This is a genomic window from Bacillus sp. J14TS2 (assembly GCF_018333015.1).
Lineage (GTDB): Bacteria > Bacillota > Bacilli > Bacillales > Bacillaceae_C > Lederbergia.
In genome coordinates this window covers 57672-173014 of record NZ_BORE01000008.1, presented here as the reverse complement: position 1 = coordinate 173014, position 115343 = coordinate 57672, and the positions used below count along the sequence as shown (strand labels likewise).

Annotated in this window: 93 protein-coding genes (2 of these 93 cut by a window edge); 56 read left to right on the top strand and 37 right to left on the bottom strand. The window is 39.0% G+C overall.

Annotation, left to right across the window (positions count from 1 at the left end):
* Window positions 1-938: the 3' portion of an LPS-assembly lipoprotein LptE gene (locus KI375_RS14005; RefSeq protein ID WP_212974096.1), read on the top strand. The gene continues 223 nt to the left of window position 1, outside the view; only the last 938 of its 1161 coding nucleotides appear in the window; the start codon falls outside the window, past its left edge; the stop codon is at window positions 936-938.
* A gap of 145 nt (window positions 939-1083) precedes the next feature.
* Here KI375_RS14005 and KI375_RS14000 read toward each other — a convergent pair whose 3' ends face one another.
* Window positions 1084-1983, bottom strand: coding sequence for a LysR family transcriptional regulator (locus tag KI375_RS14000; protein WP_212974095.1), 900 nt, complete (start codon window positions 1981-1983; stop codon window positions 1084-1086).
* Between the two features lie 137 nt (window positions 1984-2120).
* Here KI375_RS14000 and KI375_RS13995 point away from each other — a divergent pair, with 137 nt between their 5' ends.
* Window positions 2121-3140: an alpha/beta fold hydrolase gene (locus tag KI375_RS13995; RefSeq protein WP_212974094.1), complete on the top strand. Its 1020-nt coding sequence runs from the start codon at window positions 2121-2123 to the stop codon at window positions 3138-3140.
* A gap of 83 nt (window positions 3141-3223) precedes the next feature.
* Here the strand turns inward: KI375_RS13995 and lexA are convergent, their stop codons facing one another.
* Window positions 3224-5662, bottom strand: coding sequence for a transcriptional repressor LexA (gene lexA / locus KI375_RS13990; protein WP_212974093.1), 2439 nt, complete (start codon window positions 5660-5662; stop codon window positions 3224-3226).
* Between the two features lie 562 nt (window positions 5663-6224).
* On the opposite strand from lexA, the gene KI375_RS13985 reads away from it, so the two are divergent.
* The 4 genes from KI375_RS13985 to KI375_RS13970 all read left to right on the top strand — a co-directional run bounded on the left by KI375_RS13985 (window position 6225) and on the right by KI375_RS13970 (window position 10106).
* Window positions 6225-6830, top strand: coding sequence for an NADPH-dependent FMN reductase (locus KI375_RS13985; protein WP_212974092.1), 606 nt, complete (start codon window positions 6225-6227; stop codon window positions 6828-6830).
* Window positions 6831-6849: 19 nt separating this feature from the next.
* On the top strand, window positions 6850-8037 hold the full coding sequence (locus tag KI375_RS13980) for an NAD(P)H-dependent oxidoreductase (protein ID WP_212974091.1): 1188 nt from the start codon (window positions 6850-6852) through the stop codon (window positions 8035-8037).
* A gap of 270 nt (window positions 8038-8307) precedes the next feature.
* On the top strand, window positions 8308-9240 hold the full coding sequence (locus KI375_RS13975) for an FAD:protein FMN transferase (protein WP_244852633.1): 933 nt from the start codon (window positions 8308-8310) through the stop codon (window positions 9238-9240).
* A 104-nt stretch (window positions 9241-9344) separates the two neighbouring features.
* A complete protein-coding gene (locus KI375_RS13970; RefSeq protein WP_212974090.1) occupies window positions 9345-10106 on the top strand; it encodes a SurA N-terminal domain-containing protein in 762 nt (253 codons plus the stop codon).
* A gap of 99 nt (window positions 10107-10205) precedes the next feature.
* Here the strand turns inward: KI375_RS13970 and KI375_RS13965 are convergent, their stop codons facing one another.
* The 3 genes from KI375_RS13965 to KI375_RS13955 form a co-directional block, all read right to left on the bottom strand.
* Window positions 10206-10529 (bottom strand): nucleoside triphosphate pyrophosphohydrolase, encoded by a 324-nt coding sequence (locus tag KI375_RS13965; RefSeq protein ID WP_212974089.1) that lies wholly within the window; start codon window positions 10527-10529, stop codon window positions 10206-10208.
* Window positions 10530-10612: 83 nt separating this feature from the next.
* Window positions 10613-10981, bottom strand: coding sequence for a VOC family protein (locus KI375_RS13960; protein ID WP_212974088.1), 369 nt, complete (start codon window positions 10979-10981; stop codon window positions 10613-10615).
* Window positions 10972-11472, bottom strand: a complete 501-nt coding sequence (locus KI375_RS13955; protein ID WP_212974087.1) for a DinB family protein — start codon at window positions 11470-11472, stop codon at window positions 10972-10974. The genes KI375_RS13960 and KI375_RS13955 overlap by 10 nt, the downstream gene beginning before the upstream one ends.
* 42 nt (window positions 11473-11514) lie before the next feature.
* On the opposite strand from KI375_RS13955, the gene KI375_RS13950 reads away from it, so the two are divergent.
* The 5 genes from KI375_RS13950 to KI375_RS13930 all read left to right on the top strand — a co-directional run bounded on the left by KI375_RS13950 (window position 11515) and on the right by KI375_RS13930 (window position 16391).
* Window positions 11515-11688 (top strand): YbbN family protein, encoded by a 174-nt coding sequence (locus KI375_RS13950; protein ID WP_212974086.1) that lies wholly within the window; start codon window positions 11515-11517, stop codon window positions 11686-11688.
* Window positions 11689-11790: 102 nt separating this feature from the next.
* A complete protein-coding gene (locus KI375_RS13945) occupies window positions 11791-12819 on the top strand; it encodes an aspartate-semialdehyde dehydrogenase (protein ID WP_244852631.1) in 1029 nt (342 codons plus the stop codon).
* 333 nt (window positions 12820-13152) lie between these two features.
* Window positions 13153-14166 carry a LacI family DNA-binding transcriptional regulator gene (locus KI375_RS13940; protein WP_306419824.1) on the top strand — a complete coding sequence of 338 codons (1014 nt, stop codon included), beginning with the start codon at window positions 13153-13155 and terminating at the stop codon, window positions 14164-14166.
* Window positions 14167-14220: 54 nt separating this feature from the next.
* Entirely contained in the window at window positions 14221-15009 is a 789-nt protein-coding gene (locus tag KI375_RS13935) for a glycoside hydrolase family 16 protein (protein ID WP_212974083.1), read from the top strand.
* 44 nt (window positions 15010-15053) lie between these two features.
* Window positions 15054-16391 (top strand): ABC transporter substrate-binding protein, encoded by a 1338-nt coding sequence (locus KI375_RS13930; RefSeq protein ID WP_212974082.1) that lies wholly within the window; start codon window positions 15054-15056, stop codon window positions 16389-16391.
* A 152-nt stretch (window positions 16392-16543) separates the two neighbouring features.
* On the opposite strand, the gene KI375_RS13925 is transcribed toward KI375_RS13930, so the two are convergent.
* Window positions 16544-17452, bottom strand: coding sequence for a LysR family transcriptional regulator (locus tag KI375_RS13925; RefSeq protein WP_212974081.1), 909 nt, complete (start codon window positions 17450-17452; stop codon window positions 16544-16546).
* A 186-nt stretch (window positions 17453-17638) separates the two neighbouring features.
* Here KI375_RS13925 and KI375_RS13920 point away from each other — a divergent pair, with 186 nt between their 5' ends.
* A complete protein-coding gene (locus tag KI375_RS13920; protein WP_212974080.1) occupies window positions 17639-18526 on the top strand; it encodes a DMT family transporter in 888 nt (295 codons plus the stop codon).
* A gap of 428 nt (window positions 18527-18954) precedes the next feature.
* Here the strand turns inward: KI375_RS13920 and KI375_RS13915 are convergent, their stop codons facing one another.
* Both KI375_RS13915 and KI375_RS13910 read right to left on the bottom strand, forming a co-directional pair.
* Complete coding sequence (locus KI375_RS13915; protein WP_212974079.1) at window positions 18955-19419, bottom strand: phage tail protein; 465 nt, start codon at window positions 19417-19419, stop codon at window positions 18955-18957.
* A 14-nt stretch (window positions 19420-19433) separates the two neighbouring features.
* Window positions 19434-19913 (bottom strand): GyrI-like domain-containing protein, encoded by a 480-nt coding sequence (locus KI375_RS13910; RefSeq protein ID WP_212974078.1) that lies wholly within the window; start codon window positions 19911-19913, stop codon window positions 19434-19436.
* 97 nt (window positions 19914-20010) lie between these two features.
* Between KI375_RS13910 and KI375_RS13905 the strand changes: the two genes are divergently transcribed.
* Window positions 20011-20973 (top strand): helix-turn-helix transcriptional regulator, encoded by a 963-nt coding sequence (locus KI375_RS13905; protein ID WP_212974077.1) that lies wholly within the window; start codon window positions 20011-20013, stop codon window positions 20971-20973.
* 426 nt (window positions 20974-21399) lie between these two features.
* On the opposite strand, the gene KI375_RS13900 is transcribed toward KI375_RS13905, so the two are convergent.
* Window positions 21400-22023 (bottom strand): lysozyme inhibitor LprI family protein, encoded by a 624-nt coding sequence (locus KI375_RS13900; RefSeq protein ID WP_306419823.1) that lies wholly within the window; start codon window positions 22021-22023, stop codon window positions 21400-21402.
* A 166-nt stretch (window positions 22024-22189) separates the two neighbouring features.
* On the opposite strand from KI375_RS13900, the gene KI375_RS13895 reads away from it, so the two are divergent.
* The 9 genes from KI375_RS13895 to KI375_RS13855 all read left to right on the top strand — a co-directional run bounded on the left by KI375_RS13895 (window position 22190) and on the right by KI375_RS13855 (window position 31978).
* Window positions 22190-23749, top strand: a complete 1560-nt coding sequence (locus KI375_RS13895) for a helix-turn-helix domain-containing protein (protein ID WP_212974076.1) — start codon at window positions 22190-22192, stop codon at window positions 23747-23749.
* A gap of 165 nt (window positions 23750-23914) precedes the next feature.
* Complete coding sequence (locus KI375_RS13890) at window positions 23915-24964, top strand: FecCD family ABC transporter permease (protein ID WP_212974075.1); 1050 nt, start codon at window positions 23915-23917, stop codon at window positions 24962-24964.
* A complete protein-coding gene (locus KI375_RS13885) occupies window positions 24964-25974 on the top strand; it encodes a FecCD family ABC transporter permease (protein WP_212974074.1) in 1011 nt (336 codons plus the stop codon). The genes KI375_RS13890 and KI375_RS13885 overlap by 1 nt, the downstream gene beginning before the upstream one ends.
* A gap of 13 nt (window positions 25975-25987) precedes the next feature.
* A complete protein-coding gene (locus KI375_RS13880; protein WP_212974073.1) occupies window positions 25988-27703 on the top strand; it encodes an ABC transporter ATP-binding protein in 1716 nt (571 codons plus the stop codon).
* Window positions 27704-27725: 22 nt separating this feature from the next.
* The gene (locus tag KI375_RS13875) at window positions 27726-28505 is read left to right on the top strand and encodes an ABC transporter ATP-binding protein (RefSeq protein ID WP_374706850.1); all 780 of its coding nucleotides are present in this window, start codon (window positions 27726-27728) and stop codon (window positions 28503-28505) included.
* 88 nt (window positions 28506-28593) lie between these two features.
* Complete coding sequence (locus KI375_RS13870; RefSeq protein ID WP_212974071.1) at window positions 28594-28869, top strand: hypothetical protein; 276 nt, start codon at window positions 28594-28596, stop codon at window positions 28867-28869.
* A gap of 60 nt (window positions 28870-28929) precedes the next feature.
* Window positions 28930-29883: an ABC transporter substrate-binding protein gene (locus KI375_RS13865; protein WP_212974070.1), complete on the top strand. Its 954-nt coding sequence runs from the start codon at window positions 28930-28932 to the stop codon at window positions 29881-29883.
* 95 nt (window positions 29884-29978) lie between these two features.
* Window positions 29979-30926 carry an ABC transporter substrate-binding protein gene (locus KI375_RS13860; protein ID WP_212974069.1) on the top strand — a complete coding sequence of 316 codons (948 nt, stop codon included), beginning with the start codon at window positions 29979-29981 and terminating at the stop codon, window positions 30924-30926.
* A complete protein-coding gene (locus KI375_RS13855; protein ID WP_212974195.1) occupies window positions 30923-31978 on the top strand; it encodes an NAD(P)/FAD-dependent oxidoreductase in 1056 nt (351 codons plus the stop codon). The genes KI375_RS13860 and KI375_RS13855 overlap by 4 nt, the downstream gene beginning before the upstream one ends.
* Window positions 31979-32915: 937 nt before the next feature.
* Here the strand turns inward: KI375_RS13855 and KI375_RS13850 are convergent.
* The 10 genes from KI375_RS13850 to KI375_RS13805 all read right to left on the bottom strand — a co-directional run bounded on the left by KI375_RS13850 (window position 32916) and on the right by KI375_RS13805 (window position 46463).
* The gene (locus tag KI375_RS13850) at window positions 32916-35990 is read right to left on the bottom strand and encodes a chitobiase/beta-hexosaminidase C-terminal domain-containing protein (RefSeq protein WP_212974068.1); all 3075 of its coding nucleotides are present in this window, start codon (window positions 35988-35990) and stop codon (window positions 32916-32918) included.
* Between the two features lie 173 nt (window positions 35991-36163).
* The gene (locus KI375_RS13845; RefSeq protein WP_212974067.1) at window positions 36164-38482 is read right to left on the bottom strand and encodes a glycoside hydrolase family 2 TIM barrel-domain containing protein; all 2319 of its coding nucleotides are present in this window, start codon (window positions 38480-38482) and stop codon (window positions 36164-36166) included.
* A 317-nt stretch (window positions 38483-38799) separates the two neighbouring features.
* Window positions 38800-40434, bottom strand: a complete 1635-nt coding sequence (locus KI375_RS13840; protein WP_212974066.1) for a type 2 periplasmic-binding domain-containing protein — start codon at window positions 40432-40434, stop codon at window positions 38800-38802.
* Window positions 40435-40535: 101 nt separating this feature from the next.
* Window positions 40536-41420, bottom strand: a complete 885-nt coding sequence (locus KI375_RS13835) for a carbohydrate ABC transporter permease (protein ID WP_212974065.1) — start codon at window positions 41418-41420, stop codon at window positions 40536-40538.
* Between the two features lie 135 nt (window positions 41421-41555).
* Window positions 41556-42473: an ABC transporter permease gene (locus KI375_RS13830; RefSeq protein ID WP_207447383.1), complete on the bottom strand. Its 918-nt coding sequence runs from the start codon at window positions 42471-42473 to the stop codon at window positions 41556-41558.
* Between the two features lie 93 nt (window positions 42474-42566).
* Window positions 42567-43589 (bottom strand): LacI family DNA-binding transcriptional regulator, encoded by a 1023-nt coding sequence (locus tag KI375_RS13825; RefSeq protein ID WP_306419822.1) that lies wholly within the window; start codon window positions 43587-43589, stop codon window positions 42567-42569.
* An 88-nt stretch (window positions 43590-43677) separates the two neighbouring features.
* Window positions 43678-44364: a YesL family protein gene (locus KI375_RS13820; protein WP_212974064.1), complete on the bottom strand. Its 687-nt coding sequence runs from the start codon at window positions 44362-44364 to the stop codon at window positions 43678-43680.
* A 365-nt stretch (window positions 44365-44729) separates the two neighbouring features.
* On the bottom strand, window positions 44730-45152 hold the full coding sequence (locus tag KI375_RS13815) for an organic hydroperoxide resistance protein (RefSeq protein WP_212974063.1): 423 nt from the start codon (window positions 45150-45152) through the stop codon (window positions 44730-44732).
* A gap of 90 nt (window positions 45153-45242) precedes the next feature.
* Complete coding sequence (locus tag KI375_RS13810; protein ID WP_212974062.1) at window positions 45243-45584, bottom strand: DUF1811 family protein; 342 nt, start codon at window positions 45582-45584, stop codon at window positions 45243-45245.
* 117 nt (window positions 45585-45701) lie between these two features.
* Window positions 45702-46463 (bottom strand): GntR family transcriptional regulator, encoded by a 762-nt coding sequence (locus KI375_RS13805; RefSeq protein ID WP_212974061.1) that lies wholly within the window; start codon window positions 46461-46463, stop codon window positions 45702-45704.
* A 154-nt stretch (window positions 46464-46617) separates the two neighbouring features.
* Between KI375_RS13805 and KI375_RS13800 the strand changes: the two genes are divergently transcribed.
* From KI375_RS13800 to KI375_RS13780, 5 genes are all read left to right on the top strand, one after another.
* A complete protein-coding gene (locus KI375_RS13800) occupies window positions 46618-47601 on the top strand; it encodes an N-acetylglucosamine kinase (RefSeq protein WP_212974060.1) in 984 nt (327 codons plus the stop codon).
* On the top strand, window positions 47598-48911 hold the full coding sequence (locus KI375_RS13795; RefSeq protein WP_212974059.1) for a 6-phospho-beta-glucosidase: 1314 nt from the start codon (window positions 47598-47600) through the stop codon (window positions 48909-48911). The genes KI375_RS13800 and KI375_RS13795 overlap by 4 nt, the downstream gene beginning before the upstream one ends.
* Before the next feature lie 381 nt (window positions 48912-49292).
* Window positions 49293-50249 (top strand): ABC transporter permease, encoded by a 957-nt coding sequence (locus KI375_RS13790; RefSeq protein ID WP_212974058.1) that lies wholly within the window; start codon window positions 49293-49295, stop codon window positions 50247-50249.
* A 25-nt stretch (window positions 50250-50274) separates the two neighbouring features.
* Window positions 50275-51171 (top strand): carbohydrate ABC transporter permease, encoded by an 897-nt coding sequence (locus KI375_RS13785; protein WP_207447374.1) that lies wholly within the window; start codon window positions 50275-50277, stop codon window positions 51169-51171.
* A gap of 55 nt (window positions 51172-51226) precedes the next feature.
* Window positions 51227-52867, top strand: a complete 1641-nt coding sequence (locus KI375_RS13780; protein WP_212974057.1) for an extracellular solute-binding protein — start codon at window positions 51227-51229, stop codon at window positions 52865-52867.
* Between the two features lie 128 nt (window positions 52868-52995).
* Here the strand turns inward: KI375_RS13780 and KI375_RS13775 are convergent, their stop codons facing one another.
* Genes KI375_RS13775 through KI375_RS13765 form a run of 3 tightly spaced genes read right to left on the bottom strand, consistent with a single transcriptional unit; the run spans window position 52996 to window position 56145 of the window.
* The gene (locus tag KI375_RS13775) at window positions 52996-54039 is read right to left on the bottom strand and encodes an ABC transporter permease (protein ID WP_212974056.1); all 1044 of its coding nucleotides are present in this window, start codon (window positions 54037-54039) and stop codon (window positions 52996-52998) included.
* On the bottom strand, window positions 54026-54985 hold the full coding sequence (locus tag KI375_RS13770; RefSeq protein ID WP_212974193.1) for an ABC transporter ATP-binding protein: 960 nt from the start codon (window positions 54983-54985) through the stop codon (window positions 54026-54028). The genes KI375_RS13775 and KI375_RS13770 overlap by 14 nt, the downstream gene beginning before the upstream one ends.
* Window positions 54985-56145 (bottom strand): COG1470 family protein, encoded by a 1161-nt coding sequence (locus tag KI375_RS13765; protein ID WP_212974055.1) that lies wholly within the window; start codon window positions 56143-56145, stop codon window positions 54985-54987. Before KI375_RS13765 ends, KI375_RS13770 begins: the two co-directional genes overlap by 1 nt.
* 303 nt (window positions 56146-56448) lie before the next feature.
* On the opposite strand from KI375_RS13765, the gene KI375_RS13760 reads away from it, so the two are divergent.
* Entirely contained in the window at window positions 56449-57033 is a 585-nt protein-coding gene (locus KI375_RS13760) for an RNA polymerase sigma factor (protein WP_212974054.1), read from the top strand.
* On the top strand, window positions 57023-57745 hold the full coding sequence (locus KI375_RS13755) for a zf-HC2 domain-containing protein (RefSeq protein WP_212974053.1): 723 nt from the start codon (window positions 57023-57025) through the stop codon (window positions 57743-57745). Before KI375_RS13760 ends, KI375_RS13755 begins: the two co-directional genes overlap by 11 nt.
* A gap of 505 nt (window positions 57746-58250) precedes the next feature.
* Here the strand turns inward: KI375_RS13755 and KI375_RS13750 are convergent.
* Complete coding sequence (locus tag KI375_RS13750) at window positions 58251-59843, bottom strand: ABC-F family ATP-binding cassette domain-containing protein (RefSeq protein ID WP_212974052.1); 1593 nt, start codon at window positions 59841-59843, stop codon at window positions 58251-58253.
* Window positions 59844-60452: 609 nt separating this feature from the next.
* On the opposite strand from KI375_RS13750, the gene KI375_RS13745 reads away from it, so the two are divergent.
* Both KI375_RS13745 and KI375_RS13740 read left to right on the top strand, forming a co-directional pair.
* Window positions 60453-61232, top strand: a complete 780-nt coding sequence (locus KI375_RS13745) for a MerR family transcriptional regulator (RefSeq protein ID WP_212974051.1) — start codon at window positions 60453-60455, stop codon at window positions 61230-61232.
* 101 nt (window positions 61233-61333) lie between these two features.
* Window positions 61334-62167: a CPBP family intramembrane glutamic endopeptidase gene (locus tag KI375_RS13740; RefSeq protein ID WP_212974050.1), complete on the top strand. Its 834-nt coding sequence runs from the start codon at window positions 61334-61336 to the stop codon at window positions 62165-62167.
* A 33-nt stretch (window positions 62168-62200) separates the two neighbouring features.
* Here the strand turns inward: KI375_RS13740 and KI375_RS13735 are convergent, their stop codons facing one another.
* A complete protein-coding gene (locus KI375_RS13735; RefSeq protein ID WP_212974049.1) occupies window positions 62201-62950 on the bottom strand; it encodes an SDR family NAD(P)-dependent oxidoreductase in 750 nt (249 codons plus the stop codon).
* A gap of 128 nt (window positions 62951-63078) precedes the next feature.
* Entirely contained in the window at window positions 63079-65352 is a 2274-nt protein-coding gene (locus KI375_RS13730; RefSeq protein WP_212974048.1) for a helix-turn-helix domain-containing protein, read from the bottom strand.
* Window positions 65353-65743: 391 nt separating this feature from the next.
* Here KI375_RS13730 and KI375_RS13725 point away from each other — a divergent pair, with 391 nt between their 5' ends.
* The 6 genes from KI375_RS13725 to KI375_RS13700 all read left to right on the top strand — a co-directional run bounded on the left by KI375_RS13725 (window position 65744) and on the right by KI375_RS13700 (window position 75449).
* Window positions 65744-66679, top strand: a complete 936-nt coding sequence (locus KI375_RS13725; protein ID WP_212974047.1) for an ROK family protein — start codon at window positions 65744-65746, stop codon at window positions 66677-66679.
* 11 nt (window positions 66680-66690) lie between these two features.
* Complete coding sequence (locus KI375_RS13720; RefSeq protein WP_212974046.1) at window positions 66691-67467, top strand: SIS domain-containing protein; 777 nt, start codon at window positions 66691-66693, stop codon at window positions 67465-67467.
* 368 nt (window positions 67468-67835) lie between these two features.
* Window positions 67836-69473, top strand: coding sequence for an extracellular solute-binding protein (locus KI375_RS13715; protein WP_212974045.1), 1638 nt, complete (start codon window positions 67836-67838; stop codon window positions 69471-69473).
* 133 nt (window positions 69474-69606) lie between these two features.
* Window positions 69607-70986 carry a sulfatase family protein gene (locus KI375_RS13710; protein ID WP_212974044.1) on the top strand — a complete coding sequence of 460 codons (1380 nt, stop codon included), beginning with the start codon at window positions 69607-69609 and terminating at the stop codon, window positions 70984-70986.
* Between the two features lie 88 nt (window positions 70987-71074).
* Entirely contained in the window at window positions 71075-73207 is a 2133-nt protein-coding gene (locus KI375_RS13705; protein WP_212974043.1) for an alpha-N-acetylglucosaminidase, read from the top strand.
* Window positions 73208-73241: 34 nt separating this feature from the next.
* Window positions 73242-75449, top strand: coding sequence for an outer membrane protein assembly factor BamB family protein (locus tag KI375_RS13700; RefSeq protein ID WP_212974042.1), 2208 nt, complete (start codon window positions 73242-73244; stop codon window positions 75447-75449).
* A gap of 51 nt (window positions 75450-75500) precedes the next feature.
* Here KI375_RS13700 and KI375_RS13695 read toward each other — a convergent pair whose 3' ends face one another.
* Window positions 75501-76589 (bottom strand): 5-methyltetrahydropteroyltriglutamate--homocysteine S-methyltransferase, encoded by a 1089-nt coding sequence (locus KI375_RS13695; RefSeq protein WP_212974041.1) that lies wholly within the window; start codon window positions 76587-76589, stop codon window positions 75501-75503.
* 199 nt (window positions 76590-76788) lie between these two features.
* Complete coding sequence (gene brnQ, locus KI375_RS13690) at window positions 76789-78153, bottom strand: branched-chain amino acid transport system II carrier protein (protein WP_280528646.1); 1365 nt, start codon at window positions 78151-78153, stop codon at window positions 76789-76791.
* Window positions 78154-78444: 291 nt separating this feature from the next.
* Between brnQ and KI375_RS13685 the strand changes: the two genes are divergently transcribed.
* The 6 genes from KI375_RS13685 to KI375_RS13660 are packed head-to-tail and all read left to right on the top strand — an operon-like array spanning window position 78445 to window position 85269.
* Entirely contained in the window at window positions 78445-78906 is a 462-nt protein-coding gene (locus KI375_RS13685) for a PadR family transcriptional regulator (protein WP_212974040.1), read from the top strand.
* Between the two features lie 11 nt (window positions 78907-78917).
* Window positions 78918-80657, top strand: coding sequence for an ABC transporter ATP-binding protein (locus tag KI375_RS13680; RefSeq protein WP_212974039.1), 1740 nt, complete (start codon window positions 78918-78920; stop codon window positions 80655-80657).
* A complete protein-coding gene (locus KI375_RS13675; protein ID WP_212974038.1) occupies window positions 80654-82498 on the top strand; it encodes an ABC transporter ATP-binding protein in 1845 nt (614 codons plus the stop codon). Before KI375_RS13680 ends, KI375_RS13675 begins: the two co-directional genes overlap by 4 nt.
* Before the next feature lie 40 nt (window positions 82499-82538).
* Complete coding sequence (locus KI375_RS13670) at window positions 82539-83012, top strand: NUDIX hydrolase (RefSeq protein WP_212974037.1); 474 nt, start codon at window positions 82539-82541, stop codon at window positions 83010-83012.
* A gap of 59 nt (window positions 83013-83071) precedes the next feature.
* Window positions 83072-84055: an aminoglycoside phosphotransferase family protein gene (locus KI375_RS13665; RefSeq protein ID WP_212974036.1), complete on the top strand. Its 984-nt coding sequence runs from the start codon at window positions 83072-83074 to the stop codon at window positions 84053-84055.
* Between the two features lie 50 nt (window positions 84056-84105).
* Window positions 84106-85269, top strand: coding sequence for a DUF4317 domain-containing protein (locus KI375_RS13660; RefSeq protein ID WP_212974035.1), 1164 nt, complete (start codon window positions 84106-84108; stop codon window positions 85267-85269).
* A 48-nt stretch (window positions 85270-85317) separates the two neighbouring features.
* Here KI375_RS13660 and KI375_RS13655 read toward each other — a convergent pair whose 3' ends face one another.
* Window positions 85318-86319 carry an LLM class flavin-dependent oxidoreductase gene (locus tag KI375_RS13655; protein WP_212974034.1) on the bottom strand — a complete coding sequence of 334 codons (1002 nt, stop codon included), beginning with the start codon at window positions 86317-86319 and terminating at the stop codon, window positions 85318-85320.
* Between the two features lie 306 nt (window positions 86320-86625).
* Between KI375_RS13655 and KI375_RS13650 the strand changes: the two genes are divergently transcribed.
* Entirely contained in the window at window positions 86626-88230 is a 1605-nt protein-coding gene (locus KI375_RS13650; RefSeq protein WP_212974033.1) for a malate:quinone oxidoreductase, read from the top strand.
* A 40-nt stretch (window positions 88231-88270) separates the two neighbouring features.
* On the opposite strand, the gene KI375_RS13645 is transcribed toward KI375_RS13650, so the two are convergent.
* From KI375_RS13645 to ahpC, 9 genes are all read right to left on the bottom strand, one after another.
* Entirely contained in the window at window positions 88271-88675 is a 405-nt protein-coding gene (locus KI375_RS13645) for an OsmC family protein (RefSeq protein ID WP_212974032.1), read from the bottom strand.
* Between the two features lie 58 nt (window positions 88676-88733).
* Window positions 88734-89726, bottom strand: a complete 993-nt coding sequence (locus tag KI375_RS13640; protein ID WP_212974031.1) for an ABC transporter ATP-binding protein — start codon at window positions 89724-89726, stop codon at window positions 88734-88736.
* Entirely contained in the window at window positions 89707-90726 is a 1020-nt protein-coding gene (locus tag KI375_RS13635; protein WP_212974030.1) for an ABC transporter ATP-binding protein, read from the bottom strand. Before KI375_RS13635 ends, KI375_RS13640 begins: the two co-directional genes overlap by 20 nt.
* Before the next feature lie 102 nt (window positions 90727-90828).
* Window positions 90829-91731, bottom strand: a complete 903-nt coding sequence (locus tag KI375_RS13630; protein ID WP_212974029.1) for an ABC transporter permease — start codon at window positions 91729-91731, stop codon at window positions 90829-90831.
* A gap of 14 nt (window positions 91732-91745) precedes the next feature.
* Window positions 91746-92696 (bottom strand): ABC transporter permease, encoded by a 951-nt coding sequence (locus tag KI375_RS13625; protein WP_212974028.1) that lies wholly within the window; start codon window positions 92694-92696, stop codon window positions 91746-91748.
* Between the two features lie 387 nt (window positions 92697-93083).
* Window positions 93084-94661 carry an ABC transporter substrate-binding protein gene (locus KI375_RS13620; protein WP_212974027.1) on the bottom strand — a complete coding sequence of 526 codons (1578 nt, stop codon included), beginning with the start codon at window positions 94659-94661 and terminating at the stop codon, window positions 93084-93086.
* Between the two features lie 186 nt (window positions 94662-94847).
* Window positions 94848-95732, bottom strand: coding sequence for a fructose bisphosphate aldolase (locus KI375_RS13615; RefSeq protein ID WP_212974026.1), 885 nt, complete (start codon window positions 95730-95732; stop codon window positions 94848-94850).
* Window positions 95733-96087: 355 nt separating this feature from the next.
* Window positions 96088-97617, bottom strand: coding sequence for an alkyl hydroperoxide reductase subunit F (gene ahpF, locus KI375_RS13610; protein WP_212974025.1), 1530 nt, complete (start codon window positions 97615-97617; stop codon window positions 96088-96090).
* A 12-nt stretch (window positions 97618-97629) separates the two neighbouring features.
* Window positions 97630-98199, bottom strand: a complete 570-nt coding sequence (ahpC, locus tag KI375_RS13605) for an alkyl hydroperoxide reductase subunit C (protein ID WP_207447277.1) — start codon at window positions 98197-98199, stop codon at window positions 97630-97632.
* Window positions 98200-98608: 409 nt separating this feature from the next.
* On the opposite strand from ahpC, the gene KI375_RS13600 reads away from it, so the two are divergent.
* The 12 genes from KI375_RS13600 to KI375_RS13545 all read left to right on the top strand — a co-directional run.
* Entirely contained in the window at window positions 98609-99217 is a 609-nt protein-coding gene (locus tag KI375_RS13600) for a peptidylprolyl isomerase (RefSeq protein ID WP_212974191.1), read from the top strand.
* A 213-nt stretch (window positions 99218-99430) separates the two neighbouring features.
* Window positions 99431-100288, top strand: coding sequence for a TolB family protein (locus tag KI375_RS13595; RefSeq protein WP_212974024.1), 858 nt, complete (start codon window positions 99431-99433; stop codon window positions 100286-100288).
* 88 nt (window positions 100289-100376) lie between these two features.
* Window positions 100377-102665: an ABC transporter ATP-binding protein gene (locus KI375_RS13590; protein WP_212974023.1), complete on the top strand. Its 2289-nt coding sequence runs from the start codon at window positions 100377-100379 to the stop codon at window positions 102663-102665.
* On the top strand, window positions 102666-103214 hold the full coding sequence (locus tag KI375_RS13585; protein WP_212974022.1) for a DUF1854 domain-containing protein: 549 nt from the start codon (window positions 102666-102668) through the stop codon (window positions 103212-103214).
* 503 nt (window positions 103215-103717) lie between these two features.
* A complete protein-coding gene (locus KI375_RS13580) occupies window positions 103718-105925 on the top strand; it encodes an ABC transporter ATP-binding protein (RefSeq protein WP_212974021.1) in 2208 nt (735 codons plus the stop codon).
* Window positions 105926-106027: 102 nt separating this feature from the next.
* The gene (locus KI375_RS13575) at window positions 106028-106225 is read left to right on the top strand and encodes a YwbE family protein (RefSeq protein ID WP_212974020.1); all 198 of its coding nucleotides are present in this window, start codon (window positions 106028-106030) and stop codon (window positions 106223-106225) included.
* Between the two features lie 202 nt (window positions 106226-106427).
* Complete coding sequence (locus tag KI375_RS13570; protein ID WP_212974019.1) at window positions 106428-107354, top strand: ArsR/SmtB family transcription factor; 927 nt, start codon at window positions 106428-106430, stop codon at window positions 107352-107354.
* Between the two features lie 225 nt (window positions 107355-107579).
* Window positions 107580-109349 (top strand): glycoside hydrolase family 2 protein, encoded by a 1770-nt coding sequence (locus tag KI375_RS13565; protein WP_374706849.1) that lies wholly within the window; start codon window positions 107580-107582, stop codon window positions 109347-109349.
* 117 nt (window positions 109350-109466) lie between these two features.
* Window positions 109467-110786, top strand: coding sequence for an ABC transporter substrate-binding protein (locus KI375_RS13560; RefSeq protein WP_212974017.1), 1320 nt, complete (start codon window positions 109467-109469; stop codon window positions 110784-110786).
* A 479-nt stretch (window positions 110787-111265) separates the two neighbouring features.
* Window positions 111266-112582, top strand: coding sequence for an ABC transporter substrate-binding protein (locus KI375_RS13555; RefSeq protein ID WP_212974016.1), 1317 nt, complete (start codon window positions 111266-111268; stop codon window positions 112580-112582).
* Between the two features lie 136 nt (window positions 112583-112718).
* Complete coding sequence (locus KI375_RS13550; protein ID WP_212974015.1) at window positions 112719-113996, top strand: ABC transporter substrate-binding protein; 1278 nt, start codon at window positions 112719-112721, stop codon at window positions 113994-113996.
* Between the two features lie 73 nt (window positions 113997-114069).
* Window positions 114070-115343: the 5' portion of an arylsulfatase gene (locus KI375_RS13545; protein ID WP_212974014.1), read on the top strand. 280 nt of this gene lie beyond the right edge of the window; 1274 of the gene's 1554 nt are visible here — the first part of the coding sequence; it begins with the start codon at window positions 114070-114072; its stop codon lies off the right edge, out of view.

Genomic DNA, 115343 nt, shown 5'->3' with positions numbered 1-115343 from the left:
TGCTCTCTGATTTAGATGTGCAGGTTACACCAAATGAAAATGTAAAAAATGGCGATAAAGTTGATCTTGAATTAACCTATGACGAGGATAATTCACTTAAATTAGATTTAAAATTAAAAAATCCAAAAGTAACTGTTGAAGACCTAGAACCAATAAAAGCTTTGTCAAAAGAAGAGATCTTTGCTGGAATCGATATACAATATGAAGGAATTTCTCCGTTTTTAAGCGCAAAAGTGATAGAAAACTCCTCAAGTGAAGTATCAAGCCTATTTAATTATTCCATTCCCGAGCAACGCTTTAAAATTGACGAAGAAATCCAGGTAACAGCTGAGCCAAAATCTGATTTACTAGCGTCAGGGTATAAGGCGGATGAACAGGATTTTACGAATTCAATCAAAGTGTCTAGTAAAGAAAAATACGTTGAGAAATGGGATGAATTAAACGAAGATGATCAAAAATACATATTAGGAGAAATTCAGGACCTTGTAACAGCAAAGATTGATTCCGAAATTCAGAAAGGTATGAATGCAATACTGGACAAGGGGAAAAATGTTGCGACTGGCAGGTCTGTTGAAAAAAATGAGCAATCAAAGATGGACGAACAATATTTCCTATTTGCAAAGGAAAGAGAGTTTGAAAATACAACATTTGATGCTAATAAAGCCCCTAATGAAGTCCGTTTTCTATACAAAAATAAAGTGACTCTTGGAGAAGTTTTGTTTAATCAAGATTATAGCGACAAAACAAAAGATTATTTCTCGCTTGTCGGTGCAAGTAACTTAATCCTTGATGAAAACGATGATCTTGTTCGAAGTGAATTAAACGTTAAAAAATTAGGAAAAACAGACTTGGATAAGGAAACAGTCAAAAATGAAAATCTCTATAATATGAAAGATAAATTTACGATGGATGAGTTCGAAATAGCTAGTGAGGAATAATATGGTTTATACCACAGACAGGAAATGGTTGATCCTGTCTGTTTTTTGATTTTATTCAAACTGAATGAATGTTCTTTTTTTGATTAACTATGCAATGGCTAAGACACAATTCAAAATATCCTCTCGTAGATGGAGGAGTGTAACTTTATTTTCCATCCTCTACATCAATAACCTCTCTTGCAGCTTCTATAAAAGTTTGTATGATCGGGGAAAGCCACTTGTCTTTATGCCATGCCATTTGTGTGTATACATGCAAGTCCGGAATTTGCCAAGGAAGAACCACAAGTTCGCCTCGTTCCACTTCAGTCTTCGCTGTTATTTCTGGAAGAAAGGCAATGCCGATTCCCGTAATTGCACATTGTTTAATGGCTTCAGCATTTTGAAATTCTAAATACGTAATAGTATCAATGCCTTCTTGTTCAAATGATCGGTCAAACATGGTTCGATAGGTACAGCCCTTTTCATTTGTTAGGAATACTTCTCCGTGAAAATCTTCTAGCTTTAGCTTCGTTTGTTTTGCGAGTGGATGGTCTGGAGAAGCGAAAAGGCGAAATGTTTCTTCTACCAATTTTTCTACTGCAAGCCCTGTAGAACGAATCGGTTCATCTAACATAAAAACGACATCTGCAGCTCCCTCAAAAAGTGTTTGTTTGAGTTGCTGATTGGGAACAGAGCGGAAGATGAGACGTACTCCCGGATAGCGCGAACGAAATAGGCGAAAGACAGCTGGAAGCCGATAGGCGCAAAGAACTTCGTTAGCACTTATCGTGATGGTGCCAGTTAGATCATCATTATCAAGAACGGCGCTACGAGCTTCGTCTAATTTGTCGAGAACGTCTTGGATATGTGTTAAAAAGCGTTTACCAGCAGTTGTGAGAACAAGCTGCTTACCTAAGCGATCAAAGAGACGAACGCCAAGTTCCTCCTCCAATGCTTTTATTTGCATTGTGACGTTGGAGGGAACATAGTTTAGAGCTTCCGCCGCTCGAGTAAAATTTAACGTTGTGGCTACTGTGCGGAAAGTGTTCAGTTGGCGTAATTCCACTGTATTCTCTCCCTTTCCTTCAATAATTTTGAATGCTACTTTGATTTTTCTTCACTTTTTCTGAGGGTAGCACAGGTTTATACTAAGTACAAGCAATAGCTTTAATGTGTTTTATTTTGAAGGGAGCGAACAATATAATGGATTATGAGATTTTTAATTTGGGTGACGTAAGTTTGCAATCGGGAGCGACGTTGCCGAATGCATTTCTCGCTTATAAGACCTATGGCAAATTAAATGAAAAGAAAGATAATGTTATTATTTATCCAACTGCTTTTGGTGACCAACATGTTCAGAATGAATGGTTGATTGGAAAGGGCATGGCATTGGACCCGCAGAAGTATTTCATTATCGTTCCAAATTTACTTGGCAACGGGTTATCTTCATCTCCCAGTAACACACCGCCCCCATTCGACCGAGCTAATTTTCCCCAGGTAACCATCTATGATAATGTCCAATTTCAGCAGCGGCTAGTGACCGAAAAATTTAGCATTCGAAAGATTGCACTCGTGGTTGGATGGTCAATGGGCGGCATTCAATCATTCCAATGGGGAGCAAGTTATCCTGATATGGTGGAACGAATTGCCCCTTTCTGTGGAAGCGCAAAGACTTGGCCGCAAACTTATGTTGTTCTGGATGGAATGAAAGCTGCACTTATGGCGACAATTGGCTTCGATACAAATAAACGTAACCAGTTGACTTCTACAGATATGCGTGCTGTAGGCTGCGTGTATGCGGGGTGGGGCGTATCACAGTCATTTTACAGAGAGGAACTTTATCGTGAGCTCGGATTCGACTCATTAGAAGCCTTTGTGGCAGGCGTTTGGGAGAAGAGCTTTATGGAGATGGACCCGCATAATGTCATGGCGATGTTATGGACAGGGCAATTTGCCGATATTAGTGCAAACCCAACCTATAACGGAGATTTCGATAAGGCCCTTAAAGCTATTAAAGCCAGAGCCTGCATCATGCCTGGGAGTACAGATCTCTTCTGTACAGCGGATGAAAACAAATACGAAGCTAAGCATATACCAAATGCTTCCTTTCAGCCTATCGAGTCGATTTGGGGGCATTTTGCTGGTCGGGGGATTAACAGGGCAGATAATAAATTTATTGATGACAACTTAAAACGCTTGTTGGCACTTAGTGCAGAGGAATAGGTTATCGTGAGCTCTAGGCTGCCTCTTCAAGAGCTAATAAAGGTGCCAGGTCAAAAACAATCTCGACCTGGCACTAATAGATCTTAGCCTTTCTGCAAAATCCCAATGACTTTACCATTAATAAACACATCATCAGCATTCATTTGGATCGGCTCATAATTTGTATTTGCAGGCAGTAATAAAATGGTACTACCCATCGGCATATATTTCTTTATGGTTGCTTCTTGATCAATAACGGCAATGACGATATCCCCACTGTTCGCTGTCTGTTGGCGATGAACGATTGCGGAGTCTCCTGGTTGTATTCCTTCATCGATCATACTGTCGCCTGTTACTTGTAACACAAATGTCTCCTCGGGCTGAATTACCCACTCTCTTGGAACATAGAGTGAATCTTGGTAATCCTCCACGGCCTCTATCGGGATACCAGCTGCTACATTCCCTATGATTGGTACTTGAATCGGCTGCTCAAGGTCTTGAATTAGTTCAGTCGCTCGATCTTTAATTTCAATGTCTTCAAGATCTTCTTTATCTTGTAGATAATCGTATTCTTTATTATTTCGCAAGTTTCTATAAATGTTTTTATACTTTGTTTCTGGTAAAAAGCTTGGCTGGCACTTTGGTATATCGTTGACTTCCTCGCCATTGCGATCAATGATCATGATATCGACACCATCCGTCACTACACCGTATTGGACATGATGAGAAGTATTCATATAGCTAATCAGTTGTTCCTTTGCATCAGCAATCCCATCACCAAACTTTTTTGTCTCCACAAAAATATAAGGCAGTTTTTTCCCATTGATATGAATCATCACGGCAATATCTACGTAACCACGCTTGGAAAATTGTTGTACTCCAAATTCTACCTCAAGAAGAGACTCGGGGTACTGGAAGTGAGTGGTTAGTTGTTGAATCATCCACTGTCGGATCAGTTCCTCTTTGCTGTTTACATCCATAACCTTATCTGAAAATTTATACTCAGCTATAGCGACTGGCTGAAAAGGTCTAAAGGCTGTATCTCGATTAAATCGTAATAAGTTTGGATCAATTTCCTTCAGAAACTTGGAAGCTGCTTTCACCGCACTCATATATAGCAATTCATTCGCACGTGTCATCCCTACATATAACAATTTTCTTTCTTCAGTATGAACGGTTTCTTCATCTTCAACCTCGACTTGAGCGGTATTAGGCAAGACACCATCATCTAAATGTGCCAGGAAAATGACCTTGAATTCTAGCCCTTTGATCGAATGCATTGTGACTAAATTCACCGCTTCTTTTGCAAAATCAGGCTTGCGATCATGCAAAATTTCGGTTGGAATTCCTTCCCTCTCAAGACCTATAGCAATATCATCAATTAATCGTTTTTCCTTTGCGACAATACAGATATCCTCTAATCGATACTCTTGCTTTAATTGATTAATTTCTTGCTTGAAAAATTGTAGCTGGTCCTCATTGGATAAAAAGAAACGATAGATTGGTGCATGTCCATGTCGATCGATCAACGCTGGTTTGACGTAATCGACGTTTCCCATGATTTGCTCATCATGTTCGATAAGACCATAAGCAGCTTTCGAGATTTCGGTTGTGGTTCGATAATTTTTAGTTAATACACGTGCCTTTCCACTCATATCATAGCCAATCGTCGTATAGGCTCTTCCTTTTCCTAACCATGAATGGGAATAGATGCTTTGGGTATTATCCGCTACAAATGTAATGGAACCGTATGACTTATCAGCGTAAATGGCTTTTAAAAATTGCAATTGTACTTTCGTTAAATCTTGGCTTTCATCAATAATAATATGTGTGTACTTCTTTTTCCCAACCTCTTGGGCTTGCTGCAACGCTAGTAAATTCATAGTTTTAAAATCTACCAATCCTTTTACTTCGAGTAACTGATCATAACGTTCTTTTAACTGAAAGATGGCCTTTCTCGTCTCGGAATTTTTCGTTAACTTTTGCGGTGTATTTCGACCCCCAGTAGATCTTCCAACTCGATCGATTTGCTGGTATGTGGCTTCATCTAGGATCCCACATGATTTGATCCAAGAAATTTCATCTAGCAAAAAGCGATTATATTTACGAGAAAGTAATTTTATATTCGGAAATGTTTCTTGCAATTGATCTATCGCTTGTTCGATGGTTGCATATATGGTCCGTTGGTCGTTAACAATTTTAAGGTCAAGACTATAGCGCTTTAAATAGCCGATAAAATGACCATACATGATCTGATCGATGGTTTTAATGGTGACATCCCGATTGCCAGTTAACCATGTAGCAATAGCGCCTTTTTCCTCATCCTCAAGTTTCTGGAATTGGTATTGAATATAGTTAAGCAATGTTTTATTGAATGTTACAAGCAAAATATGATCATCATTATCTAAACAATAATGCGTTTGCAGAAACGAAATTCTCCGTATCGCCACGGTTGTCTTGCCTGAACCAGCTACACCTTTAATCAACATATGCCCATTTGGCTCCAGCTCCACAATCTTTCGCTGCTCGACATTTAACTTCATCAGTAAATACCTCCAACAACAGGATCTTTTCTTTTAGATACAGGCAGTAAGCTCACCGACTTACAGGTACGTAGATCCCCGATCTATTCAAACTAACATTCAGTGGGGATAAAAAGAATTCCCCTGAATGAAGTTTCACTTTATCCTTATTTTACCATAAGAGTGCGCAGTATAAAGGGAAGTGCTGATTTGTTTATGTAATTCTCCTGAACCCCTTGTACATATGATTAAAACGTATTATAATAAGTATGTGATAAACATCACAAAGTCTAATTATCGGCCCTATTTCTTCCGCTTGTTATTTTTGATTTTATAAGTTTTTCCTAAGAGGTTGAGGGAATATTGCAAGTAGAGGTATCTCCCGTCATGATTACCAGTAAGTAATTTTAGTTAGGGAGGGTATAATGCTTAGCAACAAGACAGGTGAAAATGAAATATAATAGACTTAAGAGTCGGAATTTTTGCAGTCTTGAGTTATGAAGGCTTGAACGCCAGTAGGGCGGAAGGAAAAATATGTTTTTTGAGTCTTGTTATGCACATATTACTGGAAAGGAGCAATAAAATGATGAATTTACTAGGTATAGTTGGCACAAACTCTGATCATTCTACGAATCGCCTTTTGCTGCAATTTATTGAAAAACATTTTGCTGATCAAGCGAACATTGAGATTTGCGAAATAAAAGATTTGCCAGCTTTTAATAAGCCGAAGGACAGGAAGGCACCTGATGAGGTTCAAAAGCTTGCAGATAAAATTACTGAAGCAGACGGAGTGATTATTAGTACTCCGGAATACAACCATTCCGTGCCAGCGATATTAAAAAGTACGCTAGAATGGTTGTCCTATACGACTCAGCCACTTATTGATAAACCAATTATGATCACTGGAGCTTCATATGGGAAATTAGGTTCTTCCCGTGCCCAAGCCCATTTAAGGCAAATATTGGATGCACCGGAATTAAAGGCACGCATTATGCCGAGTTCTGAGTTTTTAGTAGGGTATTCATTACAAGCCTTTGATGAAGATGGTCATCTTAAGGATGAACATAAAATAGAAGAACTTGAAGGGATCTTTCAAGACTTTATACATTTTGTTGAGATCACAAATCAATTAATTGGAAAGAATCATTCCCAGAAAAAAGTCCAAAAGTTTTCATGGGAGGACAAATAGTTAATTAGGAGGCCTACAGATGAAAATCGTTGGAATCGTTGGTTCAAATGCTGATTTTTCATATAATCATCAATTACTAAATTTCATTGCGAATCATTTTAAAAAATTGGTTGAAGTTGAAGTTTTGGATATTAAAGATGTCCCCATGTTTAACCAATCAAATGATCAAACAGACAGTGCACCGATTCAATATTTAAATGAGAAGATTACTGAAGCGGATGGTGTTATTATTGCCACACCGGAATATAACCACTCTATCCCATCTGCATTGCAAAGTGTTATAGAATGGTTGTCATTTAAAATCCATCCTCTTGATGGAAAACCTGTGATGATTGTTGGGGCGTCTTATGATGTTCAAGGATCTTCACGGTCACAATTGCATTTGCGACAAATACTAGATGCCCCTGGTGTGAACGCTGTCGTGATGCCAGGTAATGAATTTCTGTTAGGAGAAGTGCATAAAGCCTTTGATGAAGATGGACATTTAAAGGATGCGCAAACAACTCAATTTTTGGAAACCAGTATTAAAAAATTTATTCGTTTTATCAATGTTGTAAATGTGCTAGATGCACCTGAAGGGATGAAAGATCTTTCAAGCAGTGAGGATTTATATGCTACTGGATCGATTGATACCACAATTCAGGATATTGACATGATGGCCGATGACTGGGTGGAACAAGCTGCTGAAGCGACTGGGGCAGTGGATGGCAATACGTATGTGAAACTGGATCGTGGTATTTTGACAGTGAATCAATTAAATCACTTTTTAAAATCCATGCCCGCGGAATTAACCTATGCGGATAGCAATAACCAGTTCTTGTACTACAACCATAAGGATGATGCTGAAGACATGTTTGCCTCTCGTCGACCAGAACAAGTCGGTTATCCATTAGCAGAATGTCATCCTAAACAAGCATACAGTGGTGTGGCTTGGGTGATTCAACAATTACGCAAAGGGAAAGAGGATGTAGTCAAAACCCATGTGCCAACACATGGACCAGATAAGTTTGTTGTTCATAACTATCAGGCCATTCGTGATGAAGAAGGCAATTATCTTGGGATTAATGAATATGTACAAGATATTAAGCCGATTATTGACTGGTATTTAGAACAAACAGGACAACAGTTAACAGGCGGGGACGTTGACGCCGTATCGGGAGCAACATCAAAAGTTGATACCGTGTCAGGTGCGACTGCTAAAGAATAACAAGTGGGAACAAAAAAGGGATAGTGAAGACAGCGAGGCGTATGGCCGGCCACTGAAAAAGTCTGTATTTGGAATGCCTGGTCGGTCCCATACCTCGGCTTCTCCGCCCGATTCGGAGGAAGTTTGGCCCGATTAGTTCAGAATACCGCCTGATTTAACGTAGATTTGTCCGATAAATACTTTGCCTTCCGGACGGGAAATGCGTCCACAGTCCCACTTTAATTTATAGATTTGTTTTAAAGCAACCTTCAGTGCGGAAGGGGGATCATCATGCAAAGTCGTGAAATACATATGATGGGGACAATTATCCAATTATCAGTTCAGCATAAGTATGCAGATTTTGTTTTGGATGAACTAATTATTCAATTGAAAGAATATGAGCAACGTTTTAGTGCTCATGATCCTACCTCTGAATTAATGAAAGTGAATAAAAATGCAGGCATTAAGCCGGTGAAAGTACATCCGAATTTGTATGAATTAATTAAGATTGGAAAGAAACATAGCACGGCTGCAGGTAGTTCTTTAAATATCGCCATTGGTCCGCTTGTTCAAGCTTGGCGTATTGGCTTTGCAGATGCTCATGTTCCCTCAGAAGACAATATTCAATCTCTACTTCGTAAAACGAGTGCTAGTGATATTATTCTGGATGACCAGGAGCAAACCGTTTTTCTAAAAAATATAGGAATGTTTATTGATCTAGGCGCTTTAGCAAAGGGGTTTATTGCTGATCTTCTTATCCATGATTTGGAGTCTATGAATGTTCAGGCTGGTTTAATCAATTTAGGTGGCAATGTCATGACCTATGGAAATTCTCCAAAGCATGAGGATGGTTACTGGAGAGTCGGCATTCAACATCCTTCTCTTTCACGTGGACATTACATCGCGATTTTAAAAGCATTTAATCAATCCGTTGTGACCTCTGGAATATATGAAAGGAAATTTACCACTAATGACAAAACATACCACCATATTTTGGACCCCCATACGGGATATCCAATTCAATCAGAAATTGCCGGATTAACGATTGTTTCGAAAAAATCAGTTGATGGAGAAATATGGACAGGTCGATTATTTGGACAGTCGCCTGACCGAATCATTGAGACATTAAATCAAGTAAAAGATGTAGCAGGAATAGTCGTGACGAATAATGGTGAGCTTTATTATTCGGAATCTCTTGGACCATATCTAATGGAATCGAAGTAAACGCTGCTAACACGATTCAGAAATGCGCTGGAAAATCCCAACCCTTGTTATTTCTATTGTGTATATGTTAGACTGACAAAACACGATAAAAAAGGGAGGTTCCTATGAAAAAGACTTGGTTATTAATGCTATCTTTTGTACTCATGGCTGGTATCCTTGCCGCGTGTGGGGATAAAGATAAAGGACAAGAACAAGGACAAAAACAAGAAACTTCCGAAGACAATGGCAACGAACAGGCAGAAATGCCAGAACCTGATTTGGAGGGTATTCCAGATGTCGTAGCTAAAGTGAATGACGAAGAAGTATCGAAAGAAGACTTCGAGGAGATGTATCAAAGTCAATTTCAACAACTAGTCATGCAAGCGCAAATGTCTGGACAAGGCGTAGATGACCTCGATCAAGATCAATTAAAAGAGCAGGTTGCCGAAGGTATGGTTGGACAAACCCTGCTTATTCAAGAAGCAAATAATACAATTAAGAATGTCTCTGATGATGACATCAATAAAACCATAGACGAAGTAATGGCACAATTTGACATGGAGTCTAAAGACGAACTCCTTAAGGCATTTAAAGAACAAGGCATGGATGAAGATGAAGTCATGTCACAGATGGAGACACAAGTGAAGCTTGACCAACTAATCGAGAAAGTGTCTGGAGATACTGAACCATCGGAAGAGGAAATTAAAGAAGCTTATGAAGGTGTGAAAGCACAACAAGAAGAAACAGGCGGCGATCAAGAATTGCCTAGCTTTGAGGAAATAAAATCACAGATAGCAGATCAACTAAAAGAATCGAAGCAACAAGAAGCAACCCAGAAGTATGTGGCTGAACTCCGCGAAGATGCAGACGTCACGATTAACCTATAAGTTATCAAGTGAAAGGCACTTGCTTGCCCCCTTCAGTGGGGGTGAGCAAGTGTTTTTTACTGTTTCAAAAACAAGCAGTCCAATGCAACGGGCCTGTCTCTAGTCTTCCACTTCAAGCAAATAAATTTTCTCTATAAAACTTCCGCGGTTATCTGCTTTTTCCTTCCGTATTTCTTCTACGTCATCTATGGAAGCCCCATGCTGATGGGCAAGAGTATGAAGTAACTCCAATACATCGGCAAGTTCCTCTAGTGCATCTTGGTCTGTAGCAGCCTCTTGATATTCATGTACTTCCTCATTCAATTTCTTTCTTAATTCCTCTATATAGCGCTCATCTGTAAGTATTTCTGTTTTTAGTCTTTTTCCTGAGTTTTGAATTATTTCCGGGATACGGTTACGGACTAATTTATTATATATGGGCATGTTCGGTTCTCCTTAAGATGTAATCATGCATCAAAAAAGTAGTGGCGGAATAGGAGCTCAAAAGGCTTAGACTGCGGTTACCTTTATTGTGAACTCCATACCTCGATAAAATTCCCATCCGGATCGTAGAATGAAAAGGATTTGCCTTGATAGTCAAAAAATTCCCCGACTTTTATGCCTTTATCAATGAAATACTGATACGCAGCTTCTGCATCATCAACCATAAATCCGTAGGATGACTGGAGTGCTCCATTCGGGTAGACAAAATGGGAATGAAGCTTGTCTTCATTTTGCTGAAGTAAGATTCTTACGCCTCCTTCATTTTGCAATTCAACATAAAACGGATCTCTTATCATGACTTTGAAACCTAAATGTTCCCCGTACCATTCTATAGAACACTCGTAATTGCTTACCGGGATGGTCAAATAGGTTGATTTAGGTGTTATTCCCATACCAGATCTCCCCTCCTCATTTTTGCAATATAAATGATTTGCCCTGTGTGACTGGGTAAATGTCTGAATTGGTGAAGAAGCATTTCTAAAATGGTAGCTTGATTATTTAAGGCATCGTTGAACGTTGGAAATTTTAGATATGGTTGCTCCAGTAACCTTTCAGGATTTGCTTTCATGATCTCAAGAACTTGTATGGTGCAGTCGTATGATTTCTTAGAAAGCTCTAATGCTTGCGCTTTTGACATTTGCAGACCACGTTCAAATTCTCGACTCCGATCTTGGATTGATGAAGCACCGAAGTATGCGGTTTCAAACCATTGATGGACAGTCCCCGAAATGTGTGCTACCAAATTAGCAATGCTATTACTCTCGGGTGTAGGAGACCATACAATATCCTCTTCCGACAACTGCTCAATTACCACGCGAGTCCATTTCTGATCTGCCTTGTATTTCCTTAAAAGAAGGTCAATCATCATAGTTGAACTGTCCAACCTCCACTCTCCTCCCATATTTTTCTTTAGGATACCAAATGTATGTTCGTTTGTAAAGACAACGGAGAAAGATTGTTAGTGGAGATGGAAAATTGGGATATAATAAAAAAATCAAAATTATTTATCCCGTTGATTATTGTCTTTAAAGATGGTACTGTGAAGGGCAATCATGCGGGCGTCCTAGATAAAGGGGAGTTGTATCTCTATTACCTTTAGCGACTAGTATTCCCGTAATCTATGATTTAAAAACCGCCCAATGCAAACGGATTAATAATGCCGTTTTGCACCTTGAGCTAAATGAAAGGAATGGCAATAATTATGAAAATTGCAATTGTTGGTGTAACGGGTGTAGTAGGTCGTTCAATGATCAAAGTTTTAGAGGAAGATAACATTACAGCAGATTATTATTTGTTTGCGTCTGCGAGAAGTGCAGGGAAGAAAATGAAGCTGTTAGGAAAAGAATTAACCGTATTGGAGCTTTCAAAGGCCAATGTCGAGAAAGTAATGCCTGATTTTGCGCTGTTTGCAGCTGACGATGGTGCAATAACATTGGAATACGTCCCCTTTTTCGCTGAACTTGGCTGTACGGTAATAGATAACAGTAGCGTGTTTCGTCAAGACCCGAATATACCTTTAGTCGTTCCTGAGTGTAATGAGAGGGACGCATTGAATAATAGAGGGAGAATTATAGCGAACCCCAATTGCTCCACAATTGGCGCCATTGTTGCACTTAAACCACTGGATGATGCCTTCAGTATCAAGCGGGTAATCTATTCAACTTATCAGGCAGTTTCAGGCGCAGGTCAAACGGGCGTAGACGATTATCAAGCCGGCTTCAACGCCTCAAAGATAGTCAACGGTCATGTTTCGGTCGACAAACATGAGTTGCAAGGATCTCCATACCCAATCTTTAATAACCTCATTCCACAAATCGACAGCTTTCTCGATAATGGAAACACGAAAGAAGAGGAAAAGATGATAAATGAAACACGCAAAATTCTTCACAAGCCCAATCTTGCTATCTCCGCAACTACTGTTCGCGTACCAATTGAAAACTGCCACAGTGTCAGCATTAACGTTGAATTCGAAAAGGGATTTGAAATCAATGACGTTAAAGAAATTTTAAAAAAAGCCCCTGGTGTTATCTTCTATGATGATGACAAATATCCCATGCCAATCCTTGCAAACGGACGTAACGAGGTATTGGTCGGTCGTGTCCGCATGGATCACAGCCATCCTCATACAATCAACTTGTTCACTGTTAGTGACAACACTCGTAAAGGAGCTTCAGTGAATGCTGTGCAGATTTTAAAGCTTTTCTTGCGAGGTGATGTAAGAGTCGTATAGAAACCTGGGTATTGCAAGCAGAAATATTTCGGGAAGCAATTAAATTATGATTCAATAGGCTGAGACATAACTAAAATGCTAAACCTCAAAGACGAACAATGTATTGCTTTAGCGAAGTATATCTTCGAAGCGGGTATATGAATCTAGTAATTTGGCTTTGTCTTGTGTGAGAGCACTTTTGTCTCAGCCTCATGTTACATTTTGTCGTTAAAAATAGAAAATTGACATATAATGAAAAAATCAAAATTATTTATTAATTCTGTTGATTATTTTCTTTGAAGATGGTACTGTATATTCAACAACGAAACCCATTTCGTTTTAAAGATGAGGTGTATGGATTTGCCTACAATTTATGATGTTGCCTTAAAATCAGGATTTTCAGCAACGACTGTTTCTAAGGCCTTTAATGATTATCCCGATATTAGTACTAAAACCAAAAACGAAATCTTAAAAGTAGCAAAGGAAATGGGCTATCTCCCCAACTCACATGCGAGGACTATTTTAACAAAGAAATCATGGACAGTTGGCGTTCTCTATTTAGAATCCTCGGGAAGAGGGATCAAACACCCATTTTTTAATGCAGTTATTGAGGGTTTCAAAGAAAGTATGGAATCTAAAGGTTATGACCTAATGTTCGTTTCAAAGGATATTGGAAACGGGAAGTTTAGTTACTTGGAGCATTGCCAGTTTAGGAGTATTGACGGCGTTATCATTGTTCACTCTGATTATCATAATGAAGATGTACAGGAATTACTTAGAAGTGATATCCCGTGTGTTTTAATTGATATGGAATCAGAACACGGTAGCACAGTTTGCTCAGATAATTATCGCGGTGGTATTGAAGCATTAGACTATTTATATTCTTTAGGGCATAGAGATATTGCCCATATTTCAGGCGGAGATGACACTTTTTCCGGACCGAAACGGAGAGAGGGATTTACACAAGCGTTAAAGCAATATCGATTACCGATCAGAGCGGAATGGATCGTTGATGGGGGTTATTTTACTTATGATAGTGGGTATCAAGCGATGCAAGCACTGCTGAATTTAGCAGAGAGTCCAACGGCTGTTTTTGTTGCTGGCGATTATATGGCTCTTGGCGCGATACAAGCTATTAAAGATCGTGGTCTTCGAGTTCCTCAAGACATTTCTGTTATTGGCTTTGATGATATTGAATTAGCTCAATATACTACACCAAAGTTAACGACGATTAGACAGAATACGAAGTGTATAGGGGGGAAGGCAGCTGATATTTTAATGGAGGCTATTGATAGTAAAGAAACGATTTCCATGAATATGATTCCTACTAAATTAATAGTAAGAGAGTCGTGCCAAAGCATCAAATAATATTTTTTGCCCTTTAACGAAATGGGTTTCGGTTTTAAAGGAGGAGGCTTTAAAGTGAAGATAAACTCAGAAAAAATCATAAATACGAGTGTTTCTCAGGATGAATGGAGATTGGTCTGGTCAGACGAATTCGATGGCGATGAGATCGATCAATCGAAGTGGACCCAAATTGAAGGAGGAGGTGGTTTTGGGAATAATGAGTTGCAGTTTTATACGGATCGAAAAGAAAACGCTTACCTAGAAAATGGAAAGCTAGTTATTCGCGCATTGAAAGAAAACTATGAAGATAATGCCTATACCTCAGCAAAATTGATAACAAAGGGAAAGGCCGAATGGACGTATGGCAGATTTGAAGCTAGAGCTAAAACGCCAAAGGGTCAAGGAATTTGGCCAGCTTTTTGGATGATGCCGGTTGATATGGTGAAATATGGGGAATGGCCTAGCAGTGGTGAGATCGACATTATGGAGTTGATCGGCAGCGCTCCTAATACAGTTCATGGAACGTTGCACTATGGTCATCCTCATACGTACACGGGGCAAAGCTATACTCTTAGCAATGGAGATTTCTCCGCAGACTATCATATTTTCGCATTGGAATGGACACCTACTGAGATGCGATGGTTCGTTGATGACAAACTTTATGCGAAACAAAGTACGTGGTTTTCTCATGAAAAAGGAAAAGAGCAAGAACCCTTCCCGGCGCCATTTAACAGAGCATTTTATTTACAATTGAACCTTGCTATTGGCGGGAATTGGCCAGGAAACCCTGATTTAACGACTGTCTTTCCAAAAACGTTTGAAATTGATTATGTCCGAGTGTATGAGCCTGTTTCTGATTTTTAGTCGATCTTATAAAAAAATAAATAAAGATAAGTGAGGAGATGCAAATGAAGGTTTTACAATGGCGGATCATTATTTTACTCGTATTACTGAGTTTTTTCGTAGCGGCCTGCTCTTCAAGTACTAACAGCCCTGAAGAAAGTACAGAGAATGAACAGAATGCGGAACCAGAACCAATTACTTTAAAATTCCTCCATTCTCATGGTCTTGATGAAGAGGGATTTAATAAGGAATATAAAGATCCAATCGAAAAGGAGTTCCCTTATATAACGATTGAACGTATTGACTCTGGTGATCTGTCAGAGGTAATTGCAAAAGGAGAAATTCCTGATATTTATTTTGTTGAAAACCCTATCCACATCATGAACAAATATGTAGAAAATGAATTAGCAATGGATATGTCCGAACTGATAGATAAGCATGATTTTGATTTAAGTCGAATAGAACCAAATATTTTAGCTGAACATCGTGCTTATTCCGATGGAAATTTATATACGATCCCACTATCACGGGGGATGACTGCTTTACATTATAACAAGGATATATTTGATCTATTTGGGGTTGAATATCCAACAGATGATATGACTTGGGAAGAGGTTATTTCATTAGCTGAAAAAGTAACCGGTGAAAGAGATGGCGTACAGTATCACGGGTTACAGCCTGCTTTTCCAAATATGTTATTAGAACAACTTGAGCTTCCTTTTGTTGATCCAGATACGGATGAGTCAACGATTTTGAGTGATGAGTATGGGGATGAATTTGTTAGAGTTTTACAAACGATGGAGCAAATTGCCAGTATTCCTGGGAATATGCCAGAAGAGAGTCCAGTCGACACATTTCTGTTTGACTGGGGAGAAAGATTTATCAGTGACCGTAATGTGGCAATGCTCCCACTTTGGCAATTAATCGAGTGGTTTTCCAGTGATGATACAATGAATTTTGATGTAGTGACTTACCCTGAATGGGAGGGACGCCCAGGGATTAATCGTCCATCTCTCGCCTACAGTTTAGGGGTCACGCAGACGAGTGAATATCCGGATGAAGCATTTAAGGTAATTGCCTATTTACTTTCTGATGAAAAACAGATGGAGTGGGCGAAGATGAGCCAGGCATCTTCACTAACAGATCCTGCGATTAATGAGCATTTATTCGAACAATTAATTAATGAACGTCCTTCTGTTGGCGATCTCAATCTACAAGCATTAACCAAACAAACACCAGCAGCAGGAAATGAACGTTATTCTATATACAATATTTTGGCAGCAGATCAATATCAACCAATGCTCCGAGAGTTAATAGAAGAAGGTAAGGATATTAACACAGTCTTGCGCGAAGCAGATGAAGAGATAACGATTTTACTAGAGGATGAAAAAGCAAAGAAATAGAGGGTGATTACTAGTCTTGCATGACTTAGATAATAATGGACTAGATGAGAAAAACTCCTATTGTAGAGATCTACAAAGGAGTTTTTGCCTTTTGAAAAATTTCCTCTTCAAATGCTTAAGTCACTTGGTAACTTCATGCAAAGGCTCCAAATTCAAGAGTGTTTATCTCGATTTGCTGCTTGTTCCGTGATTTGTGCTGCCGTTTCAATAAATTGTTTTACTAAAATCGATTCATCATCTGTTCGCCAAGCAAGGCTCATCTCGATGCGGGGTGAATCCTTCTGGATGTTTAAGTAGGAAACGTCCCATAGATGAAAGTTTGAAGTTGATTTTGGAACAATACTCACTCCTAGTCCTGAAGCAACTAAGCCTACAACAGTCTGAATTTCCTTTACACTTTGGCGGATAGTCGGACTAAATCCCGCCTGATTACATTTGGACAAAATATCATCATACCAACTTGGCCAAATCTCCCTTTCCACAAGAATAAATTGTTCTTTACTTAATTCGTTCATGGAGATTGCAGTATGTTGCGCAAGAGGGTGAGTTTTTGGCACGACAGCCACACATGTTTCCTGCTGAATCGAAAAAAGCGAGATCGTTGGGTCAAATACTGAAGGTCTGACAAAACCAATATCAATTTCTCTATGGTGAAATGCTTCAATTTGTTTGGGTGTCGGCATTTCGTATAGTACTAGATCGACATTGGGAAATTGTTCTTGAAATCCCCTTATCACAAGAGGAAAAATGTCGAAAGTGGCAGACCCTACAAAACCAATCGCAAGTCGTCCCACCATTCCCTCTGCGGCTCTTAAAGCAAGAGCCTTTGCTTGTTCTAATTGGGTGAAAATCCCCTGTACTTCTTGTAAGAAAATTTTGCCCGCATTGGTTAGTTCTACATGGCGTTTTGTTCTTTTAAACAATGTAACACCAAGCTCTCTTTCTAACTGTAGAATTTGTTGACTCAAAGGAGGCTGTGTTATTTGTAAGCGAATGGCAGCACGTCCAAAATGTAATTCTTCTGCCACAGCAATAAAATATTTAATCTGCCTTAATTCCATTTTTCTCACCTTTTTGAGAAAGTTTGCTAGTCGCTAAACGGACGCTTGCGCTTTTGTTATTAAGTCGTTTTACGAATGAAAACTTCCATAAATATATATTAGACACTTATTCATTCTTATTGTAGAGTTTTTTAAGAAGAAACGAAAGAAGTTAGATCTATTTAAAGTGAGGAGAAAACCGTCTACATGTATATTTATATGGTTATTTTATGTATAATATGGGGTTTTAATTTTGTCATCATGAAGCTAGGAAATGGTTTTTTCCCACCTGGAGAGTTTGCGACACTTAGATTTTTAACGGGGTCAATCGTATTGATTCTTATATGTGTATTGAAAAAAACACCTGTACCCCATAAATCTGATTTAAAGTGGCTTATTTTATGCGGATTGCTCCAAACAGCTTATTTCAATATCGCAATTCAAATCTCACTGAATTATATTAGTGCAGGTCTAACCTCGGTATTGACCTACAGTATGCCGCTTTTCTTATCTCTTATGGCTCATAAATGGATTCCTGGAGAACGCCTGACAACCAAAAAGACAATGGGCATTGTGATCGGGATTATTGGCTTATTTGTAGCGATGGATATTCAATCTGGCGGATCTATCTGGATTATGCTGCTGGGTTTGAGTTCTGCCATTTCCTGGGCTATAGCTAATTTGATTTTTAAAATAAAATTAAAACACAGCGACAGCGTGCAATTTACGACATGGCAAATGACGATCGGGACAATTGGATTATTTCTGTATACTTTATTATTTGAGCATGGAGAATCTCAATGGGGAGTTATGCCTGTCGTTTATATTCTGTATTCTGGTATTGTTGCATCAGCGCTTGCCTTTGTGATGTGGAACTATATTTTACGTCAAACAGAAGCTAGTAAAGCGTCAATTTCTTTATTATTTGTGCCGATCATGGGGGTTATTTGCGGCTATTTATTTTTAAATGAAAATTTAAGTCTCATAACATTAGTGGGAATTTGTCTTGTGCTAGTAGGAATTCGCTATGTTAACAGTCCAAGCCCGCCAAAAAAACCTGCCAAGATATCGGATCAAATGGATCAAGCACTCTAGCTGCTAATTCGATGGCACTGTTTTGATTTTTGTAAGCGAAAAGAGATATAATGGAACGAACGATAAAGTTGCTTATGAAGGTGAATTTATGACCAAGCCTAATAAAAATACCAAAAAAGCAATTGTGCTTGCTACAGTTGCTGCCGTAACTATTGCTGGAATAGTTGACTTAAAGTATAAAGGACTGCTTTACCGACTGTTAACGTACAAAAGTGCCAGACGCTGAAACCTTTATCCAAAGGCTAGGTGAGGTCTCGCAGGAAAGCGAGGAACCTCACCTAGCCTTTATTGATATCGAATACTTAAGAGAAATACTAAAACTAGTAAAGAATTGAACTGCTGGATGAATTGAAATTCCTATTTAAGTGATCTCTAGATAAGGTCATGTTCAGATGTGCTTTCCCCCGGCATATGCACTTTAGCTTACTTCAATATTCTCCTTTAATAACAAAAAATGAGCCACGGATCGTTCCAGCAAGTTTAGACTTTTGCCTAGCAAATTTAAACTTCTCCGCCAATTCCTTTGGGATATCCATTCCCTCTGAAAGCTTAAAACCAACGGCTCGTTTTTTAGGATTGTCGACTGTATACATGACGTTGATCGCAAGACCATCCTCATAAAAGACGTAGGCAAATTTGATATTTTCCACTTGAAAGCGTGATGTTTCTAAAGGTTTGGCCGCAAACTCAATATCTCGTTCTTCCTTTAAAATTTGATTTACATAATCAAGCGTCTCGCTGGACTCGCTAGCGGGTACAACCGTAAATTCATGCTTATATTTGTTCATAAAGTAACGAGCTTCATTTGCTCGTAAACCAGCAAGCGCTTCTGCTACAGGTGAAGATTCCACCCCAACTGTAGACACGTTTTTAAAATCAACGATATAGGACATCTCAATTCCTCCTTTTATTTCCTAACAACTGGAATCCACATTTCACCAAATACCAAGCCATCTCGTTGTTCCATCTCAACTGTTGTATTTGGACCGCCAACATAGGCAAAATCCTTTGCTTCTGGTAAGGCTTGACCAAAGGCAATGCCTGTCAGCCTTTGACTCAGCTCCTCACCGGTTTGTCCTTCGCCTTTCACAACAAGGTATTCTCCTTGTGGAAATTGGATAAGCCTTGTTGCTTCTGGTAGCGATGTCTCTGTCATAACACCAGCATAATGCATCATCTTGTTATTGACCGCTTCGTTCACGGAAAAAATATAATTATTTGTCGCTATCGATTTTAAAGTATCAAGTCTGCCATCTTGTTCGACAGCCTGCCAAAATTCTGCCTTTTCCTTGTTTATGCCAGCAAAGTCTGTGTAGTCGCTTTTTAGCTCTGTTCCAAAACCTAAAACGGTAAAGCTGTCTTTTTCTACTATCGTATAATTTGTCATCTTCAAAACCTTCCTTTTTAAAAAATTTGTTTTTTCACTTGATGAGTTTATAATAAACCTAAATCATGTCAAAAAATGATACTGTTTAGGAGTCGCGATGAAAAAAGTTGAACGAATTAATATTATGATGCGGTATATCAATAACCGCGCCCACTTTACAATTTCTGAAATCATGCGAGAATTTAACATCTCTCGTTCGACAGCTATTAGGGATATCAGAGAAATTGAAGCTATGGGGATGCCGCTTGTCGCTGAAGTTGGCAGGGACGGAGGTTATTCCGTTATGCATAACGCCGTCCTACCTGTAGTGCGCTTTACTGATAACGAAGTCAAGGCTCTTTTTATTGCCTTTATGGCGACAAGAAATCAACAACTTCCTTATCTAAAGAGTCGGCAGTCATTAGCTGAGAAATTACTCGGTCTTATTTCAGAGAACCAGCAAGAGACCCTTGTTCTTTTAAATCAAATTTTCCTTTTTGCTGGGACCAATCCCAATAATCCTGACTTACTTGAGCTCTCAGATCTTCCACATCCCATGTTAGAACAATTGATTCAAAGCCTGCTTGTGGATCGTTATTTATCGGTGACCATCGAAGAAGGGGAAGCCCAAAAGTCTTATTCCATCTATCTCTTGCACCTTTATCAAGAAAAAGGCCTCTGGTTGATTGAGGGCTTTGATTTAAAAGAAGAGAGGAAGGGGATTTTTCCTGTTGATGATCTCACTCATGTCGAACCCTATACGTCAAAAAAAAGATTGAGTAAGAAAAAGATCTTAGAAAAATTAAGTAAACAGGAAGAAGTAACCAACCTTACCCTCGAACTTGGTCCAAAAGCAATTGCCCAGTTCAAAAAGTACCATCCTGTAAAAGTTTCCCTTTCTTATACGAATCCATACCAAACAGCAGCGATTTTAAAGACTTTTATTCATGTAAGCAACCCTGAAGAGGTGACTGAAATGACGAACTGGCTTCTTTTTTTAGGTGGAGATATAAAGGTCAGGAAGGTGCCAGAAGAAGTCTTAGCAGGTTCGCAAGAGCGATTGAGCTTATTCCGTCCATAAGCATATGTTTTGAGCGATTTGGGAAATTGTAGCATTTGAGAGTGATAAGGATAGCAGGAGGAAATTGAAGAGGGGATAATTGTATATAAGGAGCATCTAAGAAGGTCGGGACATAAGTATTTTCACCAAGGAACTACTAGTGTGTTATTATGTCCCAATTCCTTCTAATTCTTTCTTTTTTCTAGATATATCCAACTATAATAAATTAACCAAAAAACAATTGGAACTAAAAATACATAAAACCAATTTCCTGGTGGAAGACAAAATAATAGAAATATGCCTATTATTAATGCAAATGGCAACAAAACAAAATATTTCCTTTTATGCATTTTATGGCACTCCTTTTTTGATAATATACCATGAGAATTTACTACTGGATATCATAAAATGTACCATAGTTTACCCTTAGAAAGTTTTAATGAAAAATTACTTCATATAGTTTTCCACTAATTCAAAGCATCTTTCTTCTGTAAGATCGTTCTCAACTTTTACATATTCTAACTGCTCCGTTGTCCCACCTTCATATTTAAGAGAGGCTTCTTTGGCAGTTTGATCACGGTTATCTATCCATTCACGTTGTTCTTCTCTAAGTTGCTCCATTTTCTCGGCAGGAAGCTGCTTCTCTAGGACTTCATAAATTTCATTTAATAAACCGTCCCAAATATCGAATGCATCTCCTTCTACCTTTTTCATAGCGATGGTAGTGTCGTCTATAGGATTTGCCCGCATCTCATCCACTTCGTTTTTCGCATCATTTACTTTCTGGAGAAATTCTTCCTTCAGACTTGCTGCAGTTTCAGCAGACGAGTCTTCTTCATTGTCTGATGAGGCGACTTCTTCGTTTGCAGTATGATTGTCGTCAGTGTTGGAGGCATCGTCTGTTGAATCTTCATTAGCAGAATCGCCCTCTGTGTTTTGCGATGACTGATTCTCTTCAGACTGATTTTCCGAAGCAGCATTAGAGTCATCAGATGAGCTTCCACAGGCTGCCAATAAAATAACGAATATTAAAGACATCGCCATTAACATTTTTCTATTATTTTTCATCATCTAGCCCCTCTTGTAGTAATATTCCTTATGTTGTTTCCCATAAATTTCCTCACCAAACAATAGTACTTTTAATTACAGTAATTGTAAAACAACCGGATTGTTCTTTACCAAGGGCGTCGTTCGTTGTATCTTTAAGTAACAGATCATAATCAATTAGGTGAGGATAATGAATATACAACAACATACGTATGCTGTAGATGATGTCGAAGTAAGTGGAGAAAATAAAGTAATTGAACATGATACGGCGAGTATCATATATGTCGCAGAGGGTGAAGTCGAGGTAATTGTAGATCGTCGTACATTTTCCTTAGTTAGTGATTCATTACTTGTAATTCAGGCACGTACGCAAACTCATATTAATGTGTTACATGGGGAATACATTATTGTGTGTTTTCAAAATTATCATTTAGTAAAACAAGGATCCCAGTTAGTGTATGAGGTGGATCCCTTACGCTTCATACATGAATTTATTTACTACCAAGGTGTAACTCAATCAGTTGTAGATGCTTTTGCGGTATTGCAGGAGAGCAATACGATATATAACTTTCAAACGCTGTTACTACAAATAAATAAGGTATACGAAGGGTATGAGCGTAATGGAAAGCAACCTGCTTTTGAAGAAGTCCTTCAGTATATTAAAAAGTATGCACATCATCCTTTAACTCGTGAGCTTGTTGCCAAACGATTTGGCTATAATGCTAATTATCTTTCAGATAGCTTTAAAAAAGAAGTTGGCTGGGGATTCAATGAATTATTAACGCATATTCGTTTAGAAAAGGCTAAATTATTATTGCTCGGTTCTACATTAACCATTCAAGAGGTTGCTAAAAAAGTAGGCTACCAAGACAGCTTATATTTAAGCCGCAAATTTAGCCAAAGGATTGGAATGGCTCCGAGTAAATTTCGAGATCATACCCGGCTAAAGAATATTGTCACATTGCAATTTACGGGTTCATTACTTGCGACAGGAATGGAGCCTAATGCTTATTTGTCTGCCTATTACAATGTTCCTGAATTGCTGCAACCCTATGTAGAGAGCGCCATTCCGTTGTCTAATAATTGGGTGAGAGAAGAGATCGAATGGGATGATAAAAAACCTGATTTAATTATTGCTTCTGCCTATGAATATCCGAATAAATCTTACATTCGTCATTTAGAAAAGATTGCACCAGTTGTTGCCTTAGAGTGGAATAAATATGATCGTTTAGAAGAGGTGCGTATGATAGGGGACTTAGTTGGTCGTCGGGAACAGGCAGAACTGTGGATCGATCGCTATACACAAAAGGTAAAGGAAGCGAAATATAGATTAAAGTCCATTATGCAACCAAACACCACTGTAGGTGTATATGAATTACGTAACCATGGTCGTGTTGGAATTTGGCGTCCAAGCTCGAGAGGCGCGTATAACATTTATAAAATGTTAGAGTTAAAAACGAATATATATATTGAAAAAGAAGTGTTAGAGCCTAATCAAGGGATAATGATTGAAGAAAGTGAATTACCATTTTATGCTGCAGATGAGATGTTTGTTATTGTTCATAATAAAGAGCAAGAGCCTCGTCTTTCTAACCAGGTTTGGCAAAGTTTACCTGCGATGAAACGGGAAAAGATCCATATGTTACGACTTGAGGATTTTTGGGCTAGTGAAGGTGTAGCTCTTGAAGAACAGCTGATGATTCAGATGGATTATTTACTCGGAAAGAAAAAATCTGATATTTATCTATAAGGAATGTATGAGAATTGTCTATAGTAATTTAATAATGAACTTGCTATCATTTAATTGATAATGATTATCAATTTCAGTGATAGGAATGAGAAACACCACGCTGAAAAACAAAGCGTGGTGTTTTGTATTGATCTATTGCTTATATAGAAAAGGTGAGTTGGAACAATGGAAGCAGCAAAAGAAACGATAGATTTAGTGACAAAAGAGTCCCATATGCGAGGACGCCCGCTGGCAGCAATCCTTATCTTAAGCGTAGGGACTATTTTTTTGTTATGCAGTGTCGCTATATCTATTTCATACGGTGCGGCAGATATTAAACTCAGTGATGTTTGGCAAGCCGTATTTAGTTTTGATGGAAATTCACACGATCAGGAAGTCATAAACAAATTGCGATTGCCGCGGGTGCTCGGGGCATTATTAGTTGGTGCTAGCTTTGCCGTAGCTGGTGCTATCATGCAAGGAATGACGCGCAATCCGCTCGCTGATTCGGGTTTACTTGGTTTAAATTCGGGTGCTGTGCTGGCAATGGCCATTTGTTTTGCTTTATTTCCAAATACACCCTATGCAATGTTAATTGTATTTTCATTTATAGGAGCAGCAGGTGGTGCGCTGTTAGTGTTTGGCGTGGGCTCAATGGCTAAGGGAGGCCTGACGCCACTGCGTTTAGTGTTGGCAGGTGCGGCGCTTAGTGCCTTATTCGGCGCATTAAGCGAAGGGATTGCTCTCTATTACCGAATCGGGCAAGATTTAGCATTTTGGTATGCAGGTGGAGTTTCGGGAACTCGTTGGTCTCATCTTTTCATTATGGCTCCTATCGTTGTTCTGGCCATTGGTGGTGCCATTTCAATTTCACGTTCTATTACATTACTAAGCCTAGGGGAAGAGATTGCAATTGGGCTTGGACAAAAAATAAAACATATTAAGTTATTTGGTATGGTGGTTGTTTTAATACTTGCAGGTTCGGCTGTTTCAGTGATCGGTCCTGTTGGTTTTGTTGGATTAATCATTCCGCATTTGACCCGTTATATCGTTGGTGTTGATTATCGCTTTATTATTCCCTGCTCAGCTGTACTCGGTGCACTTTTATTAGTATGGGCTGATTTTATCGCACGAACGATAAATCCGCCGTATGAAACGCCAATTGGTGCATTAATAGCTTTAATCGGTGTACCATTCTTTCTTTATCTTGCCCGAAAAGAAAGGAGAACACTATAATGAAAGACCAAAAGATACAACGAAAAATAACGGTAATGGCTGTTTTTGTAATCCTAATTGTGATTGCATTTTTAATTAGTGTAAACACCGGCCATATTCGCTTATCACCTAGTGAAGTAATTTATACACTCTTCGGCAAAGGGACAGACAAGCAGAATTTAATTTTATTCGACTTTCGATTACCGCGGATCGTGCTATCCATATTAGTGGGTGCGGCATTAGCTATTTCTGGAACCGTTCTACAGGGTTTATCACGTAATGCATTAGCAGATCCAGGAATTTTGGGGATTAATGCAGGTGCAGGGTTAATGGTCTTGTTATATGTTGCCTTTTTTCCAAACGCCTCAGGCGGTTCTATTTTATTTTTACCTATATTAGCATGGGTGGGAGCAGCGGCTACAGCAACTGTCATATATGGCCTGTCGTATAAACGTGATGAGGGGATTTCGCCAACACGTTTATTATTAACAGGTATCGCTGTAGCCGCAGGTATTAGTTCCTTTACGATTGTTATTACGCTGATGCTATCCCCAGATGAATATCAATTTGTTGCGACTTGGATGGCAGGTAGTATTTGGGGATCGACCTGGATGTATGTTGTGGCATTCTTACCGTTTCTAATTGTATTAACACCCTTCACTATGTATAAAGCATCTGTACTAAATATTTTAAATATGGGTGATGAACTAGCAAGTGGTTTAGGTGTTGCGGTGGAACGTGAGCGTCGATGGTTGTTATTTGCAGCTGTAGGTTTAGCAGGTTCAGCTGTATCCGTTAGTGGAGGGATTGGATTTGTTGGATTAATTGCTCCCCACTTAGTGCGTAGTTTAATTGGACCGAAGCATCAGTTTTTATTACCGACTGTTGCGTTGGTAGGAGGATTTTTAGTATTGCTTGCAGATACAATTGGACGTTCGATTCTTCAACCGTCAGAAGTTCCAGCAGGAATTGTCGTGGCTGTGATTGGAGCACCATATTTTTTGTATTTATTAGCACGTTCGAAAACGTGAGGAGGTTACCGGGATGCTCAGGCAATTTTTCGCCTATTACAAGCCATATAAGTGGCTGTTTATCGCAGATTTTTCAAGTGCTATTATTGCGGCGCTGTTAGAATTGGCCTTTCCATTAGCGCTAAATCGCGTGATTGACGATTTATTGCCAACAGGTGATTGGCAAACGATTATATTTGCTAGTATTGGCCTCTTCGTCATTTATATATTAAGCGGGATCTTTCACTTTGTCGTTACATATCATGGGCATAAATTAGGGATCAATATTGAATCAGACATGAGGAAGGAATCATTCAATCATGTACAAAAGCTGTCCTTTCGTTATTTTGATAATAATAAAACAGGTCATCTCGTATCACGGATGACGAATGATTTAATGGATATTGGTGAAATTGCTCACCATGGTCCTGAGGATTTATTCATTGCAGTTATGACGTTAGTGGGAACGTTTGGATTAATGTTGTCAATTAACTGGAAATTAGCAATTTTGACTTTTATTATCGTTCCATTCTTAATTTGTTTATCGATTTACTTTAGTCGAAAAATGTCAGTGGCTTTTGGTCAGATGTTTAAAGATATCGCCGATTTTAATGCCCGCGTTGAAAATAATGTCAGTGGTATTCGCGTCGTTCAAGCCTTTGGGAATGAGGATCATGAAATCGCCCGTTATGCGGAAAATAATGAACGCTTCAGACGTACGAAATTGGTGACATACCGCGTAATGGCGTGGAATGCCTCTATTAGCCATATTTTGATGAAGGGTGTTTCCATTTTTGTGCTTGCTTGTGGTACATGGTTTGTCATTAATCAATCTATGACATTTGGAGAGTTTATGGCATTTGTGGTCTTGTCGAATATTTTCTTAGGCCCCATTCGGCAAATAAATTCAGTCATTGAAACGTATCCAAAAGGTGTGGAAGGATTTAGACGTTATCAAGAGCTTCTTAATACGGCCCCGGATGTTGAAGATCGAGCCGATGCAAAAGAGATTGACATAGTGACAGGTACGATTCGCTATAACCATGTGCAATTTGCATATGAACAAGAGGAAGCTTTATTGAAAAACATTCATTTTTCAGTAGAGCAAGGGGAAACAGTGGCGTTAGTCGGCCCATCAGGGGGAGGGAAAACGACAATTTGTAATTTGTTGCCGCGCTTTTATGATGTAACAGGTGGCAGCATTACCATTGACGGTATAGATATCCGTGATATGACCCTCCAATCACTAAGGGAAAATATTGGTATTGTTCAACAAGATGTATTTTTATTTGATGGTACAATTCGCGAAAACATTGCGTATGGAAAACTAAATGCGACGGAGGATGAAATCTGGCATGCGGCACGACAAGCGCAGATGGAAAACTTGATTTTAGAATTACCAGATGGATTGGATACGTTGATTGGTGAGCGAGGCGTTAAATTATCGGGTGGGCAAAAACAACGTCTATCTATTGCTCGTATGTTCTTAAAAAATCCACCGATCCTAATTTTAGATGAAGCAACCTCTGCGTTAGATACCGAAACGGAAGTAGCCATTCAACAGGCATTAACCGAATTATCCGCAGGGCGTACAACATTAGTGATTGCCCACCGCTTAGCAACCATTAAAAATGCCGACCGTATTTTAGTCATTTCAAAGGCGGGCGTAGAAGAACAAGGTACACATGAGCAATTACGAATGAGCGGTGGTACGTATAGTCGATTGCATCAAGCACAATACGGAAGATAAGGAGGTAAAAACGTTGCAACGTATGTTAACGAATGATTTATCCATTGGTTATGGTGAAACGATGGTTGTGAATGACTTAAATATAGAAATACCAAATGGGAAAATTACAGCATTAGTCGGCGCAAATGGTTCAGGGAAATCCACCATTTTAAAAACAATGGCTCGACTAATGAAGCCAAGTGCTGGCGGCGTGCTGCTGGATGGTGAGCAAATTCATTCGAAATCGACAAAAGAAGTAGCAAAGTCGTTAGCGATTTTACCACAAAATCCAAGCGCACCAGATGGTCTAACGGTTTATGAGCTTGTAGGATATGGGCGGTATCCCCATCAAACAGGTATGGGGGTTATGTCGAAGGAAGATCGGAAAATGATTGAGTGGGCCATTCACGTAACAGGGATGGCTGAATTTTATGACAGAGCGGTGGACCAATTATCAGGAGGTCAGCGTCAGCGTGCCTGGATTGCGATGGCATTGGCACAACAAACGGATATTTTATTTTTAGATGAGCCGACCACCTTCTTAGATATGGCCCATCAGTTTGAAGTGTTAACACTTTTAAAAAGGTTAAATCAAGAAGAAAATCGAACGATCATTATGGTTGTGCATGATATAAGCCATGCAACACGCTTTGCCGATCATATGATTGCAATTAAGCAAGGGGCCGTTGTTTGTGCCGGTACCCCAATAGAAGTTGTGACATCGGAAGTATTGAAACAGGTATTTCAAATTGAAGCAGATATTATTCAAGACCCCCGTACCGGTGGACCACTTTGTATTCCATACGATCTGGCGAGAAAATAATACGACTGGGATGGATAATTGGTGAGAACACCACCAAAAGCTGTTTTAAAAATATGCATTTGAGGGTCGAGGATATGTGGCATTGTCGATGGGGAAATTAGATGAATATGCTGGTGATTGTATTTTAATCAAGGCCGATAATGGTTTTAGAGAAACTGATAAAACCGCCATTTGGCAGGGACTAGAAGCAAAAAAGCATTATCGCGTATTTATAGATGAAACCAGTGGTTACTTCAATGACCCCATTTCATTAGAAGCAGGGCACAAATATATTGTGGAAGACTTATTAGAAGCCATTAGACAACCGGCAAAGTCTTTGAAAAGGGATCATAGAAAAATATATTTTTTAGCTTTTTTTTACTAGATACAATGTATCTCAGTCTTAAAGGGAAAACTAGAGGAATTACAGGAAAAGAGGGAGACTATGAAAAAGCTCATAGGGGCAATTACGATTTTATCATTACTGCTATTACTGGGGGCTTGTGGTAAAGCGGAAGAATCGGGGCAAGAAGGCACAGAGGAAGAAACATCTGACACACGCACAATCATAGATGATGCAGGGCGTGAGGTGGAAATACCAGCTAATCCTAAGCGAGTAGTGACAGATTGGTATCTTGGGCAATTATTAGCTTTAGGAATCGTACCTGTAGGCGCACCCATACATAATTTGGATTATGCGGAATTTCTGAAACAACATTATAAGGAAGGGGAGATTGAGGATATTGGTGATACAACACAATCATTGGAAATGATTTTGGATTTAGATCCAGATGTTATCGTTACGTGGAGTGAAGACCATGCCAAAGAATATGAAAAAATAGCCCCAACTATTGTGGTTTCGGAGACAGCACATGAAACGATTCCTGATGAGATTGCTGCCATGGGGGCTTTTTTAGGACGGGAGACAGAAGCAAAAGCCTTCAATCAAGACTTTGAAAAGAGAATCACGGATGCCAAGGAAAAGATAGAAGATGCCATTGGTGAGGATGCCACTCTTACTATTTATACGCTCACAGGGAAAGAAGTATATATTGTGTCAGACAATAGTGTGAATGGGGGACGCGCATTATATACAGTTCTAGGAAGGAAGCCTGCACCTAAAGTTCAAGAACTAATCGACAATGATCAGTTTTCCTCTGGAAGCTATCAAACGTCGTGGGAAACAATAGGTGATTTTGAAGGAGATTATATTTTTTATATTAAATCGGAAGAAACTGCAGATGATCAAGTAACTTGGAATAACTTAAAAGCTATAAAGAATGGACATGCAATCGAATTACCACAAAAATATTACTTTGCTTCAGACGCACTTTCTGTATTACATCAAGCTGAAGATATGGCGGAGAAAATTTCAGCATTAGCGAAGGAAGAAAAATAGTTTAAAAGTTATGATGTGCCTGAGTGGAAATATAAATTCATCTTAGCGAGAATCTTTTGGTTAATGCAAAATTCACGGATAGAGGGAGACTAGCTATGAAAAAACTGATGGTGATAATGTTAGCTTTATTGCTTGTATTAGGAGCTTGTGCAGAAAAGGAAAAACCAGTCCAAGAAAACTCTAATGAAGCAACGAGTGACATTCGCAAAATAGATACGGTAATGGGGGAGGTTGAAGTTCCGACCAATCCGGAGCGTGTTGTAGTGGACTGGGATCTAGGACATGTAGTGGCATTAGGAGTAGAACCTGTTGGTGCATCCAAAACAACATTAGAGTACGGTTTATTACTTAAGCAATTTGTAACAGACCTTACAGAGGAAATTGGACAGGATGGTCAAGTTTCATATGAAAAGGTATTGGATTTAAACCCTGATCTGATCATTACGTGGAATCGTGAACAAGTAGAGGAATACGAGAAAATTGCCCCGACGGTTGTTTTTGAAACGCAAAATTACGATGGTATTCACGAGCAATTAACTGCAATGGGAGAAATTTTAAATAAGCAAGACGAAGCGAAAAAGTGGTTAACTGATTTTGATCAGAGGATTGCAGATGCGAAATCGAAAGTTGAAGAGGCTATTCCAGCAGGCTCTACATTTACTATTATTGATGCCGGCACAACGAAAGAGGCAATTGTTGTAGGAGAAACTGCTGAACGTGGCGGCTTAGCAGCATATCAATCCTTGAAACTTACACCACAGGAAAAAGTGAAGAGTGAGTTAATTGATAAAGGCGAAAACCGTGCAGATGTATCATGGGAATCTATTAGTGATTTTACAGGCGATTATATCTTCTTAATTACACAGGGGGAAGAGGCCAAAGCAGACTTACCTAGCACATGGGACTCATTAGATGCTGTAAAAAAGGGACATGTGATTGAGCTAAATGTTAAGGAGTATTTTACAGGCGATCCGATTTCAACATTATTACAAGCTGAAGATATGGCAGAGAAAATTTCAGCATTAGCGAAGGAGGAAAAATAATGCAGAAATTAGAACTGTATGACGTAACTATTGTCGGGGGAGGACCTGCAGGCATGTATGGCGCATTTTATAGTGGAATGCGCGATATGAAAACAAAAATCATCGAATACAGTAATGAGCTTGGTGGACGACTTTTAATTTATCCAGAGAAAATGATTTGGGATGTCGGTGGTGTAACGCCTATTTTAGGTGAGCAGCTGATTGATCAACTAAAACAGCAGGCATCTACATTTGATCCCACTATTGTATTAGGGCAAGAAGTGATTGGTCTTACAAAAGACGAGCTTGGACATTTTATTTTAACCGCGGGAGACGGTACAAAGCATTATTCAAAGACAGTTATTTTGGCGGTCGGTTACGGGGTGCTGACAATGCAAAAGCTAGAAATTGAAGGCGCAGACCGTTATGAGGTTAGCAACTTACATTACACCGTACAGGAAGTAGATGTATTCCGAGGAAAGAATATCGTAATCTCTGGTGGTGGAAACTCAGCAGTTGATTGGGCAAACACATTAATACCAATTGCTAACAGTGTTACTGTCGTTCATCGGCGGGATGAGTTTGGCGGTCATGAAAAACATGTACGTCAGATGAAAGAATCGGATGCATATATTTGTACACCTTATGAAGTGGCTAAATTACATGGCAATAATGACACCATTGAAGGGATCACGATTCGTCATCTTGACACGAAGGAAGAAGAACATTTGGCGGTGGACGCAGTAATTGTAAACCATGGATTAAAATGTGATTTTGACACCTTGAAAAAGTGGGGAATTAAGTTAGAGGATGATCAAGCTGTAGTAGATAATCGTTGTGCAACAAATATTCCAGGCTTATACGGGATTGGCGACTTTGTTGATTATGAAAGTAAAGTACGATTGATTGCAGGTGCTTTTACAGATGCTGCCCTAGCTGTTAATAATGCAAAGTTATTTATTGAACCCGATGCACCTAAAGTAGCTTATGTATCATCCCATAATATCCGTTTTAAAGAACGCAATAAACAACTTGGCTTAGAAGATGCGGACTATCGTGAAGTGCGTGGCTAAGCGTGCATGTTGGCGATGAATAGTGTTGAAGCATCATACATGGCTTAGTGACAGGGGAGCTGCTGTAGAGAAAAATTGATGATTTTGCTATTGAAAAAGTTGTCCAAACCCTATCGACAATTACATAAACAAACTTTAATCTTAGATAATAAATCATAGAGGCCATTAACACCTTTGATTTATGGTGTTAACGGCCTCTATGATTTACAAAAAAGGGTTTTTCTTCGCTAAGGTCTAATGTAGAATTACAGGTATCTAAGGATTGCGTTATTCAAAAATGGGATTTACTCGATTTTCCCGTCCGCTATTTATTTGCTCCGATTCTTTCCCTTGGGTATACGGGTCTTATCTCATTTATGGTAGATAAAATGAAGTCACTTCTTCTATGGTGAACTCTTGAAAAAGTCGTAACAATGTCGCTAAGCTGTTATGTAATACAAAACATTCTCTATTCGTTTTTTTTTACGAATAGGGGCTAGGCGTGATTATTAGCGCATTTTCAAGAGCAATTCAAGAATCGAAGCCGATGCACATATTTTATTATTACCGACTACTAGAAGGACAAAATTTTAAAGTAAGAAGAAGTTCTGTATCCTCCGTATTCCATGTGGTAGATCCGGATGGAAATATATTGGAAATGGTTTCTTAGTAAGTATAATCATTTATAGGGAGCTTGTGCTAACGTTGAGTTATATTCGAACCAATACAAATAAATCGTTTTATCACAAAAGAATTTGAGCCACATCAAAAATAGAATGGCTATACATTATAATATCTAAATTTAAAGAGACTGGATTAAAATGCTAAGGTCCATGCTACTTTAGCGAAGTATATTTCCGGAGCGGCTAGTAGTTTTGTTTCTTTCTTTGGTGAAAACAATTATGTCCTAATGCCCCTTTTTAACAACTTCGTACCTTATAATAATAGAGATTCCAACCTATGAACGCTTTCTAAATCTAAAATAAAATAGGCCGCCTAATACCATGCACGCAATGCCAATGAGTAAATAGTTATAGATATTCGTGGCTGTATTGGGCAATCTTTTTTTGCTATCTATTTTAGGATCAATGTTTGGATCATGGTTGCCCTTATTTACATTTTTTATGTCTTTATCCTTTGGTTTCTCGTCATTTCGACCAGGAAGATCCTTATCAAGGGACGAATCATCGTCGGTTACATCAGGTTTTTGACCATCGGGATCTTTTCCTTCATGATCTGGATCCTCACCTGGTGGATCTTCTTCTTCATTATTTGGATCTTCCCCTGTCGGATCATCTTCATTTGGCTCCGGCTCCGGGATCACCGTTGAAGGTTCTGGTAACTCATTAGCAAATGATTGCCCGATAAAGATATTATCAATATTATAGACACCCGTTTTCTCCATAGCGATTCTAATCTCAACAATTGCTTCTTTATCGATATCGCCTTCTACAGATGATAAAAGCAAAGGTACTTTTGACCAAGCCGTTACGAGAGCGGGAGTATCGCGATGTGTCGATGCACTTGCTTCATTCCCTTTTTGATCAATCAATGTGATATGAGCTGTTTGCGGATCATTTGTCCCATTATATATATCAAAAATAAGATATTTAGGAAAGTCGTCTTCCTTGTCGTCTATATTCCATACCTGATTTTCCGTTGCCTTAATCCCGACATATTGTTCCTTCAAATCTGAATCATTCTCGACAATCAATTGTACGGATGCATCTCCAGTTGATTTGTTTTCAGTGTCTAACGTAGCTTTTGCATGTTTTCCGGTCGCAAAGCGTATATCCCGATCAAGGTCTTCAAAGTCAGTAATAAGCGTTCTTTCATCAGAAACTCTTGCTGATGGATTGGAGTAATTACGTAATGTGTCAGCTATATAATCATTCCGAGCATAGGATGTATCTGTTCCTGCCTGACTCCATTTTTCTCTTATTTCATTTTCACTATCTTGATTGATATCGACTTTCGGCGGCTCACCAGTATAAAGCCCCCAACTACTGCCAAAACCAGTTGCTTTATAGGTCCAGGTTGTATAGCTCCACTGCTGTTCTTCATATATATTTAATGCATAGTTCCAGCTTTGAATATTGTTAAATAAGGTAAACTCGCCAACTAATAAAGGTACATTATAATTTGTCATTTCATTGACCAATCGGACTTTTGAATTTGTAAAATCCTTTTGATATAAAAAGCCGTCTGTGTCGTCCCAGCCATAAAAATGGTAGGAATAGGCTACATTCTCCCATTGGTATACATCTGGGTTTGGAAGATCATGCGGATCCCAGATTGCCTCAAAATAGAGGACATGATTATGGTCAATGGCGCGAATTGCTTGATAAAGTTGATCATAAAATTCAAACTGCTCATTACCGTGTGCACCCTCAGGTTCATTAAGTACATCATAGCCGGCAACCCATTCACGATCTTTATATCTTTCCGCTACCTTTTCCCACAAAAAGATCGTTTTCTGCATATTTTCTTCATGACCATATAAGTTTCCTCCATCAGGATGACTCGTATCACCTGAATGATCTTTTCCGTTTTGTGAGCCAGGGGCACCGTGCAGATCTACTATTACATATAGCTCTCTTTTTTCTGCTTCTGAAATGAACCAATCCAATCGATCAAATGCAGTGCTTTTTAAGCTTCCGTCATCATTCAGCATTTCAAAATAAGTAATCGGTAGGCGTAATACATTCATCCCTTCCTTTTTTACTTGATCAAAGTCGGATTCCTGCCAATAATGATCTTGATAAAGATTAATAAGCTCCCAGGCTTTATCTGACCCAAATCGATTGGTTAATGTTTCTATCGTTGTTTTTTGATCAGGCGAATGGATTGGAGACATCCATTCTTCCATCACTAACCAACCACCCGCATTCGTCCCGCGAAGTGTTACTTGCTCTCCTGCACCAAAGTTGTTACGCAATATTTTCCCATCTGCTTTTAGAAAAGGAGAGGAAGCATTCGTAATCTTATATTCACTCGTCATCTCTTCACTTTGATAGTCATCTTTTACAGCAATCGCTTTTATAATCGTGTCCTCTGTTAAATCTATAGGTTCAGTATACTTATTTGCTTTTTCTGTTGGTGTGCTTCCATCGAGAGTATAATAAATGGTTGCACCTTCTGTTGGGGTCGCAAGTGAAATACTTTGATTGTTAAAATAAGTCCCACTTGCCGGTGAAAAACTAGGTTCCATGATTTCCTTTTTATTAAGAATTGTATATTCAAATATACTATAGTCACTATACAAATCATGAACTGGATCATATGTAACAGCGGTGATGGTAGAATCATTTGTGATCATCAATGGCCGGGTATATTGTTGTGAGGTTTTATCTGGTTGTGTTCCATCTACTGTATAATAGATCGGTAGCTTTCCAGCCTTAGACTTTAACTCTATTCTGACAGATCCATGATATTCTCCACTAGGATGATTGGTTTCTGGACTTGCTGGAGGTGTAGGCGGGAGGGAATCTGTAAAGTAAACATCATCAATGTAATAAACGCCTTCATTCCATTGACCAATGCGAATGTCTGTAATATTTGATTGATCAATTCCTCTAATGCTATCCAGTGGAACATGATATTGAATCCACTTATCTTTCTCTGTACTTACTGACTGCCATTCAAAATTAGAAGCTTTTCCACTACTATCCGTCAGGGATACTTTTAAAGTATTGGATCCTTGGGTATCTTTTATATGAAAAATAAGATAGTCACTTTCCGACGCATCGGCTGCTTTCTCACTAGCTGTAAAACTGATACTTCCATTTTCAATGGTTGGATCACCACTTGCCTCAACTTCGTATTTTAAGGATTGCTTCCCTGCAAATGCCTCTTCATCTGTTAGTGATCCCTTTACATTGTTTGTTACGGAAAAGTTCACTTCTTGCTCTTCAAAGTCTTGAAAGGATATTTTTGTAGGTTCTTTTGCTTGTATATTTGCAGTTTTTCCTAAACCAATGGCTACAAAGATAATAGCAATGGAAACAATGGACATGAATGTAAACTTTGACATAATGTTCTCCTCTGAAAAAATATATTTTGGATTATACAGACTTCAGGAAAAACAAAGAGGTTTAAAAGTTCCGAATCTAGTAGGTGTAAGAAGTCCTTAATAGTTCAATAAACGATAAGAAATACCATGAATAGGAATACGGATAATCATTCCTATTCATGGATTAGTGAATATTAGCTTCCACCCATTGCGCTTGTGAGCTCGATTATTTCTAGCTGCCGCTCCTCCTCACATAAGATGCGAATAGAGTGGATATTAGATAGAACGGAGGCTGGTAATACCCATAGGGGGATGAACACATTAAACTCCTGGTTGATTTCAATGTTAAAGGTTTGATAGGAAGCTGTTTGTCCATCACGATTGGTTAGTTCAACCGTAAACCCATCTGCTGATATCGGATCGAGTACTTTTATCGTAAGATAATGAAAGGGCTGAAGATCTTGTCCATCGGCAAACTGGATGTTAGTCTGACCTGGATGCGCATGTTTTGTTTGTACAGGTAACGTTTTTTCAAACAGATCTGCTTGAGCTTTCCCGATACCATTTGTTTGTTTGATTAATCGCTGATGATCTCTAATAAACTCGTCATATAGCGGTTTTTTTGTTTGCCTGTCCATATGGTAGATCCCCATCGTTTGGTAGAACTCATTATGATTGACATACCAATCAAAAGCCGTCCAATAATCAATACCAGCAACATAGCCATTTTGATTGATGATTCCCTCTGGGGTTACTGTTGCCTTTTCTAATAAGGCTTGCTGGACATGTTGATAAATCTCGACTTGTTTTTGTAAGAGACTATTATCAGCGTTGCTCCATATTCCATATTCTGTGTTGATAATTGGTTTATTTGGCCACTTTTGATGAGCCTTTTCTATAAAATTCCTTGTCCCTTCATAGGGCGTACTACCATGGAAAATCCCAAAATACATCGTCCAGCCTGCTACATCCAATGGTTCCATTGAATCATCGTGTGCTCCTGGCTGATCCGCTGCGGCGCTCTGGGTGATAAGCCTTTTATCATCATACGTATTTCTAACTTCATGGACTAAATTCTCATTGTATTTTTTTCGTAATGAAACATCCTTTGATTCATTCTGCGTGCTCCACATAATAATGGAAGGGCGGTTAAAGTTAGAAAAGATCATTTCTCGCCACATTTGGTAAGAGATGCTGCGTTCTTCCTGAATTTGATAATGATGTGTTTCAAATTGCCAAAGCGGAATTTCACCCATAGCTGTTAGCCCAAGGCGATCGAGTAGAATAAAGGTATAAATATGATTAGGATAATGTGCTGTTCTTACCATATTAACGGATAACTTCTCAATTTTTAAAAAGTCACTTTTTATCCGATCCCAGCAAGCTGTTCGGCCGTAACCAGGCCAATCTTCATGTCTTGCGACGCCTGCTAAGAAAATCGGTTCATCATTTAAATGAATATGGGCCTTTTCAGTCGCAATTCTTCTAACACCAAATTGCGTATAAAAGGAGTCTATTTCCTGTTCATTTTCGTAAAGCTCGGTCGCGAATACATATAAATGGGGCGCTCGAATACTCCAAACTTTAGGGTTAGGGATGGATATTTCAAACGAAATAACCTTCACCTCATGAGGGGACAATTGAATCGTTTGTCCGGGTAATCCCTTAACCTTTGCCTTTTGTCCACAAATGCTCTTTGCACTTGGATCTGTAAGCCAATTTGTATGAGTAAAGTCTGTTTCGTAGATTGAAAAGGAAGAGGAAAGCGTTCTCGTCTCATTCCCTTTATTTTCTACTATGACTGTTATATCTACATTTCCCATTTTATCTTTTGGGACAATATCTGTTCTCACGACTTGAACACTGTTGGTCGCTTCCAGAAATATATCTTGGATGATCCCTGTATAATTAAAGAAATCATTATTCACAGCAGGAACAATATCGTCACGTGATGTCCAAGGTGGATTATCAATCCTAATCGCAATCAGATTTTCGCCTGTTTGCAGGAAGGATGTCACCTCAAAGGAAAAGGGAGTATATCCACCTTCGTGATAGCCAACATATTGACCATTTATCCAAAAATCACCCACATAGGATAAGCCTAAACATTTTAATGTTATCTCTTTTTCCTTCCATTCATCATTAAGCGAAAAAACCTTGCGATACCATACACCATTTTCATATGTTTCGGCGCCATTGATTTCTGCTTTGCCTGTTAATTTATTTTCAGGTAAGGGAATGGTATGTGTTTCCCAGTTTGAATCATCAAAACCTCGTGTGGGAATTCCTTGACTATCTTTTTCCGTTTTAGCGATCCAATCGTCATCACGAAGGGTCATGGTCCAGTTATGGTCAGCTGCAAAACGATGCTTTTGCCATTTTCCTGAAAGTGAGAAGATTTGTCGTTGTTGTGGTTCAAATGATGGATAAGGTATTCCGTTCTGGAAAGGAATCATTTTTCCATCAATCTTTTGAAAAGTAAATGTCGATTGTAAAGTACCTATGTTGTCCATTTTTTTCTCCTTTATCCCGCATTAACGGGCAGTAATATCCCCAGATCAAGGCTTGAGAGAATACAGAGAAGCGTAGGGGGGATAGCTGCCCTAAGCGCCTAGCAAATCTACAATTTCTGCTTGCGATCTTAGCCCTGGATCCTCTGAAATCAGTGGGGATGAGGAAGCAGACTAATTTCGCGGCAACAACCGCCACATCTGCACTAGCACAATCCTGTGCGTCACTGATTGAAGATTCACTTTGTCTAAAAAACTCAGCTCTAGTATATGAATAAAGAATCAAGGAGGGGGTGACCATCCTTGATTCGGTTTAAAACTTACTCCCAGCCTAACTTTTCTTTGTTTTCTTGCATTTTTTCATTGCGAATTTTGGCAATTGCATCAAAGTTATTTTCATCTAAAAACTTTTTATAGCTATCAAGGGTTTTATTAAACTCGTTTTCGTCTTTGGCAGTCAATAGATTCGCAAGGGTTGATGCCCATCTAGATTTAATATTTACGAGACTGCGGGCTTCAGCTGTTCCTTGATCAGGATCAATATTAGCCAGCACAAAGTATTCTGGGGATAAATATTCTTCTGCCCATTTTCTAATTTGAACAATAGATTCAGGTGGGTCATTTTCTCCATTTTCTAATTCAAAACTATCATGTCCAAAAAACCAAAACTCGCCCATGCGATATTTCTTTTTAAATTCTTCTGGGTTCTCATCCTTCATTTTTTTAACCTCTGGAAGTAAAACTGCTTTTCCATCATCATTAAATTCAAATGTTTCCCCTTCTACACCAAAGGTTGTCAAATATTGCCCTTTTTCACTCAATAGATAGGTGTACAGTTGAATCGCTTTCGCAGGATCTTTCACGTCTTTCGAAATATAGGTAACAGACCAACCCGATGGTCCCGCTTGTTCAAGCATTGGCTCGTTTCCGATGCTTGGCCCATCGATGGCAATATACTTACTATCTGGGTTTGTTTCATAATTACGCTGTAAAAAGCCGGATAATTGTGCAATTCCTCCAGTTAAAACACTAGCGTATTTTCCACTTGCGATATTTTCTTCAAAAACGGTATTGTCATCCGAGAAGTTATCTTCACTTATATAACCTTTTTTAAATGCTTCATTGAAGGTTTTAATCCAGTCTAAATAATCTTCATCTAGGTTACGGTCATACCACTCACCATCTTCTGTTTGAATAGGGATCCCTAAGAAATTTTGCAATGTTCCACTCAGTGAGCCAGCGTCACCTTCAGAGGCAAACCCTTTAAAGGCGAAAGGAGTGACTTCTGGAAACTTTTCTTTGATTTCTCCCAATGCAGCTAGTAAACCATCTGGTGTTGACATATCTGGCTTTCCAATTGCTTCATAAATATCTTCTTTAATGAGAAATCCATCATTTCCATGAACTTGGCCATTTTCAAAATGTTCAGCTGTATTGGAGAAACTAGGATAACCATATGATTTACCTTCACTTAATTGGTACCAGTCTAAAGTTTGTTCTTGGGCGACTTTGTAAAAATAAGGATCATACTTGTCAGCTAATTCTTGCAAAGGTAGAGCCCATGATTCAGCCTTCTTTGCAACATCTGAATTACCATCAAAGATTGTAATAAGATCGGGCATTTTTTTCCCGGCAAAGAGGGTGTTCAGTTTTTCGTCATCCCCTTTTATAAACTTCACATCTAATTTTAAGTCTTCTTTTAAGGTTTTCGTTATCGGATCTTCCCCGTACTCTGTATTAAACCAATCGCCATTAACATACCAGGTCAATTCGGTGTTTTCCTGTGTATCTAATTCCCAAGCAGGTGTTTCTTCATCTATTTCATATCTAGCATCTTCCAATTTGGCTGTTTTTTGTGTATTCCCACCACCATTTGAGCATGCGGCAAGCCCGATTACGAAAGCAACTAAGATAAATGCCCATTTTCCATTCATTCGGCTAAGTCTATTTCTCATTTTATTTCCTCCCTATTATGTTTTTTACCTAAATGCTCAAAGTATCTAACAGCTGAGTATGTTTTATGGATGTCTCACCTCCTCTATACGAAAACGGATACTTATTCTTTCACAGCACCAATCATAATGCCTGACATAAAATATTTTTGTAAAAATGGGTACACCATCACAATTGGAATTGTAGCGATTACAATCGTTGCCAATTGTACTGATTGTGAAGTTGTTGGAATTACAACTGAGGCTGTAACATTTTGCATATTAGCCGCTTCTTGTTGGACAATAATCTCATAAAGCTTCATTTGAATTGGATAGAGTGCTTCACTGCTAATATAGAGTTTGGCAGTCATATAATCATTCCACTGAAAGACCCCATTAAATAAAGCGATTGTTGCTAAGACTGGCATCGAAAGCGGGAGGATAATTCGTAAGAATATCTTCCATACTCCGGCCCCGTCCATTTTGGCGGCTTCTTCCATCGAATCAGGTATTTCCCTAAAGAAGTTCATCATAATGATCATGTCATAATAGCTAAATAGGGAAGGGATGATATAAACCCAAAAGCTATCTAACAACCCTAGAGATCTAATCAATAAATAAGTCGGGATCATCCCGCCACTAAAGAACAGTGTTCCTATCCCTAAGGCCGTATAGATATTTCTCCCCAGAATATTACTTTTACTCATTCCATACGCTACCATTGCTGTGAAAAATACGTGGGTGAGAACACCGAGCACAGTTTTTAAGACTGAGATAATAAAAGAGCGCCAAATCGTTTCATCATTAAAGACCAACTTATAGCTTTCAAACGAAAACTCTTTTGGCCAAATTCTTAATCCAGAATCTGATAGCGCATCCAAACTACTAAAGGATTGAACAACGATATTCCATATTGGATAAAAGATAATTACGGTAAATAAACTTAGTAATGTAATATTGACAATATTGAAAATTCTATCTTCGACAACTTCATTTCTTTTTTTAGCCAAAACAATCACTCCCTTTCTTAAAGTGTGTGTTCAAAAGGTCCGATAAAAAGGATCAAGTCGGCTAAAGGCACTGACGTGCTGTCAGCAACGCAGAAATTCGACGTGTCATTTTTGTTGGGCATTTTGAACAACCTCTTAAAATACGGATTTATTATCATTTAGTCTTTTAGTAACCGCATGTGTAATTAAAACTAGAAGTAAGGAGATGACGGAAATGGCTAGTCCAACAGCAGTTGCATACGAAAAGTCCCCTTGTGCCAACCCAATTTTAAAGACATATGAATTAATGACTTCAGCTTTTGAGGCATTTAATGGATTTATCAAGACTAAAGTTTGGTCTAAATTGGAATTCAGAATCCCTCCGACTGCTAAGATAAACATCAAAATAATGATGAACTTCATATTTGGCAATGTTACATGCCAAATTCGTTGTAATTTTGTAGCGCCATCCATTTTAGCGGCCTCATAATAAGATGGGTCAATGCCTGCCATAGTAGCTAAGTATAGGATCGTCCCCCAACCAACACTTTTCCACACTTCGGAAAGCGACGCGATGGCCCAGTAATTATTGGCATTGACTAAAAAGTTTCGGGGCTGATCCATAAGGCCAATATTTACTAATAATGTGCTTAATAGACCTGTTGTTGACAGCCAGCTGATTAACATCCCACCGAGAACGACCCATGAGAGGAAGTGGGGGAGATAAGAAATCGTTTGGACCATTTTTTTAAACTTGCCATCCTTTAATTCGAAAATCATAATTGCTAGAATAATAGGTGAAATAAAGCCAATCAATAGCTTGATAAAGCTAATTGCTAATGTATTGACAACAGCCTCCCAAAAGAATTTATCAGTAAAAGCAATTTTGAAGTTTTCCCATCCTACCCATGGAGCGGAGCTAATGGTGTCTGTCACAGAAAAACTCTTAAAAGCGATGATTAATCCGTAGATCGGTAGATATCCGAAGATAATCATAAAAATAACACCTGGTAAAACCATTAATTGTAGTGGGAGCTCATTTTTTAGTCTTCCCAAAAAGGTTTTATTCCCCATGAAAAAGCCTCCTTTGTTAATAAAAACGTTTTTATAATAACCAAAAAATATAAAAACGTTTTTATTTTCGTTTAAACTGACGTCATAGCAGCTTTAATTAATTATGTCCGAGGTTATTTGTTTATTAGGTGAGCATGAATTTCTAATAATCAATTCGCCATCTAATTTATCTAACTTTCCTACTTCCTTGTTTGCGATTATATTTAATAATCTCTCTACTGCTTTGACACCTTGCTTTACAATTGGGTTTCTGACTGTTGTGAGACCATTATTAAAATAGGCACTAAGCTCAATATCATCAAAACCGATAACTGTTATATCCTGAGGTACTGCATACCCTTCAGATTGTAAGGCTTTAATACACCCAATTGCACTAAGATCGTTGGCAGCGAAGAAAGCATCGGGTAGTTCCTTTCCGCTTTGGATGAATTGCTTCACAGCATCAAATGTTGTATCCTCTTCAAAGGACCCATACAGACAATCCTTTTCCTCAAGTGAAATCCCGGCTTTTGCTAGAACATCTTGAAACCCTTTAAATCTTTCCTTATCATCATATTGATCTTCTACTCCATGTATATAGCCTATCTTCTTGTGCCCAAGCTGCAGCAAATGATGGGCAACCATTTCTCCCCCTTTATAGGACGAGAACACTACACTAGAAACATATCTGCCTACTTTTTCTCGATCAAGAAAGACTAGAGGGATCGACGATTTTTCCAATAAATCGAGGTTGTCTTCCGTAAGCCATTCGTTCAGCACGATAGCCCCATCCACTTGTCTCCCCAAGATATTATTAATTGTGGCGCTTTCATTTTTGGTGATAAATACGCTCAAATTGTATCCGAACTTATCGCATTCATTTGCGATGGAATCAATCAGGGTTCCATAATAAGGGCCTTTTATACTTCTTAAAAAGAGTCCAAGTGTTTTTGTATTTCTTGACTTCAAATTTCTTCCATGAACATTAGGGATGTAATTTAAACTTTTTGCCACCCTTAAAATATGTTCCTTTGTATCAGGGTGGAGTACATTTATATCATTTAATGCATTGGATACAGTAGAGATCGACACATTCGCCTCTCTTGCCACATCCTTAATGGTTATTTTTTTTATCATACTCACCTTCCTTAAATAAAAACGTTTTTATTTATGATTAATTTACCACTTCCCATTTCTTGTGTCAACGCATACATAAAAGAAACGATCAAGATTTTTGTTCTAGCATTTTACTTTGACTCTTGTAATATAAATAAAAGCTGCAGTATGCGATGCAAGAGCCTAGCCCTAAAAAGATGAAAACACTCGCTATTTTCATACTAAGATAGATAATGATGAAACTGCTAGCGGCAATCCCAATTGTATAAACTGGACTACCTACAGAAAGTAGAAAGGAATTTCTTAATGTTGTAGAAAACTTCAGATCAACATGCACAGTATTAGAGAAAAAATGCATAACAAAGACGAAGATAAATACTCCGACAAAGAGAAAAATATAAAAAAGTGGAGAATTTGCCCCGGCGAAATAAAAGTAATCGATCATCAAAATGGCAGTAAGTGGAGCGATAATCAAACCACCTAATAGACTTCGTCGGTAATTTTCGCGGTAATATTTCCAAAAAGAAGATAGGATCTTGATCTCTGTATTACCCATAATCCATTGCCGGACAATGCCAAACATGGCAGTAATAGAGGGAAATAATATAAATGGGATCAATAGAACAATCGTCATCATATTAATGAGTAAATGATCAGCTGTTTTTGCAGCCAATACATTCAAAACAAGAAACACAATCGGAATGTTCATGATTAACCATAGCGCATTAAGTGAAACAAATTTTACCGCCCACACAGAAAAGCTATACAAGCCTCTCATGAAACCACTTGTCCCCATACCCCTTCACACCCCTTACTATAGGACTTTTTATGGAGCTAACTTTATCATGTTGGATGGGGAAATTCAACTGGAATTTCTAGCGCTAGCTTAAATCCATCCGTAGAGGAGAAATAAAATTCAAAAAGAAACTGAGAGAATTGGAAGTTTTTCAATGCAATTAAAAAGTTATTGTAGGAATTGTTTCCACGATAAAAAGACTGTAGAGCTATCCAGTGTCTACAGTCTCTAGTTCATTACATTTATTCCCGATCGGTTTAGGGGAGGACGTTTTGGTACAGGCAAAACGATATGATGTCGCGAATTACAACTGCTGATTGAAAAAATTCACAATGTCGTTTCTTCCAAGCCTGTTGAACATCCTTTTATAGTACTTCTAACTTCACTTCAATATTGCCTCTAGTAGCTTTTGAATAAGGACAGAATTGGTGAGCTTTTTCGACTAAGTCCTCTAGCTTGTCCTTTTCAATGTCTGTTCCTTTCACTTGCAGTGTAACACCCAGTTTGAAGCCTTGATCTGTCTCATCCTTCATTAGGCTTACATTGGCTGTGACCTCTGATGAGAACTTGACATGTTCTTTGCTGGCAACTAATTGTAAGGCACCATCAAAGCAAGCAGCATATCCTGCTGCAAATAATTGTTCAGGGTTTGTCGATTGCTCTAATTCCTTGGCTCTAGCACTTCCTGGTTGAGCTGTATCAAATTGAATGACGTTATCTGATGAATGGACATGACCTTCGCGACCACCTGTAGCGGTTGCTGTTGACGTAAATAGTGTATCTGACATGAACGATCAACTCCTAAATAGAAAAATTTGTTCTATTTTTCTATTTACCCTGTATTTGTTTCTTTATGCATAAAAACGGAGAAAATGCGTTCAGGGGCATTCGCTTGTCTTGCCTAATTGGGCTAGCAATTTGCCGCGCTGTTCTACATCCTTCTTCTTTGTTTCTTTATCGATTTTGTATCCCCAAGCTGTTACCCCGCTGACTTCAGTAATTTCAAATAAATAACCTGGTTCATCGATGATCTCGAATATGTCACCAACTTGAAAATGATTTGGGTCTAACATGAAGGAACGGACAACCTCTATTTTTCGTGTATAGACTAGAATATGATTCGTTCTGTCTTCCAACTGCGCTTGTTCTAATTTTCCCTTTAGCATGTCAACTTCTTCCTGTAATTGATCAAGGGAATAGGTCTTATATCGATGTGCCACTGTTTTACCCCTCTCATAAGTTGCTCAGGTCACTGTTGTAGATAAACTTATCATGCCATAACACGGGGCTTTAACGCAATGTAGTGGTATGTCCACTAATAGAATCTAGTAAGATACTTAGTTTTTCTCTCGTTTTATATCCTTGTAGTTTCGTTCAACAGTAAAGTTTGAACGGTCACCTCTAAAAACAGCATAAGAATATTCGACGGGTATATCATTATCAGTATATGCCGTTGTTTCAATGGATAAGCAGGGAGCACCTAATTGAACCTGTAGAGTAGACGAAATATAATCGTCTGCAAGAATGGGGTCAATTGTTTCGACCGTTCTGAGAATGTTGACATCATATTTTGATTGTAATAAATGATAAAGAGAGCCTTGACAATCGTCATCAACTAATCCTGGTGCGATCCCCCAAGGGATATAAGCAACTTCGTATTGAATAGGCTCATCATTTGCATAGCGGATTCGTACAAGTTTATTAATAGCATCATTAACTTTAAGGTATAGGTTTGTAGCTAATATTTCAGTTGCGGGCACAACTTGTGAGCTAACCACTTTTATTTTTGGACGAACCCCTTGGGCCAGCATTTGCTGTGTAAAGCCTTTATCAGTGCTGGAAAGAGATTGTTTAACCTTGGATTCTGAGACAAAGGTACCTTTTCCTTGTGCACGGTAAATTCTACCTTCTAGTTCGAGTTGTTGCAGTGCTATTCTTGTTGTCGTTCTGCTTACATCAAACATTTTACAAAATTCATTCTCTGTTGGTAATTGATCACCTGCCACATACTTTTTCGACTTTATTAATTCAATAATTTCGTCTTTAACCAAGGAATACAGCGCGATGCCAGATTTATTGTTATTTTTATCTATATTCATTATTTAGATTACCTCTCTCTGTTTTAAAAGAATTGATTGACTAGTTGTTACAACAATGATACCATATCGTTATTGTTGTAACAACTTAATAGAATATGTAACAAAAGGTTCAATTTTACTAGTATTATAATTGAATAAAAAAGGTGGTGCATGTATGTGTCGTTATATTATGGGGGTGGATGCGGGCGGTACAAAGACTTATGCGGTTATTACTGACCATAACGGGCGGAAAATTGGAAGCGGTTTATCGGGAGAGGCAAATCATCAAACGATTGGTATGGAGCGAGCATACTTAAACATTAAGGAAGCTATTGATCTTGCCTTAAAAGATGGCGGCTTAGACTATCATGAAATTGATTTTACTCAGTATGGACTTGCAGGAGCGGATCGCCCTATAGACTTTCAAATTATTGAGCCGGCTTTAAAGCGAATACCCTTAAAAAGTTGGGATTTAGTCTGTGATACAATGATTGGTTTAAGGACAGGCAGTCGGGATAATGAGGGGGTTGCTTTAGTCTGTGGAACTGGGACAAATGCAGCTGGAAGAACGAGCAATGGTACAAGTGTACAGACAGGTGGATTTGGTTATATGTTTGGAGATGAGGCAGGCGGTTCTCATCTTGCATTGGAAACGTTCCGAGCAAGTATTCGATCATGGGAACAAAGGGAAATACCTTCAAGCCTTGTCAATAAAGTCCCTAAGTTTTTGGGATTTGCTTCGATGGAAGAACTCATAGATTATTATTTAGATAACCAAATAGATACAGTCTCTAATGGATTAACGATTGTTTTGCATGAGGCTGCAAAGGAAGGTGATAAATTATCCATACATATTCTTGAAAAGATGGGAACCGAGCTAGGAAGGGCTGCTAAGTCTGTAATTAAAAGATTAGGAGAGTTTACAAGGAGACCCATTCCAATTGTTTTAATTGGAAGCGTTTTACAAAAAGGTAGAAGTGCATCATTGTTAAATGCGCTAAGAAAAACCATTGTAGAAGAGTATCACGAGGTCGAGTTCATCACACCTAAAATGGAACCTGTATATGGAGCAAATTTATTAGGAATGGACCGTTTAGGTATTCCGACAACTTTAGAGGTGGAAGAAAAATTCATACAATATGGGGGATATCAAGATTGAAAAAAGAACATCTAAAAATAGCCGTTATTGGCGGAGGCTCTTCATATACACCAGAGTTAATAGAGGGATTTATTGAAAGCTTTGATGAGCTGCCAGTCAGAGATTTATACTTAGTAGATATTGAAGAAGGAAGAGAGAAACTCGAAATTATTGGCGCGCTTGCCAAAAGGATGTTAGAAAAGGCGGGTGTCCCGGTTAATGTGTACCTAACGTTTGATAGAAAGAGTGCCATTAAAGACGCGGATTTTATAATAACACAAATAAGAGTGGGACAATTGGATGCACGAGCTAAAGATGAAAGAATTCCCATGAAGCATAATTTGATTGGCCAAGAAACGACTGGTGCAGGTGGATTTGCAAAAGCTTTACGCACAATTCCAGTGATTTTAGAAATATGTAAAGAAATCGAGGAATTGGCCCCAGATGCATTCTTGCTAAATTTTACAAACCCTGCAGGTATTGTAACTGAGGCTGCGCTTAAATATTCGAACGTAAAAACAATCGGATTATGCAACCTGCCAATTGGGACAAAAATGCAAATAGCCGATATATATAATGTGGATCCTTCACAGATAGACATTGAAGTAGTAGGAATAAATCATCTAATTTGGACAACCAAAATACTTGTTAACAGCATTGATGTTACAAAGGATATTTTAAATAAGGCTGCCTCTTCTAAAGGGTTGACGATGAAAAACATACCAAACTTTGATTGGAGTAAAGAGTTTCTGCTTTCATTGAATGCGCTGCCATGTGCGTATCATCGATATTTTTATTTAAAAGAAGAGATGTACAATGATCAAGTTCAATCTGTAAATACAGAGGGCACTAGGGCTGAAGTTGTAAAGCGAGTAGAAAAAGAGCTGTTTGAGCTATATAAAAACCCAAATTTATGTGATAAACCAGAACAATTGGAAAAGAGGGGCGGCGCTTATTATTCTGAAGCCGCTGTAAGATTAATCACATCCATCTATAACAGCAAGAAAGACATACAAACTGTAAATGTGCAAAACAAGGGCGTGATTCCATGCTTGCCCAATAATGTTTCTGTAGAGGTCAATTGTGTAATCGATTCGGAGGGCGCGACACCTGTGCAGATCACTACTCCCATCACACCCCAGATAAGAGGGTTGTTACAAGTAGTAAAGGCTTATGAGGAGCTCACTATAGAGGCTGCCGTTCACGGGGATTATGAAAAGGCCTTACAAGCACTAGTTATTCACCCGTTAGTTGGATCATTAAAATCCGCTAAACCGTTATTAGATGAAATATTAGCAGCTAATAAAGATTATTTACCAAACTTTCATTAAATAAGAATTGGTTCATAAAAATTTGTTATAACATCATGATGAATAAAAACGTTACAACTTTTAAAATCATGTATTTAAAATCCCCAAGTTCTTACAAGCACCATGAAAAAGACCCAATCGGTTAAAGTCACTAACGTTAATAGTTGGAGCTAGCATATCCTGTGCATCAAAGGCAAGGGGAGCTTTCGGGCAGCGGGCTTGCACAGGACGTGCTGGCTTCCGTGTTGGCAATAGATATGGACGCTTTTCACAGAAGTTCATACTAAAGCTAATACTACATGAGCAGCTAGGAAACGAAGAAATTTGTACTGTTCAATTACTTTAAACATTAGTTTCAAATGAGAGAAAGCAAAAAAATTAGAAGGAACCGGAGGATATTATATGGCAAAGGTGGGTGTGAATAAAGATGTCATGATTGTGCCAAAAAAGAAATCAGTCTTTTTTAATCTTATGAATCAATGGGAACTTCAGTTAATGGTTATTCCCGCAATCATTTTCATCTTTATCTTTAGTTATATTCCGATGTACGGAATTGTAATGGCCTTCAAAGATTACAACATTTTTAAGGGAATTGCTGACAGTCCTTGGGTTGGATGGAAACATTTCAATATGTTTTTTACCGCACCCGAGTTTTCACAAGTAATGAGAAATACACTTGTGATTAGTTTCCTCAAATTCTTCATTGGATTTCCGGCGCCAATCATTCTTGCTTTAATGCTGAATGAAATCAGGAATATGGCATTTAAACGCGTTGTTCAGACGGTGAGTTATCTACCTCACTTCCTTTCCTGGGTCATTGTATCAGGATTTGTCATGTCACTATTGTCTACGGATAATGGGAGTCTAAATATTGTTATGGAAAAAATTGGTTTGATCGATGAACCAATTGGTTTTCTAAGCATACCGAAGTATTTTTGGACAATCCTAGTCACAACGAATGTGTGGAAAGATATTGGTTTCGGATCAATTGTTTATTTGGCTGCCATTGCTGGTGTTGACCAGCAGCTTTATGAAGCAGCTGCTCTTGATGGTGCGAACAGATTTAAGCAAATGTATTTGATTACCATTCCCTCGATTTTGCCAGTCATCTTGATTTTTATGATTTTAGCAATTGGGGATTTATTGAATGCCGGATTTGAAGATATTCTTCTTTTAGGTTCCAACCCTGTTGTGAGGGATGTATCCGATGTATTGGATACATATGTCTATCGTAGAGGTATTCAGCACTCACTATTTTCTTATGCCACAGCAGTTGGATTATTTAAAGCGATTATTAGTGTAGGCTTGCTCACGATGGCAAACTTCATGTCAAGAAAGGCAGGAAGTAGTTTATGGTGAGAAAAAGGGGAGAGGGGTATTCTACATGTTAAAAATGACAACAGGTGATCGAATTATGTCGATTATCATCTATATCATACTTACAATCTTAGCCTTTATCACTTTTTATCCGTTCTGGAATGCATTGGTTATCTCGTTTAACAGTGGTGTCGATACGATGAAAGGTGGAGTCACTTTTTGGCCAAGGGTATTTTCCTTGGACAATTATGCGATCGTATTCCAGGACTCTCGTATCCTTCATGGCTTTTTTATCTCTATCTTTCGAACTGTAATTGGAACAGTCACAGCCGTTTTATTTACCGCGATCTTCGCGTATGGAATGTCGAGGAAAGAACTGATCGGCAAGAACTACTACATGATTTTTTGTGTCATCACAATGTTTTTCAGTGGTGGCTTGATCCCTACGTTTCTATTGATTAGGGGGTTGGGACTATTCAATACATTTTGGGTAATGATCATTCCAGGACTTGTTAGCGTTTGGAATATGATCATCTTTCGAACCTTCTTCCAAGCCTTGCCTGCAGGACTGGAGGAATCGGCTAAAATTGACGGATGTGGATATTGGGGTACATTTTTCAGAATCGTCCTACCGCTATCTGGCCCGGTTATCGCAACATTATCCTTGTTTACGGCTGTATATCATTGGAATGATTGGTTCTCTCCAAGCATCTATATCTCAGATCAAAAATTATTGCCAATTCAAACGATGTTACAGCAAATTCTCAGCTCCAATATCATGACGGAGCAAATGGCACAGGCTGATTCAACAGCTGCAGCGCATATGCAGAAACTAAAATCAGTCTCAACAAAGTCCCTTTCAATGGCAACTATGATGGTTGCAACAATACCGATTATCTGCGTATATCCATTTGTACAAAAATATTTCGTTAAAGGAGTATTGGTTGGATCTTTGAAAGGGTAATCAAATTGGTTTAAGACGCAAGTTTTAAATAAAAAAATTACAAGGGGGAAAAGAAATGAGAAACAAGTCGAAATTTTTATCTTTGTCTTTAGTTGCTTTACTCATGGTTTTTAGTATATTGTCTGGCTGCTCAAAAGGCAGTGCTGGTGGAGGATCAAAAGACTCCGATAGCGAGGGGGAAGGCTTTGTTCTGGGTGAAGGAGAACTAGAATACACCATGTATGGTCATTATGATTGGTACACAATGCCACCATGGGGAGAAGACGCTGCCACAGAGTGGATTAAAGAAAACAAAAAAGTCAATGTAAAGCCTATTAGTTCTGGTGGAAATGCTGCCCAAAAATTCAATACGATGATTGTTGGTAATGACCTCCCGGATGTTATAATGTTAGATCGTAACGCGGACTTAGATAGACTTCGCGAAGCAGATATGTTAGTTCCACTTGATGAGTATATTGAGAAATATCCAAACATTAAGGAATGGGTTGGAGAGTCTACACTTAACATGCTGCGAGCAGAGGATGGACATGTCTATGGTATTCCTAACTGGTATACAACAGAACCAAACGGTAATACAGGTTATGTTGTAAATGATAAAATTTATAAAGAACTTGGTTCACCTAATTTGGAAACAACTGATGATCTATATGCCTATTTGCAGCAAGTCAAAGAAGAATATCCTGATGTAGTTCCGTTTGAAGCAGGACAAGGTGGAGGACTTGATGTTCTATATTCCGCATTTGGAGAAGAGCATCCAAACCTATTCATGAGCAATCATATTGTACCAAATGGTGATAAACTAGAATCTATATTTACAGATCCTGTATTTAGGGAAGCAATGGTTTATATGAATAAGCTTTTTAGTGAACGATTAATCTCACAAGATACTTTGTCTCAAACCGCCGAACAAGTAAAAGAAAAGATCGTTTCTGGTAATTTTGCGGTATTCGCAGATAGCAGTCCTACTGAATCTGCAAGCTTGGCTCATACGCAATTAGTAGCTCAAGACCCAGATGCAGGTCTTAAAATGATTTGGCCAATCCATAAAGAAGGATTGAATAAAGATAACATTACTCCAGGAACTTGGAATCAACTTGGCTGGAACGTAAATGTCATTACAAAAGCAGCTGAAGATCCTGAAGCAATCTTTGCTTTTTATGATTGGATGGTAGGACCAGAAGGGCAACGTACTATTTTCTGGGGACCTGTAGGTTTATACTGGGAAGGAACACAAGCTGTTGAAGGTATTGATGAAGCGCCAGTATTTACTGATAAATATTTAACAGATGTTGAAAATCTTTCTAAACTAATGAATACTACGGACGCTTTCCAATGGGTTGGTAATACTGTCTATATCGATAAATCGAAAACAGCCTTTGAAATGACGTTACCAGAAGATCAACAAAACTGGGAAACAAAATACCAAATGAATATTACCTGGGAAACACAAGGAAATGGTACTGAATTCTCTAATCTATCTCCACTTCCAGAAACAGAAGAAGGGATGGCAGAACAACGTATAAATGAAATTTATGACGAAGCTAGAGCAAAGGCACTTTATGCGAAAAGTGAACAAGAAGTCATAAATATTCTTGACCAGGCCGAAAAAGATGCCCAGGCTGTAGGATATGATAAATTATTAGAATTTAAAACACAAAAATGGCAAGAAAATAAAGAGAAATTGGCAGGTAACTAACTTATAAAAATCCTATTTTCTTTAAAATCGGGATAGTCTTTGTGGAAATATTACCTTTATAAAAAACCTTATCATTAGCGTTTTGAGAGAGACTCTAATGATAAGGTTTCTCTTATCCAGTCTGCTTCCTAATTTGCCCTAATTTCCTGTCTTGTAAAGACGATATACCCGATAGCGAAACAAATGAGTGTCGCTGCGATGAGTCCGGTGATTTGGGGCCAAACTAGCAATAGGCTTGCCTGAAGCTTCAAAGGACTGGCGAGGGAACCAGAGACTTGTTCCATCGTCATCAAGCTCATACTCCTGGTTGTGGGAGATAGTAATACACTCGTCATTTCTTGGAATAAATAATTGGGCGAAAAGCGATAGACATTTAGAATGGCATTATAGCGTGATACGTATTCTCCTTGTGTTGTGGCATTGCCTAAATATGAATTCGTGAACAGCTTCACCACGATTGAGAAGAACACATTGTAGAATAGCCAAATTGCAATACTTGATAATGCAGATGTTGCCTGTTGCTTAAAAATAACTGAAAAGAGAATCGATAGGTTTAGCCAAAAGGCGATATAAACAATAATCAAAACAATAAAGCTCATGACCCTTAAAAATTCATCCCAACTGGGTGTAATGCCCAGCATTAGAATTCCGAAGGCCATTACAAGCAAGCCTAAGGCGAAAAAGAGAATGATATTGATTAGCAAGGCAGCCGTGAATTTTGCATTGATTACATAGTCTCTTGGGATCGGTTGGGCCATTAATCTACTTAATGTTCCTCTGCTTCTTTCCCCATTAATTGCATCAAATCCAAGGGCAATCCCTAATAGAGGACCGAGAAAACTGACAAAGGATACAAAGGATGGTAACGTTCCATCTGAAACCGTAAAGATTTGCAAGAATAAATAGGCGTTTCGACCAATTTGACTGGCGTCTTCATAGGATTCTAAGGCTTCTGAAATTGTAGACACCGCCGTATATAGAGAACCGATACATGTTAACAAGATAATCCCTAAGAGAATAATAATTCTCCAGCTTGAAAGATAATCTGTAAATTCCTTTCCAACAAATCCCCAGAATATATTATTATTTATAGTATCCCTTTCTCCTTTAGGCTTCGATTTATTTTTTTCGGCAAATTTTCCAATCGTTTTTTGGATATTAGTTAGGCTCATTTACTTCACGTCCTTCAAAATAACGATGATAGATTTCATCCAATCCAAAATTTTTTCGGTTTAATTGATAAAGATCTGAGCCTGATTCAATGATCACTCGACTTAGTAAAGGAGATATGTCCGCCTGACAATGAATATCGAACCGATTGTCTTGAATTTTTTCCAGCTTGGTGACACCCCTTACTTCTTTAATATTCGTGATAAGCTTGTCATCAAATGGTGAAGCAGTCACTTCAATCACAATCGAATCTTCAATAAAGAGCTGACGATTTAATTCTGACAAATCCCCTTGGGCAAGCAATTTCCCGTCTACGAAAATACCGACACGATCACATACTTGTTGAACCTGATGGAGATGATGAGAAGATAAGAGTACCGTCATGTTTTCCTTCTTATTCAACTCTTGAATTAATTGTAGAAAATCGCGTACCCCTTCAGGGTCAATGCCTAACGTTGGCTCATCAAGTATAATGATCTCCGGATTTTTAATCAGTACATCCGCAAGACCAAGTCTTTGCTTCATCCCTCTTGAATATTCCCCAGCTTTTTTAGCTGCTGCATCCAAGAGCCCAACTTTCTTTAGCAATATTGTGGCTCTTTCTCTTGCCTCTGCTTTCGGAATGCCATTTAATCTTGCTGTAAATAACAAATTATCCATCCCCGTCATATGGGTGTAAAAACCAACATTATCTGGTAAATAACCGACTTTCTTTTTCACCTCAATTGGATGCTTTGTTGAATTTATACCAGCTACTTCAACACGACCAGAGGTCGGTTCCGTTAAACCAAGCAACATTAAAATACTCGTCGTTTTTCCAGCTCCATTAGGCCCCAGTAAGCCGAAAACTTCCCCTTTATAAATAGAAAGAGATAAATGATCAACGGCATCATGATTATGATAGCTTTTGGTAATCTGCTCTAGCTCAATGATCGCTTCTGTCACTATTATCTCCTCCCATATTTTCTAATGATTAAATAAAGGCCACCAATTACTGCTGCGATAATAAGGACAGCGACAATTCCCCATAAGGTAGAAGTTTCAACCGACATTCTAAAGGTAGCATCAGCACTTGCTTGATCAGTGGTTGCCGTAAAGGTCGTGACATAGTCTCCGGCAATCGCATCTTTTGGTGCTGATACTTTTACTTTGATGGTCTTCGATTTACCTGGCTCCAGCTCAGCAATTGTGGATTCTTTAAAATCTGTCTCCCAGTTAGATGGTGTCTCAGCTGTGAGTTCGATGTCTGTTAATGGAGAAGTCCCTGTATTTTTGACCACAAGTTCAACGGTTTTGTCACTGCCGGCGTTTATCGTATCACTTAATACTTCTGATTTCGTGCCAATTTCTATATCATACGACCCTGTTACAACCGCTTCCAACTTTAATTCTGAGCTTGAATCATTGGTCGTTGCCGTAATAGGAATATCATAAGTGCCTGCTTCTACATTTTTGGGAGGAGTGGCTTCAACCGTGATGTCTGCAGAAGTGTTAGGTTCTAATGAAATAGATGTGATAGAATTTGAATCTGATACAAAACGAACTTGCCAACTATCATCAGCGGTACTGCTTAAAGCGTAATTTTGCGTTTCTGTTGTCTTATTGTTTAACGAGACTGTATAAGAGAAGGTTGAGTCTGCATGTCCTTCCATATTTGCTTGATCTGTTGTTAATTCTGTTTTAAGAGAACCTTGTTCCTTAACGGAAATGGATAATGGAACAGAGGATTTACTGTTTCCATCTGTTGCGACTAGTTGAAATTCATGATCGCCTTTATCGGCATCAAGTGGGACGGAGATTTCCACTGTTATCGGTGTTTCACTGTCAGCCTTTACCGATAGCTCTTGTATATTTGTTCCATTCGAACTAATGGAATAATCCCATCCTTTTGGCAATCCTTCCATCGAGAAAGACATCGTTTGAATGGATGAGCCATTATTGATGACATCTACATCATAATTCATCTTTTCACCTGGTGAAGCCGTTACCCCTGTATAAGCTGAAAATAAAGAGATGTTGTCTAGGGCAAAGGCCCGATCCACTTGGAAAAGTGACCCAACTACAAAAATGGCAATGGTGAACAATGAAAAGAACCTTCTTTTGAGCATGATAAATTCCCCCTACTTTTTTAATATTCATATTGGATACGCAGTCTATTTCATTTTGGATTTGTCTAAAACGAAAAAAAATGTAAAATATTATTAAGATCGATGTTTAAAAAGGACCAACGCGGATAAAAGCACTGATGTCAATCGCAAACGTCCGACATTAGTACAATCAAGGAGTAGACTTGGAACGTGTTGTCCTAACTTTCATGTTGTCCATAGGCGTGTCGGTACTTAGTCGAAGTTTCCTTTTTATTGAACTTTTTGAATAGCCTTTATTAAGAGCGTTATTAAGGGGGGTATACCATGGATGAAAATCGAGAAAGTATCCATTTACTTCAAAGTATCTCTCAAGGTTCTCGTCATTCCTTTGATATTTTTTATGAAAAATATATTCATTTTGTTTACAACATTGCCTTCCAGTATACGAAGGATCATGGAGAAACCGAGGATCTATGTCATGACATCTTTCTGGAAGTATTGCAGAAGGCGGATCAATATGATCCGGTAAAAGGCAGTGTCAGAGCGTGGCTGGCGGTGAAAACAAAAAGCCGATCATTAGATCGCTTGCGCAAAAAGAAAGCACTATTAACCAATAGACTAGAAGAATTATTGAGTGGAGAGGAAAAAAGCGCAGATGTTACCTTTCTTGCACATTTAGAGCAGTCGATTATTATCGAGGCGCTAAAGGCTATTCCAAATGAGCAACGAGAAGCTATTATTCGCTCTTATTTTCAGGGAGAAACGCATAAGGAAATAGCGAGCACCATGAATAAACCATTAGGATCCATCAAGTCACTTATTCGCTACGGTTTACATAATCTGCGAAAACAGAAATCCTTACTCAACTGGGTCCAATCAGGTGGGGGTGAAAAGAACAATGGTATGTAAGCGTTCAATATCTGAGCAGAAAATCATTGATTACGTATTGGGTGATTTACCTCCTAATGAGGAATTGGAAGTAAGAGCGCATATAGAAGAATGTAAAAACTGTCAACAAGTGTTCAATCATTGGCAAAATCTCCTTCTTACAGAGAAAGAACAACCTTATAATCCTTCTCCTAAATTGAAGGAACAGATATGGGAAAGCTTTGAAGCGAAACAAAAACGAAAAGAGAAGTCAATATCAGGCAAAAGGGTTTTCTCTATAGCCTCCTTAGCTGTAATAGTTTGTCTGTTTATAGGTTTAGTTTATTATAATCAAGATAATACGGAGCAAAATTCCTTTCAAATTGCCCGTTATCATGAAGGGAATATCCAAGATTTCCGGGAAAAACCGGATACCCAACAATTAAGTATTATTCCGGTGTCAAACGAGGAAGAGGTAATGGGAAACGTATGGATTAATCAAATGACAGACCAAATGTTTTTAGAAGTACATGGGTTACAATCATTCAATAACTATGACTACCAGCTGTGGGTTCTTTATAATAACGATGATATTCAACATGAAATCATTCCGATTGAGGAGGGATCAACCCGAGTTCTAATTCAAGGGAAGGACTTCAGCCACTTGAAGCGAATTAAAGCAAGTATTGAGCCTAAGGGCGGCAGTCATGTCCAGACGGGTCCTGATACATTTATTGTTGAAGTGAAATATTGAACAATAATCTTTAATTAAGACCACAGTAGTTAGACTATAGTTGGAAATTACGAATGAAAAAGCTTGTTGTTGATCTTCAATTATTAGAGATGAACAACAAGTGGTAGTCCGAAGCATGACAAAAAAAGAGGCCGGGACAAAAGTAATTTCACCATAATGCAATAACTTATGGGGAGCTCCAATTTTTCGCTGTTGAGGAAATTATAAAATTTTAGCTTGTGGATAACTGTTTACCTTGCGGTTGGTGTCTAGCTCCAGGCGCCATCGGCTCGAGGCTCGCAGGAGCGAGTCCATCGGCGTTGCGCCAGGACGGCGCGAACTTAGCCGATGTTCTGCATAATAACCTGAGCCAATGAAAGGCAAAGAACGCCTTTCTTTGTCTCAGAACATTTGCTTGTCGAAGGTAGCGGGCGCCTTGCGCTTTTCTTACTAAAACAAATGCCAGGAACTAACACAATTTAGTTTCTGGCAAGTTTGATTAAGCGTACATTTCAGCAACTTGTTTTTATAATTTCTCATCTTCAAGATATTCATTGTACGCTATTTGTTTATCGATCAAACCATTCGGTGTAATTTCGATAATGCGATTTGCAATCGACTGTATAAATTGGTAGTCGTGGGAAGCAAAAATAATCGAGCCTTTAAATTTAATTAGCCCATTATTCAACGCTGTGATCGACTCTAAATCAAGGTGGTTCGTTGGCTCATCAAGTAGAAGGACATTGGCCTCTGTAAGCATCATTTTCGAAAGCATGCAACGAACTTTTTCTCCTCCTGAAAGAACATTGGCCTTTTTTAATGCTTCTTCTCCTGAGAAGAGCATTCTTCCAAGAAATCCTCTTAAAAAGCTTTCCGTCTGATCGTTTGGTGAATACTGACGCAGCCAATCGACAAGAGGAAGTTGACTACCTTCAAAATATTCCGCGTTATCCTTTGGAAAGTAGGATTGTGAGGTTGTCACACCCCATTTGAATTCCCCTTCATCAGCTTCCATTTCACCCATCAAGATTTTAAATAAGGTTGTTTTTGCGATTTCGTTATTACCTACAAGCGCAATTTTATCATCCTTATTCATAGTAAAGCTAACACGATCAAGCACTTTAACACCATCAATAGTTTTAGATAAGTCTTTCACGGTTAACAGATCATTCCCGATTTCACGTCCTTGTGTAAAAGCAATATATGGATAGCGACGGGACGAAGGTTTAATATCTTCAGGTGTAATTTTTTCCAATAATTTTTTACGGGATGTTGCTTGTTTTGATTTCGCCGCATTCGCGCTAAACCGGGCAATAAATTTCTTTAATTCTTCGATTTGAGTTTCCTTTTTTGCATTGCGGTCTTGAGCCAATTTTGTAGCGAGTTGACTAGATTCATACCAGAAGTCATAATTACCAACGTAAATTTCAATTTTACCAAAATCAAGATCAGCAATGTGGGTACAAACTCTATTTAGAAAATGACGATCATGGGAAACAACGATAACCGTATTTTCAAAGTTCATGAGAAATTCCTCTAGCCACTGAATCGCTTTTAGATCAAGGTGGTTCGTCGGCTCGTCAAGAAGCAGGATATCAGGATTTCCAAATAGAGCTTGTGCGAGCAGCACCTTCACCTTTTGACTGCCGGTAAGCTCAGCCATTTTCTTGGTTTGGAGTTCTTCATCGATTCCAAGACCTTTTAAAAGAATCGCAGCACTAGATTCCGCTTCCCATCCATTTAATTCTGCAAATTCACCTTCAAGTTCGGCAGCTTTAATACCGTCTTCATCTGTGAAATCCGGTTTCATATAAATGGCGTCTTTTTCTTTCATGATTTGATAGAGTCGTTCATGTCCCATGATCACAAGCTGAAGCACTTCAAATTCTTCATATTGGAAGTGGTTTTGTTTTAAAACGGTAAGGCGCTCATTCGGACCGAGACTGACATTCCCATTTTGTGGCTCAATGTCACCAGAGAGAATCTTAAGAAACGTTGATTTGCCAGCTCCGTTCGCACCAATTAACCCATAGCAATTACCTGGGGTGAATTTAATATTGACATCCTCAAATAATTTTCGATCCCCATATTGTAAACTTACATTATTAACAGTCAGCATATATGCATAATCCTCCAAAGAATTGATTATCACAGCAAGCTTATTCGATTTGACTAAGTAAGTCAATGATCTTGATGCTGATTCACTGTAATTAGGTTGGGCGAGAATTTAAAATGTTCGGGAATATTTGGAAAGTCACTTAAAGTGTCTTAGGGAACTTCTTTGAATAAGAACATGTCTTTAATCAAAAAAAGACATGCCGTTTTTGTAAACATCGTCTACTAAGATAGTGCGTGATTGATTTCCGCTACAGTTGCTCGCTTTCCGCGGGGCGGGCGGTGAGCCTCTGATCCCGCAGGAGTCTCGCGCTTTCGCTCCAATCAACCTTTACCAGATTTTGTTATTCTAAGCAACAATTCCTTGGGGCCATTAAAAAGAGTAAGTCATTGAAGAGAAAATATGGCCTTCTAGGAATTCCAGTTTCTCTTCATGATGTGCATACCAAGCATCGATATGCTTACACATCATACCACATCATGGTAGACTGACAAAAAAAGTGAAATATCCCCTAAAAAATTTAGGAGGAGAATTAAAAAATAGTACAAGAAAACCTTGTACTATCTAACTCGGTGAATGCCGAGAGTCTATTTTATACTAGGGAGGGAGACTATGTACACCATTGGTCAAGTAGCCAAATTCTTAGGAACTTCTAGAGATACTCTGAAATTCTACCAAGAAAAGGGGCTAGTTAAGCCGAAGCAAGATCATGAAAATGGATATAGAAAATACAATCACTTTGATATCTATGATATTGCCACCGTAAATTTTTATCGAGAAATGGATATTGAAATTAAACAAATTCAAGAGTTAAGAAAAAGTAAAAGTATAGAGGGAATACAATCGATTTTAGAAGAGAAAGAGCAAGCTGTTTTAGAGGAGATTGAATACAAACAACTCCTTTTAAAAAAGCTTCGAATCGTAAAGGAAGATTGTGAAAAAATTAATCAATGTTTAGGGAAATATACAATAAAAGAAATGAAGCCTTTCAAAATCAAAGGAGAAATTGCACATTTTACTGCGTATGATGAATATGAATCGTTAAAAAATAGCGCAGATCGTTTGAAAAATGCTGTTACTTTAACTTCTTTAAGAAGAGTCGTACGTTTTAATGAAGAAGGAATTATAGACGATCAGTTTATCATTGCAAGTAAAGCGGAACGAGAAGATGAGATAATTGCTCACCCAAAATGTCTGTATACCGTTATTGAAGACGGGCGATGGGCCACTGGCGGGGAAAATATTGATGAGAATGTAGGAGCCGGTTTAAGAAATGAAGCAATGAAAAATGGGTATGAACTATTAGGAGTCGTTTATATAAATCTGTTGCTTACCACATATGAGGATGAACTTGAACGCGTATTTTTGGAAATTTATGCACCTATAAAATAATGAGATATGTATTGACCTGTGAGTAACCCCTAGGTTTAAGCTGAGTATATTCATAAATGTTATTTTATTTATGAAATACTTAGTGTAAAGCAGGGGTTAGCATGAAAAGAGGAAAGAAACTAAAAAATCCAGTATTCAGTTTTATCCTACTAACCAATATCATTTTTTTGCCGCTCTTTTGCCTGGTAGGAGCGATAAGCATGCTAGGATTTCCTGCATGGGTTTTTGATGTCGCGTTCTGTGTATCCGCATGGTCTTCAACCTTTGCCTTTGCAATCCTTTTTAAAAGGATCTTTCCCGGGCAAAGTTTGATCCAATTTGTGAAGGGAAAATTCAAGAGGAAAGTTAAACGTTCTGTTATTCTTATTGCAAGTATGATTCAGGTCTTCATATTTTTACTGGTGTTGTTTCTCGTATCCCAAAATAGTGGAATAGATTCTATTTTTGCGATTTCTTCGTGGGGGATGCTGGTTTATTTCTTTTTTAAAAACCTTCTGGCAGGACCATTAGGAGAAGAAATAGGCTGGAGAGGCTTTGCCCAAATAGAGCTTCAAAAGAAATATTCCCCGTTAAAAGCTTCTATTATTATCGGATTTTGGTGGGGACTGTGGCATCTACCTATATGGTTTACTACAGGATTTAAAGGTATTGATTTAATTAAATATATAGTTTTCTTTATGATCGCCCTTATATCTACTAAAATCGTTATGACAGCATTTTATAACCTAAATCAGAATTTAATCATCCCCATCATCATCCACCAATTTTTTAATTTTTTTATTGGCTTAATAAATGGAAACTTAATTGATTTAATCATGTATAGTGCCATCTTCTATTTTGTTGCAGCGATGTTCTTGGTCGTGATCAATCCAAAAAAAGTATTGTATGGAAAGAATTCAACTAACATTTATGAGCATATAACAAAAAGTATCTAACGAAATAACGCTAGATACTTTTTGAACATCCTTTTATACTGCTGTATAGCCACCGTCTACCAATAAACTTGCTCCTGTAATGAAGGAAGCATCATCACTTGCGAGGAAGAGAACGGCTTTTGCGACTTCTTCCGCTTTCCCTAACCGGCCAATTGGATGAAGATTGATAAGTTCCTGTTTTGCTTCTTCTGGCAGATTGGCAAGTAATGGTGTATCAATATAACCTGGGTTCACATTGTTAATCCGGATGCCCTTAGAGGAATATTCAGCACTTTCCGTTTGAGTCAATAATTTGACCCCGCCTTTAGCAGCACTATATGCACCGACTCCTAGTTTTCCAACAACTCCATGAATGGAATCGTTGTTCACAATGGCTCCACCATTTTCTTGTTTTAGCATTTGCGCAATGGCATATTTATTACACAGGAATACTCCATGTAGGTTTACATCAATAATTTTTTTCCACTCCGCAAAATCAGTTTCGTGTACAAGTGTCATGCCGCCAATTCCCGCATTTGCGAACATCACGTCGAGACTACCGTATTTTTCCACGGTATCATCAACAAGGCCTTTTACTTCGTCTTCAGCTGTAACGTCTACTTTCATGAAGGAGGTTTCATATCCATCTTGGTTTAGTTTGTCAGACAACTCTTGTCCATGATCGGACATATCTGAAATTACAACCTTTGCCCCTTCTTTAGCAAATTCAATAACGGCAGCTTCACCAATCCCGCTTGCCCCACCAGTAACAATGACGGTTTTTCCACTAAAACGATTTGTCATAAAAAATCCCTCCAGTTATGTGATTCAAATGGCCCTAATGCTATTGTACCAATTTTATCCTAAAGTACTCAAGTTTCAGGTATGACGACAAGAGGGAACACGGCACTGAAACAATTCGGACACAAGGGTTACACAGGGGAATGAGATTTTCTATACTGGCCTGGTGTCAATCCTTCTTCCTTTTTGAATTTCCTTGTGAAGTTAGCAGTGTCTATATACCCAATATCCATCACAATATTTTTGATTGGAAGGTCTGTTTCTAATAATTGCCTTTTACACTCGTTAACTCTTAAATTCCATAGATATTGAGTAAAGGTTTCACCCGTTTGCTCTCTGATAAATCTACTTAGATAGGAAGTGGTTAGCTGGAATTTTTCAGCCATACTCTCAAGGCTTATATCATAGGATTTATAATGTTTTTTAATATATTGCAGGATATTATCACGCAAAATAATATTATTACTTTCTTTTCTATTTTGGATTTCCCTACAGGTTTTTACAATTAAGCTATGGATGACCTTTTCAAGTTCCTCTACTGATTGAAATTCTACTAGAGATTTAACATCATCTACCGACGGTGTAGGACCTGTTTCCGCCATACACTTTAAGACAGAATTAATAATATCGAAACATATACATTTAAAAATATGAATCGAAATATCGCTCTTTTTTAAGTCACTTATAATGTTATTGACTGTCTCTTTCGCAACAATTTGATCGCCTTGTTTTAAACTGTGAATGAATTTTGCCTGATTCTGGTTGTTCACAGGGTACCAAATCTCTTTATCTTGATGATGGGTTACAATGTCCTCAAAGTAAAATGCTTCACCATTATAGTTTAGACGATTAAATTCTAACGTCGTCGTGGATTCGATATATGAACGGTTTACTTTATCGATTCCAGTATAAATTTTTCCGACACCTATTCCAGAAATAAGATGGTTGAAGTCTTGTAATTGAAGGATTAATGTATTTACGAACAGGCGCCTACTTTCAAATGGAGAATCGAGTTTATTCTGTATATTAATAATTATCCCGACTGCATGATCGTGAGTTAATTCTACACCATATCCAATACTGTCTTTTGTGGATAAAACACTCAATGCATGCAGGATTTCTTCCTTGGCCTTAAGAGAAGCTTGTTCAAATTCGTTCTCTTTGAAGGAAACCACTATAACAAAAAAACTGTCTCCTTTAAACGTAATCTTCGACTCATTCAACAGATCTTGATCCTTCATATCCTCGAGAATCGTTGCTCCGCCTCTTAGTAGCTTTAATAGGAAGTGATCTTTAATAAAAGGTTGATGGACCTCAATCTTTTTTTGTAATTGCTCACTATCATCGTAAAATGTTTCGATGGTCTCACGAATATTATCTATAATATTTTTGTTTTTATTAGGAGAGAATTCAAATTGTTTATTTTTTATAAAATGAGTAAGTCTATGAATAGGTTGATATTGTCTAATCGACATCCATATGCTTGCTGCTAAGCCAAATAATGCAATGATCGACAAGATTAGAAGCAGGGATGATTTTAGATTAGACATTTTATCGTAAAATTGATCAGTCGGCATCGCTGTAACAAAAGTCCAATGACTTACCTCTGATTGGACTGTGACTAAAGAAAAGCTTTCATTATTCAATCTACCATCTGATACACCTGCCTTACCCAAGGCTAAATCTTTCACCTGATTTATATCGAGCTCAATGCCATTACTACTTGAGGCAAGGAGTTTATCCTTGTCATTAAAAATATAAATATTTCCATTGAAGTCACCTAGTACATTCTCAATTAATTTCGTGAGCGTATCTTCATTTACGAGAAAGATGACCGTTCCGTAAGAATACGGGTTATACGGCGAGACAGGATAAATATATGAGATGAAATGTTCGGATTGGTTGTATGAGCGAAATTCCATTGGTGCAATGAAAGGCTTCATATCTAGATCTATATCTTCTAGCATACTCGTAGTGGAAAAATCCGATCCATCGAGATGAATAATATTATTTGTGAAATTATCAACAGTGCTTGTACCCTGTGATGAATAGATGGTTTTTTCACCATCGTAATACAAATATAACTGATCAATAATGGAACTATTCACTTTATAGGATACTAATTGCTCAATTGCCTGTATTTGATTAGACGGGTTTTTCAGTAGATATGGAGTCAAATAACTATCTACAGAAATCCTCTGTGCTATATTCTCCAATTCATTTATTCTCGAATCCGTAAGTTCTCTCACTTGTTCTAAAGTTATCGTATTCGTCCTAATAATTTCATCACGGAGATCTGAAACAGACATGTTATAAAAGATGATGCTAATCGTGATATAAGGGATCAGGAATATGATCATATAAGACAAAAAATATTTGTAAAAAAGTTTTGTGTTTCTATACATACGATCCCTCATTTCTTATCTAGTTTCCTAGATTCATTATTATTATGATTCTCTATTTGCCGATTAGTATGTATTGCGAATATTCCCGTAAGCGTTTGCAAAGATGATTTCATATTTGGAAAATTGTCCATAAATCTAATCGTTAATTCTAAATAAATAGTAACCCACTATTTGTAAAAATACAATGTAGCCAATGTCTTAACAGTAGCTACGATAGCGGCTAGATCATATTTTACATAGTGAATGAAAAGCGACATATATACAAAAAAATGGAGCACATGCTAAATTCTAAACTATAAGGATGTTCAAAAAGGTTCTGGCATCCGACGATAATATATCCTTTATGTAGGCGCTGTAAAAAATTGGATGAATGACGAAGGTGTGAGTAATGATGAAAAATGCTCAAATCGCAGTTGGTGTCGACATTGGAGGGACAAATATAAAAATAGCACTTGTGACTGAATATGGTGAATGGATTGATAGTCAGTCTTTATTGGTGAAAAGAGATGCTGCTCACTGTGCTGAGCTCGACTTTATTTGTCAAGCGATTAAAAGCTTCATAGACAAACATAATGTATACCCCCAATTATCGGGTATTGGAGTTGCTAGTCCCGGAATAGTAGACACTGATAATGGTGTAATTGAATATGCAGTAAATTTAGGCTGGAATCATGTACGACTAGTTGAGATTATGCAGAACAAATTACATCTCAATGTCCATTTATTAAGTGATTCAGTGGCAGGGGCGATAGGAGAACAATTATACACAGCAGCAGACTTAGATCATTATATGTTTATTTGTATTGGTACTGGCTTAGGAGCTAGTTTAATCCAGAATGGTGAGGCTTTTAACGGGGCTGGAGGAGCGATAAATTTAGGACATATGAGCATTATTCACAATGGAAAGCAGTGCAATTGTGGAAATACAGGCTGTTTAGAAAAATATGTATCCGCTTCCGCTCTTATTGAAAGAGCAAAAGTGGATTTAAATAACAATTATAATGCGTTTAAAAGCCAAGAGTTGACTCCCCATCATTTATTTGAAGCGGCAGAGAATGGGGATACCTATGCGATATCGTTGTTTCAAGAAACTGGCCAATTACTAGGCATGGCTATCGTCAATTGTATACACCTATTTGGAGCACACAACTATATTATTGGAGGAGGTGTTAGTCAGGCTGGGCGATACATACTAGACTCCGCACAGAGAGAGGTTAAAAGTAGGTACAAAGAAAACGAGATTAGGATTATTCAATCGACTGTGCCGACGGCAGCGGGGGTGGTTGGTGCTGCAATGTATGTGTTTGAAAGAGGAAAATTTTTGTGAGAGGAAAGGGAATGCAGATGAATTTAGTAGATCGCTATATAGAAGAGTTGGAAAAACAATTAAATATGATTAGGACAAGCCAAAAAGATAGCATTCAAAAAGCAGCAGATCGGATTGCAGACTCTATTGCAAAGGGTGGGATCCTTCACGTCTTTGGAAGTGGACATTCCCATATGATTGCCGAAGACGTATTCCATCGCGCAGGGGGACTAATTTGTGTTAATGCTATGCTTGAGGAATCTCTTATGGAAATTAATGTCGGAAGAACAACGCAGTTAGAACGATTAAATGGTTACGCAAGTATTTTATTGAATGGTTATGATTTAAAAGCGGGAGAAGTCATTATTATTGTATCTAATTCTGGAATGAATGCCGTTCCGATTGAGATGGCGATAGAATGTAAAGCTCGAGGTCTTTACATTATTGTCTTAACCAATATGGACCACACCTCAACAGCTGACTCAAGACATGAAAGCGGGAAAAAGCTCTATGAACTAGCTGATTTAGTATTGGATAATTGTGGTGTTTACGGAGATGCAGTGCTTTCCTACGATCAGTCAGGGAAGAAGGTAGGACCAACATCGACGATCGGCGGACTTATTATTATTCAGACTCTTATGATCGCAATTGTAGAGGAATTAATAAAGAGAAATGCATCACCTCCTGTACTAGTAAGTGCCAATACAGAAGGGGGAGATAAACACAATAAACAGTTGATTGCTCGTTATTATGACCGAATAAAATACTTAGCAAAACCTAATCAAAACTCGAATGAGAGTGAAACTTAAAATACGGGTGTTTATCATTTTCGTTTCCTTCAAAGCCCTGTTCTAGATGAGAAATATTATGAGTGTTTGTTCAATAAGACTAGGGGGTGATCACATTTTACATACTCAAATAAAAGTGACATATAACAAAAGACTAGATAACATGATAAATTTGATTTAAATATAAGGGCAAATGGACGAGCGTTAAAAATCATTTTAAAACCGCTTACATTTACAAAAGATTTCCGTGAAGGAGGTGGGACGATCGTTAAAATAATAAGCTCAAAAAGAACAGCTAGTGTGAGGAATTAAGTGAATGAGAGCTTCTGTAAAGAAATGAACTAACAGATCTTACGAGGGGACAATACTCAGTAATGGGGAGGATGAATATGAAAACGAGAAAAATACTTTTTTTGTTCTTAATTTTAACGATGGTACTGCTTGTTGCGTGTAGTGAAAATTCCTCATCGAATAATGAGGGAAAAGCCAAAGATACTACGGAGAAAGAAGACACTGAAAACTTCAACAAAACGGGTATGCCAATTGTTGATGAGCCCATAACGCTCAAATTTATGGCCGGGAAATCGCCTAGCAATACGAACAATTACAACGATGTATTGATTTGGAAGGAATATAACAAATTAACAAATATCGAAATCGATTGGGAGCTTGTACCAACTGAAGGATTAACAGAAAAGCGAAATCTTGCTCTTGCAGGTGGGAATCTTCCTGATGTATTTTACACCGCGCATGTATCGAATTCTGATTTGCTGAAATATGGAGAACAAGGGTCATTTGTTGCACTTAATGATTTAATCGAAGAATATATGCCTAATTTAACGAAGTTATTAGAAGAAGATCCTAAATTGAGGGCCGGAATGACCTTTCCAGATGGAAATATATATTCTCTTCCTACTATTCATGATGCTGAATATTTAGAAGTTCGATTAGGTATGATGTTTTGGATTAGACAAGATTGGCTTGATAAGTTAGGTATGAAGTTACCAGAGACAACTGATGAATTTTATGATTATTTAAAGGCTGTTAAAGAAACCGATTTATTCGGGGATGGTTCCGGAAACGAAATTCCATATGGTGCGTTTAACATCGGCGGGTTAAAGGATGTATTAAAAGGTTCATTTGGCATCGGCAACAAAGGGCATGCGAACCAATACGTTGATTTGGACCCAGAAACAGACGAGCCGCGCTTTTTTCCAATATCAGAAGGATATAAGGAAATGCTTGAATATATGCATAAATTGTATAGTGAAGGATTAATTCAGGAAAATATATTTACAATTGATACGAATCAGAGCTTTGCGGATGGAGCGGATGGATTGTACGGAAGTACCGTGATTGCAAGTCCGAATGGAATTTACGGGGAAGAAGGCAAGAATTTTGTAGGAATGAATGCATTAGAAGGACCACATGGGGATCGCCAAGTTACGAGAATAGGCTCGACATTGAACTCTATTGGAGGATTTGTTGTGACAAGTAGCAATGAGCATATTCCTGAAACCTTAAGATGGATGGATTATTTTTATAGTGATGAAGGCGCAAGATTGTACTTTATGGGTGTTGAAGGAGAAACATATGAAGTAGATGACGATGGTGAAATTAACTATACAGACGAATTTTATAATAACCCGGATGGGCTTACCTTTGACCAAACAGTGGGTAAATATTTTACTTGGCTAGGTGGTGGTTATCCTGGGATTATCAAAAGAGAATTCTTTAAAGGAAATAGCGCAGATCCAGCATCAGTTGAAGCTGCGGATAGGGTTCGGCCTTATGTAGAAGATATTTGGCCACATTTTCTATTGACAGCGGAGGAAAATAAAAAGATGTCATCATTGGCTGCAGATATCGAAAAATATACAGATGAAATGTTTAATAAATTTGTTGCCGGTGATGAATCATTATCAAATTGGGATAAATATGTGGAATCAATTGAAAAGATGGGGATAGATGAATATATGCAAATTTATAATGATGCCTATGAAAGATTTCTAGAAGAAGGAAACTAGAATGTAAAAGAATAGATAAAAGGGGAGGTCTGTGATGATATCCCCTTTTAAAGTGTCAAGGATTTTAGTGCTAGGAACGGCTCACACGAAAGATGCGTTTCCAAAAAAACAGTAAAAAAGGATGTCCAGTACAATGAGGATTCTTTATTTAGATTTAGATTCTTTACGCCCTGATCACTTGGGATGCTATGGTTACCATCGAAATACATCACCTAATATCGATAAGATCGCAAAAGAAGGTGTTCGGTTCACAAATTATTATTGTTCAGATGCTCCATGCGCACCATCGAGAACGGCATTAATGACTGGACAATTTGGCATTCATAATGGAGTTGTCGGACATGGTGGAACAGCTGGGGATATCAGGATAGAGGGAGCGAGTCGAGGAACAAGGGGAAGACTTGCAGAAGAGAGTCTGCCGGGGTCACTTAGACAACTTGGCTATCAAACAGCATCAATCAGTACATTTCCCGAAAGACATGGGACTTGGGCCTTCAATGCAGGGTTTAATGAAGTGTTTAATATAGGGGAAAAGGGAAATGAATCTGCTGAACAGGTGCTTCCTATTGCACTTAAATGGATAGAGGAGCATGCAGGCAAGGACAACTGGTTTTTACATTTAAATTTTTGGGATCCTCATACCCCTTATCGCGCACCAGAAGAGTTTGGCAATCCTTTTGAAGGCGAGCCCATACCAGAATGGTTAACAGAAGAGGTCTTTGCACTTCATAAAAACAAGGAAGGGCAACACAGTATAGCAGATATGAATATTCATGCCAAAACATATTACGCAAACTGGCCTAGACATCAGCAGAAGGTTGAAAAGTACGCTGATTTACGAACATTTTTAGATCATTATGATAGTGCTATTCGTTATATGGATGATCATATTGGTAGGGTGTTTCAATTATTAGAACAAATAGGGGTTATGGAAGATACAGCTATTTTAATTAGTGCCGATCACGGTGAGAACATGGGCGAATTAGGTATATATTCCGATCATGGAACAGCGGATGAAGCAACTTGCCATATTCCCATGATTTTTAAATGGCCAACAGGCAAAAAGGGAATCGTTGACAATGGATTACACTATCATCTTGATTTAGCACCTACACTGATAGACCTATTAGGGGGTGACAAAGCAGCGTTATGGGACGGACAAAGCTATGTCGACACTATTGTGAATGGGAAATCAACTGCAAGACCCTATTTAGTTTTGTCACAGTGTGTTCACGTTTGTCAGCGAAGCGTTAGGTTTGATGATTGGTTGTATATTCGCAGTTATCATGATGGACACCATGGATTTGAAAAAGAGATGTTGTTTCATTTGAAAAGTGATCCGCATGAGCAAACCAATCTTGCCAGAGAACGAAGAGATATATGCGAAACGGCTGCTTATCTGCTACTTGAGTGGCATGATGAAATGATGTCGACAATGGATTATGTTGTGGATCCATTGTGGACAGTGATGCAGGAGGGCGGTCCAGTCATTGCGAGAGGGTATGAAAAGTGATTCATAGATTGATCACTTTACATACAGCTACTACGAGAAAAATATTCGGATGATAGCGACAGCATGATTCAGAAGGGGTTGTCAAGACATGATTAAAAGTGTGGATTATTTATTTTCTGTGGAAGCTGTCCATGGAGTTGTAGAGAGATTATTAGGTGCAAGCATGGCAGAAAAATTCGTTTTCAAAGGAATACCAATGGAAAACGGAAAGCATGTGTTCGAATTAGATAATCAAGCCGACAAAATAATGGTCTCAGGCTCCTCACCTGTAGCCATGTCATTTGGATTGAACTGGTATTTAAAGTATAAATGTCAGGCGAGTTTTTCCTGGTCGGGCAATCAATTACATATCCCCGAGCCGATGCCTAAGGTAGAGGGCAAAGTACGTAAAGTAAGACCTTATGATTATTTCTATCACTTAAATTATGTTACTTTTTCATATTCTACGGTTTTTTGGGATTGGGAGCGCTGGGAAAAAGAACTAGATTGGATGGCCTTGAACGGGATTGACCTTGTTTTGGAATTAACGGGGCATGAGGAAGTTTGGAGGAGAACACTTTCCAGGGTTGGATATACGGACAAGGAAATTAAGAAATATCTCACAGGTCCTGCTTATTTGCCTTTCCAATGGTTAGGCTGCATGTACGGTTGGGGTGGTGACCTATCTGATAATTGGTTCAGGGACCGCTTGCAGTTAGCCAAGAAAATCCATAAGCGTATGCGTGAATTGGGAATGACACGTGTTCTACAAGCTTATACAGGAATTGTCCCGCCAGACTTTAAAGAAAAAGTGCCAGAGTCGAATCCCTTGGATCAAGGAGATTGGGTAGGCTTGGAACGTCCATTTATTTTATTACCAGATGATCCTACCTTCGGGAAAATGGCTGAGATTTTTTATGAAGAACAGAAAAATTTGTTTGGCCATGATCATTTTTATGCAGGCGATCCTTTTCATGAAGGTGGAAATCTGGATGGTATCGATCTAAAAAAAGCGGCTGAATTGATTCAAAATGAACTAGTCAAAGCGGATGATCAAGCCGTTTGGGTCTTACAGGCTTGGTGGGAAAATCCGACAACTGCGTTTATGAAAGGTTTAGATAAAAATTATACAATGATTCTTGATTTATGGGGAGAAAATTCACCAAGATGGAAACGAGAAGGGGAAGATGTATTCTTTGGCTTACCATGGGTCTGGTCCTTTCTACAGAACTTTGGTGGAAGAAGTGGATTGTATGGGGATATGAGCGGATCTGCCCATTATTTATTGGAAGCACTTCATCATTCTCATTCAGGTGATTTAGTCGGTGTAGGATTTACTGGAGAGGGAATTGAACAAAATCCAGTTATGTATGATTTAATGACGGAAATGGGCTGGCGCAGCGAAATAGATGTGAAGAAATGGTTACGTCAATATGTAATACGGCGATATGGTAGGGACAACGAAGACGTTCAAAGGGCGTGGGAGCTTTTGAAAGAAAGTGCATACGGATATTCCAAACAGCCTGGTCCTACACATAGTGTTATCAATAAACGACCATCTAAGGCAGATGTTATTAAAAATTTCGATCATAACGAACAAAAGAAATGGGATTCTCTCGAGATTTATTATGATCCATCTTTGGTTGAAGAAGCTTGTCAGCTTTTATATCGGGCCTATGCAGAGTTGTCAGAAAATGATGGTTACTTATATGATTTAGTCGATGTGACTCGGCAGGCATTGGCCAATAGAGCAAGGCGGCTTCATCGTGCATTCATGGATGCCTATAAAAACCAGGATATTAGTGCTTTTTCTAAAAGCAGTTCTACCTTTTTGAATATTATAAGAACACAAGATGCGTTACTAAATACTCGAAAGGAATTTTTGCTTGGTCCATGGCTAGAACAGGCGAAAAGTCTAGGAAAAACAAAAGAGGAAAAAGCGCTATATGAATATAACGCCAGAACATTAATTACCATTTGGGCTTCACCAGCCCAAGAAATTCTTCATGATTACGGACACAAGGAATGGGCTGGCTTAACGATGGACTTTTATTTCCCAAGATGGCAAAGACATATTGATTCATTACGTACTTCATTAGAGGCAGGAGAGCCACAGGAGAATATAGATTGGTTTGAATGGGAGTATGCATGGACACAAAAAAATAATGAATTCCCAATTGAACCAGAGGGTGATATTCATAGGATTGTTGGTGATATTATTCAAGAAGTTTTTTCCGAATGAACTGTCTGTTTCGCTTTATAGGAGGTAAAACCATATGTCGGACCAGTTTTTACAAACAAAAATGGAAAGTAATGATCGTTCAAAAATCTCCAGTGAATCATTAACAACACAGGAGATAGGGGGGCAAGACTTTTCATTTGCGATTTTGGCAGATTCGCATATTGACCCGAATGTTCCTGAACGATCCCAGCATTTAACAGATATATATGAATATCTAACTCTGCAACGCCAACCGCAGTTTATCTTACATCTCGGTGATATGACGGAATGCGGGTTACCTCATGAGTACAAGGAGTTTGAAGCATTAATTCCATCAACCTTTCGAGAACATTTACATGTGATACCTGGTAATCATGAGATGCGCTGGGACGAATGGGCCGGCGAGAAGTATAAACAGTTATTTGGTATTACACCGTACTCTTTTGATATCAGAGGCGTACATTTTATTGCTTTGGACCCAACAGAGCCTTTGCGGGAGCCGGGGTATTTTACGAAAGAAGATTTAGCATGGCTAAGTAAAGATTTAAGTGCTCTAAAGTCAGAGACCCCTGTTATAATTTATTTGCATTATCCAATAGGTGAGCATCATTATTTTATTTGTAATGAGGATAAGTTCCTTGAGGTTATAGAGAGATATAATGTAAGAGCCGTTTTTTCGGGACATGTCCACGAAGAGAATAAATGGGAGCAGAATGGTGCAACATTCTTTAGTTTACCTGCGATAAAAAAGGGTCCGTTTTTCTTTTGGGTAGAAAAGAAAAATAATCGCAAGGGCGTGCCGATATTATCTATCTTTTCTGGAGAAACAAAAGAACAGCTGCAGGAACCAAATCTACGGCTTTTTACTGAAATACCGCTCCAAGGGGATCGGCCGGCAGCATTAGAGCGCCCCCATTCTATTGTTGTTCAATCTAAGACGACAGATGCTTCTTTAACTGTAGGATTAGATCAAGGAAGCAAGGCAATCAGCGTACTTTATCAGTTTTGGCCGGAGTATACTTGGGCTGGTAAAACCGACGGTAACTGGAAAAGGCTATCTTCTTCAAAAGATGAGGAATACCCACTAGAGTGGAAAACCGATATTGCTATGAATGAAATGCCAGCAGGAATATATCGTTTGCAAGTTCGTGTTGTGAATGCTCGAAGGCAATATTGGGATGAATTTTTGAAGATTATCGTCCCAGAGCAAGGGCAGGCTAATCGATTAAAAAAACTATTGGATTTGGAAGAACCTATACAGGCTGGACTGGAGATAGTGAACGAAAGTCCGGGTGATCCTCCTCTAGTGGTGGCTGCAACTACGAGTGGTCAGGTGCTTGCCTCAACCCTTGAGGGGAAAGTATTATGGACATTTCATGCAGGTGCTTCGATCTTGGGTACTCCTCAGTATGCCCATTCAGGTAATCTTATTATTTTCGGGACAAAGAACCACAGGGTTTATGCTTTAAACTCTTCAAATGGTCAGGAAATATGGTCCTATAAGGCAGATGGAGCTGTGCTTGCTACCCTTGTGATTGATTATTCGCAGGTCATTGTTTGTGCAGGGAGGCAAGTCTTATCTTTAAAAATAGGAAGTGGGTTGCAAAATTGGACAACTGCATTAGGCGGGTTCTCTGCAGGAATGCCGGCAGTTGATGAGCGGGCGCTATACTTAGGCGCTGGGGATGGCTACATCTATTCGCTAGACAAAACAACCGGCAGCCTCCTCTGGAAAAAAGCACTGGACCTAAGAGACAGACCTTTTAGTAAGCTCATTTATAGTCCGTGGGGGACAAAGGCAGTTATTGTTCCAGATAATCGCGATAAGCCTTCGATTGTATTGGTCTCAACCGTAGCGGCTGCGTACGGCTTGAATCGTCATAGCGGGGAAATCATCTGGACATGCAAGGTCTCCAATCCTTATTCAGCTCCTCTTATCCATACATTAGAAGAAACAAGAGCAATTCTTATCAATGAATGGGGAAATATCGCCTCAATTGATCCATATTCTGGCGAAATTTTTTGGGAAACCACAGTACCTCAGAGAATTTTCAATACCTCACCAATCGCTAGTGGTAATCTCGTCTACATCACCGGTGTAAATGGCCTGCTTATGGGGTTAGATCTGTCAACTGGTCACATTGTCGACCAACATCATTTCTCAACAGACTACGTATATTCAACACCCGTACTACATGGAAATCAATTATTTTTAGCCGGACAAGATGGTAGCATTCATAGCATTACAGTAAAAAGGGCCTGACCCCCATTGCGTTACTACTTTATCACAATGGGGGACAGGCCCCGCTTTTTGTTATCCCCAAATTTCTTTAGCGGTGTCAACGACAAATTTTAGTTTTGCCCATTGTTCGTCTTCTGTTAAGATATTGCCGTGATGGGTGGAGGCAAAGCCGCATTGTGGACTAAGGCATAGTTGCTCTAAGGGTACATATTTTGTTGCCTCTTGAACTCTTGCTTTAATTACTTCTTTGTCTTCTAATTTACCAGTTTTTGATGTTACTAGACCTAGAACAACTTTTGGACCGCCCTTTGGAATGTATTGAAGGGGTTCAAAGGAACCTGATCGTTCGTCATCATACTCCAAGAAGAAACCATCCACTTTTTCATTCGCAAAGACTATTGGTGCGACGGTGTCATAGCCGCCTGAGAAGGAATAGTCGGAGCGATAGTTTCCTCTACATATGTGGGTTGTCACCGTTAAATCTTCAGGTTTTCCTTCCAGAATGCTGTTAACAACTTTTACTGCCAATTCAGCTTGAATTTTCTTTTCTTCTGGAGGAAGGTCGGCTGTTGCGATAACCGCTAAATATACATCATCTAATTGAAGGTAACGAATACCGATTCGATAGAACTCATCTATCGTCTTCCTGTAAGCCTCAATAATATCTGTTGCAAATTCCTCAAAATGTTTATAGTGTCCATTAATAATGGCGGGATGGAAGAATTGGTTCGGACTTGGAATCGTGAATTTTGTCACAGCCCTATCATCAACAATTTCTAAAAGTTCCTTTGCTTGTTGAAAAAATGGATGGTTCGGGTTATATGCTACTTTGCCAACAAGTCTTACATCGTAAGGATCAGTCTCTTGCTTGGAAAAGTGGTAGCCTTGCTCTGGAACATAGCCTTCAACCCCTAATAAATGTTCCATAAAGGTCGAATGCCACCAGTCACGTCCAAACTCCCCCTCAGTTACGACTTGCAAGCCAGCTTCAATTTGTCTCTCAACCGCATGTTTAATTTCTTGACGTTCAATCTCATGAAGCTGTTCAAGTGTGATCTTGTCTTCTTTAAAATCGCGTTTAGCCTTTTTTAAATTTTCCGGACGTAATAAACTTCCAACTTGGTCCGCTCTAAATGGCGCCTTAACAAGTGTTTTTGTCATCAAATTTCCTCCTCGTAATTTACATTGGGAATAGTTTACCATTCAAACAGCGTTATAAGTAAGATATAAAATTTATCTCTAGTTATAACAATAGACTATACCCTTCTACTACTAATTGACAGGGAATTCTTTCAAATGAATGTAGCGATATAAAAGCAGGGCTTTTTGCTCCTGCTTTTTATATTGGTTCTAATCATAGTCACACTTCAATTTTACTCCGTTTTTCAACTTTCAATCGAACCCCGATAGTCGTGATGATAATGATAATTAAGGCGGGGAGTAACCAGCCAAGTCCTTCATCATACATGGGTAATATTTTTTGGTAGAACGTAATGAATGGTTTCATCCAAGCAAAATAATCAATTTCTAATGACTTACATAACGCTTTTAACCCATCAAATATACTGATTAAAAACGTGAAAACAGTCGTTAGCACGTAAACGACACGCTTATGATGAAATAATGGAGACAGAAAAGCTAGAATCATTAATACAATCGCAAGGGGATAAAGGAACATCAGAACAGGAACTGAGAAAGTAATGATATTCGTTAAGCCAAAGTTAGCAAAAACAAAGGTAAGGGCCGCGAAAAATACTACTAATGATTTATAGCTGAATCTTGGAAATAGCGTTTGAAAATACTCAGCACATGCTGTTGTTAAGCCAATGGCTGTTGTTAAACATGCTAGTGTGATCAGAACCGCCAACATTATCATGCCCAAAGCGCCAAAATAATAGGAAGTTGCATTGCCAAGGACAGGCCCGCCATTCTCAAAAAACCCAAAGGCTTCAGTGCCTGTTGCTCCCATAAAGGCAATGCCAATGTAAATAGCACCAAGTAATGTGACGGCAATCAGGCCTGATTTTACAGTGGCATTAAGAATTCCGCTTTTTGAAGTGATACCTAGTGAACGAACGGAATTGATCACGATAATTCCGAATACAAGCGAAGCGAGTGCATCCATTGTATTATATCCATCTAGAAATCCGGTTAAAAATGCGTTATTTGCATATTCTCCTACCGGGTCCTGAATAGCACCGATTGGTTTTATAATGACGAATAGTAAGAGAATAGCAAGAAGAATTACGATCCCCGGTGCTAAAATCTTTCCAACATTATCAACGAGCTTCGCTGGATTTAGAGAAAACCACAGAGTAACCGAGAAAAATAAAAATGAAAAGATCAACAATCCTCCTTGTTGAAAACCATCGCTTACGAAAGGGGCGATGCCTACTTCATAGGCAACTGTACCCGTACGGGGGGAAGCAAAAAATGGCCCGATCGTTAAATATAGTAGGCAGGTAAAAAGGATGCCATAAGTTGGATTAACCCTGCTAGCGAGCTCTTGTAAATTACGGCTTCCGGAAAAGCCAATCGCTAAAACTCCCATTAGTGGCAAGCCAACACCGGTAATCAGAAATCCTAAAGCTGCTGGCCAAAGATGTAATCCTGCATTTTGTCCCAATTCTGCTGGGAAAATTAAATTTCCGGCACCAAAAAATAGCGCAAATAACATAGTGCCGATCGCAATATATTTTGAAAAAGGTAATTTTTTTTGTGTCAAAGCTGTCCCTCCAAAGATGTCTAGATATAGCCTGTTTTTCAATGAATGCAATATATTAATGGAGTCTATGATACTATTCCTTTGTATAAAATTCAATAAATTGCGGCAAATACTAGGAAAATGCAGACCTGTAAAATTTGGTATTCCATGTATACTTGGGGACTGAACGAGCAGTCAGCTAGCAGTAAGCTTGAATTATATGAATTTAAAAATAAGGAGTTTGTCCTTTATGACGATTGTTATTTATCGATATATCGTTTATAATTACCGATATGATAAAGGAGGACGAAAATGAGGAGACGTAGAGGCTTTATCCCACTGGCAATTTTGCATTTATTGGCCGAGGAATCGATGCATGGTTATCAAATTATGAAGGAGCTTGAAGAACGATCTGATGGTGCGTATGTGGCAAGTGCTGGCACCATCTATCCCGCTCTTCAGGAATTACTGGATCAGCAACTCATTGAGTTGGATTCAGGATTGGATAAAAAAGTTTATTCCATTAACCAGAGCGGTTTGAAGCGGTTAGAGGAAATGGTGCAGCATGAGGAGGGTGATTTCTGGACGGAATGGAAAGAGAGAATGATTTGGCGAAATTCCAAAGAATCGCTACAACTAAGGGAGTCGGTCAAAGCTTGGGAGCGAGAACTCCGAAAAGCAATGAAACAAACACGTGGAAATCCTGAAGATGCATCGGAATTAATCGCTTTGATTAATAAAATGACTGAGCGTTTAAAAAAGAAAAATAAGTAAGGGGATCCTTCATGAATGCAATCAAAAAGTTACTAAAATTTATAAAACCATATACCGTTTTTGCTATTTTAGGACCGCTGCTTATGTGTATGGAAGTGGCGATGGATCTTTTGCAGCCGACATTTATGCAGAAGATGATTGATGTTGGGATTGCCAATCAAGATAATGGCTATGTTATTAAGCTGGGACTTATTACGTTAGTAAGTGCCTTTATTGGTTTAATCGGGGGAGCTGGGAGTTCCATTTATGCCGCAAAAGCAGCTGTTCATTTTTCAACTGACATCCGCCGAGCGGTGTTTAAAAAGACTGAGCGCTTTTCAAATCAAAATACGGATGCGTTTGGGACAGGGAAATTAATGACAATTTTAACGAATGATATCTCTACCTTGCAACAAGCGGTGATTATGACATTGCGTATTTTTGTCAGAGGTCCTCTGCTTTTTATCGGTTCGATTGTCATTGTTTGGTTCACAGCACGGGAACTTTTTCCAATCTTACTTGTCTCCATTCCGATTCTGGTTGCCTTTATTTATTTTTTCTCGGTGAAATCTGGAAAGCTTTTTACTAAGGTGCAAAAAGCGATGGACCAAGTGAACACAAAGCTTCAGGAGATGTTAGCCGGTATTCGAGTGATTAAAGCCTTTGATCGCCACGGGTATGAGAAAGGCCGTTTTAAGACGGTGAATGATTTGCTGACAAGGCGTAATATGACAGCAGAGCAGCTCATCCTCACATTAATGCCGATGATGATGTTGGTTGTGAATATGGGCATCATTGCCGGACTTTGGCTCGGTGTGATCAAAATGAATGAAGGGATTCTTCAAGTGGGAGTCATTTTGGCCTTTATTAATTACTTAAACATTATGATGAACGGATTAATGAGCAGCAGTCATGTGTTAATGCAAATTGCTCGTTCTTTTCCTTCTGCAGAGCGAATTGTTCAGGTGTTGGATACAAAAATTGATATTACAGAAAGTGCTCATTCAGTTGCCGGGCATATGATCGAGGGAAACATAGAATTCCGAGACGTCTTCTTTAGCTATAGTAAAAATGGCGAGTATGTGTTGAAAAATATTTCGTTTACTGCAAAGGCTGGAGAAACCATTGGGATTATTGGGGCGACCGGGAGTGGAAAGTCGACCCTTGTTAAGCTCATTCCTCGTCTATATGATCCTGATTCAGGGGAGATTCTAATCGATGGGATCAATGTGAAGAATCTGCCGCTAGAAACACTTCGTTCAGCCATTGGGTTTGTTCCACAAAAGGCGATGCTGTTTTCTGGTACGATTAAGGAAAATTTCCAGTTTGGAAAAGAGGATGTAACAGAGGAAGACATGGATGTTGCGGCACAATCGGCCGCCGCCAGTGAATTTATTGATCGGTTGGATGGAAAATATGAACACTTGTTAATGCAAGGTGCAACCAATTTATCAGGCGGGCAAAAACAACGGTTATCGGTGGCTCGGGCGTTTATTCGAGACCCGAAGATGATCGTCCTTGATGACTCGACTTCTGCCATTGATGCGTTATCAGAATTTACCGTACAAGAGGCTTTAGGGAGGAATTTTTCTGCTACAACGGTATTGATCATCGCATCTAAAATTTCCTCCATTATTGATGCGAATCAAATTCTTGTCATGGAAGACGGCACCATTGAAGCAAGTGGGACACATGACGAGTTATTATTAAAAAGCGATGTGTATCGTAATATTTATTATTCTCAAAGTGGGAAGGAGGTCAAGTCTGGATGAGCAAACCAGCTCCTAATATGATGGGACGTGCGCGTGGACCACGGGGATTTAGTGGACCAGTTGTTAAGGCAAAGGATCCAGTTGGAACGATTAAACGAATTTGGCGTTATATGGAGAGACAAAAAGTGGCATTAATCGCATCGATCATTTTCGTGATTGTCACTACCTTACTAGGACTACTTGCCCCGTATATGATTGGTGTGATCGTTGATGACTATATCATACCAAAAGATATCAGTGGCACATTACGATTATTAGCCATACTTGCGCTCGTGTATTTTGCGACAACCGTGTTTACGTGGTTGCAAAATTTTATGATGGTACGTGTTTCGTTGGAAACGATTCGAAAAATGCGCCAAGATTTGTTTAATAAGTTTCAAACATTGTCGTTAGGTTTTTTTGATAAGCGGCAGCATGGTGATTTGATGAGCAGGGTCACGAATGATATCGATCAATTGAATAATGCGTTAAGTCAAAGTGTAATCCAAATTTTTTCTTCTGTTTTAATGGTAATAGGAGTGGGGATCGCGATGTTTTCCTTGAACTGGGTACTTGCGATTGTCACACTTCTCGTCATTCCGTTAATGATCTTTACTACGAAGAAATTGATCTCGTACAGTAGTAGTTATTTTATCAAAAGACAAACAGATTTAGGGGAATTAAATGGTTTTATCGAAGAATCAATTTCTGGCAATGAAGTGATTACGCTTTTTGGCAAGGAAGAAAAAATCGATCAACAATTTTCAGAAGTCAATGAACGTCTGCGTCATTCCGCCATGGCGGCTGATACGGTTTCTGGCTTTCTCGGTCCTGTCAATAATTTTATTAATAATTTAGGACTTGGATTTGTGATCGCGATTGGTGCGGTCATGACAGTGAATGAATTGGCCACGGTCGGAATCATTGCGGCTTTTGTGACATACTCTCGCCAATTCTTTCGACCAATTAACCAGTTGTCAAATCTATTGAACACCTTTCAGTCGGCAATTGCAGGCGCAGAGCGGGTGTTTGAGGTGATGGATGAAACACCGGATTTAGTAGATAAACAAGAAGCGATTGTCGTAGATTCATTTAGAGGAGATGTGGAATTTTCCCATGTTCACTTTGGGTATGATGAGGGGCAGCCGATTTTAAAAGACATTGATTTTCAAGTGAAGGCAGGAGAAAAAATTGCCCTTGTGGGCCCGACAGGTTCTGGAAAGACGACAATTATCAATCTATTAATGCGATTTTACGATGTGACAGGTGGACAGTTGCAAGTAGATGGTCGAGATATTCGCGATTATCAATTAAGTGGATTGCGAAGGCGAATCGGAATTGTGCTACAAGACACCTTCCTTTTTTCGGGAACGATTATGGAAAACATTCGGTATGGACGTTTGGAAGCCACAGATGAGGATGTCATTTCGGCAGCCAAAATGGCCTCAGCCCATCACTATATTAAACATTTGCCTGAAGGTTACCATACACAGATTACCTCTGGTGGATCTAATCTAAGTCAGGGGCAACGCCAATTACTCGCAATTGCAAGAGCGATCCTAGCCGACTCTGATATCCTAATACTAGATGAAGCCACATCCAGCATCGACACCAATACAGAAATTGAAATTCAAAAAGGAATCAACCGCCTAACCGAAGGACGAACAAGCTTTGTCATCGCCCATCGCCTAAAAACAATCGAAAACGCCGACCGTATCTTCGTCATCCACCAAGGCGCAATCATCGAATCCGGCTCACACCAAGAACTCCTAACAAACAACGGATTCTACCATCGAATGTATGAAAGCCAATTTAATCGGGGACTTAATCGGGGCCAGTCCCCTCGTGTGCTAAAGCATTAACGTGGTGGGGGCCAGTCCCCATAGTGTAAGGAGAATAATAATGCTAAAATATACGCTTTGTTTTATAAGAAAGAGAAATAGTCTATTAATGTTGAACAGAAGGAAAAATCCAAATATGGGTTTGTGGAATGGAGTTGGTGGAAAAATAGAGGAAAATGAGACCCCCACTGAAGGAATATTGAGGGAAGCTTGGGAAGAAACGGGTATTTCCCTTTCAAAAGTCATACATGCGGGAAATGTGACATGGGAAAGTGATAAGGGAAACTCGGGAATGTACCTGTTTCTGGCCGACTTACCTCCAAACGAAGAGATCCAAACACCGCTTAGCACTGATGAAGGCATTCTTGAATGGAAAGAGATTGATTGGATCTTACACCCCAACAATCGGGGTGTGGTAGACAATATTCCAATCTATCTACCTAAAATTCTAGATGGACAAATGGAGCGGGAGTATAGATTTATTTATAAAGATGGAGTTATGGTAAGCTTTGGGGTCAGTCCCCTCATGTGTTAAAGTATTAACGTGGTGGGGGTCAGGCCCTTTCACTTGAATCTACTATAGGAGAATTAGCAATGAAGGTTAAATATCCTTTACAAGATAGCATACTGATCAATCTTTTAAAGACAGAATATCATTTGTCAACTGTGAATATTCACTTTATTCCTATGGGAGATTCTGCTTATTCGTACAAAGTGACTTGTCACGATGGTCATCACTATTATCTCAAGCTTTTCGACCATGAGAATGATCGACAGGTGGATAGTTTAAGTAATTTATACCGTGTTTTGCCACTGTTATGGAGAATTTATTCTCAAGGTGCGCTAACAAATATTTCATTGCCAATAGAGAATATTCATCATGATTATAAAACGGCATTTGCGGATTTTTCCGTTATACTCTTTCATTATATTGAGGGAAGGACATTAGCGGATGCATATCCTCTCTCAAATACAATTTTATATAATGTTGGTAAAATAATGGCTACAATCCATCAAACAAACATTGAACACTCTCCGCTTTTAAAAGATAACTTTGATTTATCGTTTGAAATGAACCTGAGGGCATGTATCGATGTGCTAGAAGAGAGCTTACCCTATAACGACCTTGAAATCGTCGTAAAAAAGAAGGAGTATATATTTTCTCTTCTGACAAAACTCCATCAGCTGCGATCAAACATATTTACAGAGCATCAATTCGTTTTTTGCCATGGAGACTTATGGGGAGGAAATCTTATTCAAAAAGGAACAGATATCCATGTGATCGATTGGGAATCAGCCATATTGGCCCCCAGAGAGTACGATTTATTTAATTATATGGGTGAGGGATTTGAGATTCTATTCTCTTCCTATCAAAAAAATACCCCCACACCAATAGAGCTAGACCTTGATTTATTAAGGATGTATACATACAAACACCATCTTCGTAACCTAACAAATTGGTTAATGAATATTATATATAGAAACAAAAACGAAAAACAGAATTTGAATGATATAGAAATGATTTTACACCATTGTTTAAATCGGTTAGACGATGGGGCCAGTCCCCCAATGTGTTAAAGCATTAACGTGACGGGGGTCAGTCCCCCAAATTAAAGGAGGACCATTAGATGAATAAGAATGATATTGGCAATATACGGAAGCAATTTAAGTTGGATAATGATTTGTTAAAAGTACAGGATATTTTTAATGTTTACATAAGGAAAGAGAGTAGTGAGATTTATCATCAGGAGAGTCAGCCGTTTCCGATGTTGGAGCGAGAGCAGCAGGAGTTGTTTATGGCGAATTTTAAGAAGGTGCTGACGGGGAAGATGGATCAAAAGTTGTTTGAGGTGAGGTTCCAAGAGCAAGCGGAAGATCATACTCAGGTTATTCTTTACGAGGCACTTGATATAGATGGCGAGGAATGGGAAGAACAAATGCTTAAGATCGTGTCCAAGATGTTTAAAGATGTTGAGTATGAAAAGGACATGGTCGTAACCTTTATTCGCGGGGAGTATTATAAACCAACGAAGAAAAGTAATGACGAGACGGAAATAAGCGATCGCGATGAGGTTTATTTACATCCCTTTATTCTTTGTAGTATGAATCAAACGGATCAGCCGAAAAAATCCCTTGTTTTTGATTATATTGAAAAGGAGTTTAAGGCTAGTGTTGCTATGGACTCCATCATTAACTTGAAATCCCCAGTCGCTGGGTTTTTATTTCCGAGCTTTACTGAAAACTCGGCAGATGTCAACCACATCCTGTACTCAGCTGGGAAGAAACTTGATTATCATTTTATTGAAAATGTCCTAAACGGGGAAGAGATCATGACAGCAGAGGATGACAAGGCAGTTTTTGAGGAAATTGTGAAGGAAGTCGTCGGGGAAGAAGTCGATACGAGTACACTCTCCAATGTATATGAGGAAATTAATCGGATCATTAATGAAGACGAAGAGGATGAAGCACCTAAGTTGGATTATAAAGATGTGGAACGTGTTTTGAAGGTGAGTGGAGTAGAGGACGTCGATACAGATAAAGTGGAAATGGCTTTTCAAAAAGTGATCGATGACGAGAAATACGAGGTGAAAGCAAGTAGCATTGTTCCGAACTATACGTCCAAATCTATTAAAATCCAAACAAAAGTAGCCAATATTGCTATCAGCCCTCAAGATATAAAATATGTAAAACAAGTGAATCATAATGGCAAACGTTGCTTATTAATTGAAGTGGATGAAGATACGATGGTCGACGGCTTTAAAATCATACCAGAAGCATCCTTGAGTTATTGAGGGCCTGTCCCCCAGCGCGTTAAAGCGTTGGGGGACAGGCCCCAGTTTTTATCCTTCATCCACAACTTCTTTCAAAATTTCATAGGAGCGTTTTTGTTTTTCAGGATCAAAAATATAGGATATGGCCATTATTTCATCAACATGGTATTGATCTTGAAATTGTTTCATTTGTGCTCGAATGCTTGTTTTACTTCCCATGAATGTGAAGCTACTCATGTTCGATGCAATTGCTTTTTCTTGCTCATTCCACAGTGCATCCATGCTTTCGACGGGAGGGCTTAGTTTTACAGAGGAGCCTCTCACAACATTTAGGAAAAATTGTTGCATGGTGGTGGCTTCTCGTTTTGCTTCTTCGTCTGTTTCCGCAGCGATCACATTGAGACATACCGTCATATAGGGTTGATCAAGATACTCGGAAGGCTGAAATTCACTCCGATAAATGTCGATTGCATCTGCCATCCACCTTGGTGCAAAGTGAGAGGCAAATACATAAGGCAATCCTAATCTTGCTGCTAAATGAGCAGAATCTGGGGAAGAGCCAAGAATGTATATTGGAATATTCGTCCCGACGCCAGGATAGGCTTTTACCGACCCTTGCTCTTCCTCTGGACCAAAATAAGTGAGTAATGATTTGACATCCTCAGGGAACGTGTAGACGGTATCGCTTTTTGAGCGTCTTAATGCATTTGCTGTAATCATGTCTGTTCCCGGCGCACGGCCAAGTCCTAAGTCCAAACGTCCGGGATAGATGGTGGCCATTGTCCCAAATTGTTCCGCCACAACTAGCGGTGCATGATTTGGCAGCATAACGCCACCAGACCCAACACGAATTTTCTCCGTATGTTCTAATGTATGTTTGATTAAAATCGATGTTGCAGAACTCACTAATGTCGCAGTATTATGATGCTCTGCAATCCAATAACGTGTATACCCCATTTTTTCCGTAGCTTGTGCCAAATCCACCATGGAATCAATTGCTTCCTTCGACTCCTGGCCTTGTCTGATTGGCACAAGATTTAAAACAGAAATTGGAATTTGTATATTTGACATTGTCCATTTTCCTCTCCTGTTAAAGTTGGGCTTGGCCCTTATCCCAACTATCATAACAGGAATACATGGAAAAACACATTGAAATGCTTCGTGCCCCGAAAAGAACTTCGACAATGTAGCCTCTGATTGTTTCATACCAAACCAACTTGTAGTAAAAAGTTCCAAGGGCTTTTGCATGAGGATGTACTCATAAAGGATCCAACTATGTTATAATCTTCTATATGAATATTTTAATCTATAAAAGATTTAGACATACTATAATCAGATGATTATTGATACAGGAAAGGTAAGTCCCTAGATTGTGTCATGGTTTGCTGGGACGCGCTTACATCTTTTCTGCAAATCTCAAGGTATAAGGATATGGTAAAAATGAGTAACAGACAAACGAAAACGGACGTTATCCTAATCGGTGCCGGAGTTATGAGTGCGACTTTAGGAACTCTTTTGAAGGAATTAGCACCAGACTGGGAGATTAAGGTTTTTGAGAAGCTTACGAAGCCAGGGGAAGAAAGCTCTAACGAATGGAATAATGCAGGTACAGGACATTCTGCACTGTGTGAACTTAATTATACCGTTGAAAAACCGGATGGTTCACTTGATATTAGTAAAGCAATTAAAGTGAACGAACAATTCCAACTATCGAGACAGTTTTGGTCTTATTTGGTTAATCGTAATCTAATTCGCCACCCGCAAGACTTTATCATGCCATTGCCCCATATGAGTTATGTATATGGCGAAGAGAATGTAAAGTTTCTGAAAAAACGTTTTGAAGCCCTTTCCAACAATCCTTTGTTCGAAGGAATGGAGTTTTCCGATGATCCGGAAAAACTAGCCGAATGGGCACCCCTTATGTTGAAGGATCGCACTTTGGATGAGCCTATAGCAGCGACAAAGATTGATTCCGGAACAGATGTTAATTTTGGCTCCCTAACACGTATGTTGTTTGACCATTTACAAAGCCAAGATGTCGAGATTCATTACAAACATAGTGTAGATAACATCAATCGTATGGATGATGGATGCTGGGAATTGAAAGTGAAAAATCTTGACAGTGGCACGGTTGAACGTCACATAGCAAAATTCGTCTTTATTGGCGGTGGTGGCGGCAGTCTACATTTACTGCAAAAATCCGGTATTCCTGAAGGAAAGCATATTGGTGGCTTCCCAGTAAGTGGGTTATTCATGGTGTGTAATAATCCTGAGATTGCCGAGCAACATCATGCAAAGGTGTATGGGAAAGCCTCGGTTGGAGCTCCGCCAATGTCAGTTCCACATCTGGACACAAGATATATTGATAATAAAAAATCGTTATTATTTGGACCGTTCGCTGGCTTTTCACCAAAGTTTCTTAAAACAGGATCGGTATTTGATTTAATTACTTCGGTGAAACCGCACAATGTTTTAACGATGTTGGCGGCAGGAGCTAAAGAACTGTCCTTGACAAAATATTTGATTCAACAACTGATGTTATCGAAGGAACAACGTATGGAAGAGTTACGAGTGTTTATTCCAAACGCCAAGAGTGAGGATTGGGATCTAGTTGTCGCTGGTCAGCGTGTGCAAGTGATTAAAGACACGGTTACTGGGGGAAAAGGGACATTACAATTCGGCACTGAAGTAGTAAGTGCCGCAGATGGCTCAATTGCAGCATTGCTTGGTGCATCTCCAGGAGCTTCGACAGCTGTTCACGTTATGCTTGATATCATAAACAGATGCTTTCCGGACCAACTAAAAGAGTGGGAACCGAAAATAAAGCAAATGATTCCATCGTATGGTATTTCATTGGTAGAAAACCCAGAGCTTTTCCAAAAAATTCACGCTTCCACAGCACAGGTCCTAGGCCTAAGTGAAGACTCAACAAATCCAGATCATCCTGAAACTGGAGAAACGAGAGTATTAGAGAAGGCTTAAAAAATACACCAGGGGGACTGTCCCCTGGTGTATTAACGCGTTAACTCGGTAGGGGACAGTCCCCAGATTGGGTGATTTTTAATCCTTGTTTCAATGTATTTCCAATTGTACATGCTTTTTCAGCGGATTTGATTAGTTTATTTTTATAATCCTCAGGGAGGTGGTCTGGAAGTGATACTTGAACGATACATTCTTCGAAGCGTGATGGGCGATCAGCCGCTTTTACGGTTTTGACTTCAACGGAGAAGGGATCATTTTCGTCTAGTTCTATTCCATCCCGTTCTAGCATTCTTTGAATGACAATTGTTGTACATAGTCCTAGAGAGGATTCTAATAATTCCTTCGGGTTTAAACCAGTTGAACCTGCTGTAAAGCTGGCTTCTACTTGATAACCTGCTTCATTATAAATACCAAAAGCGCCATTTTTTCTTTGTACGATGGCCATATATTATTCCTCCTTATAAGATACGATAGACAAAAAGGTATAAAAAACTTATTCACTCTTAATACAAATGGCATGAAACATAATGTCCACTTGCTATTTCTTTGCGTTCAGGCACAACATTCTTACATACTTCTGTTGCGAAAGGGCATCTAGTATGAAACATACAGCCTGTTGGTGGATTTAGTGGTGATGGGATATCTCCCTTCAAAACAATGCGTTCTCGTTTATCTTCATCCATATTTGGTCGTGGGACGGCCGAAAATAGAGCTTTTGTATATGGATGAAGCGGTTCTGCAAATAACTGGTCTGTAGAGGCTTCTTCGACAATTTTCCCCAAATACATTACACCAATTCGATCAGAAATATGACGTACGACACTAATATCATGAGTAATGAATAGATAAGTCAAATCAAATTCATCTTGAAGCTCTTCTAAGAGATTAAGAACTTGAGACTGAATGGATACATCCAATGCTGATACTGGTTCATCACAAATGATCACTTTGGGATTCAAAATGAGCGCTCTTGCCAAACCGAGCCGTTGTCTTTGACCGCCAGAAAATTCATGGGGATATCGATAATAGTAATCGGCCCCTAAGCCGACCTTGTTTAACATCTCTAATGTCCGCTCTCTTCGTTCCTTTTTGTCTCCGATGGCATGAATGTTAAGGGGTTCCTCTAAGATTTGCCCAACGTTTTTTCTTGGATTTAATGATGAATAAGGGTCTTGAAAGACCATTTGTAAATCTTTTCGAGTCCTTCGAAGCTCCTGCTTGGACATTTGCACAAGATCTTGATTTTGGTAGAGTACTTTGCCGGCAGTTGGTTCCATTAAACGGAGAATCGTACGGCCAGTTGTACTTTTTCCACAGCCTGATTCCCCGACAATTCCCAATGTTTCGCCGTTGTATATATCAAATGAAACGTCGTTCACCGCTTTTACTTGCCCTTTAATGCCGCCTAATCGACCGAATTGTCCAGTAACAGGAAAATATTTTTTTAAATGTTGGACTTGGAGGATTGGCTCTTGTTTATTTGCTTGTAGAGACATGATCATCCTCCTCTCTTTCCGCAATTTCTTTGTAATGCCAGCATCTTACTTTTTGAGTTTCACTATGATCCTCTAGTTCAGGTGCTTTTTCCCGGCAAAGATCTGTGGCAAACGGACAGCGTGAAGCAAAGCGACAGCCTTTTGGGACATTCTCTAAGGAAGGAACAGATCCTTTAATGACATGCAGCTTTTGGGTCCGATCGCCATCTATCTTTGGAATAGACTTCATTAGGCTTTTCGTGTAGGGATGTAATGGTTTTGTGAATAGATTTTTTGTATCTGTTTCTTCTACAACTTGACCAAGATACATGACAATCACACGGGTGCATACCTCAGCTACAACCCCAAGATCATGGGTAATGAACATAACGCCCATCTGTAATGTTTTATTTAACTCAACAATTAAATCTAAAATTTGTGCCTGAATGGTAACATCAAGGGCTGTCGTTGGCTCATCAGCAATTAATAGCTTTGGTTGACAAGCAAGAGCCATCGCAATCATGGCGCGTTGTTGCATTCCCCCAGATAATTGATGGGGATAATCATTTACTCGTTTTTCAGGTGCTGGAATCCCCGTCAGACGTAGCATGTCAACGGCCTTCTTTGTTGCTTCCTTTTTTGAAACCTTTTGATGCAATAAAATCGCTTCTCTTATTTGATCACCGATTGTATAAACAGGATTAAGAGAGCTAAGGGGATCCTGAAAGATCATCGAGATCTCGTTCCCACGAATTGCCCCCATCTTAGCATTTGACAATTCTAATAGATTTTTTCCATTAAGACGAACTTCCCCTTCATGTTCAGTTGTATTCTTTTCATCAAAAAGTCGCATAATCGACTGGGACATCACACTTTTCCCACAACCTGATTCACCGACAACACCTAGAATCTCTCCTTCATTGACTTGGAAGCTGATCCCATCGACAGCTGTTACACGTCCGCGTGAAGTGTTAAAGTGAGTTTTTAAATCTTTTACTTCAAGAAGTGGTTGATTGTTCATTTGTGTCCCTCCTTTATCGTTCAGTCAACTATTGGTAGTTGTAAAATTATAGATCTGCAGGCAACATCTTTGGGATGTACTACGGATTGCCACAGCTTCTATTTAACGTTTATTTTTTCCTGCTGTATGTGGGTCTATAAAGTCTCGTAAGCCGTCACCTAAAAGGTTAAGGCCCAACACGGATACAACAATAATAAGTCCAGGATAAACAACCATCCACCATGCTTTAAAAATCACTAATTTCCCAGCATATAGGATATTTCCCCAACTAGGATCTGGAGCGGGAATCCCAGCACCAAGGAAACTAAGAGCTGCTTCTGAAATGATGGCTTCGGCAAACACAAAGGTAGCTTGGACGATTAATGGTGATATAGTATTAGGTGCTATATGCCCCCAAATGATTCGCAAGTTACTAGCTCCTTGTGCCTTCATGGCCTCAATATACGTTTGCTCACGGACGACTAATGCAGAAGAGCGAACAATCCGGGCAATACTTGGAGTGAAAACAATGCTCAAAGCGATAATGACATTGGTAGCTGATGGCCCTAATGCTGCCATTAAAGCAATCGCAAGTAAAATACCTGGGATGGACATGAGTGCATCACAAATCCGCATTAAGATATGATCCAATGCATTATAAAAACTAGCGTAAAGACCAATTACCATACCAAGGAATGATGAAATCAGTGTTACGGCTAAACCAATTCCCATGGAAACCCGTGCTCCATACACAATCCTTGTTAGCAGATCTCTTCCAAATTCATCTGTCCCTAATAAATGCGCGGAACTAGATGCTTTTAATCGCTCTGTCACAACCATGGCATATGGATCATAGGACATGAGAAAGGGGCCAATGAAGGCAAATACAATAAGAAAAATAAAAATGATGCCGCCAAGGACCATTAATTTATTGGAGAAAAATCTTTTCACGGTCAATGATCGTTGCTGTTTTTTTAGACTAGACTTAATTTGTTGGAATTCATTTTCCTTTTGAATTGCAGCCATATGCTATCTCCTTTCTATTTTCGTTCCAACCTAACGCGAGGATCAATAATCCCATACAATAAGTCTACAATTAAGTTGATCATGACATATATAAAGGTAACAAATAGAACAACACCCTGTATGACAGCAAAATCTCTCCGTTCAATTGAGTTAATAATTAACTGTCCCAGACCGGGAATGTTAAAAATCGTCTCAACTACTACTGCACCAGTTACAAGTGTCCCAAAGGATTGTCCAATCACTGTCAGGATGGGAAGGAATGCATTACGAAGTGCATGTTTCACAATCACCTTTCTTTCCTTCGCACCTTTCGAACGGGCTGTTTTAATATAGTTCATATTCAAAACTTCCAGCATAGAAGAGCGTGTCATTCTTGCGACAAGTGCTGCTTGAATTGCTCCTAGAGAAATCGCCGGTAAAATTAAGTATCTAAAATGCTCCCATACCCCTAAACTTAACGGTTGATAACCAGCGATTGGTAACCAATTTAATTTTACACCGACAAACAACATTAATAATAAACTAAGTAGGAAACTAGGAACGGCCATTCCTAATAAAGAGACCACCATAAGTGAATGATCTGCCAATGATCCACGACGATAAGCTGCATAAATACCGATCGGAATCGCTAAAATCAATGCAACAATTTCAGCTAATATAGCAAGAGACAATGTTGGAGCCAAATGACTGAAAATGGCTTGTGTGACGGGCTCATCCATGAAATAAGACCTTCCCAAGTCACCCTGAAAGATTCCTTTTATCCAAGTAAAATACTGATTATAAATTGGGAGGTTAAACCCCATTTGTTCATTCAATTCTTCAATCTGTTCCTCCGTTGCTTCCATTCCTAGGATAACGGATGCCGGATCCCCTGGTGTTAGATGGACAATTAAAAAGATTGCGATTGAGACAATAAATAATACAGGTATTAAGGATAAAATCCGTTTTACAATATAGCCTACCAAGGAGACCCCTCCTTTTTTGGATTCATAATAATTCAATCGTATCATGCTTGGCTTTTAAAAAGAACTGACATTTTTTTGAAGTGTCCAGCTCCAGGCGCCATCGCAGGAGCGAGTCCGTCGGCGTTGCGACGTACAGGAGGTACTAGTGCAGACGAAGCGACAGGACGGCGCGAACTTAGCCGATGTTCTGTATAAATAACCTGAACCAATGAAAGGCAAAAAGCGCCTTTCTATGGTTGAGAACATTTGCTTGTCGCCGCCAGGCGGGCGCCTTGCGCTTTTCTTTAATAAAACAGGGAAACCTCCATCGTTATCATAACAATGGAGGATTTGATCTTATCAATTCAGTAAGGAATGGAAAAACTCCCACTGAGTGAAGTTTCACTTTTATTCCGCAATTTTCGTATTCCAAATGATTGGATAATCTAAGATGGTAAATCCTTCAAGTTTATCTGTTGTTGCTAACAAGCTATTGTAGTGACCAATTACTGTGGACGGAAGATATTCATATAAGTAGCCTTGTAATTCATCCCAATGCTTGCTTGCTTCTTCATCTGTTTTGGCTTCGCGAATCTTCGAGACTAAATCTGTTATTTTCGAATCATCTACTCCTGCCCAATCTTTTGTTAATGCTAGTAATTGTGGTGGAGTGAGAGGATAACCATTACTTGTAATAAAAATATCCCATTGTGAAGGATCATTTTTCTTTTCTAAGAATGTTGGAAAGTCGAAGTTCTCTACTTTTACTTTCATTCCTAATTGTCGTAGCTGTTCTTGAACGACAAGTGTGGCTGAGTACATTTCATTATAATCGCTGGTTGTTAGTAAGGTAATTTCTTCTCCGTCATAACCAGCTTCTTTCAATAAGTCTTTTGCCTTCTCAACATCACCTTGATTATAGTTATCTTGACCAGCTTCTGTTTCCCACTGTGTTTGATCAGGGTTCATATAGGCTGGATTTAAAGAATACAAGTCTTCGTTTGCGAATGCACCTAGCATTATTTCATCCATTTCTAATCCAGTTTGAATCGCTTGGCGCATTTTTACATCAGCTAAGTTTCCTTCATTCGTGTTATAGAAAAGTGTCAGTGTTCCACCTTTAAAATCTTGAACTTCAATATTATTTGCTGATTGTAATTGCTCATAGTTTTCAATAGGAATGCTATTAGCGAGATCATATTCTCCTGTTTGAATTCCAGCAATTCTCGTTGAATGATCAGTTACAAAGTGATAGTATACATCTTTGATAAAAGCTTCTTTCTTTCCTGCAACTCCACTAGCTTCCTCATCAACAGCCTGATAATCGTCATATTTGGTTATATATATATATTGATCTTGCTTCCATTCTTCAAACTTATATGGACCAGTTCCAATATATTCCTTCACACCTTCTGCATCAGCAGAATCAATTATTTCTTTGGGCATAATGGCTGGAAATTGAGCTTGTGAAGCCATCATGATCAGTACATCAGAGTAATTTTTTGGTAAAGTTAATACAGCGGTGTACGTATCTTCTGCTTCGAATTTTGCATCCTTTAAAAGTTCCTTTGCCTTCGGTGATTTTTCCAACCAACGATTCATGGATGCTACCACATCTTCAGATGTCATTTCATCATCGTTGTGGAATTTAATGCCTTCTCTTAAATGAAAGGTGTATGTTTTACCGTCATCACTCGTATCAATCGATTCAGCTAGCATTGGAACAGGTTCATAATTTTCATCTAACGTCACCAATGTTTCAAAGATATTTCGTGAAATATCTAATGACGCTTGGGAGACCGTTACCGCCGCATCAAGAGTTGGTGGTTGAGCTGTAATGGCAATATCTATTTTATCTCCATAATTTTTCTGACCTTCTGCAGATTCTCCACCCTTATTAGAATCATCTGCATTACTACTACACCCAACAGCCAGTAGAGCTGTAAGCATAATGTAGCATAGAAAGTGTAGGTGTTTAAATTTCATCCAGTAAATCCTCCCTCGTAAACATAACATAAAAAAAAGCATGTTAATTCATACTTTTTTGATTGGTTTTATTAACATAGTAATATTACCCTATCTTTCTATTAAAGTCAACAACATCGTGGGGACTGTCCCTCGTTGCGTTAATACTTTAACACATTGGGGGACAGTCCCCGCTTTATCGCCACTTTAGATAGACGCTTCGTAAATGGATTGAACGGCTTTCTTAAGGATAGTGTTAAATTCTTCATCTGTTTGGTCGTTGTTTAGGTCTTGACTGAGGGCGCGCGAGAAGCTGGCGATGAGGCCAACGTTTTCTTTTAGTTTTGCATTTGCTTCGTCTGCGGAGTATCCTCCGGAGAGGGCTACGACGCGAACGACCTTTGGATGATCGATTAATTCTTTATATAAGTTTGCTTTTGTAGGAATGGTGATTTTTAGCATTACATTCTCATTTTCCTCTAATTGGTTGAGATGGTCTAGTAGTTCTGCTTTTAATAGGTCTTCACATTTTTCTTTTTCAGGGCTGTTAATATCGACTTCTGGTTCGATAATCGGAACGAGTCCTGCTGCAATAATTTGCTTGCCGATTTCGAATTGCTGGCGAACGACAGCTTTAATGCCTTCTATATTCGCTTCTTTAATAACCGAGCGCATTTTTGTACCAAAAATATGGCGTTCATTTGCGCGATTTAGTAGTTCCCCAAGACCTGGATTCGGCTTCATCAGTTGTACACCATTCTTCTCTTGATCAAGTCCTTTGTCTATTTTAAGAAAAGGAACAATGCCTTTCCTTTCAGCTAAATAATCAGCTGTGTACATGTCTTCGATTTTACTATCCATTGTTTGTTCAAATAGAATAGCTCCTAAAATGTACTCCGCATCGAAAGCAGGGGACGTGATAATGCGTGTCCGCATTTTGTGGACTAATTCGAACATTTCATCTTCTGTTGAATAGGCATCTTCTGAGATCCCATAAGCGGCTAGCGCCTTAGGTGTACTGCCTCCACTTTGGTCTAGTGCTGCGATAAAACCTTTTCCGTTTTTGACTTTCTCAAACTGACTTTGGTTCATCATGACCACTCCTTTTTCCTAATAGTGTCGTCTTTTATCTCAGATCTTACTCGTCTCATTAATATTCTAGCACTATGAGGAAAATGGTTATACTCATATGCATGGAGGAAGTATGTCCCACTGATAAGAGTTTTGTTTATATCGTTTGTTTTTCCTATATATAGGAAAAACAAATACTCTGGAGCAAGATATCAAACACGACATAAGAAATTTTTCCGCAAGTTAGGACTTTATCACAACTTAAAGTATAAAAAAGCCTACTGTAAAAAGGAATAATCCATTTACAGTAGGCTTGTCTACTTTATCTATTCTCCATTAATAGGCAGTAAAACCCCGCTATTTGAAGTTTCATCTATTAATTTCGAACAAGGTAATCGAAGGCACTTAGCGATGCCGTTGCACCAGATCCCATCGAAATAATAATTTGCTTAAATGGGGCAGTGGAACAGTCTCCAGCGGCAAATACGCCGGGGACATTAGTTTCTCCACGATGGTTCACAACGATCTCTCCGAATCTATTGCGCTCAACGGTGTCACCGAGCCAATCTGTATTTGGTACGAGACCAATCTGAACAAATACTCCAGATAGTTCAATATGATGTTCTGTCTCTGTATCACGTTCAATATAGGTAATTCCGTTGACACTGTCTGTTCCGGTAATTTCCTTTGTTTGAACATTTTTCAAAACTGTGACATTCGGAAGACTGTTAAGACGATCTTGAAGGACAGAGTCAGCTTTCAATTCAGGCAAAAATTCAAGAACTGTGACATGTTTCACAATCCCGGCAAGGTCAATAGCAGCCTCAATCCCAGAATTTCCACCGCCAATAACAGCTACATCTTTTCCTTCAAACAATGGGCCATCACAGTGAGGGCAATATGCGACACCCTTGTTTTTGAATTCAGCTTCACCTGGTACGCCAATATTACGCCAACGAGCACCTGTTGAAAGGATGACGGTCTTACTTTTTAGAACAGCGCCGTTTTCTAATTCAATTTCAATTTGATCTTTCTTTTCTAAACGTTTTGCACGCTGCAAATTCATAATATCAATGTTGTATTCTTTTACATGCTCTTCAAGATTCGCTGCAAGTTTTGGACCTTCTGTATGCTTCACGCTAATAAAGTTTTCGATACTAGCAGTGTCCAAGATCTGACCACCAAAGCGTTCAGCAACAATTCCTGTACGGATTCCTTTACGTGCTGCATAGACAGCTGCACTTGCACCCGCAGGTCCGCCTCCTACTACAAGCACATCAAACGGATCTTTATCCGCAAATTCCGATGCGTCAGGAGCACTTCCTAACTTAACAAGAATCTCTTCAAGCGTCATACGTCCGTTTCCAAATGGCTCACCATTCAGGTATACGGTAGGGACAGCCATGATGTTTTTGCTTTCCACTTCTTCTTTGTAAGCTGCGCCATCAATCATTGTATGGGAAATACTAGGATTAAGAACGCTCATTGTATTTAATGCCTGTACAACGTCAGGACAATTTTGACAGCTTAAGCTAACGTAAGTCTCAAAATGATAGGTTTCTTGAATCAATTGCACTTGATCGATGACTTTTTGATCGACCTTTGGGGCTCTCCCACTTACTTGAAGGAGGGCGAGTACGAGTGAAGTGAACTCATGGCCAAGCGGGACACCAGCAAAGGTGATCCCAGTCTCTTCTCCAATACGGTTGAGACTAAAGCTTGGTGTTCTCTCAAGCTCAGCGTGTTCGACCTTAATATGACTAGACATAGTCGCTAACTCATCAACTAGTTCTAGCATCTCGCGGGAAACTTGATCCGTTCCCGCGCTCACTTTTAGTAACACATCGCCTTCAAGCATTTGAAGATATTGTTCTAATTGTGCTTTTAACTCCGCATCTAATATCATTCAATCTACTCCTTAAATTTTACCTACTAGATCTAAGCTTGGTTTAAGTGTTGTAGAACCTTCTTCCCATTTAGCTGGGCAAACTTCTCCTGGATTATTACGCACGTATTGAGCTGCTTTAATCTTACTAATAAGCGTGCTTGCATCACGGCCAATCCCGTCTGCATTGATTTCAGCTGCTTGTACAACACCGTCTGGATCAATAATGAATGTACCACGTTGGGCAAGCCCTGCTTCTTCATCCAAAACATCGAAGTTACGAGAAATCGTTTGTGATGGGTCACCAATCATTGTATATTCGATTTTGCTGATTGCATCTGAGTGGTCATGCCATGCTTTATGGACGAAATGCGTATCTGTTGAAACGGAATAGACTTCAGCTCCAAGCTCTTTTAGCTCTGCATATTGATTTTGCAGGTCCTCAAGTTCAGTTGGGCATACGAATGAAAAGTCTGCTGGGTAGAAACAAACAACATTCCATTGCCCTTTTAAGTTTTCATCACTAACTTCGATAAACTCACCGTTGCTGCTGTTGTAGGCTGATGCTGTGAATGGTTCTACTTTTTTTCCAATTAAAGACATATACTATTCCTCCTAATATATTTTAATATTTTATGTCGCTAACTATAATAATTCTAATACAACATTAATTATCATATGAAAACTATCTTTTGTCAAATCTTATACATTGATTAAAAAGTTTCATTATTAATTATTATTATGGATTAAAAAAAGTTAGTTTACGCTAATTTATACTAGCTATGAAAGCTGGCGAATTTGGAGTTAGTATCTTAATTCTCAATTAACAAAGGCGATTCTCGATCGTGTAAACTTCTTTAGTATGTAGGTTTTCCATGAATAGGTAAAATAAAACACATGCATTAAAAAAGATCGTAGTCTCTCTATTAAATTAAAGTTATGATAGAAAGGATGCGGAAGGGGGAGTTCAAAATTGAACAAATACATAAGAACAAAACCGATATTGTTTTTCATGCTACTTTTGACGTTATTGTTAAGTGGTTGTGGAAACGGGACAAATCCTGAAAAGGTAAAGTCACAAGGTGAGAAAGTGAAGATTGAGGAAAATCCTATTGTGACGATTGAAATGGAGGATGGAGGAATCATTAAAATTGAGCTGGAGCCTAATATAGCGCCCAATACGGTCGCAAATTTTGTTGCTCTTGTAGAAGATCATTTTTATGATGGACTTATTTTTCATCGTGTTATCCCTGGTTTTATGATTCAAGGGGGTGACCCTGATGGAAACGGCTCGGGCGGTCCTGGCTATAGTATTGCAGGAGAATTTTCCTCAAATGGGGTTGAAAATCATCTAAAACATGAGCGTGGTGTGATCTCAATGGCTCGGACCAAAGAACCTGATTCTGCTGGTTCCCAATTTTTCATTATAGCAGAGGATGCTTCCCACCTTGATAACGATTATGCTGCATTTGGAAAGGTAACAGAAGGAATGGATATTGTTGACAAAATTGTCAATGTAGAACGGGACGCTGTAGATAAGCCATTGACAGACCAAGTGATGAAAAAAGTGACGATTGACACAATGGGTGTTACCTATCCAGAGGTGGAAAAGGTGCAATAAACACCCTCATATTGTCATATATAGCCAAGAAAAGTTAAAAACGCCCTTTTCTAGTTCTTTAATTGAAAATAAATTTCCTTGAAAACCTAGAGAAGGGCCCTTTTTCCTGGTCAAAGAAAATATATATTTAAACTTTCCGAAGGAATTAGCGGACTTTTATAGAATAGATGTAGAGTATCTTTAAAAATAGTAAGAAGGGGGGAGGTAAATATAATGGAAGAACTTAAATGGGGAAGTGTAAAAAGTTTTCTGGAAACGATCCATATCGAAACAGGCGAGCGGACGACTTTGGCAACATTCGATCAAGTAGTTGAGGCGCCTAATTGGACCAAGGATGGAAAGCTTATTTATAACAGGGGTGGAAAGCTGTACTCTTTTGACATGCAAACAGATGAAAACACTTTCATTGATTCGGGTTTTGCTACTTCTTGCAACAACGATCATGTCTTATCACCGGATGAAATGTATTTGGGGATCAGTCACCAAACTAATGAAGATCGACAGTCTCGTATTTATACATTAGCTAGAGAGGGCGGGCATCCGACACTGATTACACCCATGGGGCCTTCCTATTTACACGGTTGGTCCCCTGATGGAAAGGAATTGGCTTATTGTGCTGAGCGGAACGGGAAATATAATATATATACCATTCCAGCAATCGGGGGAGTGGAGAAGCAATTGACATATACTCCAGGACTAGATGATGGGCCGGAATATTCACCAGATGGCCGCTACATTTGGTTTAACTCAACGCGTACCGGCCTTATGCAAGTATGGCGAATGAATGTAGATGGAAGTTCACAGACGCAAATGACGTTTGAGGAAAGTCATAACTGGTTTCCTCATATATCTCCTGATGGGCAGCATGTTGTGTATATCGCGTATCAGAAAGGGGATGTAGCACCTGACGATCATCCTCCTAATAAGAATGTTGAACTGCGCCTAATGCCGAGCTCTGGTGGTAAATCACGTATGATCGTAGAGCTGTTTGGAGGTCAAGGGACGATTAATGTGAACTCTTGGTCACCGGACAGCAAACAGTTGGCATTTGTCCGTTATGAGCTCAGTTAAAGTCTGCCGTAAAGATTCACTTGAAAAATTGATGAAGAGAATGAGCCGTTAAAAGCCCATTCCGTGTGAGGTGTATGATTGACAAGTAATGAATATATTATCTGATGAATTGAAACCCCTTTTATCGCAAAACGGTATAGGAGAAGAGGAGATCCTAGGTTGGGTGTTTTGTGATCGGGGCATAGATGGCGGTTTTGTCGATACCTATCTGCTTCTGACAAAACACTCACTTTATCGATTATCCAACGCCAATGAAAAGCAAAAGGAAAAGGTTTTTAAAGGATTTCGTGTACTCGATAAAAACCGGAAAAACGAGGTTCCTAATGAAACGCAAAAATTTGATTTAGATCGATTTAAAATAGAAGAAATTGAAAAGATCCATATCGTAAACTTGATCGCCTCTGGCCTTATTGTTATCAAGGATTTTGAGGAGCAGGCGATTGCAGCTGTCACAAATGGACAGATGGCTACTGCGACAAAGTTTGTTTCAACTTTTATGAAATTAAAGAATGATGAACCGATCGATTGGCATGAAGAGGAGGATAAAAGCGTAAAATCCTGTCCTACATGTGGCATGATATATCCCGAAGAGGGACGGCAAATCTGCCCTAAATGCCTGAAGAAAGGGGCAATTTTTACAAGACTATTAGGATTTACGGTCCCACATAAACGGTCTATTTTCTTCATTATTTTATTTATGCTCCTTAACTCAGCAACAGGTCTTGTGATCCCTTATTTTCAAGGTACTGTCCTATTTGACCAAGCATTGGGAGGAACCGGTACGTTTGCGGGGAAAATTACACTCGTAATTTTGCTTATTATCCTCTTCAGAACGTTGTCCTTAGTTTTTGGAATCTTATTTGGAGTGATCAATGCTCGTATGGCCGCGGATATTGTCTTTGATCTAAAGGCAAACATATTTACTTCCATGCAGCGATTGTCTTTGTCATTTTTTCAGAAAAAACAAACAGGTCAATTAATGACAAGGGTAAATGATGATGCAAATGAGCTGCAATTTTTCTTTGTTGATGGTATTCCTTATTTTGTTGTCAATGCAATGAATATTATTGGGGTCACCACCATATTACTGGTGATGGATTGGAAATTGACACTGGTTTGTTTGGTCCCATTGCCATTTGTCGTTTTATTAATCCGCTCTGTTTTTCCGAAATTATGGAGAATGTCCTGGAAAAGGCATAGGAAGGCGAGCGCGATGAATTCCATTATTAGTGATACGGTGCGCGGAGCAAGAATTGTAAAGGCTTTCGGTAAGGAAAAGGTGGAGATTGACCGTTTTCAGGGGGCGAATGTTTCCTTTTCCAATGCTGAACAATCATTTAATAAAATGAATAGTACAGTTTTTCCTATCATCAATATGCTCACTCAGATTGGCGGTGTTTTAATTTGGGCCTTCGGTGGATGGCGAGTGATCGGAGGAGAGTTAACATTTGGAGAAATCATGACCTTTATTACGTATATTTACATGTTATTTGGTCCAGTCCAGTTCATGAATGATATTGCAGGTTGGTGGTCCTACTGCATGTCAGCGGCACAGCGGGTTTTTGAAATTCAAGATGCTGTCCCGGAAATAACCGAAAAGGAAGATGCTCTCCATCTGGAAGAATTCAAAGGGGATATCGACATTTCTAAGATTCATTTTCATTATGAAGCCAATAAACCTATTTTGCGAGATGTATCGTTACAGGCAAAATCGGGACAAATGATTGGCATTGTGGGCCCGTCAGGAGCAGGTAAATCTACGTTGGTGAACTTAATTTCACGAATCTATGAGGTGAATGAAGGAGAAATTAAAATAGATGGGATCAATGTAAAGGATCTAGCAGCTGATACGTTGCGAAAAAATGTTGGAATTGTTTCACAGGAAGTATATGTTTTTATCGGAACGATCGCAGAAAACATTGCTTATGCGAATCCGGAATGTTCCCTTGAGGATATAATTCATGCAGCGAAAGTAGCGAATGCTCATGATTTTATTGAAAGTTTACCAGACGGTTATGATACAGTTGTCGGCACAGGCGGCTATAATCTGTCTGGTGGTGAAAAGCAACGGATCTCGATTGCCAGAGCGATTTTGCATGATCCACAAATTCTAATATTGGATGAAGCGACTGCATCATTAGATACAGAGACGGAACTACAAATTCAAGAAGCTCTAGAGTCATTGGCGAAGGGGAGAACCACTATTGCCATTGCCCATCGTTTATCAACATTGCGAAATGCAGATTATTTATACGTGATGGAAGAAGGAAAGGTTGTTGAAGAAGGAACACATGAAGAATTAATGAAGAACGATGCAATCTATGCGGGCATGGTGAAAAAGTATGAAGAAGCCTTAAAGATGAAAGAGGTGATTTAAATGGAAAAGCTTGATATTGAAACAGATGGTCATGAAAATAAATCAGAGCTAGCAGAAGCAGCCAAAATGAACTATCTAACGAAAGATAATGCATTGTTTGTGGAAAATGATGGCCATATGTTAACGGTTCATATAGATGAAAAGGTATATCCTGCTGCCTATTTATATTGCTCCTTTCCTCATCGAAATAATCGAATTTTTATTTCTGTTAGAACGGATGAGAATGAAGAAATTGGCATTATTAGATCCTTAGATGAATTCCCGAGCGAGACGGTAAGCTTGCTAGAAGATCATATCAACTTACGTTATTTTGCACCAGAGATTACAAAAGTAGATAAAATAACCGAGGAATTCGGTTATTCCTATTGGGAAACCCAAACCACTTCTGGTAACTGCTATTTCACTGTTCGAATGGGGAAAGGAAATGTCATCGCTGTCACCACAACTAAAGTATTAGTTACCGATGTCGATGGCAACCGCTTTATCATAAAAGATATCACCACTCTTACAGACAAAGAATACCGCATGGTCGAAATGTGCATGACGTAAAGAAAAGCGGAAACGCCCGTTCAGCGACGTACAAATTTTCATAGTAAGGATGAACAGCTAAAAACGCGCCGTCCTAGCGGCAGACTCAAACGCGACGTCCTGTCGCTTCGTCTGCACTAGTACCTCCTGTACGTCGCAACGCTGTTCTGACCTACATCCTGTAGGCCTGAGATAAAGGAAACACGGCGAAGCATGAGGCGATGTTGATTTATCGTAGGAAGAAGGCGTAAATTTGCTAGTCGCTGGGTGCTGCAGCTAGACAAAGAAAAGCGGAAGGCGGTTGACTAGGGGCGACAAGCAAATGTTCTTGAACCAAGGAAGGGTGAAGTTCCCTTCAGCGGTTCAAGGTTATTTGACCTCGAGCCCCTACCGCCTGCAGCTAGATAAAGAAAAGCAGCTGATTGGGCTGCTGTACGTAAATAGAAATCTAAGAGTTTGCAGTAATTGAATCTCAAATAAGAAAAACGGAAATATACTGTCTTAATTTATAAGGGAAGGCGATTATGAACTTAATTTATGAACTTTCAAATGAAGATCGATTAGCTGTTCAAAAGGTGATTGGAGAAACGATCCGCTATTGTATACCAGCTGATCTATCTCTAAGTGGGTGGAGAACCAAAGGGTATTTTGTGATTGGTCAGCAAAAATGGGCCTATGTAGAAGCGGGAAAGGTACAAGAAAGTAGTTCTATCTCCGAAGCGTATGATTACAAAGTTGTCCCATTAGTTGGGAATGCTATTCTTGAATCGACTGATGAGCTAGGTAAAAGGATTATTGTCAGAGTGTCGATGGAGCATATCGCTCGGCTTTCCTATATTGCACAAATCTTAAACTATATAGCGACGAATAGTGAAATTCGGATTTATAATGAGGAAGAAGAACGGATTTGTTCGAATTGTGGAAGCAGGCTGCTGCATGGCACAAGAACATGTGCTAAATGTATGAATAAATCGGCAGTGTTAAAAAGATTATTGGGTGTGTCTAAAGCTCATTGGCGTATGATGGTGTTAGGACTATTTATTTTACTTATCACTTCTGCTGTAGCATTAACAGGTCCATATTTCCAAAAGCTGCTTGTCAATTCTGCACTTCAGCCACCAGCAGGACAAAGTCCAAATTTGACCATGTTTTTTGTAGCAATTGGTGGTATTTTGTTTGCCTTAGTTGCAGGAGAACTTCTAAATGTTTCAAAGGGGCGGGTGATGGCCACAGTCAGTTCTACGATTGCCGCTGATTTAAGAAAAATGGTCTATGGAAAAATTCAAAATCTGTCTCTTGGGTTTTTGACCTCCCAGCGAGCGGGCGATTTGATGAACCGGGTGACAGCCGATACGAATCGAATTAGACGGCTCATTCAAGAGGTTTTCACAACAGCGATCTATCAAATCATTGTGCTGATCTCGGTGACAGTCTTATTATTTATGACTGACTGGCGCTTAGCGTTAATCGTGTTATTGCCGGCACCGTTTGTCGCTTATTTACAATTTATGACTTGGCGAGTGATCGTTCGAAGACTATTTCGTAAGCAATGGAAGATTTTTGATAAGGCGAATTCCTATCTTCATGATGTGCTGAGCGGCATTCGAGTGGTCAAGACCTTTGGAAAGGAAGAACGTGAAATCAAACGGTTTAGGCAGTATAATACAGAGTATGCAACAGCAGCCTATAAATCGGAGAAGGTATACAGTATACTCACTCCGATCTCCACGTATCTCCTGCAAATTAGTACGTATTTTGTATTATTAGTTGGGTGTAATATGATTCTCAAGGGTAGCTTGAATCTTGGTGAACTTGTCCAGTTTACCGGATATGCAAGTATGATTTTTGGCCCGCTTGCCTGGCTCATGAATATGCCGAGATGGATTGCGGATGCTGTGATCGCCATTGATCGTATTTTTTCGGTGATTGATGAGGAACCTGAGGTCTTTGACAAGGATAGCTCCATTCGTCATGCTGTTCATGGAACCATTCAATTTCACGATGTAACCTTTGGCTATAAATCATATGAACCTGTTTTAAAAAATATTAATTTTATGATTAAGCCAGGGGAAATGATCGGGCTGGTTGGACATTCCGGTTCTGGAAAATCAACGCTTATTAATCTTGTATCTCGCTTTTACGACGTAAATGAAGGGGAAATTTTAATAGATGGTCATGATATAAAGGCGATTACACAGGAGGATCTCCGTTCTCAAATTGGGATGGTCTTACAGGAGACAATGTTGTTTAGAGGATCAATTATGGAAAATATTCGTTATTCTAAGCCTGATGCCTCGATGGAAGAGGTAATACAAGCGGCAAGAATTGCCAATGCTCATGAATTTATCGTCACCTTACCAGATGGATATGATACATGGCTAGAAGAGAATGGCAATAATTTATCTGGGGGCGAACGGCAACGGATTACCATTGCTCGAGCTGTTCTCCATAATCCGCGCATTCTAATTTTGGATGAAGCAACAGCCTCTCTGGATATTGACACAGAAACGGCCATTCAAGAAGCCTTACAGCGAATCACAAAAAATCGAACAACAATTGCCATTGCTCATAGGCTTTCTACATTAAAGAATGCGGATCGACTTTTCGTTTTGAATAAGGGCGAAATCGCAGAAATTGGTACCCACCAAGAACTAATGCAAAAGCAAGGAATCTACTATGGTTTAATCATGGCTCAACGGAATATGTCAAAAGTGAAAGCCAAAACGGGATAAAGCTTTTCTCGTTGAAGTCACTGTAAGAACAACAAAATGTAAGCAACTAATTCAACCACAACACAACTTGAAGGAAAATAATTGCATAAGAGGATGGATTATATGGACGGAAAAAATCGAACAAATATTTCAACAGGGCAATTGGTAGACATTGTATTAAAAAAAGACCAAGCAACAGGGAAAAGAACACGTGGAATCGTGAAAGATATTCTCACTAACTCCTCATCACATCCACATGGTATTAAAGTCCGCCTTCAGAATGGACAGGTAGGAAGAGTACAGGAAATAGTAAAAGACTAGCGGGGACTGCCCCCCGCTGCGTTAATACGTTAAACACAGCTCATCTTCTCTGTCCTAGAATTCTTTCACAGAGGAGGGGGCTTCTTTTTTTTGAATTAATACATGATTTGTATATGTTTACATATTTTCTGTATATATTATAATAAAGGTATGTATAACCTAGAATAATAGAATAAAGAACTTGTGATTCGGAGGAGTTATCTTGTTAGAACTATCAATGGAAGATCCTAAAAGTCTACAAATAATAGCCCATGCTTTATCCTCAGAGGTACGTCTTCAAATAATGAATCTACTAAATATAGAAAATATGAACGTCAATCAATTAGCTGAAAGCCTTGATATTCCTGTTTCAACTACAGCTGCCCATGTTAAAATATTGGAAAAGGCGGAGTTAATCACAACTGAGCTTCGCCCGGCTAGCAGAGGAGCTATGAAAGTATGTAAACGGAATTTTGATGACGTTCACATCCAATTAAATAATGTAAAGAATTTTATGAAAAGAGATCAAAAAACTTTTGAACTAGAAATGCCGATCGGACAGTATATTGACTATGAGGTTGCACCTACTTGTGGGATGGCTGATCACAATGGAATGATCATCCCGGAGGATGATCCCGTTCATTTTTATAGTCCTGAACGTTCAAAGGCCCAAATTATCTGGACGAGAAAAGGTTACTTTGAATATCGATTTCCACTAGTCATCCCAAAAGAAGCGACGATAAATACGATCCAATTTTCCTTAGAGCTATGTTCAGAAGCTCCTAATCATGATCATAATTGGCCATCGGATATTACAGTATGGATAAATGAAGTTGAGATTGGCACATGGACCAGTCCTGGTGATTTCGGTGATCGCCATGGAAAGCTAAATCCAAAATATTGGAATGAAACAACGAATACACAATATGGTTCATTAAAAACTTGGAAAATCACAAAGGAAAATTCGACTATTGATGAATTCACTCTTTCTAATGTGACGCTTAATGATCTCGATTTATTGGATCGTAAATATTTGTCTTTTAAAATTGGTGTGAAAGATGATGCGGTTCATAAAGGGGGATTTAACTTATTTGGCCATCAATTTGGTGACCATCCCCAAGATATAAGGTTGCTAATAGAGTATTCATAGGAAAAAACTCCCTTTTAAAGAGGGAGTTTTTTATTCAAACAGAAATAGTAAAACAATTCAAAAATAACCTTGACACTAGGAAAATGAAAGCGTATTCTATGTGTTGTATACAATAAAACAGTATTAAAACAGTTTAAATGTATTTTATTCTGTTTTAGACGATGAGAATTTGGAGATTGATAGTATCAGAGTAAAGATAATTTAAGGGGAGGAATGGAGATGACGATGGTAAAAACGTATCAACGAACAGAATACCCGAGACCACAATTTCAGCGGCAATCATGGATGAATTTAAATGGCACGTGGAAGTTTGCTTTTGATGATCATAATATTGGTGAAAAAGGCTCATGGCATGACAAGCCTTCTTTTTCGACAGAGATACAAGTCCCGTTTACATATGAAACAAAGGCGAGTGGAATCGGGGAGCAGAAGTTTCATCCATATATTTGGTATCAAAGAACATTTGATATCCCGAAAAGTGAGGTAGGTAAGAGTGTTATTCTCCGATTTCAAGCCTCTGATTATGTCACCAAAGTATGGGTGAATGGGGTTTATGTCGGTAAGCATGTAGGAGGATATGCTGCGTTTGCTTTTGATATTAGTCATGCGATCGATCCTACCAAAGAAAACGAACTAGTCGTGAAAGTAGAAGATAGTCAAAGCTGTTATCAGCCTAGAGGAAAGCAACGCTGGACAGATGAAAACTTTGGGTGCTGGTATGTACAAAATACTGGGATTTGGCAAACCGTGTGGCTCGAATTTCTGAGTGAAGAAAACATTGAAAAAGTGAAGATGACACCAAATATTGATACAAAATCTGTTGCGTTTGACTATAAACTGCATGGAGAACTGCTGGAAGATTTAAGACTTGAGACGACCATTACATTCTCGGGAAAAAAGGTGAAGCAATTTTCGATAATTCCTGATCGTTCCAATTTTCGCTTTGAAGTGGACATCGCTTCTGACATACATGAATGGAAAATATTTCACTGGACACCGGAGCATCCAAATTTGTATGATGTAAATTTTCGTCTGTATCTGGGTGGAGACCTTGTAGATGAAGTAGATTCCTATTTTGGGATGAGGAAAATCTCGATCAAAAATGGGCAAGTGCTGTTAAACAATTTTCCAATCTATCAAAAGCTTCTATTAGACCAAGGCTATTGGACAGACACAATGCTCACTCCTCCGTCTGATGAAGCGATGATTGAGGATATTGAAAAAACTTTGCAGATGGGTTTTAACGGCGTGCGAAAGCATCAAAAGATTGAGGATGAACGATTTTTATATTGGTGTGATAAAAAGGGATTATTGGTTTGGTCCGAGATGGCTGCGACCTATGAGTTTTCCGATGAGGCGATTGAGAACTTCACAAAGGAATGGCTAGAGATTGTACAACAGCATTATAATCATCCTTCGATCATTACTTGGGTGCCGTTTAATGAATCTTGGGGAGTATCCGATATTCTCACAGAGGAAAAGCAACAAAAGTTTACAGAGGCTATTTATTTTGTAACAAAATCAATTGATTCTGAACGTCCAGTTATTACCAATGACGGATGGGAGCATACGATTTCCGATATTATCGCCTTGCATGATTATGAAGAACTAGGAGAAGTATTTTACGAGCATTATAAGGACAAGGATCGAATTCTTAGCAATGAAACGACTGCTAACCATCATAAATATGCATTTGCGGAAGGCTATCAATATAAAGGACAACCTGTCATGCTGACGGAATACGGTGGGATTGCCTTTAAAGATGAAAGCGGCTGGGGCTACGGGAACAAAGTGGATACAGAGGAAGCATTTTTAAAGCGCTACCGAGAAATGACCGATGCAATTAAGGCAATTCCTTATATCAGTGGATATTGCTATACCCAAACAACAGATGTTCAACAAGAGATTAATGGATTACTAGAGGAAGATCGAACACCGAAAATTGCGCTAGAAAAGATTAAAGAGATTAATGATGCACGTAGGCCAAATCGGTAGTTATTACCAATTAGGATAGCTATTAAATCTAATTACACTATCATCCAATGGTCGTGGTTTTAGGGAGAGTTGTCTGCATGAGTATTTTCAAATTAATGTAACCGGAGGATGATATGGATGAAAAAAGTTGGCTGGCTTGGCGTCCTGTTCATATTGCTAGTCACTGTCTCAATGGCTGGATGCCAGAACGAGGAGGTAGGCAACGAAACAAAGGAAATAGGCAAGGATGTTTTGGAGGAACCTGTGACGATCACAATTATGGGGTCAGCGATGATGGTGGATGATGACATGATTGATGAATTCTTCAAACCGATCATAGATAAATACCCAAACGTATCTCTCAAGGCAACAAGTGATTCGATAGAGGATATGGTCGCAGCAGGGAAAGTGCCTGACATGATTATTACTAGTAATCCCAGTTTGTACGATAATATCGAGAAAGAGTTGGCTGGTGACATGTCGGAATTTTTTGAAAGCCAAAACATTGATTTAAGCCGTTTTAATCCAGCTATTGTGGAGGACTTAGCGCAGCATGGGGAGGTCTTTGACACACCAGACGCTATATATGCAATGCCCCTGTCGCTGAATTACGGTGTTTTGATGTATAACAAAGATATCTTCGACACGTTCGGTGTGGATTATCCCGAGGCAGGCATTACTTGGGACGACGTTATTGATTTGGCTAGGAAAACGACGGGTATGCGGGATGGAATTGAGTATATTGGGCTGGATCCAGGATGGATACACGAGCTCTTCCGTGCCCATTCTTTATCGTATGTCGATGACAACGGCCAAGTTGATTTGATGACTGACGGGTTTAAGGAAGTCATGGATGTGTTTGATCAAGCATATAGTATCCCTGGAATGATTGGTCAAAATGAAGAGAATTATGGATATGGAGGAATGGGTATCTTTATCGAGGAACGTCGCTTAGCCATGTTCCCAGCCTGGGTAACGATGGTAACGGAGAATATTCCATTAATGGAGGAATCCGGATTAAATTGGGATATTACCTCTTTTCCAACATTTACTGGCACACCTGAATTTGGCCGAAATATTGATTATCATGCTATTATCATCCCAGAAACTGCGGAAAATAGAGAAGCCGCCTTACATGTCGCGGCCGAAATGGTAACGGAAGAGGCACAACTGTATTTAAGCAAGGAAGTGAATCGGGTGACTGTACTGGACAACCCGGAAATCCGTGAGTCATACGCCACTGGCTCAAATGCGTATGAAGGGAAACATTTACAGGACATTTTCACTGTTGACCCGTCACTCGACCGCAAACCCTCTCCGTATAACCAAGAACTTGACGAGCTTATGATGGACCTAAGAAGGAAATTGGCTGTGGAAAATAAGGATGTGAACACAATTTTGCGTGAGGCTCAGGAAGAAGCGGAAACCCTTGCTAAAGAGTTTGAAAAGAATCATTAGCATAGGGTATAAACCTTGTATATTTCAATACAAGGAACGAGCGTCTAAGCGGGTGGGAGAGATTCCTGTTGTCAAGGTTATATCCAGCTTTTCTAAAAAACGTAGCATTGCCAGTGTAAATTGTAATGAACTTATCTCTGTATGGAGCTATGGAAATCGGCGATACAGGGAGTGTTCCTATAGAAAAATAGTGGATGCTTACATAAGTGGGTATTACTATACCCGAACACCGAAGATTGCGCTAGAAAAGATTAAAGAGAATAATGATGCCCGGAAGCCAAATCATTAGTTATTACACAATTAAAATAGCTGTTAAATTTCACATTTAATTTGATATTTTTAATCATCCCCCACAGTAATGAAGTCGGTATCCAAAAGCAAGGAAATCCTATTCATATACACTACCATCCAATGGTCGTGGTTTAGGGAGATTTGTCGCATCGAATATTTTCAATTTATTATAACGGAGGATGATATGGATGAAAAAAGTTGGCTGGCCTGGCGTCCTGTTCATATTGCTAGTCACTGTAATGGCTGGATGCCAGAATGAGGAGGTTGACAACGAGACAAAGGAGATAGGCGAGGATGTTTTGGAAGAGCCTGTGACAATCACGGTCATGGGTGAAGTGATGTTACTGGAGGATGACGTACTCGCTGAATTCTTCAAACCGGTAACGGATAAGTACCCGAATGTATCCTTTGAGAAAACGAGCCATTCCCTAGAGGATATGGTCGCAGCTGGTCAAGTGCCTGACATGATTATTACTAGTAATCCTAATTTATACAACCATGTTGAGGGAGAGACGGCTAGCGATATGTCGGAATTTTTCGCTAGCCAGAACCTCGATTTAAGTCGTTTTAATCCAGCCATTGTGGCGGATTTAGAACAGCAGGCGGAGATTTTCGATACACCAGATGCTATATACGCAATGCCCTTATCATTGAATTATGGTGTCTTGATTTATAATAAAGATATCTTCGACCTGTTCGGTGTAGACTATCCCGAAGCTGATCTCACTTGGGACAATGTGATCGAATTGACTAGGAAGGTGACCGGAACACGGGATGGCGTTGATTATCTCGGAGTAGATCCGCGATGGATACATGCGCTCTTCCGTGCCCATTCCTTGTCTTATGTTGACGACAATGGTGATGTGGATATGATGACAGATGATTTTAAGGAAGTTATAGATGTATACGCACAAGTGTACAGTATCCCTGGGATGGTCGGTCAGAATGAAGAGAATTATGGATATGGCGGGATGGGTGCCTTTATGGAAGAACGACGATTGGCAATGATTCCTGTCTGGGTAACGGAGGTAACGGAGAACATTCCAACAATGGAGGAAGTTGGGTTAAATTGGGATATTACTTCCTTCCCTTCGTTTGTCAGTACGCCGGGGCTCGGTCGGAATGTTGATTATCATGCAATTGTCGTTCCCGAGACTGCCAAGAATAGGGAGGCTGCCTTGCATGTTGCGGCCGAAATGGTGACAGATGATGCACAACGGTATTTAAGCGAGGAAGTGAACCGAGTGACTGTGCTGGACAACTCGGATATCCGCGAATCGTACGCCGCTGGTTCAAATGCGTATGAAGGGAAACATTTACAGGATATTTTCACTGTTGACCCGTCGCCCGATCGTAAGCCCTCTCCGTTTAACCAAGAACTTGATGAGATTATGATGGATCTTAGGAAGAAATTGGCTGTGGAAAATAAAGATGTGAATACGATTTTGCGTGAGGCTCAGGAAGAAGCAGAAACCCTTGTAAAAGAATTTAAAAAGAATCAATAGCAGGGCATAAATCTTACTCGTCGGACTTGTTTTTCAATGGCTTGGAAGATGCGTTCTAAACCCTATGAATCAAAGGATTAATCGCTTATAACTATAGAAAGTTGGACGATATGCTTTTGAAAATGGAGGTTAGAAGATGAATCGGTTTTCCTTAAATATTTGTTTATCGTTAATAATATTACTTATTCTTGGTGCATGTTCCAAACAAGAAAATGCTAATTCTAATAAGAGTGAAGATAATGGAGATATTACGCTAATTTGGTCAACTGATAATCCAGATCGCTATAACGATGCAAAAGAAGCCATTGAAGAAAAATTCCCCCATATTAAAATTGAATTTCATAGCATAGCTCAGAGTAGGGAAGGTATAGAGGAAATGCTTGCGGCACAAGTTCATCCTGATATTATCGAGGTGTTTAATGCTTCTAAGGTATCACTCTATATGGAATCGCAGTTAGTATATGATATGGATGAATTAGTGGAGGGACATGGATTTGATCTAGAACGAATTGAACCCGGCTTGTTGTCGCGTATTCGTTCGTATGCCCCTAACCAAGAATTATATTTACTTCCTTATGAGCCTGATCTTTTAGCTCTTTTTTACAACAAAGGAATATTTGATCTATTTGGTGTTGAATATCCTACCGATGGTATGACATGGGATGAAGTACTTGATCTGGGTAGACAGCTAACCAGGGAATATGATGGTACCCAATATTATGGTTTGGAAATATGGAATCCATTCTTTGTGGGAGAAGCATATGATATTACTTATGTTGATCCGGAAACGGATGAACCAATATTTGCTGACTCACAAGGTTTAAAAGCTGGATTTGAAGTATATAGAGATATGCGACAAATACCTGGGAATGAAGCACCTCCATGGGTGTTAGAGGGACAGACGGCGATATCCGCTCGTTTTAAAGATGTCGGACCATTACTTCGAGTGGAAGAAGAAACAGGATTGGACTGGGATTTGGTGTCGTGGCCGACCTTTGAGGATCGACCAGAAATAGCCCCTGTTCAAGGTGGATCAGCCCTTGGTGTTGCTGCAACGAGTGAACACAAAGATGAGGCTTTTGAAGCAATTGCTTATCTTTTATCAGATGAATATCAAACAGAGCAAGTAAGACTGGGCTTAAGTACGCCTTTAGCCAATGAAGAGATTCAAAATCAAATTTACGCTGATGAACCTCGCATGGCTGATAAAAATACTGGGGCATTTTTTTACAACTCGTATAATGGTGGACCAGAACAAAGATCTATCTATGATTATGCACTTGATGGTTCATTTAGAGGTGATTTAATTGAAGAGTTGGCTAATGGGAATCGCAGTGTTTCAGAAATTTTAAGAGAATATGAAGAGCGAGTTAGGGAAGTTATCGAGGAACAAAAGGGCTGGTTGGAGAACTGATTCCATTTTCATAAAAAATAAAGAGTATCGCAAAAAGGCTAATTTTTAAGAAAACAAGTTTGGAGGGGTGGAAATGGCTGCAGAAAAACCAAATATTATAATGATACTAGCCGATGATTTAGGATTCTCCGATTTGGGGAGCTTCGGAAGTGAGATTCAAACGCCTAACTTAGACGGACTTGCTGAAGATGGATTAAGATTAACACAATTTTATAATTCAGCACGTTGTTGTCCAAGTCGGGCATCGTTGTTAACCGGATTATATCCACATCAAGCTGGTGTCGGAGAAATGACAGAAGACTATGAAACTCCTGGTTATCGTGGATTTCTAAAGGATCAATGTGTGACGATTGCCGAGGTGTTAAAGGAAGGTGGATATCATACGTATCTATCTGGAAAATGGCATGTCGGGGAAAAGGGACCAATAGAGCGAGGCTTTGACGATTTTTATGGAATGCTAGGCGGATTTACAAGTTTTTGGGATCAAAAAGACTATTCTCGCTTACCTGAAAATCGACCAAAACGACAATATAACGAAGGAGAATTTTACGCAACAGATGCAATTACTGATTATGCACTAGATTTCCTTGAGGATTCGCGTTCGGACGATCAGCCATATTTTCTTTATCTATCTTATAATGCACCTCATTTTCCACTCCAAGCACCAAAGGAGGAGATTGCCAAATATGAAAGGGTTTACGAAAAAGGCTGGGATCGAATTCGAGCAGATCGATTAGAACGAATGAAGAAGTTAAAGATTGTTGGAGAAAATACATCATTAACACCTCGGTCAGAATACTGGGATCGAGATCGGGCTATCCAAGGTCCGAACCCTGCGTGGGACTCGATTGATCCTGATCGACAAAAGGATTTAGTGAAACGAATGGCCATTTATGCGGCGATGATTGACCGGATGGATCAAAATATCGGACGAGTTATAGAGGATTTACGAGAAAATGGTGAACTGGAAAATACTCTGATTTTATTTTGTTCTGACAATGGGGCATGTGCGGAGTGGGATCCATGGGGATTTGATAATTGGATCACAACCTCTAACTTTTTACATCGAAAAGCAGATCTAGATAAGATGGGAGGACCTGATTCTTACCATAGTTATGGTTCGGGCTGGGCAAACGCATGTAGCACGCCCCTTCGGTTGTATAAACACTATGGACACGAAGGTGGGATTAGTACACCATTGTTAGCCCATTGGCCTGAGGTTATTAAACGTCAAGGAGAGATTGATCACCAACCTGGTCATTTCATTGATATTATGGCCACATTGGTTGATATTACAAATGCTTCCTATCCAGAGCACTATAGAGGTCATCAAATTCTGCCAATGGA

Bases quoted from the DNA above. Each gene is read 5' to 3' on its own strand.
- KI375_RS13995 (WP_212974094.1), top strand. From the start codon at position 2,121: ATGGATTATGAGATTTTTAATTTGGGTGACGTAAGTTTGCAATCGGGA.
- lexA (WP_212974093.1), bottom strand. From the start codon at position 5,662: ATGAAGTTAAATGTCGAGCAGCGAAAGATTGTGGAGCTGGAGCCAAAT.
- KI375_RS13985 (WP_212974092.1), top strand. From the start codon at position 6,225: ATGATGAATTTACTAGGTATAGTTGGCACAAACTCTGATCATTCTACG.
- KI375_RS13980 (WP_212974091.1), top strand. From the start codon at position 6,850: ATGAAAATCGTTGGAATCGTTGGTTCAAATGCTGATTTTTCATATAAT.
- KI375_RS13975 (WP_244852633.1), top strand. From the start codon at position 8,308: ATGCAAAGTCGTGAAATACATATGATGGGGACAATTATCCAATTATCA.
- KI375_RS13970 (WP_212974090.1), top strand. From the start codon at position 9,345: ATGAAAAAGACTTGGTTATTAATGCTATCTTTTGTACTCATGGCTGGT.
- KI375_RS13965 (WP_212974089.1), bottom strand. From the start codon at position 10,529: ATGCCCATATATAATAAATTAGTCCGTAACCGTATCCCGGAAATAATT.
- KI375_RS13960 (WP_212974088.1), bottom strand. From the start codon at position 10,981: ATGGGAATAACACCTAAATCAACCTATTTGACCATCCCGGTAAGCAAT.
- KI375_RS13950 (WP_212974086.1), top strand. From the start codon at position 11,515: ATGTTCGTTTGTAAAGACAACGGAGAAAGATTGTTAGTGGAGATGGAA.
- KI375_RS13945 (WP_244852631.1), top strand. From the start codon at position 11,791: ATGAAAATTGCAATTGTTGGTGTAACGGGTGTAGTAGGTCGTTCAATG.
- KI375_RS13940 (WP_306419824.1), top strand. From the start codon at position 13,153: ATGGATTTGCCTACAATTTATGATGTTGCCTTAAAATCAGGATTTTCA.
- KI375_RS13930 (WP_212974082.1), top strand. From the start codon at position 15,054: ATGAAGGTTTTACAATGGCGGATCATTATTTTACTCGTATTACTGAGT.
- KI375_RS13925 (WP_212974081.1), bottom strand. From the start codon at position 17,452: ATGGAATTAAGGCAGATTAAATATTTTATTGCTGTGGCAGAAGAATTA.
- KI375_RS13920 (WP_212974080.1), top strand. From the start codon at position 17,639: ATGTATATTTATATGGTTATTTTATGTATAATATGGGGTTTTAATTTT.
- KI375_RS13915 (WP_212974079.1), bottom strand. From the start codon at position 19,419: ATGTCCTATATCGTTGATTTTAAAAACGTGTCTACAGTTGGGGTGGAA.
- KI375_RS13910 (WP_212974078.1), bottom strand. From the start codon at position 19,913: ATGACAAATTATACGATAGTAGAAAAAGACAGCTTTACCGTTTTAGGT.
- KI375_RS13905 (WP_212974077.1), top strand. From the start codon at position 20,011: ATGAAAAAAGTTGAACGAATTAATATTATGATGCGGTATATCAATAAC.
- KI375_RS13900 (WP_306419823.1), bottom strand. From the start codon at position 22,023: ATGATGAAAAATAATAGAAAAATGTTAATGGCGATGTCTTTAATATTC.
- KI375_RS13895 (WP_212974076.1), top strand. From the start codon at position 22,190: ATGAATATACAACAACATACGTATGCTGTAGATGATGTCGAAGTAAGT.
- KI375_RS13890 (WP_212974075.1), top strand. From the start codon at position 23,915: ATGGAAGCAGCAAAAGAAACGATAGATTTAGTGACAAAAGAGTCCCAT.
- KI375_RS13885 (WP_212974074.1), top strand. From the start codon at position 24,964: ATGAAAGACCAAAAGATACAACGAAAAATAACGGTAATGGCTGTTTTT.
- KI375_RS13880 (WP_212974073.1), top strand. From the start codon at position 25,988: ATGCTCAGGCAATTTTTCGCCTATTACAAGCCATATAAGTGGCTGTTT.
- KI375_RS13875 (WP_374706850.1), top strand. From the start codon at position 27,726: ATGTTAACGAATGATTTATCCATTGGTTATGGTGAAACGATGGTTGTG.
- KI375_RS13870 (WP_212974071.1), top strand. From the start codon at position 28,594: ATGGGGAAATTAGATGAATATGCTGGTGATTGTATTTTAATCAAGGCC.
- KI375_RS13865 (WP_212974070.1), top strand. From the start codon at position 28,930: ATGAAAAAGCTCATAGGGGCAATTACGATTTTATCATTACTGCTATTA.
- KI375_RS13860 (WP_212974069.1), top strand. From the start codon at position 29,979: ATGAAAAAACTGATGGTGATAATGTTAGCTTTATTGCTTGTATTAGGA.
- KI375_RS13850 (WP_212974068.1), bottom strand. From the start codon at position 35,990: ATGTCAAAGTTTACATTCATGTCCATTGTTTCCATTGCTATTATCTTT.
- KI375_RS13845 (WP_212974067.1), bottom strand. From the start codon at position 38,482: ATGGACAACATAGGTACTTTACAATCGACATTTACTTTTCAAAAGATT.
- KI375_RS13840 (WP_212974066.1), bottom strand. From the start codon at position 40,434: ATGAGAAATAGACTTAGCCGAATGAATGGAAAATGGGCATTTATCTTA.
- KI375_RS13830 (WP_207447383.1), bottom strand. From the start codon at position 42,473: ATGGGGAATAAAACCTTTTTGGGAAGACTAAAAAATGAGCTCCCACTA.
- KI375_RS13825 (WP_306419822.1), bottom strand. From the start codon at position 43,589: ATGATAAAAAAAATAACCATTAAGGATGTGGCAAGAGAGGCGAATGTG.
- KI375_RS13820 (WP_212974064.1), bottom strand. From the start codon at position 44,364: ATGGGGACAAGTGGTTTCATGAGAGGCTTGTATAGCTTTTCTGTGTGG.
- KI375_RS13815 (WP_212974063.1), bottom strand. From the start codon at position 45,152: ATGTCAGATACACTATTTACGTCAACAGCAACCGCTACAGGTGGTCGC.
- KI375_RS13805 (WP_212974061.1), bottom strand. From the start codon at position 46,463: ATGAATATAGATAAAAATAACAATAAATCTGGCATCGCGCTGTATTCC.
- KI375_RS13800 (WP_212974060.1), top strand. From the start codon at position 46,618: ATGTGTCGTTATATTATGGGGGTGGATGCGGGCGGTACAAAGACTTAT.
- KI375_RS13790 (WP_212974058.1), top strand. From the start codon at position 49,293: ATGGCAAAGGTGGGTGTGAATAAAGATGTCATGATTGTGCCAAAAAAG.
- KI375_RS13785 (WP_207447374.1), top strand. From the start codon at position 50,275: ATGTTAAAAATGACAACAGGTGATCGAATTATGTCGATTATCATCTAT.
- KI375_RS13780 (WP_212974057.1), top strand. From the start codon at position 51,227: ATGAGAAACAAGTCGAAATTTTTATCTTTGTCTTTAGTTGCTTTACTC.
- KI375_RS13775 (WP_212974056.1), bottom strand. From the start codon at position 54,039: ATGAGCCTAACTAATATCCAAAAAACGATTGGAAAATTTGCCGAAAAA.
- KI375_RS13765 (WP_212974055.1), bottom strand. From the start codon at position 56,145: ATGCTCAAAAGAAGGTTCTTTTCATTGTTCACCATTGCCATTTTTGTA.
- KI375_RS13760 (WP_212974054.1), top strand. From the start codon at position 56,449: ATGGATGAAAATCGAGAAAGTATCCATTTACTTCAAAGTATCTCTCAA.
- KI375_RS13755 (WP_212974053.1), top strand. From the start codon at position 57,023: ATGGTATGTAAGCGTTCAATATCTGAGCAGAAAATCATTGATTACGTA.
- KI375_RS13750 (WP_212974052.1), bottom strand. From the start codon at position 59,843: ATGCTGACTGTTAATAATGTAAGTTTACAATATGGGGATCGAAAATTA.
- KI375_RS13745 (WP_212974051.1), top strand. From the start codon at position 60,453: ATGTACACCATTGGTCAAGTAGCCAAATTCTTAGGAACTTCTAGAGAT.
- KI375_RS13740 (WP_212974050.1), top strand. From the start codon at position 61,334: ATGAAAAGAGGAAAGAAACTAAAAAATCCAGTATTCAGTTTTATCCTA.
- KI375_RS13735 (WP_212974049.1), bottom strand. From the start codon at position 62,950: ATGACAAATCGTTTTAGTGGAAAAACCGTCATTGTTACTGGTGGGGCA.
- KI375_RS13730 (WP_212974048.1), bottom strand. From the start codon at position 65,352: ATGTATAGAAACACAAAACTTTTTTACAAATATTTTTTGTCTTATATG.
- KI375_RS13725 (WP_212974047.1), top strand. From the start codon at position 65,744: ATGAAAAATGCTCAAATCGCAGTTGGTGTCGACATTGGAGGGACAAAT.
- KI375_RS13720 (WP_212974046.1), top strand. From the start codon at position 66,691: ATGCAGATGAATTTAGTAGATCGCTATATAGAAGAGTTGGAAAAACAA.
- KI375_RS13715 (WP_212974045.1), top strand. From the start codon at position 67,836: ATGAAAACGAGAAAAATACTTTTTTTGTTCTTAATTTTAACGATGGTA.
- KI375_RS13710 (WP_212974044.1), top strand. From the start codon at position 69,607: ATGAGGATTCTTTATTTAGATTTAGATTCTTTACGCCCTGATCACTTG.
- KI375_RS13705 (WP_212974043.1), top strand. From the start codon at position 71,075: ATGATTAAAAGTGTGGATTATTTATTTTCTGTGGAAGCTGTCCATGGA.
- KI375_RS13700 (WP_212974042.1), top strand. From the start codon at position 73,242: ATGTCGGACCAGTTTTTACAAACAAAAATGGAAAGTAATGATCGTTCA.
- KI375_RS13695 (WP_212974041.1), bottom strand. From the start codon at position 76,589: ATGACAAAAACACTTGTTAAGGCGCCATTTAGAGCGGACCAAGTTGGA.
- KI375_RS13685 (WP_212974040.1), top strand. From the start codon at position 78,445: ATGAGGAGACGTAGAGGCTTTATCCCACTGGCAATTTTGCATTTATTG.
- KI375_RS13680 (WP_212974039.1), top strand. From the start codon at position 78,918: ATGAATGCAATCAAAAAGTTACTAAAATTTATAAAACCATATACCGTT.
- KI375_RS13675 (WP_212974038.1), top strand. From the start codon at position 80,654: ATGAGCAAACCAGCTCCTAATATGATGGGACGTGCGCGTGGACCACGG.
- KI375_RS13670 (WP_212974037.1), top strand. From the start codon at position 82,539: ATGCTAAAATATACGCTTTGTTTTATAAGAAAGAGAAATAGTCTATTA.
- KI375_RS13665 (WP_212974036.1), top strand. From the start codon at position 83,072: ATGAAGGTTAAATATCCTTTACAAGATAGCATACTGATCAATCTTTTA.
- KI375_RS13660 (WP_212974035.1), top strand. From the start codon at position 84,106: ATGAATAAGAATGATATTGGCAATATACGGAAGCAATTTAAGTTGGAT.
- KI375_RS13655 (WP_212974034.1), bottom strand. From the start codon at position 86,319: ATGTCAAATATACAAATTCCAATTTCTGTTTTAAATCTTGTGCCAATC.
- KI375_RS13650 (WP_212974033.1), top strand. From the start codon at position 86,626: ATGGTTTGCTGGGACGCGCTTACATCTTTTCTGCAAATCTCAAGGTAT.
- KI375_RS13645 (WP_212974032.1), bottom strand. From the start codon at position 88,675: ATGGCCATCGTACAAAGAAAAAATGGCGCTTTTGGTATTTATAATGAA.
- KI375_RS13640 (WP_212974031.1), bottom strand. From the start codon at position 89,726: ATGTCTCTACAAGCAAATAAACAAGAGCCAATCCTCCAAGTCCAACAT.
- KI375_RS13635 (WP_212974030.1), bottom strand. From the start codon at position 90,726: ATGAACAATCAACCACTTCTTGAAGTAAAAGATTTAAAAACTCACTTT.
- KI375_RS13630 (WP_212974029.1), bottom strand. From the start codon at position 91,731: ATGGCTGCAATTCAAAAGGAAAATGAATTCCAACAAATTAAGTCTAGT.
- KI375_RS13620 (WP_212974027.1), bottom strand. From the start codon at position 94,661: ATGAAATTTAAACACCTACACTTTCTATGCTACATTATGCTTACAGCT.
- KI375_RS13615 (WP_212974026.1), bottom strand. From the start codon at position 95,732: ATGAACCAAAGTCAGTTTGAGAAAGTCAAAAACGGAAAAGGTTTTATC.
- ahpF (WP_212974025.1), bottom strand. From the start codon at position 97,617: ATGATATTAGATGCGGAGTTAAAAGCACAATTAGAACAATATCTTCAA.
- ahpC (WP_207447277.1), bottom strand. From the start codon at position 98,199: ATGTCTTTAATTGGAAAAAAAGTAGAACCATTCACAGCATCAGCCTAC.
- KI375_RS13600 (WP_212974191.1), top strand. From the start codon at position 98,609: ATGCTACTTTTGACGTTATTGTTAAGTGGTTGTGGAAACGGGACAAAT.
- KI375_RS13595 (WP_212974024.1), top strand. From the start codon at position 99,431: ATGGAAGAACTTAAATGGGGAAGTGTAAAAAGTTTTCTGGAAACGATC.
- KI375_RS13590 (WP_212974023.1), top strand. From the start codon at position 100,377: ATGAATATATTATCTGATGAATTGAAACCCCTTTTATCGCAAAACGGT.
- KI375_RS13585 (WP_212974022.1), top strand. From the start codon at position 102,666: ATGGAAAAGCTTGATATTGAAACAGATGGTCATGAAAATAAATCAGAG.
- KI375_RS13580 (WP_212974021.1), top strand. From the start codon at position 103,718: ATGAACTTAATTTATGAACTTTCAAATGAAGATCGATTAGCTGTTCAA.
- KI375_RS13575 (WP_212974020.1), top strand. From the start codon at position 106,028: ATGGACGGAAAAAATCGAACAAATATTTCAACAGGGCAATTGGTAGAC.
- KI375_RS13565 (WP_374706849.1), top strand. From the start codon at position 107,580: ATGGTAAAAACGTATCAACGAACAGAATACCCGAGACCACAATTTCAG.
- KI375_RS13560 (WP_212974017.1), top strand. From the start codon at position 109,467: ATGAAAAAAGTTGGCTGGCTTGGCGTCCTGTTCATATTGCTAGTCACT.
- KI375_RS13555 (WP_212974016.1), top strand. From the start codon at position 111,266: ATGAAAAAAGTTGGCTGGCCTGGCGTCCTGTTCATATTGCTAGTCACT.
- KI375_RS13550 (WP_212974015.1), top strand. From the start codon at position 112,719: ATGAATCGGTTTTCCTTAAATATTTGTTTATCGTTAATAATATTACTT.